We start from the raw sequence: 115343 nt of genomic DNA on the forward strand, positions 1-115343 counted from the left end.
CGGGTACTTGGACCGCACGTCGCCGATCAGCCATTGCCAGAATGGCAGCGGCTTGGTGTGCGGGTTATCGACGCGGAATGTCTTCACGCCCTCTTCCACCCAGCCCACCACAACGTCACGCAACTCGGTCCACAGGCTGGGGATCGCATCGGCGGCATAGAAATCGACGTTGACGATGTCCTGGTACTTCTTCGGCGGGTTTTCCGCGTATTTGATCGTGCCGTCAGGGCGCCAGTTGAACCATCCCGGGTGCTGCCTGAGCCACGGATGGTCCTGGGAACACTGAATGGCGAAGTCCAGCGCGATTTCCAGGCCGTGCTCGGCGGCGGCCTTGATCAGGCGGCGAAAGTCGTCGCGGCTGCCCAGTTGCGGATGAATCGCGTCGTGGCCACCCTCCTCGCTGCCGATCGCGTAGGGGCTGCCCGGATCGTCCGGGCCGGCGTTCAACGCATTGTTCTTGCCTTTGCGGTGGCTGCGGCCGATCGGATGGATCGGCGGGAAGTACAGCACGTCAAAGCCCATGTCATGGATCATCGGCAAGCGCGCGTGCACGTCGTTGAACGTCCCGTGACGCGCGGGATCGTCGGTGATCGAGCGGGGAAACAGCTCGTACCAACTGGCAAACTGCGCCCGCTCGCGCTCCACGTCGATCGGGTAGACGGTGCTGATGCTCAAGTAGGCGTGGTGATCGGCCTGGGTCATCAAGTGTGCACTGTCGTCGTGCAAGAACAGGGCAACCTGCTCGGTTTCCAGCAGGCCGGAAAGCTCGTGGTGCAACAGCATCAGGCGCTCGCGCAACGGATTATCACTGCGCTCGGCGGCCTGCAGTACCAGGCTGCGGCCTTCCTGCAACTCGAGGCTGACCGGTACGCCGGCCTCATGTTTCTTGCGCAGTTCGTAGCAGAAGCTGGCAAAGGTATCGATCCAGGCTTCGATGCAATATTCATGGGGGCCTTGGGCGGTAACGGTAAACGCGCCCTCCCAGCCGTTGTTGCCGACATCCGCCATGACCACGCGGTGCCAGCTTTCATCTTGCAAGGCGCGCCAGCGGATCACCACCGCGAGCGTGTCGTGGCCATCGGCGAACACCTTGCTGGTGACGCTGATGCGCTGGCCGACCACGGCCTTGACGGCAAATTCGCCGCCGTCGATCACCGGCATGGTGCTTTCAATGGCTATGCGAGGCAGCAACAAAGCCTGGGACAGCGGCAGTACGCGATCGTCTGGAGTCAGTGTTTCAGCAGTCATCGAGCATCTTCCCCTTACGCCCTGTGGACGCTCTTTGCTTGATCCGAATTCTGATACGGCACCGCTCTCCCTGAGCAGGGCCACATAAGGTCCGAGCCCGGGTGAAGGTGAAAAGTTCAGGTGGATGTGCCGCCATCGGCGGGGGAATCAATTCCCCCAGGCGGCTGTCCACCGATAGAGCAAAGCACAAAGGAGGCCACACCGATGAATATCCCGATCCCCGCTGAAACCCCCGACCCGAATATCGACAAGCCAACCCTGCCGCCCACCGAACCAAACCCGGCGCCGCCTCCCGAGGAAGAACCGCCGCAAGACCCGCCCGTGCGGGTGGAGGAGCCGCTGGCCGGAGGCTACCCCCCAACCATCACCAAACGATGACAAGGAACTCACCATGCCTGTACGTATCGAAAACCACACCTGCTACTTCAAGGTCGATGACAACGGCCAGGAACAAAGCCTGGCCGCGACTCAAGTCACCGTCAGCACCGACAGCGAAAAATCCATGTCTTTCGTGGCGCTGAACGGCGACCGGATCTACATCACCGAAGTCGAGGCCGACGCACTGACCGTCGCCGGCGCCAAGGACGGCCGTAAACACCTGAGGGCGAGCGACAGTGATTCGGTGATTTGATTGATCTGTATCAGCACATGCTGAACCGAGCTGCGCCCCACGCGCCACGGGGTGCAGCACATTGTCGCAGGCGCGCTTGAATGGCGCATCTGATCCGCTTTTTATCGCCACACCTGAGTCTGTTATGCAAACAGCACGGCGAGCATAGTTCGTCGGCCTGATGGAGGCTGATGAGCGAACGACCATGAGCGAAATAATCCCCGTCCGAACCGTGGAAATCCACGAGCCTGCACACCCGAAGAAGGTGAAGGCCCAATCCAGCGACAACCTGATCCATACCCGTAGTTTTACCGGCCTGTTCCGCACCTTGCGCGTCGCCGGTGCAGGCTTTCTGTTCCTGGCGTTTTTCGGCACCGTGTGGCTGAACTGGGGCGGTCGCCAGGCCGTACTGTGGGACTTGGCCGAAAGCAAGTTCCACATTTTCGGTGCGACCTTCTGGCCGCAGGACTTCATCCTGCTGTCGGCGCTGCTGATCATCTGTGCCTTCGGCCTGTTTGCGATCACCGTGTTCGCCGGCCGGGCGTGGTGCGGTTACACCTGCCCGCAAAGCTCGTTTACCTGGCTGTTCATGTGGTGTGAAAAAGTCACCGAAGGCGAGCGCAACCAGCGCATCAAGCTGCAAGCGGCGCCCTGGAGCCTGAACAAACTGGCGCGGCGCTCGGCCAAACATACGCTGTGGTTGGGCATCAGCGTGCTGACCGGGTTGACCTTTGTCGGTTACTTCACGCCCATACGCCCGCTGGCCGCCGAACTGCTGACCTGGCAACTGGGTGGCGTGAGCCTGTTCTGGGTGGTGTTTTTCACCGCCGCCACTTACATCAACGCTGGCTGGCTGCGCGAAGCGGTGTGCATGCACATGTGCCCGTATGCGCGGTTCCAGAGCGTGATGTTCGACAAGGACACCCTGACCATCTCCTACGATGCGGCCCGTGGCGAACACCGCGGCCCGCGCAAGCGTGAGGCGAAACCGGCGGACGTCGGCCTGGGCGACTGCATCGATTGCCACGTGTGCGTGCAGGTGTGTCCCACCGGCATCGACATCCGCGATGGCCTGCAAATGGAATGTATCGGCTGCGCGGCGTGCATCGATGCCTGCGATTCGATCATGGACAAAATGGGCTACGCCCGCGGCCTGGTGAGCTATACCAGCGAACATCAACTACAAGGCGGCAAGACCCACCTGCTCAGGCCACGCCTGATCGGCTACAGTGCGGTGCTGCTGCTGATGATCGCCGCGCTGGTCGTGGCGCTGGTGCAGCGGCCAATGGTGTCGCTGGACGTGACCAAGGACCGCGGCATGTTCCGCGAGAACAGCCAGGGCCAGATCGAAAACATCTACAGCCTCAAGGTCATCAACAAGACCCAGCAACGCCAGGACTACCGCCTGGAGCTGGTGGATGCCGAGGGCTTCCAGTTACAAGGCAAGACCCAGATCAGCCTGGCACCCGGGGAAATCAGCGATGTACCGGTGTCGGTGGCCTTACTGGCGGACAAGCCGGCGAGCAGTTCGCAGACCCTGCGTTTCAAGGTCACGGACGTCGACGAACCGTGGGTCTATAGCGCCGCCGACAGCCGCTTCGTGGCGCCGTTGAGCCGCTGAGGGTTCGCCAACATAAGAGATCAAATGTGGCAGCGGGCTTGCCGGCTGCCACATTTCGCCCTGCGTACATCCTGAGAAGAATAATTTGGCCACCCTGAAACGCTACGAAAAATTCGCCGACGACATTGCCGAACTGATCCGCTCCGGCGTGCTCGGCCCTGGCCAGCGAGTGCCCTCGGTGCGCTATGCCAGCCAGACCTACGGCGTCAGCCCGTCCACGGTGTTCCAGGCGTATTACTTGCTGGAACGCCGCGGCCTGATCCGGGCGCGGCCGCGTTCCGGCTATTTCGTCAACACCCATGCGCCGAGCCCGTTTTCCGAGCCGGTGGTGAGTGAACATGTACATGCGTCCACCGAAGTCGATGTGAGCGAATTAGTGTTCTCGGTCCTCGACTCCATCAAAGACCCGAATACCGTGCCGTTCGGTTCGGCCTTCCCCAGCCCGATGCTGTTCCCGCTGCCCCGCCTGGCCCGCTCCCTGGCCAGTGCCGGCCGTGAAATGGACCCGCGCCTGGTGGTGACCGACATGTCGCCGGGTAACCCGCAACTGCGCCGGCAGATTGCCCTGCGTTACATGGTCGGCGGCCTGATGCTGCCGATGGAGGAGCTGCTGATCACCAACGGCGCCCTCGAAGCGTTGAACCTGTGCCTGCAGGCCGTCACCGAGCCGGGCGACCTGGTGGCCATTGAAGCGCCAGCGTTTTATGCCTGCCTGCAAGTACTGGAACGCCTGAAACTCAAAGCGGTGGAAATTCCCGTGCATCCGCGTGACGGCATCGACCTCAACGCCCTGGCGCAAAGCCTGGAGCGCTACCCGATCAAAGCCTGCTGGACCATGACCAGCTTTCAGAACCCCATCGGCGCCACGCTGCCGGAAGCGAAGAAACAGGCACTGGTGGAACTGCTGCGCCGCCACCAGGTGCCGTTGATCGAGGACGACGTCTACGCAGAGTTGTACTACGGGCAACAGGCGCCGAAACCCGCCAAGGCCTTCGACACCGAGGGCCTGGTGATGCACTGCGGCTCATTCGCCAAGAGCCTGGCACCGGGCTATCGCATTGGCTGGGTGGCGGCCGGGCGCTATGCGCAAAAGGTCGAGCGCCTCAAGCTGATGACCTCGCTATGCCCATCGATGCCTGCTCAGGCTGCGATTGCCGACTACCTGCAACACGGCGGCTATGACCGGCACTTGCGCAAGTTACGCTATGCACTGGAAGAACAGCAAAGCGCGATGCTCGCGGCCATTGCCCGATATTTTCCGGCGCAGACGCGGGTCAGCCAGCCAGCCGGCGGGTATTTCCTCTGGCTGGAACTGCCGGAACAAACGGACTCGCTCAAGTTGTTCCAGATGGCGTTGGCCCAAGGCATCAGCATCGCGCCGGGGCCGATTTTCTCGGCGACCCAGCGTTTCAGGAACTGTATCCGCTTGAACTACGGCAGCCCGTGGTCCGACGCATCGGAAAAAGCGATGGAGACCTTGGGACGGATTGTGCGGTCGTTTTGAACCGGAACCAGACGGCCGAACGGACCACATAGGAGGCGCCTTTCCTGGTTCGAATCGGAGATTCCTTATGCGCGTTGCTTTACCCGCAGGGCTTACACCCTTGCCCATTCCACCCAACTACATGCAGGCGGCCGAACAAAAACAGGTCCGCGCAATGCGCGGTCCGACAGGCCGACCGGCCGGCGACCATCGCTCGGCAGAGCAAATCATCGAACAGAGCGCGGTCATGAGGCGTTTCCTGCAGGGCCGCGACAGTTACGCGATCGCTGATGACCTTAAGACGCAGATCGGTGATTGGACCCCATCCAACGCAGCCCCGGATGCACGCGCTGACGCGGCCCACAACATGGAAAAAGTGCTGCGGTTTCTCGATAACCTGAACGACAGCACCTTGAACGGCAGCCATGCCCGCAACGGGCGTATCGATGGGTTCTTCAACGACGGCTACAGCACTCTGGATAACTCCGAAGCCAGCCTGCTCAAGGCGTTCTCGCTTAAAGGCTATGACGTGCTGCGCCCTCTGCCAACCTGATGGCCGGGGGTCTCAACGACCGCCGCCCAGGTCAACGAACGTCCCGGTGGCATAGGAGGCCTTGTCTGACAACAGCCAGACAATCGCCTCCGCCACTTCATCCGGTCGGCCGCCACGCGCCATCGGAATCCCGGACTCCAGCTTGCTGACCCGGTCCGGGTCACCGCTCAGGGCGTGGAAGTCGGTGAAGATATAGCCGGGGCGCACCGCGTTGACACGAATGCCCTCGCCCGCCACTTCCTTCGCCAACCCCACGGTAAAGCTGTCCAGCGCGCCCTTGGAGGCGGCGTAGTCGACATATTCACCCGGCGAACCGAGACGCGCCGCCACCGACGACACATTGACGATACTCCCGCCCTGCCCACCATGCCGGGGCGACATACGCAGCACCGCGTGCTTGGCGCACAAAATCGGCCCGAGTACGTTGGTCTTCAGGACCTTCAGGATGCGGAACTCGGACATCTCATCAACGCGAGATTTATGCCCCACCGTGCCTGCATTGTTGACCAACGCCGTAACGCGACCCAGTTCAGTGTCAACGCGGTGGAACAATGCGATCACTTCATCCTCGATGCTCACATCGGCGCGCACCGCAATGGCTTGGGCGCCTAGCGCGCGGACCTGTTCGAGAACGCGGTGAGCGGCTTCTTCATCCGACTGGAAGTTGATGCAAATGCGATAGCCCTGGCGAGCGGCCAGCAATGCCGTCGCCGCGCCAATCCCGCGACCGCCCCCGGTGATGATGAGGACTTTGTCCATGCCTACAGTCTCCTGAATCAACCAAATGTTTAGCGTTGGCGCCAAGAATACCCGTCAAGTGCTGTGCTTGTCAGGCGTCAGCGCTGCTTCTGCGCGATGGATGTCCGCCATGAAGCCATCCGCCGGTAACGGATGCCGGCATCATGCGCATCGCGGCCATGCCGGTGTAATGCATGCTGCTGATGCCCACGCCCATGATCAACGCGGTAATGTCCAAGTCAAAGCCGAGGGTGGGCGGCAGCCTGAGCGCCAACATGCCGACAAAAGTGCTTGGGCCACACGCCCTCTCCCATCGCCAATACCCCGCCCAGCATCCACAAACAGATGGCGCGGCCCTTGGCCTTGGCAATGCGTCCAGCGAGGAGAAGTCACTACCGATAAGCATGGGCCGACGCTAGACCGACTGGCTGAAAAAGCCCGTGCCAGATGGAAAAGTCGCGGATTGTAGCGAGACTGCTTCTTGAACAGGTGATTATTTATCCTAGGACCATCACCGGCATTTTGACGCCAATCCACCGTCTCAAAACAGGCCCGGCGTCACTCCTTTTCAACCGCCTGAGTCTGCCCATCCCAACCGCCACCCAACGCGGCGATCAGTTGCACACTGGCCACCAATCGTGTCTGCAGCAAGGTCAGCACGGTGCGTTCGTTGCTCAGGGCGGTGGCTTGTACGGTCACCACATCCAGATAAGCGATCAGCCCCGCCTTGTACTGGTTCTGGGTCAAGCGCAGCGACTCGCGCGCGGCCTCCAGCGCTTCATTGCTGACCACGGCTTCATCTTCCAGCACCTTGAGCTGGACCATGTAGTTTTCCACTTCGCGGAAGCCATCCAGTACGGTCTGGCGGTACTTGGCCACGGTTTCATCGTAACTGGCCACGGTGCGGTCGACTTCCGCCGAGCGCTGGCCGCCGTCGAACAGGGTCATCGCCAGCTTCGGCCCGACCGACCAGAAGCGGTTCGGCAGGCTGATCCAGTCGGCGTAGGTGCTGCTGGAATAACCACCGGCCAGGCTCAGGCTCAGGTCCGGGTAATAGGCCGCCTTGGCCACGCCGATATCGGCGTTGGCGGCGATCACCGAGCGCTCGGCGGACGCGATGTCGGGGCGGCGTTCGAGCAATTGCGACGGTAGGCTCACCGGGATCTGCGGCAAGGCCGGGATGTCCTTACTAACGGCCAGGTTGAAGTTGGCCGGCGCCTCGCCGATCAACACGGCGATGGCGTTTTCCAGTTGGGCGCGCTGCCAGATCAGGTCGATCAGGCTGGCCTGGGTGGACTTGAGCTGGGTTTGCGCCTGGGCCACGGCGTCCTTGCCGGAAACGCCGGCGCGGTATTGGTTCTCGGTCATCTGCAGGGAGCGCTGGTACGTGTCCAGCGTGGCTTGCAGCAACCGGGTCTGCTCATCCATGACGCGCAGTTGCAGGTAGCTCTGCACCAACTCCGACTGCTGGCTCAAACGCATCGCGGCCAGGTCCGCCGAGCTGGCTTCGGCGCTGGCTTCTTTGGCTTCCAGGCCCCGGCGCAACTTGCCCCAGACATCAGCTTCCCAGCTCACGCCCAGCTGCGCGTTAAGGGTATCGCGGATGCCACTGCTGGAACTGCTGAGGCTGGCACTGCTGCTGCCGGTGCCCTGACTGGCGCGGGTTTTCCCGACACTCAGGTCCACCGTCGGGTAAAACGCCCCACGGGAACTGCTCACCAGCGCCTGGGCCTGACGGAAGCGCGCTTCGGCCTGGGCCACGGTCTGGTTGGCGTTGTTCAGCCGGAGCACCAGGTCATTGAGCTGACGGTCGCCGTACAGTTCCCACCAGGCGCCACGGGCCAGGGCATCGCTCGGCGTGGCCTGGCGCCAGCCCTCGGCTTGTTTGAACTGCGCAGGCTCGATGACGGCCGGACGTGTGTAGTCGGGGCCGACGGCGCAGGCGCTGAGCAACACCCCGCAGAGCAGCAAGCTGGCGACGCGGGAATCACGGGTCATGGCCAATGTGGCAAAGGTCGAATCGGTCATAGCGCAGAGTCCAGGGCAGCATCGGTACGCACGCCGCGCCAAGCGTTGAAACGATGGCGCGCGCGGTCGAGATAGAGGTAAACCACCGGGGTGGTGTAAAGGGTCAGGATCTGGCTGAAGATCAGCCCGCCGATAATGGTCAGGCCCAGGGGCTGGCGCATTTCCGCGCCTTCGGCTCTGCCGAGCAACAACGGCAAGGCGCCGAGAATCGCCGCCAGCGTGGTCATCAGGATCGGGCGCAACCGCAACAGGCAGGCGCTGCGAATCGATTCCAGCGGGCTCAGGCCGTCATTGCGCTCCAGTTGCAACGCCAGGTCGATCATCAGGATCGCGTTTTTCTTCACCACCCCGATCAACAGGAACAACCCGAGCAAGGAGATCAGGCTGAACTCACCGCCCAGCAGGTAGATGGAGAGCAAGGCCCCGACGCCAGCCGACGGTAAGGTCGAGAGGATCGTCAGCGGGTGGATGTAACTTTCATACAGAATGCCCAACACCAGGTACACCGCCACCAGTGCGCCAAGGATCATGAACGGCTGGCCCTTCTGGGTCGCCGCGAAGGCATCGGCGGTGCCGGCCATCTTGGCGATCACGTCCTCCGGCAAGCCCACCTTGGCAATCGCCCGCTCGATGGCTGCAGTGCCCTGTTCCACCGTCACGCCGGGCGCCATGTCGAAGGCGATGTTTTCCGAGGCGAACTGGCCTTCGTGGCTGACGCGGTCGTCTGCCAGGCTGCTCTCATAATGGGCAATGGTCGACAACGGCACCCGCGCGCCCGTGGAGGTGATCACCTGCATCTGCTTCAGGGTGATTGGGTCCTGGGCGTATTTCGGGTCGACCTCCATCACTACCTGATACTGGTTGAGGCTGTCATAGATCGTGGAGATCTGCCGCTGGCTGTAGGCGTTGTTCAGCACGGCGGTGACCATGTTCATGTCGATGCCCAGACGCTTGGCCTGGTCGCGGTCGACGATCAGCGTAACCTGGGCCGCGCCCCGGCCTTCGCGGGCGTCGATGGCGGTGAGTTCGGGTAACGCGCGCAGAGCGGCCACGACCTTCGGGTACCACAGGCGCAGCGCAGCCAGATCACCGCTTTGCAGGATGTAGGAATACTGCGCACTGGTCTGGTCACGGCCACCACCGAATTGCAGGTCCTGGTCAGCCATCAGGAACAGTCGCCCGCCCGGCACCAGTGGCACGCTCTTGCGCAGACGCTCGATCACCGCCTGAGCGGAGACCTTGCGTTCGCTGATGGGTTTGAGTCGAACCAGCATCACCGCGTTGTTGGTGCCGCTGTTGCCGCCGATGAAACCGGCCACGCTGAGCACCGCTGGGTCTTGCAACACGGCTTTGCGGAAAATTTCCATCTTCGGCTGCATCACGCTGAACGACAGCCCGTCGTCGCCGCGCACAAAGCCAATCAATTGCCCGGTGTCCTGCTGGGGCATGAAGGTTTTTGGTACCACCACATACAGCGCAACATTCACCCCTACCGTGATCAGCAGGCTGAGCAAGGTCAGGCGCCGATGGCGCAGCACCCAGTCCAGGCTGGTGGCGTAGGCCGATACCATGCGGTCATTGACGTTCTGGCTCCAACGCTGCAAACCGCTCAGTTGCCCTTTGATATGAGGCTTGAGCCAACGGGCGCAGAGCATCGGGGTGAGGGTCAGCGAGACCACCAGCGACACGATGATCGCCGCCGACAACGTGATCGAGAACTCACGGAACAGGCTGGTGACGATCCCGCCCATGAACAGGATGGACAGGAACACCGCCACCAGCGACACGTTCATCGACAGCAAGGTAAAGCCGACTTCCTGGGCCCCCAGGTACGCTGCCTTCATCGGCGGCACGCCCTCGTCGATATGCCGGGAAATGTTCTCCAGCACCACGATGGCATCGTCCACCACCAGGCCGGTGGCGAGGATCAGCGCCATCAGCGAGAAGTTGTTCAACGAGAAGCCGAACAGGTACATCACCGCGAAGGTGCCCACCAGCGACACCGGCACCGCCAGGGTTGGAATCAGCGAAGCGCGGAAGTTACCGAGGAACAGGTACACCACCAGGATCACCAGCCCTACGGCAATCAGCAAGGTCATTTCGGCCTCGTGCAAGGTGGCGGTGATCACCGGCGAGCGATCCATCGCCAGGCTCAGCTTGACGCTGGACGGCAGCACCGCCTGCAACGCCGGCAACTGCGCCTTGATCTGCTTGACAGTCTCGATGATGTTGGCGCCGGACTGGCGGTTGATCACCAGCAGCACGGCTGAATCATTGTTGAAGAAACCGCTGTTGTAGCGGTCTTCGACGCCGTCGCTGATCTTGGCCACATCGCCCAGGCGCAGGGCCGCGCCGTTCTGGTAGCGAATCAGCAGCGGCTCATAGTCCTCGGCTTTTTCCAACTGATCGTTGGCCTGGATCTGCCAGTTGCGCTCGGCGTCTTCCAGGGAGCCCTTGGGCCGACGCTGGTTGGCATTGGCGATGGTGTTGCGCACATCGTCGAGGGCAATGCCGTACTGGTCGAGCGCCTTGGGTTCAAGTTCGATGCGCACCGCCGGCAGGGAACTGCCGCCGATCTGCACTTCGCCCACGCCCGGCACCTGGGACAGGCTTTGCGACAGGATGGTCGAGGCCAGATCGTACAACTGGCCCTTCTGCAACACGTCCGAGGTCAGCGACAGCACCATGATCGGCGCCTGGGACGGGTTGATCTTCTTGTAGGTCGGCATACTGCGCATGCCGCTGGGCAACAGGTTGCGCGAGGCGTTGATTGCCGCCTGCACTTCCCGCGCCGCACCGTTGATATCACGGTCGGAATCGAACGCCAGGATCACCCGGGTCGAACCCTGGCTGGACGAACTGCTCATGGTGGTAATACCGGCAATCGCGCCGAATGAGCGCTCCAGCGGCGTGGCCACGGTAGACGCCATCACCTCCGGGCTGGCGCCGGGCAAGCTGGCCGACACCACGATCACCGGGAAGTCGATCTGCGGCAGCGGCGACACCGGCAGCAGATTGAAGCTGACGCCGCCCAGCAGCATGATCGCCAGGCTCAGCAGCATGGTCGCGACCGGCCGGCGAATGAAAGGTCCGGACAGGTTCATGACTCAACCGGCTCCAGGCGTTGCGGCTCTTTGCGCCAGCGCCGACCCAAGCGATCGAAGTACAGGTAGATCACCGGTGTGGTGAACAGGGTCAATACCTGGCTCACCAGCAAACCGCCGACCATCACCAGGCCCAGGGGTTGACGCAGCTCCGCACCGGAACCGGTGGCCAGCATCAACGGCACCGCGCCGAACAGTGCGGCCAGGGTGGTCATCAGGATCGGCCGGAAGCGCAACAGCGCCGCCTGGTAGATCGCGGTCTGCGGGTCGAGGCCCTGGTTGCGTTCGGCGTCGAGGGCGAAGTCGATCATCATGATCGCGTTTTTCTTGACGATACCGATCAGCAAAATGATGCCGATGATCGCGATCATGCCCAGGTCATTGCCGCTGAGCAGCAACGCCAGCAACGCCCCCACCGCCGCCGAAGGCAGGGTCGAGAGGATGGTGACGGGGTGGATGTAGCTCTCGTAGAGCACGCCGAGCACGATGTACATGGTGACCACCGCCGCCAGGATCAGCAGCAAGGTGCTCGACAGCGAGGCTTCGAACGCCTGGGCCGCGCCCTGGAACTGAGTCTGCACGCCCACCGGCATGCCGATGTCTTTCTGGGTCTGGTTGATCAACTCCACGCCTTTGCCCAGCGCGACACCCGGGGCCAGGTTGAACGACATCATCACCGCCGGAAACTGGCCGATATGCGCAATCGCCAACTGCGCCTGGCGCTGTTCCACGCGGGCCAGGCTCGACAGGCGCACCTGGCCGCCGGCGGTGGTCTTGACGTGGATCTGGTTCAGCGCATCCGGCCCCAAGGTCTCGCCCGACTGGGCCTGCAACACCACGCGGTATTGGCTGGCCTGGGTGTAGATGGTGGAAATCTGCCGCTGACCGAAGGCGTCGTACAACGCATCAGTGATAGTCGACACGTTGACGCCCAGGCGCGAGGCGGCATCGCGGTCGATCACCAGGTACACCTGCAGGCCCTTGTCCTGCAGGTCGCTGGCGACGTCGGTGAGCTGCGGCAACTGGCTCAAGGCATGCACCAGCTTTTCGCTCCACAAGGCCAGTAACTCGGCGTCGGGTGACGACATGCTGAACTGGTACTGGGTGCGGCTGACGCGGTCTTCGATGGTCAGGTCTTGCACCGGCTGCATGTACAGGCGAATGCCCACCAGCTTGTCGATTTCCGGCTGCAGGCGGGTGATCACCTGGGCTGCGCTCAAATCCCGCTGCCCGTGAGCCTTGAGGTTGATCAGCAAGCGACCGCTGTTGAGGGTGGCGTTATCGCCATCCACACCGATGTAGGACGACAGGCTTTCCACCGCCGGGTCGGCCAGGATGATCTTCGCCAGTTCCTGCTGACGCTGGCTCATTGCAGCGAAGGAAATCGACTGCGGTGCCTCGGAAATGCCCTGGATCACCCCGGTGTCCTGCACCGGGAAAAAGCCCTTGGGCACCACCAGGTACAGCACCACGGTGAGGCCCAGGGTAGCGATGGCCACCAACAAGGTCAGCGGCTGGTGCTTGAGCACCCACTGCAACTTGCGCCCGTAGGCTGCGATCAACCAATCGATCCAGGCCCCGCTGGCCTTGTAGAAGCGGCTCTGCTCTGCTTCCTTGGGTTCACGCTTGAGCAGGCGCGCGCACATCATCGGCGTCAGGGTCAGGGACACCACCAGGGAAATCAGGATCGCCACCGCCAGGGTGATGGCGAACTCGCGGAACAGGCGCCCGACCACATCGCCCATGAACAGCAACGGAATCAATACGGCGATCAGCGACAGGGTCAGGGAAATCAGGGTGAAGCCAATCTGTTTGGCACCCTTGAGCGCAGCGGCCAGCGGGGTTTCACCTTCCTCGATATAGCGCGAGATGTTTTCCAGCATCACGATGGCATCGTCCACCACAAACCCAGTGGCGATGGTCAGGGCCATCAGCGTCAGGTTGTTGATGGAGAAACCCGCCAGGTACATCACGCCAAAGGTGCCTACCAGCGACAGCGGCACGGCGATGGACGGGATGATCGTGGCGCTGACGCGGCGCAGAAACAGGAAGGTCACCATCACCACCAGGGCAATGGCGATCAGCAATTCGTGTTGCACGTCGGTGACCGAGGCGCGGATGGTCTGGGTACGGTCGGTCAACACCGTCACATCCAGGCCAGCCGGCAGGTTATCGGTGATGCTCGGCAGCAGCGCCTTGATGCGGTCGACCACCTCGATCACGTTGGCGCCGGGCTGGCGCTGGATATTCAGCAGCACGGCCTGGTTTTCATTGGCCCAGGCGGCGAGGCGTTCGTTTTCGGCGCCGTCGACGATCTGCGCGACGTCCTTCAGACGCAGCGGTGCGCCATTTTTGTAGGCCAGGATAAGTTCAGCATACTGCTGCGGCGACACCAACTGGTCGTTGGCGTCGAGCATCGACACGCGGGTCGGGCCGTCGAAGTTGCCCTTGGGCTGGTTGACGTTGGACGCGGCGATCAGCGTGCGCACGTCCGACAGGTTCAAGCCGTTGGCCGCCAGGGCCTCGGGGTTGACCTTGATGCGCACGGCCTGGCGCTGGCCACCGGCGATGCTGACCATGCCGACGCCGCTGATCTGCGCGATCTTTTGCGCCATGCGCGTATCGACCAAATCATTGAGCTTGGGCAGCAGCATGGTCTTGGAGGTAATCGCCAGGGTCAGCACCGGGGTATCCGCCGGGTTGACCTTGTTGTACACCGGCGGCGCCGGCAAGTCCTTGGGCAACAGGTTGGTCGCGGCGTTGATTGCGGCCTGCACCTGTTGCTCGGCGACATCCATATTGATGTCGAGGTTGAAGCGCAGGGTCAGTACCGACGCACCGCCGGAGCTGGTCGAGGCCATCTGGGTCAAGCCGGGCATCTGCCCGAACTGGCGCTCCAGGGGCGCGGTGACGGCGCTGGTCATCACATCCGGGCTGGCGCCGGGGTACAGGGTCATCACGCGGATGGTTGGGTAATCCACCTGGGGCAAAGCCGAGACCGGTAACAAGCGGTACGAGATGATCCCTGCCAGGACAATCGCCAACATGCTCAGCGTGGTGGCGACCGGGCGAAGGATAAACAGCCGCGACAGGTTCATGAACCGACCTTTTGCGCCTTGCCGGCGTCAGCGCCGGTCTCCCCTTTTGCGGCGGGCTTGCCTTGCAGGTGCTCGGTCGGGGTGGTCGGGACTTGACTGCTGTCGTTGACCACTTCGATTTCGCTGCCGTCTTTCAGGCGGTCGGTGCCTTCCAGCACCACGCGGTCGCCGGCGACCAGGCCTTGCTTGATCACCGTGTTGTCGCCGTCGGTATCGCCGACCACCAGGGGCTGCACCTTGACCTTCTTGTCGCCATCGAGCTTGTAGACAAACGTACCGGCGTTGCCGAACTGGATAGCGGCAGACGGCGCCAGTACGACGTTATGCAGGGTGTCGGCGAGCAAATGCACGTTGACGAACTGATTGGGGAACAGCCCCTGGTCCTTGTTATCGAAGCGTGCCTTGAATTTCAGGGTGCCGGTGGTGACGTCGATCTGGTTGTCCAGGCTCTGCAGCACACCGGTGGCTTGGCGCTTGGCGTCACTGCGGTCCCAGGCTTCCACGGGCAGTTTGTTGCCGGCGTGGTAACGGGCGAGCACGGTTTCCAGCGTGCTCTCCGGGAGGGTGAAGGCCACGCTGATCGGTTGGGTCTGGGTGATCACCGCCAGCGCTGTGGTGTCGTTGGCGGCCACCAGGTTACCGACGTCGAGCTGACGCAGGCCGACGCGCCCTGCGATCGGCGCGCGGATCTTGGTGAATTCGAGGTTGAGCTTGGCGTCGTCCACTGCGCCCTGGTTGGTCTTGACCGTGCCCTGGTATTGCAGGACCAGCGCTTCGGCGGTGTCCAGGGTTTGCTTGGCGATACTGTCCTGGGCATACAGGCCGCGATAACGCTCGACGTCGACCTGGGCGTTTTTCAACTGGGCCTGGTTCTGCATCAGCGTGCCCTGGGCCTGGAGCAAGGCGTTCTGGTAGCTGCGCGGGTCGATTTCCGCCAGCAGGTCGCCGGCCTTGACCGTCTGCCCTTCTTCAAAGGCGATCTTCACCAACTCGCCGCCCACCCGGCTGCGCACATTGATGGTGTTGAGCGCGGTGACCGTGCCCAACGCCTTGTAGTACACCGGGAATTCCCCCAACACCGCCGGCGCCACACGCACCGGCACCGGGCCGGTGGAGCCGCCGAAGCCCGGGCGCGCCATGCCCGTTTTACCGGTACGGCCGGCTGGCGCGTCAGGATGGGTAGCGCCGGTGGGCCAGAATTTCCAGCACAGGCCGGCGATAACCAGCAGCACAAGCAGGCCGAACAGCCAGCGACGGGAATTGCGGGGGGAGGATTGCATGGAGTGATCAACCATTGGGCGCGAGAGCTTCTTCTTTGGGAGGCTGAAAGATAAGCACTGGGGCGCTTTAAGAAAAGCGCATTTACCGGCTATTTACCTTGGGCTTACAACTTTTAACTGTTGAGCTTAGTCCGCCGGCTATTTCGCTAAACATCTGACCAGCAAATAAAAACGGCCTGGACTAGGCCAGGCCGCAATCATGTACCACGCGTGTTACTGCAAAACGACAGTAATGCGCCGAAACAGTTACTTCAAAACAGCCAGGGCTGCATCGTAGTTTGGCTCTTGGCCGATTTCAGGCACCAGTTCGCTGTGCAGTACGTTGTCGTTTTCATCCAACACGACGACGGCACGGGCGGTCAGAGCCCGGAGTGGGCCGTCGGCAATCGAAACGCCGTAGTCAACGGCGAAATCAGCGTTGCGAAAGTCCGACAGGTTCTGCACGTTGTCCAGGCCTTCAGTGCCGCAAAAACGCTTCTGGGCAAACGGCAGGTCAGAGGAGATGCACAGTACGACCGTGTTGCTCACATTGTTGGCCTGGGCGTTGAACGTGCGCACCGACGTGGCGCAGGTCGGGGTGTCGACGCTTGGGAAGATGTTCAACACTTTGCGCTTGCCGGCGAAGGTGGCCAGGGTCACTTCCGACAGATCGCCGGCGGTCAGGGTGAAGTCTGGCGCTTTGGAGCCAGTTTGCGGCAGTTCGCCTTCAACTTGGACTGGATTACCACGAAGGGTGACTTGAGCCATGAACGGAATCCTTATGCTGGGTTTGATTAAACGAATTCGAGAGGCGGAAGTTAACCACAAAGTGCCGTGGCGACCTACCGCCTGACACAAATTGTCATGCCACGCCGGGCACGCGGGCGGTTGTGGTTTAATTGCGCGGTTTTCGTCCCCGCTCAAGGAATCCGTTGTTGATGACTCAGCCCGCCACCAAAGTCCTGGTCATTGGTTATGTCTGGCCGGAACCGCGTTCCTCGGCCGCCGGCGGGCATATGATGCAGATTCTCGAAACTTTTCTGACACAAGGTTGGGATATTACCTTCAGCAGCCCGGCGACCATTGGCGAACACAAAGCCGATCTACCGGCACTGGGAATCGCCGAATGCGCCATCGAACTCAATAACAGCAGTTTCGATGACTTTATCTGCGAACTGGCCCCAGACATCGTGCTGTTCGACCGTTTCATGATGGAAGAACAGTTCGGCTGGCGCGTCGAAAAGCACTGCCCCGCGGCCCTGCGGGTGCTGGAAACCTCCGACCTGCAAAGCCTACGCGACGCACGCCAGCAGCGGTTCAAGGACCACCTCAAGGCCCAGCCGGACAACGACGACTTCAGCGCCTTGTTTGCAACGGGCCTGGAAGACGAGTTCCGGCGCATGGCCGACACCGACCTGGCCAAGCGCGAGATCGCAGCCATCTATCGCTGCGACATCAGCCTGATGATCTCCGACATGGAGATCCGCCTGCTCACCGAGCAGTTCAAGGTACCCGCCGCCCTGCTCCACTGGTGCCCGTTGATGCTGGAGCCGCCGACCGAGGCGTTCGCACCGTTTGACGAGCGCGCGCACTTCCTCAGCATCGGCAACTTCCGCCACGCGCCCAACTGGGATGCGGTGCTGTGGATGAAGAACAGTGTCTGGCCGTTGATCCGCCAGCAACTGCCGGGCGCCCAATTGCATGTCTACGGTGCCTACACCCCGCCCAAGGCCACCGCGCTGCACAACCCGGCCCAGGGCTTTCATGTGATGAACTGGGCCGAAGATGCGCTGCAAGTGATGACGGCTGCGCGCATCTGCCTGGCGCCGCTGCGCTTTGGTGCGGGGATCAAGGGCAAACTGGCGGACGCCATGCTCTGCGGCACACCAAACATCACCACGCCGGTCGGCGCCGAAGCCATGGGCGACGAGCAGCCGTGGCCGGGGGCAATCGCCCACAGCGCCACGGCGTTGGCCGATGCCGCCGTGAGCCTTTACCAGGACCGCGAACGCTGGACCCAGGCCCAGGAACACGGCCGCCAACTCCTGGCCCGTCGCTATGACCTGCACCGCCACGGCCCCGCACTGGTGGAGTGCCTGGAACACTGTCGCAGCCGCCTCGATGCCCATCGCCGGGACAATTTCACCGGCAGCATGCTGCGTCACCACGCCCACAAAAGTACGCAATACATGTCTCAGTGGATCGAGGCAAAAAACCGTAACCTTTAAACGCTTGACGCTGGCCGGGTCGCACACAAGGGGGCATTATTCAAATCGCAACCACAATAAAGCGACGGCAGCATGACCCGAGCAACGCGAATCACCGACCCTTCCTACGAGCTGATGGACGATCACAACGGTCTGTCTATCATCTATCGCCAGCATGGTTTCCCTTGTCCCCTGGTGCGCTGGCATTTCCATAAGGAGTACGAGCTGCACCTGATCGTCGCCAGCTCCGGCAAGGTGTTTATCGGTGACTATATCGGCAATTTCTACCCGGAAAGCCTGTTCCTCACCGGCCCGAACCTGCCCCATAACTGGATCAGCCAGGTCGAGGAAGACGAAGTGGTGCCCAAGCGCGACATGCTGGTGAATTTCACCGATGAGCTGCTGGAGAACGGCAGTCACATTTTTGCCGAACTCAAGACCCTGGCGCCGCTACTGGAGCGGGCGCAGTCCGGCATCGAGTTTCGCTGCAAAAAGACCATCGCCCAGGCCATGGCCCTGATGCAACGCATCGAGGACGCCCAGGGCATGGCGCGCCTAGGGCACTTCTTTATCCTGCTGGAGGTGTTGAGCGCGTGTGAGGACTACCAACTGCTGTCCGGCGTGACCACGCCGCAACTGGCCGACGAACACAGCATCGACCGCACCAACCGGGCGGTGGACTACATTTTTGCGCATTACGCGCGGGAGTTGTCACTGGAGGAAGTGGCCGACTACCTGGGGATGAAACCGACGTATTTCTCGCGGGTGTTCAAGCAGGCCACCGGGCGCACGTTTATCGAATTCGTCAATCGCCTGCGCATCAGCAAGTCCTGCGAACTGCTGGCCGATGGTGACAAGGCCGTCACCGATGTGTGCTTCGAGTCGGGGTTCAACAATATTTCCAACTTCAATCGGCGCTTCCAGCAGCTTAAAGGCATGACCCCTTCCCACTACCGGCGCCTGGCGGTGCAGCGGCTCACCGAACAGAACCTGGCTTAATCGTTTCGGCTTTTTGTGGGCGAGTGCAAAAAAGTATCAGTCCCAGTGCGCCCAAGGATTTGTCACACCCCCCGTTTGAGGGCTGTAATCAACGCACACTCTTCCTGGCTCAGCGTGGGAAGACACAACAACAATAACTGTCCTTCTGCAGCCCCTGGGCGCAGAAAAGGAGTGCGCGATGAAGTTCACAGCAAAAACACTGCTTGCCTGTTCTTGCATGACGGCATGCATGACCCTCAGCGCCGTCAGCCTTGGCGCGCAAACCCTGACCATTGCCACCGTCAACAACAGCGACATGATCCGCATGCAAAAGCTTTCGAAAACCTTCGAGGCCGAGCATCCGGACATCAAGTTGAATTGGGTGGTGCTCGAAGAAAACGTCCTGCGCCAACGCCTGACCACCGACATCGCGACCCAGGGCGGGCAGTTCGACGTGTTGACCATCGGCATGTACGAAGCTGCACTGTGGGGCGCCAAGGGCTGGCTGGAACCGATGAAAGACCTGCCGGCGTCCTACGACCTCGACGATGTGTTCCCTTCCGTGCGTGACGGTTTGTCCGTCAAGGGTTCGCTGTACGCCCTGCCGTTCTATGCGGAAAGCTCGATCACCTATTACCGCACTGACCTGTTCAAGGACGCCGGGCTGAGCATGCCCGAGCACCCGACCTGGACGCAGATCGGTGAATACGCGGCAAAACTCACCGACAAAACCAAAGAGCAATACGGCCTGTGCCTGCGCGGCAAAGCCGGTTGGGGTGAAAACATGGCGCTGATCACCACCCTGGCCAACGGCTACGGGGCGCGCTGGTTCGACGAGAAATGGCAGCCTGAATTCAATGGCCCTGAATGGAAGGACGCGCTGAACTTCTACGTCGACAATATGAAGAAGTCCGGCCCGCCCGGTGCGTCGAGCAACGGTTTCAACGAAAACCTCGCGCTGTTCAACAGCGGCAAGTGCGCGATCTGGGTCGACGCCAGCGTGGCCGGTTCGTTCGTCACCGACAAGACCCAAAGCAAGGTGGCGGACCATGTCGGCTTCACCTTCGCCCCGCACGAGAAGACCGACAAAGGCACCTCGTGGTTGTACTCCTGGTCCCTGGCCATCCCGACCAGCTCCAAGGCCAAGGACGCCGCCAAGCTGTTCACCAGTTGGGCGACTTCCAAGGAATACGGCGCTTTGGTCGCCAAGACCGACGGCATCGCCAACGTCCCGCCGGGTACGCGTAAGTCGACCTACAGCGACGAATACATGAAGGCCGCGCCGTTCGCCAAGGTCACCCTGGAATCGCTGAAAGTCGCCGATCCGACCAAACCAACGCTCAAACCGGTGCCGTATATCGGTATCCAACTGGTGACCATTCCTGAGTTCCAGGCGATCGGTACCCAGGTCGGCAAGTTCTTCTCGGGTGCGCTGACCGGCCAGCAAACGGTGGATCAAGCCTTGAGCGCCGCGCAGACCACCACCGAGCGTGAAATGAAGCGGGCCGGTTACCCCAAGTAACCCTGGCTCACCACAGTCAAATGTGGGAGGGGCTTGCTCCCGATAGCGATCTACCAGTTGATGGTTCTGTGACTGACACTCCGCTATCGGGGGCAAGCCCCCTCCCACACTGACCGCGCTTCGACTCTCGTTCTGCATGTACCTGACTGGTTCTGACCCTATGAATACCACCACTGCCAAAGTGCAAACCGCCGCGTCTGAAAAGCCGCGCAAAAGCCGCCTGGCCAACCCCGGCTGGTTTCTCGTCAGCCCCTCGGTAGCCTTGCTGCTGCTGTGGATGATCGTGCCGCTGGGCATGACCCTGTACTTTTCGCTGATCCGCTACAACCTGCTCTACCCCGGCGAAAACCAGTTCGTGGGGCTGGAGAACTTCACCTACTTCATCACCGACTCGGGCTTCCTGCCCGGCGCCACCAATACCCTGTTGCTGGTCGGCAGCGTGCTGTTGATCAGCGTGGTATTTGGCGTGTTGATCAGCGCCCTGCTGGAGGCCAGTGAGTTCTTCGGGCGCGGCCTGGTGCGGGTGTTGTTGATCTCGCCATTTTTCATCATGCCCACCGTCGGTGCGCTGATCTGGAAGAACCTGATTTTCCACCCGGTGTCGGGGATTCTCGCCTACGTGTGGAAGCTGTTCGGCGCCCAGCCAGTGGACTGGCTGGCGCATTACCCGCTGCTGTCGATCATCATCATTGTCTCGTGGCAATGGCTGCCCTTCGCCATCTTGCTGCTGATGACCGCCATGCAGTCTCTTGACCAGGAGCAAAAAGAAGCCGCACGCCTCGACGGCGCCGGCGCTATTGCGATTTTCTGGCACCTGACCCTGCCCCACCTGGCGCGCCCGATTGCCGTGGTGGTGATGATCGAAACCATCTTCCTGCTCTCGGTATTCGCCGAAATCTTCACCACCACCAACGGCGGCCCCGGCTACGCCTCGACCAACCTCGCCTACCTGATCTACAACCAGGCGCTGGTGCAGTTCGACGTGGGAATGGCCTCGGCCGGCGGCTTGATTGCCGTGGTCATCGCCAATATCGCGGCGATCATCCTGGTGCGGATGATCGGCAAAAACCTGACTGATAAGCCTTGAGGGCCGCGCCATGACGCTTCAACAATCCCGCCGCCTGCAAAGCCTGTTGCTCGGCACCCTGGCCTGGGCCATCGCGATCCTGATCTTCTTCCCGATCTTCTGGATGGTGCTGACCAGCTTCAAGACCGAAATCGACGCCTTCGCCACGCCGCCGCAGTTCATCTTCACGCCGACGCTGGAGAACTACCTGCACATCAACGAGCGCAGCAACTACTTCAGCTATGCGTGGAACTCGGTGCTGATTTCGTTCAGCGCCACCGCCTTGTGCCTGCTGATCTCGGTGCCGGCGGCCTACTCCATGGCGTTCTACGAGACCAAACGCACCAAGAGCACGCTGCTGTGGATGCTGTCGACCAAGATGCTGCCGCCGGTGGGCGTGCTGATGCCGATCTACCTGCTGGCCAAGAGCTTCGGCTTGTTGGATACGCGTATCGCGCTGATCATCATCTACACCCTGATCAACCTGCCGATCGTGGTGTGGATGGTTTACACCTACTTCAAGGACATCCCCAAAGACATCCTCGAAGCGGCCCGCCTGGACGGCGCCACCCTGTGGCAGGAAATGGTCCGCGTACTGCTGCCGATCGCCAAAGGCGGCCTGGCGTCCACGGTGTTGCTGTCGCTGATCCTGTGCTGGAACGAGGCGTTCTGGTCGTTGAACCTGACCTCCTCGAATGCCGCGCCGCTGACCGCGCTGATCGCCTCCTACTCCAGCCCCGAAGGCTTGTTCTGGGCCAAATTGTCGGCCGTCTCGACCCTGGCCTGCGCGCCGATCCTGATCTTTGGCTGGATCAGCCAGAAACAGTTGGTGCGCGGGTTGTCCTTCGGCGCCGTGAAATAACGGCTTTCCTATAAAAATTCCAAGCGGAGGCCCATCCCATGGCCAACCTGAAAATCAAGAATCTGCAAAAAGGCTTCGAAGGCTTTTCCATCATCAAGGGCATCGACCTGGAAGTGAACGACAAGGAATTCGTGGTCTTCGTCGGCCCGTCGGGCTGCGGTAAATCCACGTTGCTGCGGCTGATCGCCGGCCTGGAAGAAGTCAGCGAAGGCACCATCGAACTGGATGGCCGCGACATCACCGAAGTGACCCCGGCCAAGCGCGACCTGGCGATGGTGTTCCAGACTTACGCGCTGTACCCGCACATGAGCGTGCGCAAGAACATGTCGTTTGCCCTCGACCTCGCGGGCGTCGACAAAAAGCTGGTGGAAAGCAAAGTCAACGAAGCGGCGCGCATCCTCGAACTGGGCCCGCTGCTGGAGCGCAAGCCCAAGCAACTGTCCGGCGGCCAGCGCCAGCGCGTGGCGATCGGCCGGGCGATCGTGCGTAACCCGAAGATCTTTCTGTTCGACGAACCGCTGTCCAACCTCGACGCCGCGCTGCGCGTGCAGATGCGCCTGGAACTGGCGCGCCTGCACAAAGAGCTGCAAGCGACCATGATCTACGTGACCCACGACCAGGTCGAAGCGATGACCCTGGCCGACAAAGTGGTGGTGCTTAACAGCGGCCGCATCGAGCAGGTCGGCTCGCCGCTGGACCTTTACCACCAGCCGGCCAACCTGTTTGTCGCGGGGTTTCTTGGCACGCCGAAGATGGGCTTCCTCAAGGGCAAGGTCACGCGGGTCGAGGGCCAGGGCTGCGAGGTGCAACTGGACGCCGGTACGCTGATCAGCCTGCCGCTGAGCGGCGCCACCCTGAGCGTGGGCAGCGCGGTGACCCTGGGTATTCGCCCCGAGCACCTGGAACTCGCCGCACCGGGCCAGACTAGCCTGACCGTCACCGCCGACGTCGGCGAGCGCCTGGGCAGCGATACCTTCTGCCACGTCATCACCGCCAACGGCGAGCCGCTGACCCTGCGCATTCGTGGCGACATGGCCAGCCAGTATGGCGAGACGCTGCACCTGCACCTGGACCCGGCGCACTGCCATCTGTTCGACACCGACGGCGTGGCCGTTACCCGCCCACTGCGCGCCGCCGCCTGATTTCGCGAGATTTGTGATGAAACTGAATAAACAGAACCTCACCCAATTGGCGCCGGAAGTGAACATCCCGGCCTACGCCATTGCCGATACCCGCCAGGGCATCGCCCATATCGGCGTCGGCGGTTTCCACCGCGCGCACCAGGCGTATTACACCGATGCGCTGATGAATACCGGCGAGGGCCTGGACTGGAGCATCTGCGGCGTCGGCCTGCGCGCCGAGGACCGCAAGGCCCGCGATGACCTGGCCGGTCAGGATTACCTGTTCACTCTGTATGAATTGGGCGACAGCGACGACACCGACGTGCGCGTAATCGGCTCGATCAGCGACATGCTGCTGGCCGAGGACGGCGCCCAGGCGCTGATCGACAAACTGGCCAGCCCGCAGATCCGCATCGTCTCGCTGACCATCACCGAAGGCGGCTATTGCATCGACGACAGTAACGGCGAGTTCATGGCCCACCTGCCCCAGATCCAGCACGACCTGGCGCACCCGAAGGCACCGAAAACCGTGTTCGGCTTTATCTGCGCGGCGCTGACCCAGCGCCGCGCCGCCGGTACTCCGGCGTTCACCGTAATGTCCTGCGATAACCTGCCGCACAACGGCGCCGTCACGCGCAAGGCACTGCTGGCCTTCGCCGCCCTGCACAATGCCGATCTGCATGACTGGATCAAAACCAACGTGACGTTCCCCAACGCCATGGTCGACCGCATCACGCCAATGACCAGCACCGCGCATCGCCTGCAATTGCACGATGAGCACGCTATCGACGATGCCTGGCCGGTGGTGTGCGAGCCCTTTGTGCAGTGGGTCCTGGAAGACCAGTTCGTCAACGGGCGCCCGGCCTGGGAAAAGGTCGGCGTGCAGTTCACCGCCGACGTAACGCCCTATGAAGAAATGAAGATCGGCCTGCTCAACGGCAGCCACCTGGCGCTGACTTACCTGGGGTTTCTCAAGGGGTATCGGTTCGTTCACGAGACCATGAATGACCCGCTGTTCGTAGCGTACATGCGCGCGTACATGGACCTGGACGTCACGCCGAACCTGGCGCCGGTGCCGGGCATCGACCTCACGCAGTACAAGCAGACCCTGGTGGACCGCTTCTCCAACCAGGCGATTGCCGACCAGTTGGAGCGCGTGTGTTCCGATGGCTCGTCGAAGTTTCCCAAGTTCACCGTGCCGACGATCAATCGCCTGATCGCCGATGGCCGCGAGACCGAGCGCGCCGCGCTGGTGGTGGCGGCCTGGGCGTTGTACCTCAAGGGTGTCGATGAGAATGGCGTGGCCTACAAAATCCCGGACCCACGCGCCGAGTTTTGCCAGGGGCTGGTGAGTGATGACGGGATGATCAACCGGCGGTTGCTCGGGGTGGAGGAGATTTTTGGCACGGCTATTCCCAAGTCGGCTGAGTTTGTGGCAGCGTTCGAGCGGTGCTATGCGAGCCTGCGCGACAACGGCGTCACAAAAACACTGCAGCAACTCCTGAAGAAACCGGCTTAAACCTGTGGGAGGGGGCTTGCCCCCGATAGCGGTGGGTCAGTAAAGAACACTTACACTGAAACACCGCTATCGGGGGCAAGCCCCTCCCACATTTTGACTGTATTGCCAATCCGAAAAATAAGACTGCTGAGCAAATCATCATGACCCAGCAAAACCTGTTCCTCGGCATCGACTGCGGCACCCAAGGCACCAAAGCCATCGTCCTCGACGCCTCCAGCGGCAAGGTGCTGGGTTTGGGCGCCGCTGCACACACGCTGATCAGCGGCGCCAATGGCCGTCGCGAGCAGCACACCCAGGAGTGGCTGGACGCCTTTACCGAAGCCACTCACCGCGCCTTGCAACAGGCCGGTGTGGACGGCCAGGCCATCCTCGGCATCGGCGTGTCCGGCCAGCAACACGGCCTGGTGCTGCTCGATGACCACGGCCAGGTGCTGCGCCCGGCCAAACTGTGGTGCGACACCGAAACCGCAACGGAAAACGACCGACTGTTGCAGTACCTGGGTGGCGAAAGCGCTTCGCTGGAGCGTCTCGGCGTGGCAATTGCGCCGGGCTACACCGTGTCCAAACTACTGTGGACCCGCGAGCAGCACCCCGAGGTGTTCGCGCGCATCGCGCATATCCTGCTGCCCCATGACTACCTCAATTACTGGCTCACCGGCCGCGCCGTCGCGGAATACGGCGATGCCTCGGGCACCGGCTACTTCAACGTGCGCACCCGTGACTGGGATGTGGCGCTGCTCCAGCACATCGACCCCAGTGGCCGCCTGCAAGCCGCCTTGCCGACGCTGATCGAAGCCGACCAAGCCGTCGGCACGATCCTGCCGGCCATCGCCGAACGCCTGGGGATCAACCCCGACGCCATCGTGTCCAGCGGCGGCGGCGACAACATGATGGGCGCCATCGGCACCGGCAATATCGCCCCCGGCGTGATCACCATGAGCCTGGGTTCATCGGGCACCGTGTATGCCTTTTCCGACCAGCCCAACGTGAGCCCCGAGGCGTCGGTCGCGACCTTCTGTTCCTCCAGCGGCGGCTGGTTGCCGTTGATCTGCACGATGAACCTGACCAACGCCACCGGGGTGATTCGTGAGCTGTTCGACCTCGACCTTAACGCCTTCAACGCCCTGGTCGAGCAGGCGCCGATCGGTGCAGACGGCGTGAGCATGCTGCCGTTCCTCAATGGCGAACGCGTGCCCGCCCTGCCCCACGCCACCGGCAGCCTGCATGGCTTGACCATGACCAACTTGACCCGCGCCAACCTGTGCCGCGCCGTGGTCGAGGGCACCACCTTCGGCTTGCGCTACGGCCTCGACCTGTTGCGCCAGACCGGCCTGCACAGCCAGAGCATCCGCCTGATCGGCGGCGGTTCGAAAAGCCCGGTGTGGCGGCAGATGGTTGCCGATATCATGCACACCGAAGTGATCTGCACCGAACAAAGCGAAGCCGCCGCCCTGGGCGCGGCGATCCAGGCCGCGTGGAGCCAGTCCGGCGAATCCCTGGCCAGCCTGTGCGAGAAATGCGTGAGCGTCGACAAGGCCAGCCGTACCCTGCCGGTGGCCGACAATGTCAGCGCCTATCAACACGCCTACGAGCGCTATCAGCAGCACGTGGCAACCCTTTAAGAGCGAACGACTATGTATCTGGTGTGTGGTGAAGCGCTGTTTGATTTTTTCAGTGAGGAAGATCCCAGCGGGCAGGCGTCGAAGATCAATTACAAGGCGATTGCCGGTGGCTCACCGTTCAACGTCGCCGTCGGTCTACGCCGGCTGGGCATCGACGCTGCGCTGTTCGGCGGTGTGTCCACCGACTTCCTCGGGCGTCGCTTGTTGCAGGTGCTCAGGGACGAAGGCGTCAACGCGCAGTTCCTGGTGGAATTCGCCGCGCCGACCACCCTGGCAATGGTTGCCGTGGGCGCCAATGGCTCGCCGCAATACAGCTTTCGCGGCGAAGGCTGTGCCGACCGCCAATTGACGCGCGCGCACCTGCCGACCCTGGGCGATGAGGTTCGTGGGCTGCATGTGGGTTCGTTTTCCCTGGTGGTGCAACCGATTGGCGACACCCTGCTGGCCCTGGTCCAGCGCGAAAGCGGCAAGCGTCTGATCAGCCTCGACCCCAACGTGCGGCTCAACCCGCAGCCGGATATCCAGCTGTGGCGCGACCGCGTGGCCGAACTGGTCAAGCATGCCGACCTGATCAAGGTCAGCGATGAAGACCTGCACCTGCTCTACCCCGACCAATCGCCGGAAAGCGTGCTTGAGGGCTGGTTGCAACACCGCTGCCAGTTGGTATTCCTCACCCGTGGCGGCGATGGCGCCAGCGTATTCAGCCGCCAGCACGGCCACTGGTCGCAACCGGCGGTAAAGGTGGTGATGGCCGATACCGTGGGCGCCGGGGATACCTTCCAGGCCGCGCTGATTGCCTGGCTGACCGAGCAGCAGTTGGATTCGGTCGAGGGCCTGCAACACCTGACCCGCGAACAGATCGACGCGATGCTGGGCTTTGCAATTCGTGCGGCAGCGCTCACCTGCGGCAAGACGGGCCCGGACCTGCCGTATCGTCAACAACTGGAATGAACCCGCGATCACAGGCGGCAGCGGGCATAAACAACATTGGGCCTGGTATTGACCAGGCCCACCCATCGACGATACCAACAGCCTCTATTTAATAGAGGGAGCGCCCTGCTGCTTTTTGCAGCGCGGGCGCATGCGATTGCTTAAGGTCCTCGCGCAACCCGGTGATCAGGTTGCAAATGGCTCGACTGCTGTCGAGTCTGTCAGCGTTGATACCTTTAACTTCCAGATGCACGCGATCACGATCAAGGTCGTCATACACCTTGATCGTCAGCGAGGCATCTTCAGCTTTGGTGCATTCACACCGTTTAGGCAGGAAACTTCCTTCAATGATACTGCGAAGTTCTAATTCCGAAAGCATGGTCAACCTCTCCTTTCCAGACTGCCAATCGATTGTTATAAGTCTTGCAGGCGCTCGCCTGCCACGTCCTACCAACCCTGGAAGACGCTTACAATCAATCAGCCTACTCGGCAAAATCCGTTCTTGTTGTAACTTTTCCTCATAAGCAATACACAATCTTGTATAAATTTGCCCCACCTTAATTCACTCGACGCCCATCATCGGCGAACAACTCCGATTAAACGTTTAACCCTGGCCTTGGGAGTTAACCAGCACTGTGCGCCGCCGCTCTTTCAGCAACATGTCGCAAACTATCAAAGTTGATATTCGCCCCCGAGTTGATCGCCACCAGCGTCTGCCCGCGCACACGGTTTTGCGCGACATAGCTGCGAATGCCCGCCACGGCCAATGCGCCGGAAGGTTCGACGATGGAGCGCGTATCGTCGTAGATCAGCTTGATGGCACTGCACAGTTCATCGTTGCTGACGGTGATGACGTCATCCACCCAACCCCGGCAGATTTCAAAGCCATAGGCGCCGATCTGCGCCACCGCCGTGCCATCGGCAAACCCGTCCACACTGGGCAGCACCACGCGCTCGCCGGCACGCAACGCCGCTAACAGGCAACTGGAACCCTCGGGTTCGACGCCAACGATGCGCACCTCGGGCCGCAGGTATTTGACATAGGCGGCGATCCCGGCGATCAGGCCACCGCCGCCCACCGGCACGAAGATCGCGTCCAGCGCGCCCGGTTGCTGGCGCAGGATTTCCATGCCCACCGTGCCTTGGCCGGCGATCACGTCCGGATCGTCGAACGGCGAGACAAAGGTGCAACCGCACGCTTCGGCCAGTTGCAACGCATGGGCCAGGGCAAACGGAAAGCTCTCACCGTGCAGCACCGAGTGCGCCCCTCGCGAGCGCACGCCGAGCACCTTCAACTCCGGCGTGCTGCGGGGCATGACGATCGTCGCCTTGATCCCCAACTCCCGCGCCGCCAGCGCCACGCCTTGCGCATGGTTGCCCGCCGACGCGGTGATCACGCCGCAGGCCTTCTGCTCGGCGCGAAGCTGCATCAGCTTGTTGTAGGCGCCACGAATCTTGAAAGAAAAGGTCGGTTGCAGGTCCTCGCGCTTGAGCAGCACGTGGTTGTCGAGCAACAGTGATAGCGCCGGGGCGACTTGCAAGGGCGTGCGCACGGCCACGTCGTAGACCGGCGCGGCAAGGATTTTTTTTACGTAGTGCTCAAGCAGTCCCGGGGCAGCGGTCAGTGGGACGGGGCAAGTGCGCATGAGTGTCTCCTGGCTTGGGTAAGGGCACCTGGAGACGGAAAAACAAAACCCGCCTCTAGGGCGGGTGTGGGTGCAGCCGAGCGCTATCCCGCCAAATGAGGAATGGCGGTAATAATGTTTGGCTGGCGATGCAAGGTCTGAAATGTCATGTGACGAAATTACCCGGCGGGCGCCCGGCAAGTCAATGGCCAGGGGCAATTTAGCTGAGGGGGCTTTACGGGCGACATACGAAACGTATACGCTTCGTATATTAATCTGACACAGTGAAGCACATGGGCATCGTCAAGATCAGCGACCAACTACACGAACAACTGCGCCTGGCCAGTGCGGCCATGGACCGCTCCATCAACGCCCAGGCCGAGTTCTGGATCAAGATCGGCCTGCTCGCCGAACTCAACCCGCATTTGCCCTACAACGAGCTGATCAACAAACTGTTGCTGGACAAACCCGACCTGATCCGGGGGCGCAGCTGATGATCAAAACCACCGCACAACTCGCCGTGATGCGCGAATCCGGGCGCCTGCTGGCCCAGGTGTTCAGCATGCTCGACGGTTTTGTTGCCGCCGGGCGCTCCACCCTGGAGCTGGACAGCGCCGTCGAAGCCTTCATCCGCCACGAGTTGAAAGCCCGCCCGGCGAGCCTCGGGCAATACGACTACCCCTTCTCCATCAACACCTCGATCAACGAAGTGGTGTGCCACGGCATGCCCAGTGCCACGCAGATCCTCAAGGACGGCGACATCATCAATATCGACATCACCCTGGAAAAAGGCGGCTTTATCGCCGACTCCAGCAAGATGTACATGATCGGTGCCGTCTCGCCGAAGGCACGTCGCCTGGTGGAGATGACCTTCGAGGCCATGTGGGCCGGTATCCGCCAGGTCAAACCCGGCGCCCGCCTGGGCGACGTCGGCCACGCGATCCAGAGCCATGCGCAGGCCAATGGCTACAGCGTGGTGCGCGAATACTGCGGCCACGGTATCGGCCGGCAGATGCATGAAGAACCCCAGGTCCTGCACTTCGGCCGCCCCGGCACCGGGCTGGAGCTGCGCGAAGGCATGGTGTTCACCATCGAACCGATGCTGAACCAGGGCAGCGCCAAGGTGCGCGGCCTGAAGGATGGCTGGACGGTGGTGACCAAGGACAACAGCCTGTCGGCGCAGTGGGAACATACCGTGGCGGTGACGGCGGACGGGTTCGAGGTGCTCACCCTGCAACCCGCTTCCTGAGCCAGCGCCCACAGGCGTGGGGCTTCACATCACATTCGCGCCGCCTGCCATCCGCTTGAGCCCGAGCACCATCAACCCGGCGCCCAGGCCCATCGCCAACAGAAACAGCGGGTACGACACCCACCACGACGTACCCGCCGTCATCATGCTGAACTCCGACATGCCGCCAATGCTGGCGATCAGGTTGAGCGGCAGGAACACCACGTTGATCAACGTCAGCTTGCGCAACAGGTTGTTCATGCTGTTGTTCATCAGGTTGCCACGCGCGTCGATCAGCCCGGAGAACACGTTGGAATAGATCTCGGCCTGTTTGTAGCACTGGTGGTTCTCGATGATCAGGTCGTCGATCAGGCCGAGAATCTCGGCGCTGAAATGCTCCTTCTCCCCATGGTTGCGCAGCCGCGACAATACGGCGCCGTTGCTGTGCAGCGCGTTGATGTAATAGATCAGGCTTTCGCTGAGGTTGAACATCTGCATCAGATGATGGTTACTCATGGACGCGTTGAACTGTTGCTGCAGCTCCCGCGCGACCAGCTTGATCACCTTGAGGTGACCGAGGTAGTGGTGAATGTTGTTGAGCAGCAGATCGAGCAGCACATCCAGCGGCGTGTGCAACGGACGGCGCGCGCCGAGCCCGGACAGCGGGGTTTCATCGGTGGCGATCACCAACAGCCGGCCGGGTGAAAACAGCAGGCCGCAGGACGACACTTCAAACACCAGGTTGCCACCGCCGGAGTAGTTCTCCGGGCGCTTCCAGATCAGAAACAGGTTGTCGGGGTGAAATTCGATGCGCGAGACTTCGTCCGGGTCGAGCGCCGAAGCCAGGGCGTGTTCATCCAGCTTGTGGCGCTCACGCAGCCAGTTGCGCTCGGCATGGTCAGGGTTGCTGAACAACATGATCGGGGCCTCGTCACTGTCCCCGCTGCGCAACTTTCCATCGATCAATTCAAAGCGCTGGATCATCGCGACTCACCAGACCTGACCCTGACGCTTCAACTCCAGGCGTCGGACGAACTCCTCCAGCACCAGGCCATACAAGTCGTCCTGCAAGTAGGCATCTTCAATACCGGCATCCAGGTTGGGGTTGTCGTTGACCTCGATCACCACCACCTTGTCGCCCGATTGCTTGAGGTCCACGCCGTAGAGGCCGTCGCCAATCAGGTTGGCGGTCTTCACGGCCAACTCCACCACGGCCTTGGGGGCTTCGTGGACCGCCAGGGTGCGGCATTCGCCGTTGATGTCCTGGCCGATGGCCTTGTGGTTGTAGATCTGCCAATGGCCCTTGGACATGAAGTATTGGCAGGCAAAGATCGGCTTGCGGTTGAGTACGCCGATGCGCCAGTCGTACTCGGTGTAGAAAAACTCCTGGGCCAGCAGCAGCACCGAATGCTCGAACAGTTCAGCGGTGGCCTTGAGCAAGGCCTCCTGGCTTTCGACCTTGATCACCCCGCGGGAGAAACAGCCGTCGGGGATTTTCAGCACCAAGGGAAAGCCGAGGCGCTCGCCGACCCGTTCGAAGTCTTCCGGTCGCTCCTTGTAGAGAATCTCGGTGGCCGGCATGCCCAGTTGATGGCTGTTGAGCAGGTCGGTGAGGTAGACCTTGTTGGTACAGCGCAGGATCGATGCAGGGTCGTCCATCACCACCAGGCCCTCGCTTTCGGCTTTTTTGGCGAAGCGGTAGGTATGGTTGTCGACGCTGGTGGTCTCGCGGATCAACAAGGCGTCGTATTCGGCCAAACGTGCGTAGTCCTTGCGCTCGATCAGTTCCACATCGATGCCCAAACCTTTACCGACCCGGACGAAGTTTTCCAGGGCCTTGGCGTTGGAGGGCGGCAGTTGCTCCTGGGGGTCGTGAAGGATCGCCAGGTCATAGCGGGCCAATCGGCGCGAGCGCGGCTGACGCCAGATCTTGCGGCTGAAGTTGTCGAGGGCGTGGGCGAATTGATCTTCCTGGTCATCACGTAGTTTGTGTAATACGCCGGACTTGACCCCTTCGATATGCCAGCCGTTATTCTTCTTGAATTCAACTAACAAGATCGGACACGGGAACGCTTCAAATAATTGGCGCGCCAACTCCTGCAACGGATCAATATTGGTTCGGCCAAAGTAAAGCGTCAGCATAAAGCCTTCGGTATTGCTGTAAAGATGATGACTCAAGGCTTTATCGAGGGTTTTATCGAGGTCGTCCAGGGCCAGACCATACAGTGATTTCTTAGTCAGCTCACTGATGGTGCGCACCGATGGAATCACCTTGTGCCCGCGAGCTTCGGCCAGCAGCGAACAGTAGTAACCGTGCCCCAGGTACTTGTAGCTGCGGCACAGGTTGATCACCTGCACGCGCTTGCCGGTCTCGCTTTCGCGGGTTTGTTCGAGGTACTCCTGGGCAGTGACGATGTCTTCGCTGGGGAAGTAGGAGGCCCAGTCTTCCTTGCGTTCGACAATAATCACTACTTGACTTGACCCTCTGGGCGGAGCAGAAAAATAACCTTTGGAAGTTATTGTCGCCGCGACGCTTTGCTCGGATACTTCACGCCAATGACTTTGTACCGCAGACATAATATTTGATCCGCTTTAGAGAACTCGACCTTTTCTATTAAGCACGATCTTTTAGAGAAGTCCCGTTTCGTTACGTAACTTTTACGGCGGTCATATGGCTCTTTTCTTTCGCGTTGCAACCCCCTGCGATGTGCCGGCATTGGTGGCACTGGAACAGCACTGTTTCACCACCGACAGGCTGTCGCCACGCAGTTTTCAATGGATGATCAGCCGCGCCCACGCCGAGTTGCTGGTGGCCGAACAGGACGGGCAATTGCTCGGGTATGCGCTGGCGTTGTTTCATCGCGGCACCTCCCTGGCGCGGCTGTACTCCATCGCCATCGCCGAGCCTGCGCGCGGCCTGGGCCTGGGCAAGCAGTTGCTGAGCCGCATCGAGGCCTGCGCGGTGGAGCACGACTGTGCGTACCTGCGCCTGGAAGTACGCACCGACAACCCCGGCGCCCTCGCCCTGTATGAGCGCAACGGCTACCGGCGCTTTGCGTTGATCAACGATTACTACGAAGACCACGCCCCCGCCCTGCGCCTGGAAAAACGCATCGTCCAGCACCAGGACGCACGTGTGCAGAATGTGCCGTATTACCAGCAAACCACCGACTTCACCTGTGGCGCCGCCTGCCTGCTGATGGCCATGGGCGCGTTGCTGCCGGAACGCGTCGCCGCACGCCGCGAAGAACTGCAGATCTGGCGTGAAGCGACCACCGTGTTCATGACCGCCGGCCATGGCGGTTGCAGCCCCCAAGGGCTGGCACTGGCCGCCTGGCGTCGGGGCTTTCGCGTGCGGATGCAGGTGAATGTGCGCGGGCCGTTGTTTCTCGACGGCGTGCGCGATCAGCATAAAAAGGACGTCATGCGTTTAGTGCATGACGCCTTCGAGGAAGAGCTGGCCGGCAGCACGGTCGAACAAGTACTCGGCGGCGCGCTGGATCTGCCCAGGGTACTGCGCGACGGCGGGCAGCCGCTGGTGCTGATCAGTAGCTATCGCCTGACCCGCTCCAAGTCGCCGCATTGGGTGATGGTCACCGACTGCGACGACGACTTCGTCTACCTGCACGACCCGGATGTGGACCACAGCCAGCACCGCCAGCCCCTGGACTGCCAGCACCTGCCGGTCAGCCACGCGGAGTTCGAGCGCATGTGCCGGTTCGGCAACAACAAATTGCGCGCGGCGGTGGTGCTGTTCAAGCCACCGGCATGATCGAGGCCTTGGCTTGCAGTTCGCGCAGCAGCGGCAATACGCGACCGCGTACCTTAGAAAGCCAGCTTATAGCCGATGGTCATCAGCATGATCGCCAGGCACGGACGCAGCACGCCGTCCGGGACTTTGCCGGCCATGTGGCTGCCGATGTAGATCCCCGGCAGCGACCCCATCAGCAAAAAGCCCAGCAGGTGCCAATCCATATTGCCCATGCCGGCGTGACCCAGGCCCGCCACCAGAGTCAGGGGCACGGCGTGGGCGATCTCGGTGCCGACCAGGCGCCGCGTGGCGAGGAATGGGTAAAGGATAAATAATGCGACGGTGCCGAGGGCTCCGGCGCCGATCGAGGTCAGTGCCACCATGGCGCCGAGGACCGCCCCCGTGACCACCGTCAGCGCGTTCAAGTTACGCGGGTGCATGTGGTAATCGTCGCCAGCATGGCGCTGGGCGAAGGCCAACAGGCGATGCTTGAACAGAATGGCCAGGGCGGTGAGCAGCAGCACCACACCTAAGGCCTGTTTGATCACGGCGTTCATTGCGCTGGGGTCGGTGTGCAGGCTGGCGAGGAACCACAGGGTCAGCAGCACGGCGGGCACACTGCCCAGGGTGAGCCAGCCGGTGATCGTCCAGTCGATGTTCTTGTTCTTGCTATGTACCAGCACCCCACCGGACTTGGTGATCGCGGCGTACAACAAGTCGGTGCCCACCGCAGTGGCCGGGTTAATGCCGAACCACAGCAGGATCGGGGTCATCAATGAGCCCCCGCCGACACCGGTCATGCCGACGATAAAACCAACGATCAGGCCTGCAACTACGAAACCAACGTTACCCACATCCATCACAGCTACCCGCGGCCTTCTAAAATTCTGGCCGCAGGATAGCGATTTTTCTTATAACCACTTATATCAATATGATCTGACTTTATGCCTTTTACGTCAGTCGGTGGCAAACGTAGGCCTGGGTCTGATAGGGAAAGGCCACTGTATCGTGGCCTTTCAGCGCCGGGTGAGTGGCGATCAGGTTGCGTAATTGCGCGGTGACCTCGGCATTTTCAGCGGCGGGCAATGCCGCGATAAAGCTGACGGAGAGGACGCGATCCATGATCACTTCCTGCGGACTGCCGACATGGTTGTAGGGAAAACAAGTCATTTCGGGGGCGGAAAAATACTCACCGGTGAACGCCTCGCGCCATTTACCGCTGTGAAAGCGCGGTGTATCGCCCTCGTAAGGCGTGATGATCGCGGTGATCGCCGCCACCCAGTCCACCGATTCATCGCGCACATTCCACACCAGCCCCAGACGCCCGTCGGGCTTGAGCACGCGGTGGATTTCCGCGAGCGCGGCCTGGGTGGAGAACCAGTGAAAGGACTGGGCGCAGACCAGCGCATCGGCGCAGGCGGACGCCAGGGGAATGGATTCGGCGGTGCCGTTGACCAGGCGTACATCCGGCAACAGCTTGGCCAACTGCGCAGCCATCGCCTGCACGGGCTCGATGGCAATCAGGCTCGGCGCCAGGGCGTTCAGCAGGCGCGTGAATTTGCCGGTGCCGGCGCCCAGATCGATCACCGTCGACTGCGCGTCGATGCGCAGTACGTCAGCCAGCCAGCCCGTGAGTTGCCGTGGATAGTTCGGTCGGCCCTGGGCGTAAGTGACGGCCTGGGTCGAAAAGCCCTGTTGCGCAGACGTGTGAACACCGGACATTGCCAATCTCTCCTCGGGTAAAGCGGGGGCACAGTGTGCGCCTTCCCACCCGGTTTTTCTAATCAGTCACACTGGGCAACCACACACGAAACCGCGCGCCGCCGAGCGGTGAAGCCTGCGCGGTCAAGGTGCCGCCCTGGGCTTCGAGGGCGCGCCGGCTAATCGCCAAGCCCAGGCCAAACCCGCCGGTGGCGCGGTCGCGACTGCGGTCCAGGCGATAGAACGGCTCGAAGATGCGTTCGCGCTGGTCCAGCGGAATGCCGATGCCATCATCGTCCACGCAGATTTCACAGCCCTTGGGGCACACTTTGACCCCCACCTGGATGCGTTTGTCGCAGTAGCGCGTGGCATTGCGCAGCAAGTTTTGCAGGGCGCGGGCGGTCAGGCGCGGGTCGAGGCTGAAGCGCTCGACGCTGCAGTCGAGCACCACGTCGATGACAATCTCGGGGTTCTCCAGCTCGTCATCGACGCTGCCCAGCACGCTGTCGATAAACTCATCGAGCACCACCTCGACCCGCTCCGGCAGTTGCGAAGGGTTTTGCAGGCGGCTGTAGGAGAGCAGTTCCAGCACCAGCTCATCCAGCTCACGGATATGCGCCACCAGGCTTTGCAGGCGTTCGCGGCTGGCCTGGGGCAGGTCTTCGGACAGCGCCAGGGCCAGGCCGAAATCCAGGCGCGTCAGCGGAGTGCGCAGTTCGTGGGAGACCGCGTTGAGCAAGTCACGCTGCTGGTTCAATAGGTGTTCGATGTCGTCGGCCATGGTGTCGAACACCGTCGCCAGGCTGCCAATATTGGAACTCGGCGGAATGCGCGTGCGTTCGCAAAAATTACCCTTGCCCAACTGCGTGGCGGTGCTTTTCAGGCGCTCCAGGTCGCGCCAGTGCGGGCGCAGCCATACCAGCAGGCAGGCCAGCAGCGCGGCACCGATCAGTACGTTCATCGACCAGTACAGCAGGTTCATGTCCAGAGGGTCCGGCGGGATCGTCAGCTTGACCGCGAACTGCGGGTTGATCGGTGCACTGACCTCGGCCATCCACCCCCAGTCGCCCAGGCGGATAACCGGTTTGCCCTGCGCCAGCAGTTGCTCTTCTTCGGGGGTGTAACGGGCGTCCTGGTGCAGCAGCAGTTCAACCTTGAGCGGCGCGAAGTCGCGACCCAGTTGCTCGGTGACCTGCGACCAGCGCTCCACCGGCGCCCGCTGGTATTGCTTGACGATGAGTGTCTGCAGGCCCCGGGACTGTTCGATGTTGTAGTCCACATAGCGGTGCTCGAACACCTGGATCACCAGCGTGGGAATCAGGTAGATCGCCGCACTGTAGGTGACGATCGTGATCAGATAGAGACGCAGCAGCACACGAAACATGGTTCAGCATTCCCACTCGGATCGGCTGAACAAATAGCCTTTGCCCCACACCGTCTTGATCTTGCGCGCCTCGCCGGCGTGGTCGTCGAACTTGCGGCGCAACTTGGAGATGGCCACGTCCACCGAGCGGTCGGTGCCGTTGAACTCGATCCCGCGCAGGCGTTGCAGGATCTGGTCGCGGCTGAGCACTTCACCGGCATGCCGCGCGAGCACCACCAGCAGGTTGTATTCGCCGCTGGACAACTCCACCGCCTGCTCGCGCCAGGTCACGGTGCGTTCCGACAGGTCGATGCACAGGTTGCCGATGACGACCTGGTCGTTGGCCACCTGGGGTTCGGACAAGCTGCTGCGGCGCAACAGCGTGCGTACCCGGGCCAGCAGCACGCGGGGCTCGCAGGGTTTGGTGACGTAATCGTCGGCGCCCATTTCCAGGCCCAGCACCTGGTCGTGGCTGTCGTCGCGGGCAGTCAGCATCAGGATCGGCAGGCCCGCCGAGTCGGCACGCAGCAAGCGGCACACTTGCAGACCGTCGAGGCCGGGCAGCATCAGGTCGAGGATCACCAGGTCCGGCGGGTTGAGGCGCGCGCGTTCGCGGACATGGTCGCCCCGGCTGAGCACGCTGACGTGATAGCCATTGCGCTCCAGGTAGCTGGCAATCAGCTCGGAGAGTGCGGCGTCGTCTTCGACCAGGAGGATGTTGGGCATGGTGTTTCCAAATAATGCGGTTATGGGTCTTACACAAATCCCCTGTGGGTGGGAGCAAGCCCCTACCACATTTGATCTTCAGCGTTTGCAAGGTCGTGCAAGGATATACGCCCGCAGCCGAACATGGGCCGCGCCTTACATTTCTTCACAGACGACCTACACAGCTTCACAGCACCACGGCGCAGGTGCCATTAGGATGCGCCAGTCAATATTGGGATAAGAGCATGTCGAAGAATCTGTTTGCGCCGTTTTGCCTGCTGGCCCTGACACTTGCCCTGAGTGCGTGCGACCAGTCGTCCGCCGAGGCGCCGGAAATGCCCCTGGCCAACGTGCGCATCGAAACCCTTGCGGCCAAACCTCTGTCCATCAGCAGCGAACTCAGCGGGCGCATCGCCGCGCCGCGCATTGCCGAAGTGCGGGCGCGGGTCGCCGGCGTGGTGATGCAGCGGGTGTTCAAGGAAGGCCGTGACGTGAAACAGGGCGACGTGCTGTTTCGCATTGACCCGGCGCCGTTCAAGGCCGATCTGGACAGCGCCCTGGCCAACCTGAGCAAGGCCGAGGCCAATGCGTTCCAGGCGCGTCTGCAAGAACAGCGCTACAGCCAACTGGTCGAAGGCAACGCCATCAGCGGTCAGGACTACGACAACGCCCGCGCCGCCCTGCGTCAGACCAACGCCGAGGTCGCCGCGAACAAGGCCGCCGTCGAACGGGCCAGGCTGAACCTGGGCTACGCCACCGTCACCGCGCCGATTTCCGGGCGCATCGGGCGTGCACTGGTGACCGAAGGTGCACTGGTCGGCCAGAACGAGGCCACGCCGCTGGCGATCATCCAGCAACTGGACCCGATCCACGCCGACCTGACCCAGTCCACCCGTGAACTGAACGACCTGCGCCGCGCCTTCCGCGCCGGCAGCTTGAAGCAGGTCGGCCAGGACCAGGCCAAGGCCACGCTGATCCAGGACGACGGCAGCCTGTATCCGCTGCCGGGCAAATTGCTCTTCGCCGAGATCAGCGTCGACCCCGGCACCGGGCAAATCATCCTGCGCAGCGAGTTCCCCAACCCGGACCTCGACCTGCTGCCTGGCAGTTTTGTGCGCGTGCGCCTGGAACAGGCGGTCGACAAACAAGGTATCAGCGTGCCGCAACGCGCGATCACCCGTGACAGCGCCGGCATCCCGATGGTGCTGTTGTTGGACGCCGAACAGGTGGTGAGCCTGCAGCCGGTAGAACTGGGCGCGGTGATCGATGATCGCTGGGTCGTCAGCAGCGGCCTCAAGGCCGGTGACCGTATCGTCGTCGAGGGCGTGCAACACGCACGTCCCGGTGAAAAAGTCCTGGTGGATGACAGCCCGACGCCGCCCGCCCAGGCTTCCGGCCAATAAGGATCATTGACAATGCCGCAGTTCTTTATTGACCGCCCGATCTTCGCCTGGGTGGTCGCCCTGTTTATCCTGCTGGCCGGCGCCCTCGCGATCCCGCAGTTGCCAGTGGCGCAGTACCCCAACGTCGCGCCGCCGAAAGTCGAAATCTACGCGGTGTACCCCGGCGCCTCGGCGCAGACCCTGGATGAAAGCGTGGTCAGCCTGATCGAGCAGGAGCTCAACGGCGCCGATCACCTGCTGTATTTCGAATCCCAGAGCAGCCTCGGCTCGGCCACCATCACCGCGACCTTCCAGCCGGGCACGAACCCGGAAATGGCCCAGGTCGACGTGCAGAACCGCCTCAAGGCCGTGGAACCGCGCTTGCCCCAGGCGGTGACCCAGCAGGGTTTGCAGGTGGAGAAAGTCTCCGCCGGTTTCCTGCTGCTGGTGACCCTGACCTCCAGCGACGGCAAGCTCGATGACGTAGCGCTCAGCGACTACCTGGCGCGCAACGTGATGAACGAGCTCAAGCGCCTCGACGGGGTGGGCAAGGCCCAGCTGTATGGCGCCGAGCGGGCCATGCGCGTCTGGATCGACCCGCAGAAGCTGATCGGTTTCAACCTGACCCCGGCCGACGTGAATGCCGCGATCAGCGCGCAGAACGCCCAGGTGTCGGCCGGTAGCATCGGCGATTTGCCGGGTACCAAGACCCAGGAAATCACCGCGGCGATCCTGGTTAAGGGCCAGTTGTCGACCCCGGCGGAATTTGCCGACATCGTGCTCAAGGCCAACCCCGACGGCTCCACCGTGCGCATCGGCGATGTGGCGCGGGTGGAAATCGGCAGCCAGGAATACCAGTTTTCCACGCGCCTGAACGGCAAGCCGTCCACCGCCGTCAGCGTCCAGTTGGCGCCGGGCGCCAACGCGCTGAACACCGCGAACCTGGTGCGGGCGAAGATGGATGAGCTGTCGCGCTACTTCCCGGCCAATGTCGAGTACAAGATCCCGTATGACACCTCGCCGTTCGTCAAAGTCTCGATCACCAAGGTGGTCTACACCTTGCTCGAGGCCATGGCGCTGGTGTTCGCGGTGATGTTCCTGTTCCTGCAGAACGTGCGCTACACGCTGATCCCGACCCTGGTGGTGCCGATTGCGTTGATGGGCACCTTCGCCACCATGCTGTTGCTGGGGTTCTCGATCAACGTGCTGACCATGTTCGGCATGGTGCTGGCCATCGGTATCCTGGTGGACGATGCGATCGTGGTGGTGGAGAACGTCGAGCGGATCATGGTCACTGAGGGCCTGTCGCCCAAAGAAGCCACACGCAAGGCCATGGGCCAGATCACCGGGGCCATCGTCGGCATTACGTTGGTGCTGGTCGCGGTGTTTCTGCCGATGGCGTTCATGCCGGGCTCGGTGGGGGTGATCTACCAGCAGTTTTCACTGTCGATGGCCACCTCGATCCTGTTCTCGGCGTTCCTTGCCCTGACCTTGACCCCGGCACTGTGCGCGACCCTGCTCAAGCCGATCGCCAAGGATGACCACCACGCCAAGGGCGGGTTCTTCGGCGGGTTCAATCGGCGTTTTGAACGCTTCACCGATCGCTACGAAGGCTGGGTGGCGTATGCCCTCAAGCGCAGCGGCCGTTACCTGGTGATCTACCTGGTGCTGCTGATCGGCCTGGGGTTGATGTTCAGTCGCCTGCCCTCCTCGTTCCTGCCGGTGGAAGACCAGGGTTACACCATCACCGATATCCAACTGCCGCCGGGCGCGAGCAAGAACCGCACGGTGCAGGTGGCCGAGCAGATCGAAGCGCACAACGCCGAGGAGCCTGGGGTCGGCGACACCACGATGATCATGGGCTTCAGCTTCTCCGGCTCCGGGCAGAACGCGGCGCTGGCGTTCACCACGCTCAAGGACTGGTCGCAACGCAGCAGCGAGGATTCGGCCGCCGCGATTGCCGACCGTGCCAACATCGCGTTCACCGAACTGAAGGACGCGATTGCCTATGCGATCCTGCCTCCGCCGGTGGACGGCCTCGGCACCAGCAGCGGTTTCGAGTTCCGTTTGCAGGACCGTGGCGGCGTCGGCCATGCGGCATTGATGGCGGCGCGCAGCGAACTGCTGGCGGCCGCCGAAAAAAGCCCGATCCTGGCCAACGTGCGGGAAAGCGCCCTGGCTGAAGCACCGCAAGTGCAACTGCAGGTCGACCGCAAGCAGGCCAACGCGCTGGGCGTGTCCTTCGCCGACGTGGGCAATGTGCTGTCGTCGGCCATCGGTTCGGCCTACATCAACGATTTCCCCAACCAGGGCCGCATGCAGCGCGTGGTGGTGCAAGCCGAGGGCGATCAACGCAGCCAGGTCGCAGACCTGATGAAGATCAACGTGCGCAACAACGCCGGCAAGATGGTGCCGTTGTCCGCATTCGTGGAAGCCAAGTGGACCCAGGGTCCTTCGCAGTTGACCCGTTACAACGGCTACCCGGCCATCGCCATTTCCGGTGAAGCGGCACCGGGGCACAGCACGGGCGAGGCAATGGAAGAAATCCAGAGCCTGGTCAGCCAACTGCCGGCGGGCCTGGGCCAGGAATGGACCGGCCTGTCGTTGCAGGAACGCCTGTCCGGTGCCCAGGCACCGTTGCTGCTGGGCCTGTCGCTGTTGATCGTGTTCCTGTGCCTGGCCGCCCTGTATGAAAGCTGGTCGATCCCGACGTCGGTGCTGCTGGTGGTGCCGTTGGGCGTGCTCGGCGCGGTGTTGGCCGTGACCTTGCGCGGCATGCCTAATGATGTGTTCTTCAAGGTCGGGCTGATCACCATCATCGGCCTGTCGGCGAAGAACGCGATCCTGATCATCGAGTTCGCCAAGGACCTGTACGACCAGGGCGAAGACTTGCTCGACGCCACCGTGAAGGCCGCCCGGCTGCGCTTGCGGCCGATCATCATGACCTCGCTGGCGTTCATCCTCGGCGTGGTGCCCTTGGCGATTGCCACCGGTGCCAGTTCGGCGAGCCAGCAAGCGATTGGTACGGGCGTGATCGGCGGGATGATCACCGCAACGCTGGCGGTGCTGTTTGTGCCGGTGTTCTTTGTGGTCGTCATAAAGCGGGTGCGCAAGCGTCCATAACCCGCGCAAAAATGCGCTATGGTGCTCACCACCGCCCTTGTTGTGAGCACCCATGCCCTTCCTCGCCCGCACCCACCCTCGCCTCTCTTGCGCCGCCGTCCTGGGCCTTGCCGTTGGCATCCTGGTACCCGCCGATACACTTGCGAGCAAAGTCCTGATCGGCTGGAACGCCGGGGTCTGGACCTACTTGGTCCTGATGCTGTGGCTGACCATCCGCGCCAAGGCTGAGGACGTCAAACGCATCGCCGAGATCGAGGATGAAAACGCCGGCCTGGTGCTGTTCACGGTGTGCATTGCGGCCATCGCCAGCCTGGCCACGATCACCCTCGAACTGGTCGGCAGCAAGGACCTGAGCTCATCCGAACGCCTATTGCACTATGGCTTTACCGGCCTGACGATCATCGGTTCATGGTTGTTGATCGGGGTGATCTTCAGCGTTCACTACGCCCGGCTTTATTACACCTGGGCAGGCAAAGAGCCGGCGCTGCGCTTTGCCGAAGGGCTGTTGACCCCCAACTATTGGGACTTTTTGTATTTTTCCTTCACCATCGGCGTTGCCGTGCAAACCGCAGACGTAGGCGTTGCCACCCGTACCATGCGCAAGGTAGTGCTGGGGCAATCGCTGATCGGGTTTCTGTTCAACACAGCGATCCTCGGCTTCTCGATCAATATTGCGGCGGGACTGTTCAGTTGACGCGGCACAAACCATCTGGACGCCCATTACTGCGTCGGTGCTACATCGCTGTCCAAGGGTAAACAACCGATCATCTGGCTTTGTCCTACAACTTCTTGACGACTTTCGTACTTTAGTGGTTTCCTGAAACCGGTTTCAGTCATTCCAATAAAAATAGAAGGTCGATGACCGTGAACAGTTTCTCTGCCGCCCAGCGCAGCCGCGTGACCATGCTTGACGTCGCCCAGCGCGCCGGCGTGTCCAAAGCCAGCGTGTCGCGCTTTATCGGCGACGACCGCGCCCTGCTCTCCGACGCCATCGCCCTGCGCATCGAGCAGGCCATCGATCAACTCGGCTACCGCCCCAACCAGATGGCCCGTGGTTTGAAACGCGGCCGCACGCGTCTGATCGGCATGCTGGTGGCCGATATCCGCAACCCCTATTCCATTGCCGTGATGCACGGCGTCGAAACCGCCTGCCGCCAGCACGGCTACAGCCTGGTGGTGTGCAACACCGACCGCGATGACGAGCAGGAGCGCCAGCATCTGGCGGCGCTGCGCTCGTACAACATCGAAGGGCTGATCGTGAACACCCTCGGCCATCACCTTGAGCAATTGCTGGAGCTGCAACGGGAAATGCCTCTGGTGCTGGTGGACCGCAAGGTCGCGCCGCTGCACAGCGACCTGGTGGGGTTGGATAACCCGGCCGCGGTGCGCATGGCGGTGGAACACCTTGAGCAACAGGGCTACCGCGATGTGTTGCTGGTCAGCGAGGCCACCGACGGCACCAGCTCGCGCTTGGAGCGCCTTGACAGTTTCATGGCCGAAATTGCCCGCCGCCCGGCGTTGAGCGGCGCGGTGCTGGAACTGGATGACGCACTGGAAAACCGCCTGCGCACCTTTCTCGCCAAACCCGGACCTAAAGCGTTGTTCTGCGCCAACGGCATCGCCGCCCTGGCCTGCACCCGCGCGCTCAAGGCCTTGGGCTGCAACCTGTTCAAGGACGTTGGCCTGATCGCCCTGGATGACCTGGACTGGTACCCGCTGGTGGGCAACGGCATCACCGCCCTCGCCCAGCCGACCCAGGCGATTGGCGCCAGCGCCTTCGACTGTCTGCTCAAGCGGCTGCGCGGTGACAGGGCGCCGACGCGCACCCTGGACTTCCTGCCCGAACTGATCATCCGAGGCTCCACAACCCCTTGTAGGAGCGAGCTTGCTCGCGAAAAACGCCAACGATAACGCAGCGATCCTGGTTTAACGCGGCGCTCTCAGGTTTTTCGCGAGCAAGCTCGCTCCTACAGGAAAGTGTTTTTTTCAGAAAAAAATGAAACCGGTTTCAGAGGGACACAACAATGCATGAATACCCCGTCTCCATCAGCCTTTCCAGCTACGGCGCCGACCTCGTGCGCCAGCAGGGCCAATTGAGTTTTGTCGCGCTGCTGGCGGCTGCCGGTGCCCGGCGCATCGAGTGGCGCGAGGAACTGCTGACCATTGAGCAACCCGCACAACTGGCCCAAGCGGCTGCCGAACAGGGCCTGGAGTGCGTGTTCTCATCCCCGTTGGAGCTGTGGGTCGCCGGCCGCGCCCAGCCGAATGCCGAGCTCGCCGCCACCCTTGACCGCGCCCAGGCTTTTGGTGCGCGCTGGCTGAAAGTCTCCCTCGGTTACTTCACCGACACCAATGACCTGCACAGCCTGCACGCCCTGCTCAACCGCCACCCGGTCAAGTTGCTGGTGGAAAACGACCAGACCCTGCACGGCGGCCACATCGAACCGCTGCAGCGCTTCTTCAGCGAAGTCGAGCGCCTTGGCCTGCCGGTCAAGATGACCTTCGACATCGGCAACTGGCACTGGCAGGACCAGTCCGCCCTCACCGCCGCCCGCCTGCTCGGCCGACATGTCGACTACCTGCATTGCAAGGCCGTGGCCCGTCGCCCAGATGGCAAGCTGGTGGCACTGCCGCCCGGCGCCACCGACCTGCATTTGTGGGAACAACTGCTGGGCCACATGACTCAAGGTATTACCCGGGCGGTGGAATTCCCGTTGCAAGGCGATGACCTGGTCGACGTCACCGCCCAGCAGGTCGCCGCCCTCGCCCTGCTTGGCCAGCCCCGTGCGGAGAGCGCCCATGTCTGAGATCGATATCCTGTCGTTTGGTGAAACCATGGCGATGTTTGTCGCCGAACAGACCGGCGACCTGGCCCAGGTTGGCCACTTCCACAAACGCATCGCCGGGGCCGACAGCAATGTCGCCATTGGCCTGTCGCGCCTGGGCTTCAACGTCGCCTGGCTGAGCCGGGTGGGCAACGATTCCCTGGGCCGCTTTGTGCTCGACACACTCAAACAACAAGGGCTGGATTGCCGGCACGTGGCGGTCGACCCGCTGCATCCCACTGGTTTTCAGCTCAAGTCCCGCGAAGAAACCGGCGCTGATCCCCAGGTCGAGTACTTCCGCAAGGGCTCGGCGGCCAGCCACTTATCCACCGCGGCCATCAGCCCGGCGCTGCTGGGCGCCCGTCACCTGCACGCCACCGGCATTCCGCCGGCCTTGTCCGAGGCCACGCGTGAGTTGTCCTGCGAGCTGATGACGCAAATGCGCAAGGCAGGGCGCAGCGTGTCGTTCGATCCAAACCTGCGCCCGGCGCTGTGGGCCAGCCAGCCGCAGATGATCCGCGAGATCAACGCCCTCGCAGGCCTAGCCGATTGGGTCTTGCCAGGCTTGAGCGAAGGTCGACTGCTCACCGGTTTCGACGACCCGGCGGATATCGCCGCGTTTTACCTGGACCAGGGCGCCGAAGCCGTGGCCATCAAGCTCGGCCCGGAAGGCGCTTATTACCGCACCCAAATGGACCAGGGTTTTGTCGCCGCCGTGCGCGTGGACAAGGTGGTCGACACCGTAGGCGCCGGTGATGGCTTTGCTGTCGGCATGATCAGCGCGCTGCTGGAGAACCTCAGCTTCCGTGAGGCGGTACAACGCGGCAACTGGATCGGCAGCCGTGCCGTGCAGAGCCGCGGCGATATGGAAGGCTTACCCACGCGTGCGGAGTTACCGACCCGATCCGTTGCTTGACCCACTCCCTGTTGCCACAACTACAACAAGCTCAGGAGCAACCCCATGGATACCTTGAAACTCGCCACCCGCCGTTGGTGGTACATCATGCCCATCGTCTTTATCACCTACAGCCTGGCGTACCTGGACCGCGCCAACTACGGTTTCGCCGCCGCCAGCGGGATGGCTGAAGACCTGATGATCACACCGGGCATGTCGTCCCTGCTCGGCGCCCTGTTTTTCCTCGGCTACTTCTTCTTCCAAGTGCCGGGGGCGATCTACGCACAAAAACGCAGCGTGAAGAAGTTGATTTTCGTCAGCCTGATCCTCTGGGGCGGCCTGGCCACCCTGACGGGCGTGGTGTCCAACGCTTACATGCTGATCGCCATTCGCTTCATGCTCGGCGTGGTCGAAGCCGCGGTGATGCCGGCGATGCTGGTGTACCTGTGCCACTGGTTCACCCGTGCCGAACGCTCGCGGGCCAACACGTTCCTGATCCTCGGCAACCCGGTGACCATGCTGTGGATGTCGGTGGTGTCTGGCTATCTGGTGCAGCATTTCAGCTGGCGCTGGATGTTCATCGTCGAAGGCTTGCCAGCGGTGCTGTGGGCGTTTATCTGGTGGCGTCTGGCCGATGAGCGGCCCAAGGATGCCAAGTGGCTGAGCGACAGCGAAAAGCGCGCTCTGGAAACCGCCCTCGCCGCCGAACAGGTCGGGATCAAAGCGGTGAAGAACTACGCCGAAGCGTTTCGCTCGCCCAAGGTCATCATCCTCGCGCTGCAGTTCTTCTGCTGGAGCATCGGCGTGTACGGGTTTGTGCTGTGGTTGCCGTCGATCCTCAAGGCCGGGCTGCAGATGGACATGGTCGAGGCCGGCTGGTTGTCGGCGCTGCCGTACCTGGCGGCGGTGATCGGCATGCTGGTGGTGTCGTGGGGTTCGGACAAACTGCAAAAACGCAAGCGGTTTGTGTGGCCGCCGTTGCTGATCGCCTCCATCGCTTTCTATGCGTCCTACGTGCTCGGCGCCGAACACTTCTGGTGGTCCTACACGCTGCTGGTGATTGCCGGGGCGTGTATGTATGCGCCCTATGGGCCGTTTTTCGCGATTGTCCCGGAAATCCTGCCGGCCAACGTCGCCGGCGGCGCCATGGCATTGATCAACAGCATGGGCGCGCTCGGCTCGTTCGGCGGCTCGTACCTGGTGGGTTACCTCAATAGCAGCACCGGTTCACCTGGCGCCTCTTACCTGCTGATGAGCGGCGCGTTGATGTTCTCGGTGGTGCTGACGATGTTCCTCAAACCCGGCGCCAGCGACCGTGAGCGCGCGCCGTTGCATACCCTCGAATTAAAGGTGAAGACCGGATGAAAAAGTCTGTCGTGTTGTACAAAAAACTCTCCGCGCCGCTGATGGCTCGCCTGCATGCACACGCCGAGGTCACGCTGATCGACGCGCTTGATGCGCCCGGCCTGGCCAAGCTGCGCGACGCCCTCCCCGGCGCCCACGGTTTGCTCGGCGCGAGCCTGCGCCTGGACGCCACCCTGCTGGACCTGGCACCGCAGTTGGAGGCGGTGGCCAGCGTGTCCGTCGGCGTCGACAACTACGACGTCGAGTACTTGACCCAGCGCGGCATCCTGCTCAGCAACACACCCGATGTGCTGACCGAAACCACCGCCGACACCGGCTTCGCGCTGATCCTCGCCACCGCGCGCCGGGTGGTCGAACTGGCCGATATGGTACGTGCCGGCCAGTGGAACAAGAACATCGGCCCGGCGCATTTCGGCAGCGATGTGCATGGCAAGACCCTGGGCATCATCGGCATGGGCCGTATTGGTGAAGCGCTGGCCCAGCGCGGGCATTTTGGTTTTGGCATGCCGGTGCTCTACCACAGCCACTCGCCCAAGCCGCAGGTGGAAAAGCGGTTCGGCGCGCAGTACCGCAGCCTGAAAGACTTGCTGCAACAAGCAGACTTCGTCTGCCTGACACTGCCGCTCACCGCCGAAACCGAGAAGTTGATCGGCGCTGAAGAATTCGCGCTGATGGGGCCGCAGACGATCTTTATCAATATCTCACGCGGCAAAGTGGTGGATGAAGCCGCGCTGGTCGAAGCCTTGCAGCAACACACGATTCGCGCGGCGGGGCTGGATGTGTTCGAGCGCGAACCGCTGCCCCACGATTCGCCGTTGCTGCGGTTGAACAATGTGGTGGCAACGCCGCATATCGGCTCGGCGACCCATGAAACGCGCGAAGCGATGGCCGAATGCGCGGTGGATAATCTGTTGGCGGCGCTAGCGGGTCAGAAGCCGAAAAACCTGGTGAATCCAGGCGCCTGGGCGCAATAGCTTCTGACACAACATAGCGCAAATGTGGGAGGGGCGGTGCGACGATTCGACTTGCTCCCGATGGCGGTGGGTCAGTCAACTCATCTACTGACTGATCCAGCGCCATCGGGAGCAAGTCGAATCGTCGCACCGCCCCTCCCACATTTGGATTGCATTGCAAAGTTGGTCAGATAACGAACCTGGCCACCATCGCATTCAAATCCACCGCCAGGCGCGACAGCTCATGGCTGGCCGCGCTGGTCTGGTTGGCGCCGGCCGCCGACTGGGTCGCCAGGTCGCGGATGTTGACCAGATTGCGGTCCACTTCACGCGACACCTGGGCCTGCTCCTCCGACGCGCTGGCGATCACCAGGTTGCGCTCGTTGATCAGGCTGATCGACTGGGTGATCTGCTCCAGTGCCACGCCAGCCGCACGGGCCAGTTCCAGGGTGTTATGGGTCCGCTGGTTGCTCTGTTGCATCGATTGCACGGCTTCACCGGTGCCGTTCTGGATACCGGCGACCATTTTCTCGATTTCCTGGGTCGACTGCGCGGTGCGATGGGCCAACGCCCGCACCTCGTCCGCCACCACCGCGAAGCCGCGCCCGGCTTCACCGGCTCGGGCGGCTTCGATCGCAGCGTTGAGCGCCAGCAAGTTGGTCTGCTCGGCAATCGCCCGGATCACGTCGAGCACCTTGCCGATGTCCCGACCCTGGGTGGCCAGGCCTTCGATCAGCAGCGAGGTGTTTTGCACATCTTGGGTCATGGTCTGGATCGCGCCGACGGTCTCGACCACGCGGTCACGGCCTTCCCGGGCCGCTTGGTTGGACTGTGTGGAGGCTTCGGAGGTGGACACCGCGTTACGCGCCACCTCTTCCACGGCGGCGGTCATCTCATTGACGGCAGTGGCTGCCTGGTCGATTTCATTATTTTGTTGCTGCAGGCCTTTGGAGGCTTCTTCGGTGACTGCGCTCAACTCTTCCGCCGCCGAGGCCAATTGCGTGGCCGAACCGGCGATGTGCTGGATGGTCTGGCGCAGGTTGGTTTGCATGGTCGACAACGCGCTGATCAGCCGCGCCGGTTCATCCTTGCCATCATCTTCAATGACTTTGCTCAGGTTGCCGCTGGCAATGGTTTCCGCCACTTCCACAGCTTTGCGCAGCGGCGTGACGATGCTGCGGGTCAGCAACCAGGCCAACAGCACCGTGAGCAAGGCGGCGGCCACCGCAACGACGAGGATGCCGGTGATCGCGCTGTCGTAGCTCTGGCCTGCCTGGACGTTGGCTTGCTTGGCGCCGGCGGAGTTGATGGCGATCAGCTTGTTCAACTGCTCGCCCATCTGATCGGTGCCGTCCTTGATCCGCGTGTTGATCAAGGTACGCATCTCATCGACCTTGTCTTGCTTGGACAGGGCCAGCATCTCGGCCTGGGCCGTCAGGTAATTGTCCAAGGTGCCGACAAACGTCTTGTACAAGGCCGCTTCCTCAGGCACGGAGGGTAACGCCGCGTAACCGGCCTGTGCGGCTCTGACCTTGTCGATCAGTGCAGCGATGCGCGTTTGCGCCTCTTGCAAAGCGGCCGGTTCGCGGTTAACCAATACGCGAAACGACAAGATACGCATACGCAGCACGTTTTCCGTGAGAGTGCCCAAGTAGGTCACGCTGGGCAGTTGGTTGGTGCTCATGTCCACCGACGCCTGACGGATCAGCGTCATGCGATTGACTGCAAACACGCCCAATACAACCACCAGCAACGCAATGAATGCGAAGCCGAGAGAAGCTCGAGGAGCAATATTCAGATGACGAAGAGACATAGAGGTATTCTCAAGAAGGAGTGTCTGCGCGCATCCGTGCAGCGGAATGATCAGCTGGCGTCAACACGCGGCTCTGACCTTGGTCACCACTTGTTGTCATTGTTGGGTGGGCCTATAGACGATATCGGCAGGGCCAGCGGTTTGAGCAGGGCTTCCATAAATATTTTTTTACACTTCTGACGATCACCGGTTTCTGGCATCCTGCGCCTCCATTTTCTGACCCGAGCCCGCACTTTGTCTGACGCTCAAGCCCCGCGCCCGCGCTATAAATCCGATCTGATCTATGGACTGGAAGACCGCCCGCATTTCACTGCGGCGATGTTTGCTGCCTTGCAGCATGTGTTGGCGAGTTTCGTCGGCATCATCACCCCTACCCTGATTGTCGGCGGCGTGCTGGGTCTGGAAAGCGAAGTGCCGTACCTGGTGAGCATGGCATTGTTCGTGTCCGGGCTCGGCACCTTCGTGCAGGCGCGCACGTTCGGCCCGATCGGCTCGGGCCTGTTGTGCCTGCAAGGCACCAGTTTTTCGTTTATCAGCGTGATTCTCAGTGCCGGGTTCATGGTCAAGGCCCGGGGTGGCGGCACCGATGAGATTCTCTCGACGATCTTCGGCATCTGCTTTTTTGCGGCGTTTATCGAAGTAGTCTTCAGCCAGTTCATCGGCAAATTGCGCAAGCTGATCACCCCAGTGGTGACCGGCACCATCATTACCCTGATGGGGTTGTCGCTGATCAAGGTGGCAGTCACCGACATGGCCGGCGGCTTTGGCTCCAACGACCTTGGCGCCGCCAGCAATATGGGCCTGGCCGCGCTGGTGCTGCTGACCATTGTGGTACTTAACCGCTTCAGCAACCCGTTCCTGCGCCTGGGTTCGATCGTGATCGGCCTGACCCTGGGTTTCGTCGTGGCCTGGTGGCTGGGCCGCGTGGATATGGCGGCATTGCCCCACGTGCCGTTGATCAGCGTGCCGGTGCCGTTCAAGTATGGGTTCTCATTCGACTGGGTGGCGTTTATCCCGGTGGCGGTGATCTTCCTGATTTCGCCCCTGGAAGCCGCCGGTGACCTGACGGCCAATTCGATGATTTCCCAACAACCGGTCAAGGGCCCGCTGTACATCAAGCGCATCAAGTCCGGCCTGCTGGCCGACGGCCTCAACTCGGTGATGGCCGCCACCTTCAACAGCCTGCCGATGGTGACGTTTGCCCAGAACAACGGTGTGATCCAACTGACCGGCGTGGCCAGCCGCTATGTGGCGTACTTCATTGCCGGCCTGCTGGTGCTGCTGGGGCTGTTCCCGATGATCGGCGCAGTGCTGCAACTGATGCCCAAGCCGGTATTGGGCGGCGCGACCCTGATCATGTTCGGCACCGTCGCCGTGGCCGGGATCAAGATCCTCGCCGAAGCCGGCCTGCACCGACGCAACATGCTGATCGTGGCAATCTCCCTGGGCATGGGCCTGGGAGTCGCCGCCGTGCCGGAAGTGTTGCGCGACCTGCCCAAAGCGCTGCACAACATCTTCGAGTCGCCGATCACCGTGGGCGCGTTCTGTGCAATCCTGCTGAACATTTTCCTGCCGGAAGAGTTCTTAGAGCTGGAAGAAGATGAATTTGATCCGGAGTCCTCTACCCTCAAAGTGATGCAGGACCCGGACGTCACGTAATAGGAGCACCTTTGTATGCGCAAGCTCATGGTTCTATCGATACTGCTGCTGACCTTGAGCGCTTGCGCCCTGTTCCCCAACCGCGACCCGGTCAATATCAACGTGGTGGGCATCGAACCGCTGCAAAGCCAGGACCTGGAAGTGCGCTTCGCGGTGAAACTGCGGGTGCAGAACCCCAATGAAACGGCGATCGACTACAACGGCGTGGCCCTGGACCTGGAGGTCAATGGTCGGCCGCTGGCGTCGGGGGTGAGTGATAAGCACGGAAGCATCCCACGCTTTTCCGAGGCCATTCTGACCGTGCCGGTCAGCGTTTCAGCATTTTCCGTGTTGCGGCAAACCCTCGGCCTGAGCCAGACCCAGAGTTTGAACAACCTGCCCTACGTCCTGCGCGGAAAATTGGCCGGTGGACTGTTCGGCACCCTGCGCTTTGTGGATCGTGGGACGCTGGATCTGCCGAACACCGCTACTTGGTAAACCTCAGGCCATATGATCAGTCGGTCATGAAACGCACGCCCGGTTTGGCCCGCTCATCCACGCTCAACTCGAAAATATCCGGCCGGGCGTAATGCCCCACCACGTCATAGTCATACCGTGCGCGCACCAGATCGTCGGTATTGATCTGCGCGCTCAAGAGCCCGGCTTCGCCCAGCAGCGGCCCGGCCAGGATGTCGCCCATGGGACCGACAATCACACTGCCACCCGCAATCAACGGGCGGTCTGAAGGCCAGTTGGCCACCTCAACGCCCAGCGCCGCGGGCGACGCCTGAACCTGGCACGCACTGATCACAAAACAGCGACCCTCGTGGGCAATGTGGCGCATGCTCACCTGCCACATCTCGCGTTCATCCACCGTGGGCGCACACCACACCTGCACACCCTTGGCGTACATCGCCGTGCGCAGCAGGGGCATCATGTTTTCCCAGCACACCGCGCCGCCGATGCGCCCGACCGCCGCGTCGACCACCGGCAATGTGGAGCCATCACCCTTGCCCCAGATCAGCCGTTCAGTGCCGGTGGGCATCAGCTTGCGGTGCTTGGCCACCAGGCCGTCCGCCGGCTCGAAATACAGCATGGTGCAATACAACGTGCTGCCACTGCGCTCGATCACACCCAGGACCAGGCTGGCACCGGTGCGCGCCGACAAACCCGCCAGCGCCTCGGTTTCGGCGCCAGGCACATCGATGGCGTTGGCAAAATACCGTGCAAAGGCTTCGCGGCCTTCGGGCAGGCGATAACCGAGCTGCGTGCCGAAGCCTTCGCCTTTGGGGTAACCACCCAGCAGCGCCTCGGGCATCACCACCAATTGCGCACCGCTGCGCCGGATCGGGTCTTCATAGGCCAGGATTTGCGCCAGGGTATCGGCCTTGCCGCCGGGCAAGGAACCGATTTGCAAAGCCGCCACAGTAGAAACAGGCATCAGGAGCACTCCGAACAATGAGGGGTTGCCCATTCTCCGGCCAGCTTGGATCATGAATAAAGCCCACCTCAGTGCTGAATGATATGAGCTATATAAATATCACCCAGGTCGACCTGAACCTGCTGAAAACCTTTGAAGCCCTGCACGATGAATCCAGCGCCAGTCGCGCGGCGTTGCGCCTGGGCGTGACCCAATCAGCGATCAGCGCGGGCCTGCGGCGTTTGCGCGAAGTGTATGGCGACCAACTGTTCGTGCGTACCGGCCGCGGCCTGGCGCCGACCTTGCGGGCCAATCAGTTGAAGCCGGTGATCAGTGAGGCGCTGGACCGCTGCCGGCAGAGCCTGGCAATGACCCATCCGGACACCCAGCACTATCAGGGACGGTCCGTGGTGCTGGGCTTATCCGACGATTTCGAGATTGCCTACGGCCGCCGCCTGATGGAGGAAATTGCCCGGCGCATGCCGAAATTGCGCGTAATTTTCCGTCAGACCCACAGCCAGATCGTCGCCACCGCCCTGCTCGACCGCAGCCTCGACCTGGCGATTACCGCCGGCGGTTTTGCCGAACGTCGCTTGAGCCGGCAAGTGCTGGGGGAAGGTGATTACCGCTGCCTGGTCGACCCGCACAGCCTGGCGCCAGGCCAGCAAGGTATCGATCTGCAAGCGTTCGTTGCACGCGAGCACGTGCTGGTGTCATCCGGCGGGTTTATCGGGATTACCGATGAAGGGCTGGCGGCACAGGGGCTGAGCCGCCAGGTGTGCGCGTCCACCAGCCACTTCGCGGCGCTGCCGTTTCTGCTCAAGGGCAGCCAGGCGGTGGCGACCATTCCCGGGCACGCCGCCGAAGCCATCGCACGGATGACAGGCCTGCAGGTGCTGCCTTGCCCGTTGGCGCTGCCGCGCTACCCGGTGGAACTGGGCTGGCGTACCCAGGCTCAACTTGATCCGATAGTGCTGAAAGTACGCGAGGCGATTGTCGCCAGTTTTACTTCGCCGCTGCCATCAGCTTGTTGACTTCGCTGCGCACCATATTGGAGAACTCCGGCGGCGACATGCCGTCGAGTTCCGCGCGGACCCATTCGGCCCACTTGCCCTTGCGCTTAGCGCGCTCGCCGAACAGGCGCGCGGCTTCGCCCTTGGCCTTGCCCAGGTTGCTTTGCCACAGGTCATAGAGACGGGACTTTTCATCTTCCAGCTCGGCGCGTTCGGCGAGGGTCTTGTTGGCGAGATTGAAGCTCATGTTGAATTTCCTGCTGCACAAATTGGTGACATCTTACACTGTAGGTCTACGTTTCCTGATTCGGATTTCGCATGCCACAGCGGCTGGCAAAAAAACTGCAACTTTTGCTGCCACCCGGCACTCCATTGTTCACTGTCACATTTACCTGCAAGGAGTCACCCAATGGCCCGTAAATCTGCCGCCCAAGTCGTCGAAGATCAAATCAAGGATCAAGCGTTCAGCGAACTGACTGCACTGATCGAAGAGTCAGACAAACTGCTCAAAAGCAGCGCGTCCCTGGTGGGCGAAGAAGGTGAAACCTTGCGCGAGCAGGTCGCGATCAAGCTCAAGCAAGCCCTCGATTCGGTGTCCCATGTGCGCGAGCGCAGCAAGCCGGTGGTGGATGCCACCGAAACCTACATCGGTGGTCACCCGTGGCAGACCGTGGCGATTTCCGCAGGCTTTGGCCTGGTGGTCGGCCTGCTGCTCGGTCGTCGCAACTAATACTGTGCACCTTGCGTAGCCGCTGCCGCGCCCTGGCGAGGCAGCGGCTACGTGGTTTTTCAGACGGCCCACTCACGCAACTGATTCAATGCGTGCGCATCCACTTCAATGCCTGCCTCCAACGACTTCGCCCGCGTGCGATGACGTCGATCCCCCGGCAACCGCCGCAACCCTGCCGCGTGCATCTGCCGCACCAGTTCCTGGCTGCGCTCGGCGAAGTTTTGCCCGGCGGTTTTGCTCGGGTCGATCAGAATCAACAGTTGGCCGGTCCATGGCGTGCGCGCACCCGGGTGATCGGCCCAGTTGAACTCAAACGAGAAGTTGCCGCCGGTCAAGGCTGCGGCCAGTAACTCGACCATCATCGACAGCGCCGAGCCTTTGTGCCCGCCGAACGGCAACAAAGCACCGCCTTCGAGGATGGCCTTGGGGTCCTGGGTCGGCTGGCCCAGGCTGTCCACGCCCATGCCCGGCGGCAGACGTTCGCCCTTGCGCGCGGCGATCTGCACATCGCCATGGGCGATGGCGCTGGTGGCCAGGTCGAAGACAATGGGCGCGCCGTCCGCGCGTGGTGCGGCAAACGCGATCGGGTTGGTGCCAAACAACGGGCGATCGGCGCCATGGGGCACCACGCAGGTCATGCTGTTGACCACACTCAGCGCCACCAAGCCTTGCTCGGCGAAGGGTTCGACATCCGGCCACAACGCGGCGAAGTGATGGGAATTGTGAATCGCCAACAGCGCAATACCGGCGCTGCGGGCCTTGTCCACCAGCAACGCACGGGCCGCCGCCAGCGCCGGTTGGGCAAAGCCGTTCGCGGCATCGACACGCACGAAGCCGGAAGCGACATCCGTGACCACCGGCGTAGCCTTGCCGTCGACCCAGCCGCTGTCCAGCGTGCTGACATAACCGGGAATCCGAAAGATGCCATGGCTATGAGCGCCGTCGCGCTCGGCGCTGGCGCAATTGTGCGCGAGGACCTGCGCCACTTCCGGCGACGTGCCGTGCTTCATAAACACCGCGTGCAGCAACCCCACCAGCTCGTTGAAACCGATGAACGCTGAAGAACTATCCACTATCGGGGACTGGGCAGACATCTGTAGCTCCGATTTTGTAATTGGAAGAGACAACAAGAATCCAGACCAACGATTAAACAACGCCTCCCGTGCCTGCTGTCAACGGGCGCTTGAGCTATCTGCTGCCTGACGCGCTTCGCCGCCCATTACCGTGGGCCGCGACTCCGTCACAGAGCTGTTTTAGGCGTGCCCAACGAGAATAACGCGCAATTGATATGCAATAGCCATGATCGCTGTTCTCGCCATCCGCCTCCGGAGGTTAGAATGTGGGAAATCAGGATGAATTAATGACCGAAAAGTCTGTTTCAGAAGCCGAATATGACGCCATCACCGATGCTGCTGCGCATTGGTGTATGCGCCTGCATGCGAGTGATTGCACGGCGGACGAACGACTGGCCTTTCAACGCTGGCACGATGCTCACCCGCTGCATGCTTTCGAGTACGCAGCGATGCTGGAAATCTGGGACGTTGCCGATCACTTGCCACGCCACGCCCCGGCCCCCGTTGTAGTGCCGCTCAAACCGCGTAGCCGGTTGCGTACTTATGCCGTCGCAGCCGCGGTGTGCCTGGCTGCCCTGCCCCTGGCGGCGTTCACCGGTTGGGAAGCGGGGTGGTTGCCAAGTGCCTATGAACGGTTCGAAGCCCGCAATGGTTTGCGCCAAGTCACGCTGGGCGACGGCAGCCAGCTAGAGCTCAACCTGGGCACCGAACTGGTCTACGCCAATTACAAGGACCAGCGCCAGGTCACGCTGAGCAAGGGCGAGGCGTTTTTCAAGGTCAGCCATGACAGCGCCCATCCATTTGTCGTCAGGGCCGGTGACGGACAGGTGCGCGTGACCGGCACCCAATTCAACGTATGGAAATACGAAGATCAGGTGCGTGTGATGTTGCTCGAAGGCTCGGTGCAGATTTCCAGCGACCCGGCACACAGCAGCGTGCCGCTGACCCAGGGCATGCAAGCCAGCTATCAACAGGGCGATACCACCCCGCGTGTGCGCTCGATCAACCCCGACGACAGCGCCCTCGCCTGGCGCCAGGGTAAATTGGTCCTGGATAACCTGGCCCTGGCCGATGCTTTACCACTGATCAACCGTTACCTGAACAAGCCCGTGATGCTGGCCGATACCGGCACCGGGACGATCCGTATCGGCGGCATCTACAACATCAGCGAGGTCAACAACCTCGTGCCCTCCTTGCCCAAGGTTTTGCCGGTCTACCTGACCCAGAACCAGGATGGCAATCCCGTCCTCAACTCCATTCCACGTAAAGCGCCCAAGGGCTGAGCCTGTTGCCGGCATCAGTGGGCTTGCTTGCGTCTGCTGTGTCCATTTTTGAAACACCTCCCTGTCCTGAACGTCCCGGCCTGCGCGGGTTCATCGTTTTGTCACACGCAGTGTTACATCACTGATACAACCTCCCGAACTCCCCGCCTGCGGGCCAGGTATATCGCGAATTGCCGGCCGGCGTCGGCAGGCTGTATCAGCGCTGAAACAGCGTGGCCATCACTTAGCCTGCTAAGTTTCATAACTATTTGATTAACAACAATAAATTTAAAGCGGCACGCCTCCTGCTCTATTCCTTACAGCGCTGTTTAGGGTCAGCGCTACGAATAAGGAATTTTGCCGTGGACACACATAATCCAGGCTCACTGAGCCTCCTGCTGATCAGCTGTGTACTGAGTACCGGCGTGAGCCTTCCAGTGCTCGCGGCAGGCGATGGTGTGATCGTCGTTCAACGTCAGGTCCAACCTTATACGATAGGCCGCACACGCGGCACCGACCCCTACCCCACCACCGTCAATGCCAATCCATCGGCAGCCATCTACCGCGCCTCCAACGGTGAACTCAGCGACAACGACTTCGCCGGTGTGAGCAGTGGCGTCAGCATCACTCGCAGCATCATGCCCAATGGCGACCTGGCCGGTTTGACCAATATCAATGCCGGCGGCATCGGCCTGGGCGCCGGCAGCGCAGCCGGCCATAGCGGCGGCGGTGTCGCCGGCACGGTCAACGGCGCGGTAGCCAGCGGCCTCGCCCCGCTGAACAATCTCGGCGGCATGATCGGAGGAGCGATGAAATGAACGCTTCCTGGATGCTCCTCGCCGTACTCAGCTGCACGGCGGCAATGGCCGACAGCAGTAATAACGCAACTATCGATAACTCGGCCAAGCAATACAGCGGCGTCGTGACGCTCAACCAGGCCGCAGGCGACCAGCAACAACTGAGCAACAACGTCGCGATCGCGGTGGGCCACAACGCCCAGGCGAACATTGCCGTCACGCAAAAAATCAGCGGCGCTGCCGCAGACCGCGCCATGGATGCCACAGCGGCGATCCACGGCACCTCCTTCAGCAATGGCAACGGTGTACTGAGTGTCAACCAGTCGGCCGGGGCCCAGAACCAGATGATCAATGCCGTGCGAATCAGCGTTAACGCTGGCCCGCAGAGCATCGACGACAGTGTCATGTCGCAACAGAACGTTGCGCTTGCAACAAACTCAGGGTTGACCCCTACCACTGGCAGCCGCCAGGTCGTTACCAGCGACCAGGCCTTCACCGGCAGCCGTGGAGTGGTACAGGTCAGCCAGAGCGCCGGGGTGGGGAACCGAGTGGCTAACACCCTGAATGTACGACTCAACTGATGGAGCTGAGTCGCTAGCTACACCGTACCAACACTTAACCAACTAATTAGAAGCAAGGAGATACACCATGAAACCTACAATGGCTCTTAAACCACTGGCTTTCGCTCTCGCTGCTCTCATGGCTGTTGCTGCTCAAGCGGGTGAGACTTATCACCATCCAAAACCGCCAACCGTCGCTGCCGCAGCCGCCAATGACGGTCAAAGCAACCATGGCAACGTGGTGATCAATGACAAAACCAAAAACAACGCGTCGGCCAACAATTCCTACAACCACAGCAGTGGCGTAGCCAACGGCAACGTTCTCAGTGGTGAAAACAACCAAGGCAAAAACGACGTAGTCGTCCAGTCTGCCGATGCTGATTTCGTGTTCGCCTCCGTGAACTCCGCACAATCGAACACCGGTAACCTGGTGATCAACAGCGGCACCAAAAACAATGCCTCCCTCAACGATAGCGGTAACAACGCTTCGGGCATCATTCAGTTGAACGCCGCAGCAGGCACTTCCAACCAAGCCAGCAACAGCACTGTCATTCAGTCGAACAAAGACGGCTCTGGCGGCCTCGCAACCGTCAATGGCGTGCAGGAAGTATCCAGCAACCTGACCCTCAACGTCAGCAGCGGCCACAGCTGGAGCGCCAAACCCGTTGTCAACAACGCCAGCGTGAACAACTCGATGAACTACAGCTCTGGGGTATCGAACTCCAACGTTCTGTCGGGCAGCAACAACCAAGGTCAGAACAACGTAGTGGTCCAATCCACCACTCGCTTCTGATCCAGATCGGGCCTTGGCAACAAGGCCCTTTTTATTTCCAGTGTCCAACAGGTCATACGATCATGCGCCTTGTTGCCTTCTTCCTGCTGCTAGCACTCACCGGCCCGACTTGGGCGGGGCAAATGGCCGTGGTCATGCCCGGCGGTGGGTTGATCTACAAAAAGGTCGAGAGCATCCGCGAGCGTAAGTTCGCCAACCTGGTGGAACAGAAGACCGATTTCAGCTGTGGGGCCGCTGCACTGGCGACCATCCTGCGCCAAGCCTATTGGATGGACGTGGATGAAGACCACGTCATCAAGGGCATGCTGGTCAACGCCGACCAGGACCTGGTGCGCACCCAGGGCTTCTCCATGCTCGACATGAAGCGCTACCTGGAAAGCATCCACATGCGCGCCAAGGGCTACCGGATCACCCCAGAAGTGCTGATCACCGTAAAAGTGCCGGTCGTCGTATTGCTCGATATTCGCGGCTACAAGCACTTCGTGGTATTGCAGCGCGCCGACAAGGACTGGGTGTATATCGGCGATCCTGTGCTGGGTCACAAGCGCTACGCCAAGGACGATTTCATCAAGGGCTGGAACGGCATCGTATTCGCCGTACTGGGTGAAGGCTACGACAAGGCCAACGCCTTGCTCGACCCGCCCACGCCGCTGACCGCCAAAAACCAAGTGAACGGCTTCAGCCCGGTCCGCGACAGTGAATTGATGGACTTCGGTTTTATCCAGAGCGACTTCTTCTAGAAGCGCAATAAGGAGTAGGAAGCTCCAGGAGCAAGCGATGAACACTCTCCGTTGGCTGACAGTCATGTGCCTGGCAGCCTCAGCACCTGCTTATGCTTCGTCGGCGTTCAAGCCGATCGAACTCAAGGATTCGGAAATGTCCGAGCTGCGCGGCCGCTATGTGATGCCGGGGCGGATTGTCAGCTTTGGCCTTGTGATGAGCAGCACTTGGACTAACGCCGCCGGTGCAACCGTAACCGGCACCGCCAACATGCAAGTCAACGCCTCCACCGTCACCCCGCAGTTTTACGTGCAGATTACCGGTAACGATGGCAGCGGCGCGACCCAGCAGCCTACCGGCACGGGCACTGTCGTCGGCGGCGCCGGCCTCGGCACGGGCCAAGGCGTGGTTCAAAGCGTCCGCGCAGCAGGTGATGGCAACACAGCCAACAACGGCGTCGACATCAACGTCGACAAAAGCGGCCTGGCGCCGGCCAACTATGTGCAGTCAGGCCAGGCGCTAATGGCCGGCCAGTCGATTACCGGCAGCACCGCCGCCGGCCAGGTCACGGTGAGCGCCAAAAACGGCGGCGTGCAGATGGCGCTGCTGGCCAACAACAACCAAGGCAACGTCGTGCAGCAAATTGGTGGCGGTAACGTCCTGCAAGGTACGGTTATTCAAGGGAACAGCAACTTCGTGAACAACTTGACCCAACTCAATGTGGTCCTGGGAAACAATGGCCTGAACAACATCACGCAGAACCTCAACCTGGATCAACTTAAAGGCCTCCGCCCTTCCGGTTATTGAACTACGCTGAGCCACGACACTTACGCATTAAGAATGGGACGGCTTATTTCATGCATCGATCGTTATCGTTACGTGCCGTGGTTTGTTTGAGTACGCTCCTGCCGGCGTCCGCGCTATACGCCGCACCGGACACCGATATCGAAACCTTGAAACAGGAACTTCTGGAGCTCAAGCAACGTTATGAAGTGCAGCAAAAAGCACTGGCAGTACTGGAGCAACGCGTTCGACAAGTAGAAGACCAACCCGCAACACCCACCCCTAGACGCTTGGTCAAGTCGCCTGCCGACTTGAGAAAAGGCGGCACCACCGTGGCAGGCAACACGCCAGGGGTGGGCGCGGCGGCGGCATCGGGCGGTGCAGCCGGCGGCAGTTCCTACGGGCAAAGCCTGAAGGATGACTCGGCGCCCGCACAAAGTGTGAGCAACTTGTACAACGAGGCCAGTGGCTTTTTTGGCAATGGCAAGTTCAGCTTTGAAACCGGCGTCACCTATGCCCGCTATGACGCACGCCAGTTATCCCTTAACGGCTTTCTGGCGCTGGACTCGATCTTCCTCGGCAATATCAACTTGGACCGGATCAAGTCGGACAGTTGGACCGTGGATCTGACCGGACGCTACAACTTGGACAACCGTTGGCAGTTCGATGTGAACGTGCCGGTGGTGTATCGCGAGTCGACGTACCAGTCCGGCGGTGCCGGCGGCAGCGCCAATACCACATCGGAAGGCTCGGTTACCCGGGACCCGACTATCGGCGATGTGAACTTCGGCATTGCGTATAAATTCCTCGACGAGAGTGCCAGCCTGCCGGATGCAGTGGTGTCGTTACGGGTCAAGGCGCCTACTGGCCAAGATCCTTATGGCATCAAGCTGATCGAATCGCCCACCAACTCTAACCTCGCCGTGCCGGAAAGCCTGCCGACAGGTAACGGCGTGTGGTCGGTGACGCCGGGCATCTCCCTGGTCAAGACCTTCGACCCGGCGGTGCTGTTCGGTTCGCTGTCCTACACCCATAACTTCGAGGATTCGTTCAGCGACATCAGCCCCAACGTCAACCAGACAGTACCCGGCAAGGTTAGCCTGGGCGACAGCTTCCAGTTAGGTGCCGGTGTCGCCTTCGCCCTCAACGAGAAAATGAGTATGTCGTTCTCGGTGTCCGACCTCGTGCAACGCAAGAGCAAGGTCAAGCAGAGCGGCTCGGATTGGCAATCGGTGGTCTCCAGCGATGCCAACGCCGGTTATTTCAACGTGGGCATGACCATCGCAGCGTCGGATAACCTGACGATCGTGCCGAACCTGGCCATTGGCATGACGGCTGATGCGCCGAACTTCACCTTCAGTCTGAAATTCCCGTACTACTTCTAAACCGCACTCAAGGAAAAGCCCCGCAACGATAAGGGTCGTTGCGGGGCTTTTCGGTTTACCCGCCCTAGCGGATCTGGTGTTTGTGCAATAACCGGTAGAACGTCGGCCGGGAAATCCCCAGCACACGCGCCGCGACACTCAGGTTGTCGCTGTGCCGGTTGAGCACATCGCACAGCGCCTGGCGTTCGGCGCGGTGCTTGTAGTCTTCCAGTGTAGCCATCGGCGACGAAATTGCCTGCTGACCTTGCAAACCCAGATCAACGGCTTCGATTTGCCGCCCTTCGGCCAGTACCAGGCCCCGACGTACACGGTTGGCCAGCTCGCGCACATTGCCCGGCCAAGGGTGCTGCCCCATTGCCACCAGCGCGTCTTCGCTGAAACTGCGCGGACGGCGCCCGGTTTCCTGGCTGTAGAAGCGCGCAAAGTGGTTGGCCAGCATGGCGACGTCGCCGTGGCGCTCGCGTAACGGCGCAGTGACCACTTGCAGTACATTCAAACGGTAATACAAGTCTTCACGAAACGTACCCTTTGCCACGGCGGCTTCCAGGTCGACGTGAGTCGCCGCCAGCACCCGCACATCCACCGGGATGGGCTGGCTGCCGCCGACACGCTCGATCTGTTTTTCCTGCAGGAATCGCAGCAGGTTGGCCTGCAGCTCCATCGGCAAATCGCCGATCTCATCAAGAAACAAAGTGCCACCGTTGGCCGCCTCGATCCGCCCGACCTTGCGCTGATGGGCGCCAGTAAATGCGCCCTTTTCGTGGCCAAACAGTTCGGATTGGATCAGGTGTTCGGGGATCGCGCCGCAGTTGATCGCGACAAACGGCTTGGCATGGCGCTGGGATTGGCGGTGCAGGGTTTTGGCCACCAGCTCTTTGCCGGTGCCGCTGTCGCCACGGATCAGCACCGGGGACTCGGTGGGTGCCAACTTGGACAACAACTTGCGCAGCTCGCGGATCGGTCGGCTGTCGCCCAGCAGCTCATGTTCGGGCTCGTCCACTGCGGTATAGCCCTTGCCCCGCAGCCTTGCCATGCCAAAGGCGCGGCCAAGGGTGACCTGCACCCGGGACACATCAAACGGCAAGGTATGGAAGTCAAAAAACCATTCGCAGACAAAATCCCCGACGTTCTGCAGCCGCAACACATCCTGGGTGAGCACCGCGATCCACTCAGTGCCGCTGCGGCTAATCAGCTCCTTGACGGCTTCGGGCCGCTCCAGGTGATACGGCTGCAAACGCAGCAAACCCACATCGCAGGATCGATCACCCACGGCCGCCAACGTACAGCTGTCCACTTGCCATCCCGCCGCACACAAGCCGGGCGACAGCTCATGGCAGTCATCACAGGGGTCGACCACGAGCAAGCGGCGTTGCGCAGGTGTACCAATCATGACTATTCCTTGGCGCCAGAATTGCTAAAGTTATTTATAAACAAAGGTTTGTGATGCTTGTACGTTACAGTATCAAAATCTTGACAGTTGCCTTGTATCGTTTTGCTATATGTTTTGGCAAAAAGCCACTCAAGCGTCAGCTCCGACAAAAAAAGCCGTTCCCGATGAGTGCCGTATTCGGCTTTCAAAACAGCCGCTTACATGACGCTAATCACGGAAAGTTGAAATTTGTTGCTCTAACATGTGACCCGTACCCCGCCATCGCGCATCAGTACAAGTAACTCGCCGCACGGTCAGCCCAACCGACGGCACTCACTTGATTGGGCATTTAGAGAGAAGACCTACATGAACGCCCCGCTCCGCATCAACGAAGCTCTTTTGATCGCAGACCGTGCTTTCCGGCCCTTCCAGTGCGTGGCCTGGCATGATGGCAACGGCGCCCTCAGCCTGAGCGTCATCGACCGCACCAATACCCGTATCGGCACTAAGCAGCTGTCATCGAGTACCTACACCGACCCGGCGCAACTAGAAGACTTATTATTGCAGGCGCGCGCCGAGCTCGATAAAGATGGCCACCAGCTGCAGTCTTGGGCCATGCCGAAGTAATTCGAAACTGCAACTGGCGAGCACTGCGCTGTAAACGGCAGGGCTCGCCAGTTCAGTATTAAAACGCCGATGCTCTAACTTGGCGTATCGAACACTTTGTGTGGCACTTTGAGAATAAACCGCTCGATCGCTTGCGCCGCACCGTCCTCAAGATTGCTGCCGGTGACGACATCGGCTTGGCGCTTGACGGCCTCTTCAGCCTGCCCCATGGCAATCGACAACCCGGCCACATGAAACATCGCCGGGTCGTTGCCACCATCGCCGATAACCGCCGTCTGTGCCAAAGGCACCCCGAGGTGCGCGGCCAAGGTTTTCAAGGCCTCGCCTTTGTTGGCCATCATGGCGGTTACATCCAGGTAGATCGGTTGCGAACGCGATACTTGGGCCAACCCCTGCACCTTGGGCTGTAATTGCGCTTCCAACTCCACCAGCAATTGCCTGTTGCGACTGGCGGCGACGATCTTGTCGACCCGATCCAGGTAAGGTTCGAAACTCTCCACCACCAGCGGCCCATACCCCAGGCCAGCGGTTTCAACCGCCACCATCGGCCCAGGCGGGTCGCGCCGCAGCCATTCGCCGTCGGCAAACAGCCAGACTTCCACGTCCGGCTCCCCGGAAAACAGCGCCAATGTCACCAGCGCCGCCTCCGCCGGCAGGCGGTGCGCCACCAGCACAGTTCCGTCAGGGTTGACCAGCGTGCCTCCATTGAAGCCCGCCACCGGCACGTCGATGCCAAACGCTTGGATCATCTTCAACATGGCCTTGGGCGGACGCCCACTGGCAAGGCTGAACAACACGCCCGCTTCACGCAAAGCGCGAACCGTTGAAAGGGTACGCGGGGTCGGGGTGTGATCCGGACGCAATAAAGTGCCGTCCATATCACTCAATACAAACCGGATGGGATGATTCGTTGCATCACTCATCCGAGCGAGTGCCAGGCGCGGCCATCGCGGGCCAGCAACGCATCGGCCGCTGCAGGGCCATCTTCACCGGCCTTGTAGGCCTGAATCCCGTCATCTTCCTTCCACGCATCGAGAAACGGCTGCACCGCACGCCAGCCGTTTTCGATGTTGTCGGCGCGCTGGAACAGGGTCTGATCGCCGGTCATGCAATCGTAGATCAAGGTTTCGTAACCCGTCGACGGCTGCATTTCGAAGAAGTCTTCGTAGGCAAACCCCAACTCAATGTTAGCCATGTCCAAGGTCGGCCCAGGCCTTTTCGCCAGCAGGTCAAACCACATGCCTTCGTTGGGCTGGATCTGGATCTTAAGGAAAGTGGGCTTGAGTTCACTCACCTCAGTGTCGCGGAACTGCGCATAGGGCGCTGGCTTGAAGCAGATCACGATCTCGGTATCGCGAATGCTCATGCGCTTGCCAGTGCGCAGGTAGAACGGCACACCCACCCAGCGCCAGTTGTCGATCATCACTTTCAGGGCGACGAACGTCTCGGTGCTGCTGTCGGGCGCGACGTTGGCTTCTTCGCGGTAGCCGGGCACCTGCTTGCCGCCAATCTCACCGGCGGCGTACTGCCCACGCACCGAATTAGCCCTTGCATCCGCTGCGGACCAGGGGCGCACGGCACCGATCACCTTGGCCTTTTCACCCCGCACTGCGTCGGCGCCAAACGCCGCCGGCGGCTCCATGGCGACCATCGCCAGCAGTTGGAACAGGTGGTTGGGCACCATGTCGCGCAGGGTGCCGGTTTTTTCGAAGAAATTACCCCGGGTTTCCACGCCGACGGTTTCGGCGGCGGTGATTTGTACGTGGTCGATGTAATGGTTGTTCCAGAACGCTTCGAACAGCACGTTGGAGAAACGGCTGATCAGGATGTTCTGTACCGTTTCCTTGCCCAGGTAATGATCGATGCGATAGATCTGCTTCTCGCTCATCACCTTGAGCAAGCAGGCGTTCAAGGCTTCGGCGGTGGCCAGATCGGAACCGAACGGCTTTTCGATCACCACGCGGCGGAAGTGATCGTCGGTTTCCGTCAACAGACCGGCACTGCCCAGGCGCTGCACCACTTCACTGAAGAAACGCGGTGCGGTGGCCAGGTAGAACACCGCATTGCCGGTGCCGCTGTCGGTGATTTTCTTGGCAATATCCGCGTAGGTGCCGTCGTCGAGGAAATCACCCTCGACGTAGCTGATACCGTTGGCCAACTGCGCCCACAGCTGTGGGTCCAGTGCGTTGTCGGCATTGCCCTTGACCTTGCTCGCGGCTTCGGTGCGAATGAAGTCCTCGAGTTTTTTGGCAAAGTCGGCATCGCTGATGGCGTTGTGATCAACGCCGACAATGCGCAGGCCGTTGCCCAGCAGCCCGTCACGACTCAGGTTGTACAAGGCCGGCATGAGCAGGCGCTTGACCAGGTCGCCATGGGCGCCAAACAGAAACAGCGTGGTGGGAGGAGCGGGTTCGGTCTTGGGTTTCTTGCCGTTATCGGTCATTTTTTGGAAGTCTCCACGTGACCACCGAAGCCAAAGCGCATGGCAGAGAGCATTTTGTCACCGTAGGTGCTCTGCTGGCGCGAGCGGAAACGCGCAAACAAAGACGTGGACAACACCGGTACCGGCACGGCTTGTTCCATGGCGGCTTCGATGGTCCAGCGGCCTTCACCGCTGTCGGCAACCGAGCCGGAATAACCGTCGAGTTTCGGGTCGGTGGCCAAGGCGTCGGCGGTCAGGTCCAGCAGCCAGGACGACACCACGCTGCCACGGCGCCAGACTTCGGCGATATCGGCAACATTCAGGTCAAAGCGCTGGTCTTCGGCCAGGTTTTCCGAGTTTTTGGTCTTGAGGATGTCAAAGCCTTCGGCAAACGCCTGCATCATCCCGTACTCGATGCCGTTGTGAATCATCTTTACGAAGTGCCCGGAACCCGCAGGGCCCGCATGAATGTAACCGTGCTCGGCGCGGGGGTCAGCGGCGGCGGAGCGGTCCTTGGTTCGCGGGATGGTACCCAGGCCCGGCGCCAGGCTGGCGAAGATCGGGTCGAGGCGCTGCACGGTCTCGGTGTCGCCACCGATCATCATGCAGTAGCCACGCTCCAGGCCCCAGACACCGCCCGAGGTGCCGACGTCGACGTAGTGCAGGCCTTTTTCCGACAGGGCCTTGGCGCGACGCACGTCGTCCTTGTAGTTGGTGTTGCCGCCGTCGATGATCACGTCACCGTCGTCCAACAGCTCGCTCAACTCATTGATGGTGTTTTCGGTGGGGTCACCTGCCGGCAGCATCACCCACACGGCGCGAGGCTTTTGCAGCCCGGCGACCAGCGCCTTCAAATCGGCGACGCCGGTGGCGCCCTCTTCGCTCAGGCCTTTGACAAATGCTTCGTTACGGTCGTAAACAACGGTGGTATGCCCATTGAGCATCAGGCGCCGCGCAATATTACCGCCCATGCGGCCTAGTCCAATAATCCCCAGTTGCATGTGCTGATGCTCCTAACTACTAAAAAATGTGTGGCATAGTTTATAGCGCAACGAGGCTAATGAGGGTTAGTCCAGCGCAGATCGGCGTAGTTTCATGACAAAAAATTAGCCAGCATTTCACCATCATCCCCGCAAAAGTCACACGACCACTAAAAATATAAAAGTTCCATTGATACTGAAAAGAATTCAGAATTGCCTCCGACTGATGCCGAGAACCTTGAATCATGCGTTCTGGCACCGCGATCTACCGGCTATTTGCGAGGTAAGCAATGAGCACAGCACAGATGACCCGCCCGCCACAGACCCTCTACGTCAGCATCCGTCGTGACGAGTTGCGCCAATTGAAGGCCGAACGCGACCAACTGCAACAGGAAGTCTTGCGCCTGCGCTCACACCTGCAAGGCCAGCTGGATAAGCCTTCCAGCCCACAGCCCGCCCTCTGCTGAACGGCTTTGTGAGGCAATCCCTACAAAAAACTCACAAAGTTTTCACACGCCCATCACGATACTCGCGCCCGAAGGGCCGCCTCACACAAGGGCGGCCTCTGCTGCGTGCGTTCCTGCGCGTCAGCTGAAAAATTATTGGGTTGGAGCGCTGGATGGCGATGTTCAAACGCAGCACTACGTCTGCGAAAGGTTTTGATTGGGCCGGCTTGGGTTGGCTGTTCCTGTTTTTCTGGTACTTCTCGGGTATTACCCAACTGCTGATTCAACTGACCGGCACTTCCGGTTTCAGTGGCTTTCGCCAAGCCTTCTTCATGAGTGCACTGTGGTTGGCGCCGATGTTGTTATTCCCACACCGTACACGCCTGCTGGCCGCCCTGATCGGTGTAGTGCTGTGGGCTTGCTCCATGGCCAGCCTGGGTTATTTCTTCATTTATCAGCAGGAATTCTCCCAGAGCGTCATCTTCATCATGTTCGAGTCGAACATTTCTGAAGCGGGCGAATACGCCACCCAATATTTCGCCTGGTGGATCGTGCTGGCTTTCATTGCGCACACCGCCTTCGCCATCTTCCTGTGGACGCGCTTGCGCCCGGTTTACCTGCCTCGCGGCCAGTCGATAGTGGCAGCGGTAGCCATTGTGCTGGCCGTCGTCGGCTACCCGCTGGTCAAGCAGATCGCCACGAGCGGAACCATGGAACAGGCCATCGACCGCTTCGAATCCCGCATCGAGCCGGCCGTGCCATGGCAAATGATCGTCGCCTACCGCCGCTACACCGAGCAACTGGACAACATGCAAGGCATGCTGACCAGCGCCAGCCAGATCGCACCGTTGAAAAACCTTAAGGACAGCATGGCCGGCCAGCCTTCGACCCTGGTGCTGGTGATCGGCGAGTCCACCAACCGTCAGCGCATGAGCCTCTATGGCTACCCGCGCAGTACTACGCCGGAACTGGACAAACTGCGTGACCAACTGGCGGTGTTCGATAACGTCATTACCCCTCGCCCCTACACGATTGAAGCGCTGCAACAGGTCCTGACCTTCGCCGACGAAGAGAACCCGGACCTCTACCTCAAGACGCCGTCGATTGTCAGCATGATGAAGCAGGCCGGCTACAAGACCTTCTGGATCACCAACCAGCAGACCATGACCAAGCGCAACACCATGCTCACGACCTTTTCCGAACAGGCCGACGAGCAGGTCTACCTGAACAACAACCGCAACCAGAACGCCCGCCAATACGACGGTGACGTGCTGGCGCCGTTCGCCAAGGCCCTGGCCGACACTGCCGAGCGCAAGCTCATCGTGGTCCACCTGCTGGGCACGCACATGAGCTACCAGTACCGCTATCCGCCAACCTTCGAGAAGTTCACCGATCGCCAGGGCGTTCCGGACGCTATCAGCGATGCTCAGTTGCCGGTCTACAACAGCTACGACAACGCGGTGCTGTACAACGACTTCGTGGTATCGAGCCTGATCAAGGACTACGCCAAGACCGACCCCAACGGTTTCCTGCTCTACCTGTCGGACCACGGTGAAGACGTGTTCGACTCCGCAGGCCGCAGCACCCTGGGCCGTAACGAAGGCAAGCCGACGGCGCCGATGTACACCATCCCATTCATGGCCTACGCCTCACCTAAATGGCGCGAAAGCCACGACTGGAAATTTGCCGGTGACCTGCAACGGCCCTACAGCAGCTCACAGCTGATCCACACCTGGGCTGACTTGGCCGGTCTAAGTTTCGATGGGCTGGACCACAGCAAAAGCCTGGTCAGCGACAGCTTCAAACCGCGCCCGTTGCTGATCGGCAACCCCTACGAGTCCCAGCAGAAAGCCCTGATCGACTTCAGCCTGATCAAACCGAAGACCGCCGAGACTGCCGACGTGGTGATCAAGTAAACAGGCTCCGTAACAGAAAGATAACAATTATTCTCGTTTAAACCTAAAGTTCCACGCCTCCTTTCGTCTTTGAGCCAAGGTCATTTCTTACTGAGAAGGCCGCAAAGACGACAAGGAGTCTTCCGCGATGTTCGCGCCCCTTACCCGTTCCATGACCTTTACCCTCAGCCTGTTCAGCCTGGTGCTGAGCCCTGACCTGCGGGCTGAAACCGACCCCGAACAGATACCGCCTCCCGCGCTGGAGCTAGGCAGCACCAACATCACCGCCGAAGGCTTGGGTGCCAATACCGAGCACACCGGGGCCTACACCACCAGCTCGATGAGCACCGCCACCCGGCTGAACCTGTCGATCAAGGAAACCCCTCAATCCATTTCGGTGGTCACCCGCCAGCAGATGGACGATTTCAATCTCAATACCCTGACCGACGCCTTGCGCCAGACCACCGGCGTGACGGTTCAGCATTTGGATTCGGACCGGGCCAGTTACTCCTCCAGGGGTTATTCGATCAATAACTTCCAAGTGGATGGCATGCTCAATACGTTCGGGCGCATGAAGTCCGACTCGGACACCATCATCTACGACCGTATCGAAGTAGTACGCGGCGCCACCGGCCTGACCACCGGTGCCGGCGATCCCTCGGCCACCGTCAACATGATCCGCAAACGCCCGACCGCTCAGTGGCAAGCCAAGACCGGCGTCAGCGGCGCCAGCCATGACAACTACTACAGCTACCTGGATGTGGGCGGCCCACTGGCCTTTGACGGCCGGCTGCGCGGGCGCACAGTGATGGCTTACCGTGACAGCCAATCCTTTCGCGACAACTACGCGCTGCAACGGGAAGTGGGCTACGGCATTCTGGAAGCCGACCTGACGGACGACACCGTGGTAGCCGTAGGCTTCGACTACCAGAACAAACACGTGCAAGGCACTTCCTGGGGCACCTTGCCCTACTGGAACAGCGACGGCAGCAAGGCCAATCTTTCGCGCTCGGCCAACCTCGCGGCCGACTGGAGTTCCTGGCCACTGAAGGACAAGACCACCTTCGCCTCCATCGACCACAAGCTGTCGACGGACTGGCGCCTGAAAGCCGCATACACCCATCGGCAAAGCGATACCGACGGCAAGGTATATTACGGCGGCGCCGGTTTTCCGAATGCCGATGGCAGCGGCATGACGGCCTGGACCAACCAGATGGTCGGCACCTCGAAAATGGATGCGGTGGACTTTAACCTGGCGGGCGCCTATTCGCTGTTGGGGCGCGAACATGAGTTGATGGTGGGTTACGGCGAATCCGAGCAGCGCGACACGTCCCCCTTCCAACGTTTTGTAACACCCCAAGGCTACGAAACCATCGAAGACTGGAAGCACATGGGCGGCATCGGCAAATTCGCCGACCGCACCACCGGCCTCAAGGGTGAACACAGCAGCAAAAAACAGAAGGCCGGCTACCTCGCCACGCGCTTGAGCTTGACCGAGAAGTTGCACGCAGTACTGGGCAGCCGATATGGCAGTTGGGAAATCGAAAGCGTCTCTCCCAAATACAACCTCGATAACCAGTTGACCGCCTCAATCAAATCCAGCCAGACCCACACGGATATGTGGACACCTTACGCAGGCGTGCTCTACGACCTGACGCCGGAATACACGGTGTACGCCAGCTACACCGATATCTTCAACCCCCAGGACGAGCGGGACGCCAGCAAAAAATATCTCGAACCGGTGGTCGGCAGTAACTATGAAATCGGCCTCAAGGGCAGCCTGCTCAATGAGCGTTTGAACCTGTCCACAGCGTATTTCTGGAGCACCCAGGATAACGTCGCCGAACTCGACAATGCGGCCCCGCCAGACCCGGTCACCCGCGAGCAGTTCTACAAATCCGGCGGCAAAGGCAACAAGGTGCAAGGCTTTGAAGTGGAGGTATCGGGCGAAATCATGCCGGACTGGAACCTCACGGCGGGCTACACCTACACCCATTCGCTCAACGGGGATAAGCAGCGCAACAACACCGACCAGCCGATGAACATGCTGAAAATGTCGACGGCCTATCGCCTGCCGGGGGCGTGGCGCGGGTTGACGGTGGGCGGCGCAGTCAATTGGCAGAGCGACTTCTACGACTTCGCCGAGCGGCCGATCGGCGGTCGGGACCAGGATGGCTACCTGCTCACCGACTCCACCAAGATCACCCAGCAGGCCTACACCGTGGTCAACCTGATGTCGCGCTACCAGTTCGACGAACATGTTTCGGCTTCGGTTAACGTCAACAACCTGTTCGATAAAAAATATTATGAACGCGTCGGCTTTTATAATGGCGTGTACTGGGGGGACCCTCGCTCGATAACCTTGGCACTGGACTGGAAACTCTAACCACCCTCACCGAAAGTTAACGATATTGTTAACTTTCGGTGCTTCCCACGTTAATACCCGCTTAATAAGTTGCCCGCACAATCGCCCCATGACTCTGATCAAGGACCGAACGGATACCGATCACACTGACTGGGAACACCTTGATGAAACTCTCGACTTTGATGCTTGCTGGCCTGATAACCCTGACCTCTGCTGCCGCTTTCGCAGAAGGCGGATCGGAGCGCTCGAAGGAGTTCTACAACAACTTCACCTTCGTGCAGCAAAAAACTCACGGCACCAATGAACAAACAGCGTCCGCCGACGGCAAGACTTTGAAGCGTGATACTATTGATCAATCAAGTGCAGAGCCACAACCCAAAAGTTAATTTAAGCGTTACTTAATTCACATTACCCTGTGCCATTTCGCTCCGCTGGCAAAGGTTAACTTGGCGCCATTGAATGGCGCCTTTTTGGCCTGTGACTTATTACAACGGCTTATTCCAAAACAACATACGCCCATGGGCCGGATCAAATACCGAGTCGTCAAAACCGTACTTGCGGTACGCCGATTGCGCCACAGCATTGCCCTCGAGCACTTCCAAGGTGATCTTGCAGCAGCCACGCTGACGGGCGATCTCCTCGACCTTCTGCAGCATTTTCTGGCTCAGCCCCAGGCCCCGAAACTGATTCATCACGGCCACATCGTGGACATTGACCAGCGGGCGGCAGGCGAAGGTGGAAAACCCTTCAAAGCAATTGACCAACCCCGCAGGCTCGCCTCCCACGAATGCCAAGACACTGAACGCATGCGGACGCTTGGCCAGTTCAGCCGGCAGTTGTTGCAGCAGATCGGCTGGCAGGCTGTGGCCGCCACCCATAGGGTCTTCAGCGTAATGATTGAGCACCAGGGCGATGGCCTCGGCATGCACAGAATTGGTGTAGCTGGCTTGCAGCACCAGGATGTCAGGGGTATCCATTTCCTTCCTCGATAACGACAAACAAGGGAATCAGCTCCCTCTGAGGAGGACGATTGTAAGCGTGGAGCAGGCGCTAGATGAAGGAGATTAGCGACAAAAAGCTGCCGGAAAGCGCGAAGGTTATCCGCATCGAAAGCCGCTATAGGCCTTGCACGAGGCTTTTTCCTACACCCCAAAGCGCTGCAATTGCATCTCCTGCAAGCGGCTCAAGGTTCGCCGGAAAGGGAATTCCAGATAGCCTTCGGTATAGAGACTTTCCAACGGCACTTTAGCCTCGATGAACAGTGGCACCTTGCGGTCGTAGCATTCATCCACCAGGGCGATAAAGCGCCGCACGCTGTCATCGTGTACTGACAACTCGGGCAACTCGCGATCACCGGCCGCCACCCGCTGGACACCGTCCTCGGTGCCTCGGGCGATGCGCCCCGGACGCTTTTGCGCACTCAGGTTGGGGACCTCACCCAGCAGGATCGCCTTGAAACGATCACACAGCAGCATGAAATCCATCGCCGCCAAAGGTTGCTCGCACAGGTCGGCATACCGGCACCACAGCACCGTGTCGCTGGCCTGCACCGCCACAATGCAACGATGACCGACACTGACCTCCCCGTGGCGCACCGCTTGGCCCTCGCTCAATTGGTGGAACACCGCGGCCAGTGCATCCGGTTGATCGACCCAATAGCGTTGCACGCCGACGCCCGGGTGCAAGCGATGGTCTTCGCCACCGTCTACGGCAACCACTTGCAGGTGCTGCTTGATCGCCGCAATGCCCGGCAGGAAGCGCTCGCGATTGAAGCCGCCGGCATAGAGCTGCTCGGGCGGTTGATTGGACGTGCAGACCATCACCACGCCTTCTTCGAACATCACCTGGAACAAGCGCCCGAGGATGATTGCGTCACCGATGTCATTGACGAACAACTCGTCAAAGCACAGCACGCGCACCTCTTGGGCCAACTCACGGGCCAACGCTTGCAACGGGTCATGGGTGCCGGTGAGCTGGAACGAACGCTGGTGTACCCAGCCCATGAAGTGATGAAAGTGCTGGCGCCGCGCGGGCACGCGCAGGCTAAGGTAGAACTGGTCCATCAACCAGGTTTTGCCCCGGCCCACCGGCCCCCAGAGGTAAACTCCGAGGATCGGCGAACGCCCCTGATGCAAGGCCTGGTGGCAGGCTTGCAGGGCATCCACCGCGCGGCACTGGGCATCGTCGGCGACGAAGCCTAACTGGGCAGTGGCGTATTGATAAGCAGCGAGAGGCGAGTCGAAAGTCATGCGCGCCATTATGACTTACAAGGAGATATCCAGCCGTGAAATCTTGCCCTGTTCATTCAAGCGAAAGGTATAGCGCAGCTCCAGCGGGCTACCGGGGAAGTTACCGGAAACCACATTGTTGACCAATACCTTGCCGGTACGATGCTGCACGTTAAGTACTTCGACCCGGGACTGATAACGCTGCGCGGTGTCTTCCATCCAACGTGCGATGGCAGCGGTGCCGACCTGGTGCGCACCTTCATCGAACACGTTGGCGTCGTCGGCAAAACAGTGGGCAACAGCCGAGGTGTCGCGGGCATTGGTTGCCGCAATATAGGCCGCGATGGCCGGGGCCAGTTCAGCGAGGGACATGTCACAACTCCTTTGTGGTGATTTATGACGCGATGCTAAACCAGGGCTGTGTCAGTTTTTGTCAGGAGTAAACGGCGAGGATTGCTGCTGCTCCATCAACTTGCGCCAGGCCCGCAGCCAGTCACTGCGGCGCCCCGGATAACGCTCGCCCCGAGCCTCGGCGGCCGCCACGCGGTCGGTGCGAAAGGTGCGATACGCGCCCCGCAGTTCGCACCAGGCCACGATCACCCGCACCTCATTGAGAAAGCCCAGCGCCAGGGGCCAGACCAGCCGTTGGCTCTGAGTCTGGCTCGCATCGGCGTAATCGACATGCAATTTGGCCTGATTGCGAATGGCTTCGCGAAACACATTGAGCGGTACGCGGTTTTCCGGGTAGCCGAACCCTGGCGGGCCAGGTAGCAGCGTCGGGTTGCGCAACGCTTCCTGGGCGGCAGGGTCCAGCACGTCGGCAATTTTCGCCAAGGCATTGGCCGCGGCATGGCTCAAGACGTCGTCGCCACGCTGATCCACATAGCGCAGGCCGAGCACGATGGCTTCGGTTTCCTCGGCGTTGAGCATCAATGGCGGCAGAAACAGCCCGCTGCGCAGCACATACCCTACCCCGGCCTCGCCAAAAATCGGCGCCCCCAGCGCGGTCAATTCGGCGATGTCGCGATACAGCGTGCGCTCGGACACCTCCAACTGTGCCGCCAGCACGGCGGCGGTCACCGGACGCTTCTTGCCCCGCAGGGCCTGGAGCAACGTCAGTAAACGAGTGGTACGCGACACATTGAGCCCACCGGAAAAGGAAAGTGGCCAGCTTACCAGAGCACCCTGTCAGAAAATGTCAGCAGCAGCTCGGCCACCCACTATCCGGGGCGAAAAAAAACGGCCTACCGGCCGTTTTTTAATTGCGTGGTTTACGCAAGGCTCTTGCTGACTACCTCAAACACATCGCTCGACAGTTCACCGCAGGCACGAATGCGCTCCAGCTCCGCCTTCATCAGCGCCTGCCGCGCGCTGTCGTATTTGCGCCAGCGGGTCAATGGCGCCAACTGGCGCGAGGCGATCTGCGGGTTGAAGCCGTTCAACTGAATCACCAGGTCCGCCAGGAAGCGATAGCCCGAACCGTCCGCGGCGTGGAAGTTGATCAGGTTCTGCCCGGCAAACGCGCCCACTAGCGCGCGTACTTTGTTCGGGTTCTTGATAGTGAACGCCGGATGTTCCATCAACGCCTTGACCCGCGCCAGCCCGCCCGGCAACACGCTGCCGGCCTGCACGCTGAACCACTGGTCCATGACCAGCGGGTTGTCCTTGAAGGTTTCGGCAAACGTCGCCAGGGCCTTGGCTTTTTCCGCCTCGAACGGCGAATTCACCAACACCGCCAATGCAGTCAGGCGTTCGGTCATGTTGTCGCTGGTATCGAACTGGTCCAACGTCGCCGCCAGCACTTGCGGCTTGCCGCTGAGCATCAGGTACGACAGCGCAATGTTCTGCAAGGCACGCCGGGCAAAGTGCTCGGCAGCCGCCACATACGGGGTTTGCTTGGACAGTTCGCGGTTGGCCTGGTAACGCAGCCACAAGCCTTCAAACAGGTGGTCGGCCAGTTGTTTGCGGGCAAACTCGCGAGCGGTGTGAATGGCGTCGACATCGGCCACTTCACTGATTTCCGTCAGGTAGGCTTCACCTGGCAGCGAGAGCATTTCCGCGACCATCGCCTGGTCCAGGCTTTCATCGCTCAATACCGTGCGCAATGCGTCGATCAGGCGCTGATCCAGCTTCAGCGGCTGACCCGCTTGATACTGGCCAATCAGCTCCTGCAACACCTGCACCGACAGTTGCTGGCCGGCATCCCAGCGATTGAAGCCGTCGCTGTCGTGCTGCATCAGGAACATCAGCTGATCACGGGTGTATGGGAAGCTCAGTTTCACCGGCGCCGAGAAACCGCGCAGCAGCGAAGGCAGCGGTTGTTCAGCGATATCGACGAAGGTGAAGGTCTGCTCGGCCTCGGTCACCGAAATCACGCGGGACGTGCTGGCAGCGCTTGCCTCACCGGCCAGGCGCAACGCAATAGCGGCACCCTTGGCGTCCAGCAGACCCAATGCCACTGGCATCACGAACGGCAGCTTTTCCACCTTGTCCGGCGTTTCCGGGCAGCTCTGGCGGAAAGTCAGGCTGTAGGTTTTGGCCGCCGCATCGTAGGACTCGCTCACCGCCAAGCGTGGCGTACCGGCCTGGCTGTACCAACGCTTGAACTGGCTGAGGTCGGCGCCGTTGGCGTCTTCCATGGCCTTGATGAAGTCGTCGCAGGTCACGGCCTGACCGTCATGGCGTTCGAAATAGAGGTCGCTACCTTTGCGGAAGCCTTCGGCGCCGAGCAACGTGTCGATCATACCGACCACTTCCGAGCCCTTTTCGTACACCGTCAGGGTGTAGAAGTTGGAAATCTCGATAAAGCTATCCGGGCGCACGGCGTGGGCCATGGGACCGGCGTCTTCGGCGAACTGGTGAGTGCGCAGGTAGGCCACATCCTGGATGCGTTTTACCGTGGCCGAGTTCATGTCCGCAGAGAAGCCCGAGTCGCGGAACACGGTGAAGCCTTCCTTGAGCGACAGTTGGAACCAGTCGCGACAGGTCACGCGGTTGCCCGACCAGTTGTGGAAGTACTCATGGGCGACGATCGCCTCGACCCGCTGGTGTGCGGCGTCGGTGGCGGTTTCGGCGCGGGCCAGCACGGCGCTGGAGTTGAAGATATTGAGGCCCTTGTTCTCCATGGCGCCCATGTTGAAGTCGTTGACGGCGACGATCATGAAGATGTCGAGGTCGTACTCCCGGCCGTAGGTCTCTTCATCCCAGCGCATGGATTTTTTCAAACTGATCATGGCGTGCTGGCACTTGTCGATATTTTCCGGCTCGACATAGATACGCAGCGCCACGGTACGGCGGGTCATGGTGGTGAAGCTGTCTTCGACACACCACAAATCACCGGCCACCAGCGCGAACAGGTACGCCGGCTTCTTGAACGGGTCTTCCCAGGTGGCCCAGTGACGGCCGTCTTCGCCAGGACCGCTGGCAATCGGGTTGCCGTTGGACAGCAGCACCGGGTAGCTGTGTTGCTCGGCGATCACGGTGGTGGTGAAGGTACTCATCACGTCCGGACGGTCGAGGTAGTAAGTGATCTTGCGGAACCCTTCGGCCTCGCACTGGGTGCAAAACATGCTGCCGGACTTGTACAAGCCTTCGAGGGCGGTGTTGGTTTCCGGGTGGATCTTGACGGTGGTGTCGAGGGTGAAGGCCTCACTCGTGGGCTGCACGGTCAGGTGGCTGTCGGTCAACTGATAGTCGGCGTCCGTCAATTCCTGGTCAGCCAGGTTCACGCTCAACAGTTCGAGCTGCTGGCCGTCCAGCACCAACGGCGGCAAGCCGGCGCCACGCTCGGGGTTGCGGCGCATCACCAACTGCGCGTGGACCAGGCTGTGGTCCTCGAACAACTCGAAGGTCAGGTGCGTCTCGTCGATCAGGTAGTCCGGCGCCTGATAGTCCTTCAGGTAAATCATCTTCGGTTGTTCGGTGCGCATGGATGGCATCCTTTTACTGATGCACGGCGAGCTGGTAGGCCGTGTACTTACGAATATTGATGACGCCGGTGTCGAAGATCAGGTATTGGCCCTTGATCCCCAACAGCGTGCCTTCGGCAATCGGGTTCTTGTCCAGGTTGAAACTGACGATCTTGGTCGGGTATTGCTCAATCGGGTAACGGATTTCGATCGGTTCAATGTCGGCAACCGTTTGGATGGCTTGCAGGCCAAAGCGTTCCTGCAAACTCACCAGGCCGTCGGCGCAAGACGCGAACAGCTCATCGCGCACCTGCTTGAGGTCGACCGATTGCGCATCGCCCTTGAGCAAGGCACGCCAGTTGGTTTTGTCGGCCACCTGGCTGCGGAACAGGTCTTCGACGAAACCGGACTGCTGGCGCGTGGACACACGCACGATCGGCAGCGCCTGGCTGGCGCCCTGGTCCAGCCAACGCGTGGGCAATTGGGTGGCGCGGGTGATGCCGACCTTGACGCCCGACGAATTGGCCAGGTAGACCACATGGTCGGTCATGCAGAACTGCTCGCCCCACGCCGGATCACGGCAGGTGCCGGCGGCGTAATGACAACGCTCGGGGCTCATGATGCACAGGTCGCACTGGGCCAGTTTGGTCATGCACGGGTAGCAATAACCCTGGCTGAAGCTGGTCTTGGTCTTGCGGCCGCAATGGCTGCAATGGATCGCACCGAGGTATTCCAGGCGCACATGGGTGCCGATCAACGGGTTGACCGGCACCTCGGTATCGCCCAGACGAAACGCGTATTGAACAGTCGGCTCACCGAGTTGCGCCGACATTTTGCTGACTGCACCGCGACCAATTTCAATCAATGGATCGCATCCGACTTAAACAGGATGTTCGGCACGGTGGTCGACTTAGACTGGCATTCCTGCGGGCCCATATAACCGGTGCGCTGGTCTTCCGGCACGTTCTGGATTTCCCATGCGATCATCGCTTGCAACGACAGCTCACGCTGTTCGGCGGTGAGCTTGCGGCCGTCGGACCATTTGCCGATTTCGACGGCGAGCTTGAGGCTCTCGTAGATGTCCGGGGTGATGTTTTCGATCATTTCAGCAAAAGAGGACATTCAGGCTCTTCCTTAACGAATAGTGGATTTGCGACGACTGTACAAACCGCCCAACAAGCCGGTCAGGCAACCGATGGCCAGGCCGCCGACATGGGCGGCGTTGGCGATTTCGCCGAAACCGATCATCGAGACCAGCCCCGACAGGCACAGCACCAGCCACACCAGCATCATCACCAGTACCCCACGGGGCAGGCGATAGGCCGGGTTGGGCGAGAGGAGTTGATAGATCCAGCAGTGTCCCAGCAGCCCATACAACACGCCGGACAAGCCACCAAACAGGCCCGGGCCGCCATAGGTGTATTGAGCGAAGTTGGAGGCCAGGCTGAACAACAGCGTCAGGCCCAGCAGGTTGATACTGCCCTGGCGCGCTTCAATGCGTCGTCCCAGCTCCCAGTACCACATGCCATTCATGGCCAGGTGCAGGATGCCGAAGTGGATCAGCATCGGCGTGACCAGCCGCCACCACTGGCCCGAGGCCAATGTATCGGCCAGCGGCGTGAACTGGATGTACTCACCCATCACCCGGAACGGCAGGAAGGTCAGCCAGGCCATGGCTTGCAGGTTTTCACCGAGCAAGGTCACCGCGCCGACGATCAGGCTCGCCAGCAGCACCAGCGCCGTCACCGGGCTATGGCGCACTTGCTGAACAACCCCCGGGCGCGTGACCGGTGCCTGCTCGGGAATATCCAGTTGCTGGTCCGGATCGCCGGCCGGAAAACGTTGATACAAGACGCGCACGTCGTCGCTGATGGTCTCGGGCACCCACAACACCTGCTCGCCCGCTTCTTCACTGACGCGATGGGGCACCTGCATGCGTTGCAGCAGTTTGACGAAACCGCCCAGGTCGACGCTCAGCGGCAAGCGTAATACGGGCACGGCACTCATGTAATCACCTCGGGGCGCTCAACGTCGACCCATACGAATTTATGCGGATCGAGGCGGGTTTCCTGATCCAGTCGATACGCCACCAGCTTGCCGTACAGCACCGCGCTGTAGTCCAGGCAGGCCAGGTTCGGACGGATCGGCGCCGGTTTGCCGCTGCGCCAGTAATGTCCGACGAACAGCACAGGCTCGTCGACGCCGTAGCGCAACAGGGAATTCTTTTCAGAAGACGACAACGGTGTCCGCGCCACCGGCTCCGGCAATGCATCGGGCTGGAACACGATGTCGCCGTAGGTTTTCGGGTCTTCCTCCCAGAACTTGGTGCGAAAGAACGAACGCGTCAGGCCATCGCCGCCGGTCAGGGTCAAACCGTCCGGCAGACGCATGTCGGTGCCGCGCAGCAGGCGGTCGAAGGCGTTGCAGGCGAAACTGCCCGGCACCGCGGCGGCCTGCAGGAAATGCTGATCGATACAGCCATCCGGAAAGGTCGCGCGCAACGGCTGGATAAACCCGTCATCCCAACACGCATGCACCACGCGGAAACGTCCGGCGTCGACAAACAGTGGCATGTCATAAAACCAGCCAAGGAAGTCGTGCCAGTCGCCCGGATGCTGCTCGAATTGGGTCAGGGTCTCGTGAATCAGCCGCTCGTGCCGTGGCGTGTGTTCGCGCACGAACTGCTTGCCGCTGCCCGGCGGCGCGGGCGTGGCCCAGCCCAGGGCGTTGAACTCGTGGTTGCCCATGATGCATAACGCCTGCCCGGCCTCGGCCATGTCATGGACGATGTGCAGCGCCTCGCGAATCCGCGGGCCACGGTCGATGATGTCGCCGAGGAACACCGCCATGCGCGACGGATGGCGCCAGGTGCCAGCGTGCTTGTGGTAGCCCAACTGGTCGAGCAAGTGCTCAAGCGTATGGGCGCAACCGTGCACATCGCCAATCAGGTCGTAGCTACGCGCGGGATCGAGCATCAGTCGCCTCCACCCCCCAAGCGGCTGCCCCAGCCCAACTTGGTGCGGCACACTTCATAGTAGTTGTGGTCCAGCGGATGGATCAGCCGCAGCTTCTGCGCCTTTTTGCTCACGGTGATGGTGTCGCCGGGGGCGCAGGTGAAGTGGTTCTGCCCGTCACAGGAGACTTGCGGGTAAATCTGCATGTCTTTGGAAACCACGATTTTCAGCTCACTGTTGCCGTCGACCACGATAGGCCTGCTGGACAACATATGGGGGTACATCGGCACAATCACAATGGCATCAAGCTTGGGGTGCATGATCGGTCCACCCGCCGACAGCGCATAGGCGGTAGAGCCGGTGGGCGTGGCGACGATCAGGCCATCGGCCTTTTGGCTGCACACGAACTGGCCGTCGATATACAACTCGAATTCGATCATCCGCGTGGATTTGCCGGGGTGCAGCACCACATCGTTGAGGGCATCGCCCTGGCCAATGGCTTCGCCGTGGCGACGCACTTCGGCCTGCAGCAGGAAACGGTTCTCCACCAGGTAATGGCCGTCGAGCACCTTGGCCACTTCAACTTCCAGCTCATCGGGACGAATATCGGTCAGGAACCCCAGGCTGCCACGGTTAATCCCCAGCACCGGCACGTTATGCCGCGCCAGCGCCCGTGCGGCGCCGAGCAGGCTGCCGTCGCCGCCGACCACAATCACCATGTCACACACTTCACCGAGCATCTTGCGCGACGAGGTTTGCAGGCCATGGCCCGGGAGGATTTCGGCGATGGTGTCTTCGAGGATCACATGCAGGTGGCGCTCGAGCAGAAACTTTTTCAGCCGGCGGACGGTGTCCAGCACCTGGGTACTGCCCAGGCGACCGATAATGCCGATATTGCGAAATTGCTCCATGGGGCTCCTGCGGGATTGGGGGTGTGGCAAAAAAGAACGATTATGGGCGAAAGGCCCCGTCAGGCAAAATCCTTTGTCGCTGTGAAGCCTTGATGACAACGCTTCTCAGCCACCCGACCTTGCGTAAAAGGCTATGCTCGGACCATGACCGTCTTCCCCGACTTGCACAACCTGCCCCGCCAACTGCGCCATCCCGAGGTGCGCGACTTGGCGTGGGTGATGCTCGCCCCGCCCATGCTCGCGCAAACGCCGTGGCCGCAACGCCATCCGCTGGCCGGCAGCGACTGGGTACAGGCGCCCGACCGTCTCGAACACTGGCTGCGGCACTTGGACCAGGACAGCAGCCCCCTGCAGCATTGGCTGAACCTGGCAAGCACCCGGCGCCTGGGCCTTTACTACGAACGCCTGTGGCAGTTCGCGGTGCAGCATGCGCCGGGCGTGGAACTGTTGGCCGCTAATCTGCCGATCCGCCGCGCCGGGCATACCCTGGGTGAACTGGACATGCTGCTGCGCGACGGCGATGGCGTGCATCACTTGGAGCTGGCGATCAAACTCTACCTCGGCCCGCAGGACGGCAACGGCCAGGACACCGCACGGTGGCTGGGGCCGGGTTGTCATGATCGGCTGGATCGCAAGCTGGCGCACCTGGCCCAGCATCAATTGCCGATTTCGGCACGCCCGGAGAGCCACGAGGCGTTGGCGGCGCTGGGCATCGAGCAGTTCGATGCGCACTTGTGGCTCGGCGGCTATTTGCTCTATCCCTGGCCTGGCCAGGCTGAACCGCCCCACGGCGCTCACCCAGAGCATTTACGTGGACGCTGGCTGCATCAGCGTGATTGGCGCGACTTTGTCAGCGTCAGTGCACCCGGTCGCTGGCAGCCCTTGCCCCGGCATGCGTGGCTGGCGCCGGCGCATTACCTGGCAGAAGCGGTGTGGAGCGAAGAACAGATGCAAGGATGGCTGGCGGACCTGGCGCCAATGGCTCCGGCTCAGTTGCTGGTGCGGCTGGTTCAGAACGGCGAGGATTGGGAGGAAGCTGAGCGGCTGTTTCTGGTGGCGGATCTTTGGCCGAATGTGCCGGGCGCTTCCTGACCGGCAAGGAGCCGCCTCACCGACTCCATGGCTCAGCCCTCATTGAGGAATATCTGTTGCGGCAACGCGAAGCTGCGCAGTTTGAGCAACGCCAACGGCCCCGCATCCAATTCGGTGCGCAGGTGCCACGTCAGGTTCAAGCCGTCAGGCGCCTTGAGCGCCAGGCGGTAGCGGCTGTCACCGTCGTCCAACGGCGTGACCTGGGCTTTTTCCAGCAAACGGATCAGGCCCCAGGTGCCGGGGTAGTCGCCAAATAACCGCTCGCCGGCGTGCACGCTGGTCCAGCTGAGGCTCACGCCGGGATAGTCGCTGCGGCCCGGCCAGTTGAAACGCTGCCAGCTTTCTTTCTGGTTGAAGTACTGGTGCCGGTCGCCGTTGAGGATGAAGGTGGTTTGCACCACATCGCGCACGGGTTTGCCTTGCAGTTCAAAGCTCAGTCCCATGCCGCCGTCGGTGTAGAGCACATCGGCCAGGTCGCTCAGTTGATTGATGGCGCTCAGAAACTGCGGGTTGAAGCGCAGGCCCTGGCTGTGGCGTGGATCGGCTACCCAACGGCTGCCGTCCTTGCGCAGCACGCCGCTCAATTGCTGCTGTAGAAACTGTGCGATACGCCCGGAATCCGCGCGGATCATTTGCCCCAACATCGGCAACGAGGCGTCGCTGGTGGTGGCCGCAAAGGGATAGCGGCTGGCGAAAGCAGCGTTCCAATGGCTGACGATCGAGCGCTGCCACTGGCTATTGAGACCGGCAGCGGACGGTTGCAAGACGCGTTGCCAGGCCTGTTCCAATGGCTGCACGAACAGCGTCTGCGCCGCCCCGCCCCACTCCGCGCCCAGGCTCGCAGCCAGCAGGCTGCCGTAGGATTGGGTGTCGGTGAGGTCGATGCTGCGGCCTTGAAAGACGGTTTGCGCCAGAGCCTGGGTCATTTCCAGGGGGTCAGGCGCGGTGCTGATCTGCTGCAATTTCAATCGCACCCGTGTCACGCGGGTGAGGAAGGCCTGGAGACTGAGGCCGTCATTGTTGTTCTTGTCCAGCAGCGCCAATAACGGGCCGAAGGTGGCGTCCAATGGGCCCTTGGATGCGTGGACCAACGGCTCGATCGCCGGGGCCTTATCCTGCCCGATCAGCTTTTGCGCGGACTGTATCAACGAGTCGGCCAGGGCCTGGTTGCGAGTGCCGGCCTGCCCTTGATAGGCCAGCGTGTTCATCAGGGCAATCAGCGGCGATTGGCGTACATCGCTCATCAGCGTCAATTGGTCGATTGACTCATCGAGGCTCGCGGCCTGCTGCCAGCGCAGGCTGTTGAACAGATCCAGCCAGGCGCTGGCGTAGTCCTGGAAGTAGCGCTCAGTGAGCCGTTCGCGGAGCTGGTCCGGGCTCAGGTGGGTGTCGATATCGGCGGGTTTGTCGCTGAGCACCCAGTCGATTTCCTCGCGGCGCGCCTCGGCGATCGCATCGATGGCTTGGCGCACCTGGCCCTTCCAGGCCTGACGGGTGAACACGCCGAGCACGCTGGCGTCGGTGGTGAACAGGGCCTGGGCGTCGGTGTCGCCGACCAGTTGGTGCAGGCTCAAGGCCGGGTAGTGATTGGCGGCGTCATCGAGCAGTTGTTGGTACAGGTTGGCCTCGGCATTGCGTTGGCCCAATTGACCGAGCAGGATTTGCCTGACTTGTGCGACCAGCTGCGCGTCGGTGTCGATACGCCAAGCCGGGTTTTCAGCCAGGTGCTCGGCGTAGAACTGCCACAGATTGGGCGACAGGGTTTGCCAGAGGCCTGGTGCTATCCCTGCGCGGAAGGGCTCCACGTTGCTCAGGGTTTTGACCAGAAGATTGGCGTCGGCTTTGTCCGGACGCGTCATCATCAGGTAGGCCTTGAGCTGGTCGTAGGCATCGCGGGCGCGTTCGGCGCGCTCGGGATTGTCCGGCGCCAGCTTGACCAGCGCGGTGAGCTGCTGGCGTAAAGCGACGGCGGCCGGATCACGGATCAGGCGGTTGTTGGCTTCGACGTAACGTGGCCACACCGTTTCCAGCAGCGCCGGGGTTTGATTCAGGCCGAAGCGCTGGTACCACGGAGCGCCGTGTTCGGCGCGGTAATCCAGGCGTGCCAGTTCGCGCATCAGATCGTTGAGTGCGCTGAGTTGCTCGTCGCTACTGCCCGTCTGCTGCAATGCCGCCAACGAACTTTGCACCTGGGCGATTTGCGCACGGTTGCTGACCAACGAGAGCAACAATCCGGCGCCCCATAACGTCGCCAAACCCAACACCAGCGCATAGCCAACGCGCGGCACGCTCCAGCCCAGCCGGCGGCCACTGGCGTTATCGCCGAGTACGCCGTGCCACACCGAGGCAACCGACCACTCCTGTTGTTGATCATGCGGCGAGCGCTGTACCGGCAGGCTGAACCACACCCCACGCAACGGCACACCCTGAGCAAAATCGCTGCCCAAAGGCGCCAGCGTATGACGCCAGCGGGCGATGCCCTCGCCCTGTAAATCCCGGGACAGGCGCAGCAGAAAATCATGCTTCATCACACCGTTCATCTGCGCCAAGCCCTCGCGGCGCAAAGGCTCCAGCAAGCGCGTCAGCGCGGTTTCCAATGCCGCCGCCGTGAACCGCTCGGGCAACCGGCAACCCACCGGCTGCGCCTTGCGAGTGTCCTGCGCCCATGTACTGTCGCAGACCTGCCAGAGGTATAACGGCAACTGCCAGTGCAGGTCACGGGCAAGGCGCTGCACCTGGCGTACACCTTTACCCATCGCGGCATCGTCGGCGGCCTGGGTTTTGTTCAACGCCCAAACCACCCCGTCCAGCGCACGCCTGCGGCTCAGCCCACTCCAGTGCTTAGGGAATGATTGATCCAGCGCGGCCTGGGCACTGCCTCCCCACAACAGGACCGTGCCTTGGCCTTCGAGCCATTGCTGATCGGCCAGGGTTGGGGCGATGGCTTCGATTTCGGTGGGTTCGCCGATGACGAGAAGCAGGCGGGTTTTGCGGCGCCAGAAAATACCGTGGTGGTCACGTAAATGCGCGCGCATCTCTGAGACATGAACAATCGGTTGGCGAGGCAAAACCATCTGTGAGTCTGCCGGGGGATAGACCTTATCCGCCCGCCCCTGCTCGCGGTGGTTTTGTCGTTTGAGATGCGCTAATAACCGTGGTGCCAGAAAGCCCACCATTGCAATGGTGATAATCAGCAGAAAAACCAACAGTTTGTGGTAATTCTCAGCTAGCCCGATCTGATCGCCATAACGCCAGATCACCCAGCCCAGCGCGGCTACCAGCGTAATGATCCACACTGCTGCCCCCGCGCGGCGCCATGAATTACTCCAAACGTTCATGCCAACTCTCCCGTGGTAATAGTGCTCATCCAGTGCTGCGATTCTTCTCGTGCCAATACCAACAAAGGCTCGCGCTGATGCCGGGATATTTCCACACCCAGCGCAGTTACTAGCCAATGACCGAGCGGGCCCGATAGCCCGCACAGACGTTCCTGAGTCCACTGCCGCTCCGCCTTGAGCGAAGCACCATGGGCGCCTGCTACTGCAAGCATTTTTCCGGTCAGTGGCTGCCAGTCGGCGGCGTCGACCAACATGCCGGTTGCCCGGCAAGCGCTCACTTGGGTTTGCAGAAACAACAGTAATTCGCTGTCCAGCGCGTCGATATCCAATGGCATTGGCCGCAACAAACCAGCCGTGATCGGTAGCTCCAAGACGATTGCCAGGCTGTCCGGGCATAGCAGCAAGGCGGCAAGCCCGTCGGAGTACGAGTCATCACCGTGCACCTGGAGCACCAAAATCAACTCAATGGCTGCGGTGGCGGCCTTCAACGATTCATCGATCCACCGGTACGACAATTCGCTAGCCAAGGTGAGCGCTATGGGTAGCGGTCGGCTCATCGTGATGGTCCAGGTCTGCTGCCAGGCATCGCGCAAGGCTTCATATTCGCAGGGATCGACATCGCTCAGCAGGGTGACGCGCAGTTCCTGCCCCGTCGGTAACGCATGCAGTGCCGGCACCAATGCCTGAATCAACATCTGCAATCCGGCTTGAGCACGCTCCGAGCCTACAGGCAAAGCCGCAATACGCCGTGCTTGCCCTGTGCGGGGAGGTAAATCAAAGGAACCCTGAGTTAATACACTCGCAGACACCTGATCAGGCAGCAGCACGCAACTGGCAGACACTGCCAGGTAGCGCTGCGCCCAACCCTGCCAGGAACGCTGCGCACTTTGCGCCTCCTCCTCCAGAAACTGGCAATGGCTCAACGCAGTCCCATAGGCATGGGCACGCGCAGCGAACGCCAGGATCCAGACCACCAATGGCGAAGCGGACAATGCCCAAATGTTGAGCGTATTCAGTAACGGTATCCGTTCGGAGGCATGCAGCAAAAACAGCAGCACGCAGACCAGCACCGCCATGAGTGCAGCCAATAGCCAACGGCCCAGCACCGGCGGTTTTGGAGCGTCCACCACATGAGGTGCCTGACGATCCCAGCCCATGACTAACCCACCCCACAATCGGGAGCGCTGGAAATCACCTGGCAATCGCACTCACAGCGGCAGCCGTTGACCACCATCGCCCGATCACCCTCAGACCAGTCCGGGCAGCCATCAACAATCTTGTTGACGCCATGCCCCGGCAGCGGGCAACGAACTTTGTCTCCGACCAGTGCTACTCGCTTGCCATTTACGATCATCGTGGATGAGGCCGATATCACTTCTCCACCGTGAGTGGTTTTATCACCCAATAAAACAAATCCTTGTGACATATATAAAATTTTCCAAAACTCGCCCATTGAAAAACAGGCTTCCATAAAAATGATCAAAATATTCGTTAGAGGATTGATTTCGACCAATAAAAATTAGTTCGCCCCAAAAACGCACTACCTTTTAGCTGGCCAGTGCCCAATCGCTACGTAAACTTTCGCGGACAATTCAGCTCGCCGTTGTCAGCCTCTAATGCACTCCCAAGAGTCAACGTGTCGAAAACAAAAGAAAAAGGTAAATCGATAATAGCTAACGGAATAATCAGTCCATTACTCCCTTTGATCAGTGTCCAATCAGTCGCTGCATGAAAATCCAGCTGAACGCCTTGATAAGGGCAAGTCGGGCCATTCATAACTGCCGCCCCTATTGCCGCACAGCCCGAATGCAGTCCGGCAACAAGCCCTAAAAACCCGAACTTTAAGCGCTTCGCACAACCACTTCCCTGACTAACCCTCACAATGTTTTTAAAGCGAGAATGGCCAGCACACGCAATTAAATTCAAATAAACCATCGCAAACACCCAATATAAATACATGACTAAGTTTTATCTAAGGCTCACGTTAGCCGACATCAGGGATAAAACATTAAGCGTTAATCGTAAGGCCTGAACAGAAGGAAACATGCGATTCATCGAGCCTTCTCCGCAGTCAGGCGAATGGATTGCAGTTTCTTGAAGCTTGGGTCACGACCATCAGCCACCACGCTGCCATCGGGGTAGATATAGCGGGTATAACCCTCGCCCTGCACCTTTGGCTCCACCGAATACAATGCATAGTTGGCATGCAGCAGCGGTTCGAAAGTCACCCTCCTAGCGTCGGAGGCCCGATAATACAAATAGATTTCACCCTCACCGAATAGCCACGCGCGCGTTTCATGTCGACCAATGAATTGCTCGTTAACCAAAGGGTAATAGTCTTTACTGATCAGCACGTCACCGTTGACTTCTATCGTTGGCTGAAAAGCAGAACGTTGTTGTGGCAGATGCTTATCGAACATCACGATCACCCCGCCCCCAGGGCCCGCTTTAACATTCTCGCCAAAGTGCGTTGTATTGGCGTAGGTGACGCCAAAAGTCACATTACTCAGTTGCCACTGGCATCGGCTACCGCCATTGATGGGCAACTTGGCCTCATATAGGCCGCTCTGCCCCTGCTGTTGCGGTTGAACCGTAGTGGACAAGTAACCGTCCTCTTCATAAGTGGTCCAGTCTGGCCCGGATCGTTTGATCGGGCATTTCTCCGAGCGGTACATCACCTGCATGGGTTCCGCCGTGAGGTTCTGCGGGACCTTCACCACGACGCTGACCTGTTCCCCGCCCGGTGGCGGTGCCAAGGTCCGGTTCTGGGCGCAACCGTTTAGGCAGAGCAGCAGCAACAAAGCGCCGCTCATGGGGCTTAGGCGAATATTCATAGGCTGTGTTCCTCCGTGATCGCTAGCAGTGCGTCGGGAAACTCGACGGTTATCGCACCTGGGTAACGGGAGGGAGTGGGTTGGCTGTACCCCCCGCTTTCCTCGACTGCCTGGTAGTTCACGTGTTGCACTGGACCCTGCGCAGGGCGGATCAGAATGTTCATGGTTTTATGTGTTCCCTTATGGCTAATGTGTTGGGTGGCTATCGCACCCCGATGCGTAGATTCAGGCTTGGGTGATCTCGATCATCACGCCGAACTCTCGCTCTCGGCAGAAACGCTGCAGGGCTTCAGGGCCGCCTTCCAGGTCTTGAGTCATGCGCAAGGCCATGGGTAACAACTTCTGCAAGGCAAGGAACTGCTCGTTGCGGTGCTTTTCCGCTTCGGGGACGCCCAACCCATGCATCTGCGTCTCGAACTTCGCCCGTTGCGCCTTGCGCTCCAGTGGCCGTTCGGGATCGCTCAACTCCAGCAACTGGTTGTGCAAGAAGGGTAAGTAGGCAGCGACCATCGAGTGATCCATCGGGTTACTGCGGCGAGTGCTACGTTCAGGATTAGTGTGTGACGGAAAGAACCGCGTCAGGCTTTCCCGGCTCATCGAGCGAATGAGGGCCTTCTGCTCTTCACAGGCGAAGCGGCTGAACTCATCGCTCAGGCTGGGCACCAGGTAGAGGCGGGCTCGGTGCGGCAAACGCTTAAGAATGGTGGTGTGGTAAGGCGCGCCCAGGCCTTCTCTACTCCGCTCGACGGGGTTATTTGAGGCCCGCGACTCCACATGCTGGTCAGCGCGGTAGAACATGGCGATTTGGCCGTGATGCCAGTAGGGGTCGCCAAAGCGCACCAGTTTGCCGGCCACCAGTTCACCCACGGACCAGATGTAGCCTAGGTCGTGGCCCAGCGGCCCCAGGGCATCGTAAAGCCAGTTATCCAGTTCCGCCTCGGGTGGCACGCTGGTGATGGTGTCGGCGTCGTTGACATGGCGAAAGTGGGTCACCGTTTTCAGGCGCTCCAGTGCCTTGGCCGTGAAGGTACGGGGCATACCGTAGGTGTAGAGCAGGGGGTTGCGATCTTTCAGCTCGGCGGAGTGGATCAGAGCCAGGGCGCCGCCCAGGCTATGGCCGCAAATGAACAGTTTTCTATTAGCTAACGCTTTCTGAATGTCATCAAAGCGTTGAGAAAACAGCTTCTTAGCCACCTCAAACGCATGCAAAAACCCATAGTGCACACTGCCGACATCCGTCAAAGGCGTACACGCAGACTTCAAGTCGCAGCCGCTGCCATCGGCCGGCATCGGGCGGTACAGCACATCCGTCAGCCAGTCCTTGGGTTCCTGTGTCCCGCGCCAGGCCACAACCACTTGAGTCTGGTTGATGCAATAGAACAACTGGGTGTTTTCGATGATGAGCCGCGGAATCTCGGAGGTGCCCGACGGGCGCTTGGCCTCCAGCGAATCCAGCATAACCGCCGTGGTGTAGCGCTGGTTGAAGGGGACGTCTACCACCAGTGCTGGCAGACGCGTCCCTCCGGAGTCAATCATCACCGGCGTGCGCGACAGGTCCAGGCACTGACGTAAAAAGAACTCCTCCACCGAGCCTGAGACGGTACTGGGATCGGTGCCCGGTCGTTGCTTCAACATGTTCTGGGCGACAATGCTGTAGGACAGGTTGGCCATCAGCCCAAGGTTATAGGCATTGGCCATGCTGTATTCGGGTTGGTGATGCAGAACCAAAGACCAGGCACGGAAGGGGTAAACTTCCAACACGTGACGGCGATTCAGCGCTTCGTACTCAACGGTGAAACCGCTGAATGCCGGGTCCGGGAAGTGAAAGGCCGGAGGCCACTTCGGGTCCTCCAAAGGCGGATCAAGGGTCGGTAATCGGTCGCATAACTGACCGATACGCAGGTAGTGGTAGCAGTGACCTGCCGCGAGGGCCTGCTTCTCGACGGGCGAGAAACCCGAATGCTGCGGACCATACAGCGGGGTCCGATCTCCGATTACGGGCCGAGGCGGTTCGGCACGCAGGGCACGCAAGCGACGGGTTTGCAGCAGCTCGGCCAAAGGATCGGCCTGCACTTTCAGGGTGATGGGAATCGGGTGCAGCCCCTCAATACGGATCACGCCCTGAGCATCGCTGAGCCCCGCACATTCGGGGAAGCACCTCTCCCGGATGGCGTCGTTGATCGCCTGATAGGGCATGTTCGCCAGGGGCGCACCCTGCTCGTCCAGCAACTGGAGTTCGATCCAATGCTGTTTCTGTTCCCCTCCGATGAAGTCCTTGCTCGGATTGAGGGTATCCGTGCGGTGCATTGGATCGTTCATATAACCCCTTAAAAATTTATATTCTCTGAGCAATCACCCGATCAATTGAGTCAATCGGGGTAATCGACCCCACACTTCACAACACGCCACCCCGGCCTAAAAACCCATTAATAAAAATGAATATCCTGAATAATAAAAAAACAAATAACCGCTACTCCGACTACTCAACCAAAACAATACCTGGTCGCGGCTTATACCCGGCAACACTTAAAGTTCTCAAATTCGCATTACCCCTCACTTTTGACCCTTTCGATTTCAGCCTTTAGCTCGGCCCACACTTTTGCACTAACAATCCGTATCAATCGCCCCATCACACCAGATAGACATTTACCGATCACCCCCTGCTCGACCCTCTTCTTGACCAAGGATTCAATATCAGCCACCAACTGCTCCTTATCGAAATACCAGCAAACAGGTGGCACTGGCGCCAGCATATTACTGACGCATACCGGAGCCACTCTCTCAAACAAAGCAAACTCAACCTCCTCAACAGAGTAATTCTTTGCCACCCCTGCAATGTGTTTGTAGTCAACATTGGCATCTACAAATAAATCAGAGAGTGCAGCCCAGAGTTGACGCTGATCTAATTGATTTTCCATTTAGTAAACTCTTCTATTTCATCGTCGAGGGAGTCCGCTAATTTCGAGGCCGCCCAGCCAGAGGCAACCCCGCCCGCCAGCATTAAACCGATTGCACAAAACGGCGCGCCGGGCCCGCACACGGTAGAGACGGCAAAACTCGCCAAGGTAGTTCCTGCAAAACCACCGCTTATCGTAATACCCTGCTTGATCAACTCTTTCTGCTTATTCTCTGCATTCGCGATCTCGTAGGTTGCATAAGCGACCGTCACGACAATCAAAACCTTACCTGAGACTTTTAACACTCGATTTAAAGTATTAAATCCCGTGTTAGGCCTCGCCGAAGACTCTACGATTTCGTAATACATGGCATTTTTTTGCTCAGCATTGAGCGCCGCAAAGTTTTTACCAAATTTTTTGCCGGCTTTTTTCGTCCTATAGCTTTTCTAAATCCGGAGAAACAACCTTCCTTTTCTCTGCAATAGCCCGTCCGGGCATTGAGGTTTTCTGCCTGGTTTCCGCCATGATTTTATTTCGTGCTTCGTAGCAGAATTCCGCCGCCTCCTTTATTGACACTTTCCCCGCATTGACTTGCGCCAACACCTGCGCCTTGACTCGCTTAATATTGCTGCTGTAGTTATCACGCTGCCTCGCATCATTTATAAATCCTGAAGAAAACTTGAGCGCTGCCCCCTCAAAACTTTCAAGAGCGCCCTCCAAAGTATCATCGTCAACCTGATGATCTTGTCGAGCCATATAGTTCCGGTAAAAAGCATCCATATTATTTACTCCCCCAGCTCTCGTAGCAGTTTGTCTGCGGTGCTAGGTAAGTCTTCTTGATGCTCCGGGCATTGCACCTCAAACTTGATGCAAGAATTACCCGTAAAAGAATAAAAACTTACTTTGTTTTCACCATCAAACTCGCCCTCCAACACCTCGCCATCATCCATGGCCGCGGTGCATTTTATGCCTTGATAATTTGATTTCGACGGGGCAGAAAAGCTGATCCACTTTTCAGTCTCTGGCAGCTCGATTTTCAAGTTCCCCGGCAGCGCGGTATGAACGCTCATCGTCTTGCCATGCTTGTCGGTTACTCCATTGAATACTTCACCTTGCTGAGTGGTTATCCGGTAGCGGCTGAATCGCAACGCTGCCTGTGCTGCGTCTTTCAAGGTGTAGCTAGCCGCGTAACCCGTCGGCAACGGTGAAGCTGGAGTATTGAGACTGGTGCTGCCAAACTTTTTTACATCGGTAGCTTTTAGGTAGATGTTGCCAGGCGCTCCCAGCTCTATATCGCCGTCCTTTAAACGGATATAGGCACCGCCACAGTTGAGCACCAGTTCTTGCGGGGCCTTGATTTCTATACGGCCTTCGACGCTTTCGATCTTAACGTCGGTCTTTGCCAACGCATGGAGGTTACTGCCCTGAGCGTGCAGTTCAACTTTGCCTTGAGCCGCCTTGAGTTGCAGGTCGCCACGTTGCGCAAATACGCTCACACCACCTTCAGCGGTTGCGGTGATGTCGTGCCCGGCGCTGATGTCCGTGTTACGTGCGGCCATAATGCCCACGCTCTCCCCTCCGGAAGACAGGCATACGGCTTTAGGACTGAGTACGCCGATACCCGACGGTGCATGTAGCAATACTCCCGGTTGTGCCAATCCCTTGAGTGCCTGAAGTAACTCTAGCTGGCTGTCGGTATCGCTAGACGGCACTCCAGCACTGTGAGCAGCCTGTGCCAGGGAGCGCGCCAGAGATAGCGCGCTTTTCAGTTGCTCAATGGCAGCCACCATGTCGAGTTGTTCACCCCGAGCCCGGTTCTGTTCGTCCGCACTGATAAACAAACCTTTCCCCCCACGAATCGCACCCCACCCATCAGTGCGCAACTCAAACCCTTCCCCACGCTTTTGTTTCGCAGCATCCACCAAATGCCCCAGGTTCAACTGACTCTTACCACTGTGCTCAGTACTGACCTTGATATGCTCCTGCCCCCGCGTGTCATCCATGCGCAGCTTGTTATTCGCCGGAGTACGCAGCACGTTGCGTTTGTAATTGCGCAAAGTCACATGATCAACGTGTTGGCTGTCGTGCAACGCGTGCGCGATGTAAGGCCGGTCCGGGTCGCCCTGTTCAAAGGCGATGGCGACTTCGGTGCCGGGGATCAACGGCAGGTGCAGGCCGTGGGTATCCCCAGCGTAGGGTCGGGCCAGGCGTAGCCATAGGCTTTCTTCACCGGGTTTCCAGGCGTCGCGGTCGAACAGGAAATTGACCTTGTAGCGCCCTTCGATGTCGATGTGGCCATAGGGGTCGTTGGCCTGCGGGCTGGTGACGCGGGCCGGGACGGTGCCGGCGATTTGCGGTTTGTCTTGCAGCTCCGGGCGAAAGCACACCGTTTCCGAGTAGGGAATGGCCTCAAACGTCACTTCGTAACTGGCGTCGCGAGCGGCGCGGCTGATCAGTTGGGTGATCACCGCACCTGGCGCGAAAGCCTGTGGGGCGCCGCCAGAGATTTTAAGTACCTGCCCTGGAGCAAGGGTTGCGCTGCTGCTGACGCCGCTGAGTTGCGTTTGGCCGTTGAGGTAACGCTCGTGGCGCAGGCGCGCGTAAAAATAACCGCTTTCGCTTTGCAGGTCTTCGTCATGGGCATAGCGGTCGCCCATGACGGTGTAGGGTTCGGCGTAGTGATAAGCCTCGCCGTAGGTGCCGTTGGCGCCGCGAGTTTGGTCGATGTCACCGTTCAGGTGAGCATTGGCCACGCGGTGATGGTAGGTGCGGATATTGACGTGCTGTTCCACCACGTGGTGGCTCGATTGCAGGGCCCACACACCGTCCTGGCCACTGCTGCTGAGCCCGGATTGCGGGCGGTAGGCCAACTCCACGTCAAACTGGTAGTGACGCTGGTCATCGTGAAATTCCACCACGTCGATATTCAGGCGTTCGTCGCTGGTGAAGCGGTACCAGATGCCGACGTCGGCCAGCAGGCGCGAGATGAAGGCCAGATCGCTCTCGCCATACTGCATAACCTGTTCGCGTTTGGGGTATTCACGCACCAGGCTGAAAAGGAAGTCCTGGCCTTCAAAATCGTGGCGGCTGCGCAGGATGCTTTCGACGATCTGCGGTACCGATTGATGCTGGTAGATGCGAAATTGTCGGCCTTGGCCAAGTAGAGCCAGGTGCGGTTGCAGAGTGATTTCGTAGCGGGCTTCATCAGCGGAGCCGGACAGGCGTTTGAAGCCGGTGACCACCCCGTGCAGGGTACGCAGCGGTTTGATCTCGGGCGCGCTGAAGCCCAAGGCCGGTGGTTTTTGCGGTGGGGCGTGCAGGCTGAAACGGGCGGCCTGGCCGAGCAGGGTTTCGGCGCCGAGGTCACGTTCGGTGCTGGTGAACTCTATGCGATAGGTGAAGGGTTGGCTCAGGTATTCCTGGCCCTCAAAGGCCAACACGTCGAAACGGGTTTCGACGTTGCGCACGTTCAGGGTGTGCCGGCTGTGGTCGAAAAAAACGCTCGGTAGTACGCTGGAAGTCATTCCCTTTACTCCTGGACGCGAGAGCCCAGAGAGTAAAGATTTGTTATCGCTGAATAATGTCGGAAAATTCGACTTTACAAGAGCGACACTTCCCGATTGGGTTTTAGAGCCTAAAAACTATCGATATGTCGATAGGTTTTAGAGCCTAAAAACTATCGATATGTCGATAGTCCAAATAGAGGCGCTGAGCCAGCTCTCGTGCCCTCCCCAACCGAATCGGCCCACGCTCGATATCGATCAGTAACCCCGGGCAATCCAGCGCTGGCAACGCGACAATCTCCTTGAGCCGCCCATCGGTCATTACCAGCAACCGCTGCTGCTCGGTGGGGTAGCGTTTTCTGCGCGCCGCCAGCCATTGTGCCGCCTCGCTCAGCGCGGCCAACAGCGGCGTACCGCCACCCGCGCCGAGCTGATCCAGCCAACCCATCAGGCTCTTCGCGGCTTTCAGGCCCTGCACCTGCCACTTCGGCGACTGTCCGCTCGCCGTCAGCAATGCCATGCGCGCCCGCTGCCGGTAGGCGTCATCCAACAGTTGGGCCAATAACCCTTTGGCATCGGTCAACGCACGATGCCGTCGGGTGGACGCCGAGGCGTCGACAATCACCAACCATAACTCTTGGGCCGAGCGGCTGCGCAGGTGCAAGCGCAGATCCTCACGGCACTGCGGCCGCCCCCCGAGCAAGGTGCCCGGCCAGTTGATCGCGCCCTGCTGCGCGCTGCGCGGCTTGCCGTGCCTGCCTTTATCCAGTCGCCCCGCCTTGGGCCGGGCATCCGCCCCCGCGTCAGGTCGGGGGCGGATGCCTAGGGCTTTTTTGGCCAGGCGGGCACATCTCGGCGAGCGCCCGTGGGCAAGGCCGGCGCAGGCATATCGCCCCACTGGCCTTGGCCGGGTGAGGTGTCGGACGCTTGGGGCGCCTGGCCCTCATGGTTGGGTGGGCTTGCCGGTGGGGACTGCGCCTGGCGACGATGGCGCAAGGCAAACTCGGCCACGGCTTCGATATCTTCCTCGGCGATGGCCGTCGCGCCGCGCCAGGCGGCATGCGCTCTGGCGCCACGCAACCACACAAGGTCGGCGCGCAAACCATCCACGCCCGCGGCAAAGCAGCGCTCGGTGATCTGTGCCAGCGCCTCGTCATCCAATGCAATGCTGTCGAGGCAGGCCCGCGCCTGGGTGCAGCGTTCGCGCAACGCCGACTGCGGCTGCGCCCACTGCGCGCAGAACGCTGCGGGGTCGCTGTCGAAGTCCAGGCGCCGACGGATGATCTGCCCACGCTCGGCCGGCACGGTTTGCCCGCTCAAGGCCACGTTGAAACCGAAGCGGTCGAGCAACTGCGGGCGCAACTCACCCTCCTCCGGGTTCATCGTGCCGATCAGCACAAAGCGCGCCGAATGCCGGTGGGAAATGCCGTCGCGCTCAATCAGATTGGTACCGCTGGCGGCCACGTCCAGCAGCAGGTCCACCAAGTGATCAGGCAGCAAGTTGACCTCGTCGACATACAACACGCCGCCGTCAGCCTTGGCCAGCACGCCGGGTGAAAACTGCGCGCGGCCTTCGCCCAATGCGGCATCCAGATCCAGGGTACCGACCAGTCGCTCTTCGGTGGCGCCCAACGGCAAGGTGACGAATTGACCACTGGCCAACAGGTCCGCCAACCCACGCGCCAGGGTGGACTTGGCCATGCCACGCGGGCCTTCGATCAGCACACCGCCGATCTTCGGGTCGATGGCGGTCAGGCACAGCGCCAGCTTCAGGTCGTCGGCGCCGACCACGGCTGACAGCGGAAAATGGGGAATATCAGTCATCAGCTGTCTTCTTCTATATCCAGCAACAGGTTTTCCAACGCCTCGCGATACGCCCCCGGCGCCTGCCACATGCCGCGTTGTTGGGCCTCGAGCATACGCTCGGTCATGTCCCGCAGGGCATCGGGATTGTGCTGTTGCACAAAGGCGCGGGTGTCGGGGTCGAGCAGGTAGGCGTCGGCGAGCAATGCGTATTGATGATCGTCGATCAGCGCGGTAGTGGCGTCGAACGCGAAGAGATTGTCCACGGTCGCCGCCATCTCGAATGCGCCCTTATAGCCATGGCGTTTCACGCCTTCGATCCACTTGGGGTTGGCGGCGCGGGAACGGATCACCCGGTTCAGCTCTTCCTTCAAGGTGCGGATCTTCGGCAAGTCCGGCTGGCTGTGGTCGCCATGGTAGCTGGCGGCCTTATCGCCGCTCAGGGTTTCCACGGCCGCGAGCATGCCGCCCTGGAATTGGTAGTAGTCGTTGGAATCGAGCAGGTCGTGCTCGCGATTGTCCTGGTTCTGCAGCACCGCCTGCACCTGGCTCAGGCGCTGGGCGAATTGCTCGCGGGCGGCGGTGCCCTCGTCGGCACCACCATAGGCATAGCCGCCCCAGTTCAGGTAGACCTCGGCCAAGTCCTCGCGGCTCTGCCACAGGCGACCATCGATCGCGCCCTGCACGCCCGCGCCGTAGGCACCGGGCTTGGCGCCGAAAATACGCCAACCGGCCTGTTTCGCCGCTGCGGCTTCGTCCAGGCCAGACTCAAGCAGAGCCTGGCGCTCGCTGCGGACCTTGGCGGCCAGCGGGTTCATGTCGTCGGGCTCGTCCAGCGCCGCCACCGCCTGTACCGCTGCATCGAACAGGCGGATCAGGTTGGCAAAGGCATCGCGGAAGAACCCGGACACGCGCAAGGTCACGTCGACACGCGGGCGGTCCAGCAAACTGATCGGCAGGATTTCGAAGTCATCCACCCGCTGGCTGCCCGTGGCCCACACCGGGCGCACACCCATCAGGGCCATGGCCTGGGCAATATCGTCGCCGCCAGTACGCATGGTGGCGGTGCCCCACACTGACAGGCCGAGCTGGCGCAGGTGGTCGCCGTGGTCTTGCAGATGCCGCTCCAAAATCAGGTTGGCCGATTGGAAGCCGATGCGCCAGGCCGTGGTGGTCGGCAGGTTGCGCACGTCGACGCTGAAAAAATTGCGCCCGGTGGGCAGCACATCCAGGCGGCCCCGGCTCGGCGCGCCGCTTGGGCCCGCCGGTACAAAGCGGCCGCCCAGGGCATCGAGCAAGCCGCGCATTTCCGCCGGGCCGCACGCATCCAGGCGCGGCGCCACGACACCGCGCAGGCTTTCGATGACTGACTTGACGTCCTCCCAACCGGGCTCTTCCAACTGTTCCAGCGGCCCTTCCAGCGCGTGCTCGATCAACCACGCGGCGTACAGCTCCAGACGCTCGCGGGTATCACCGGCCGTGCGCCACAGCTGGGGATCGATCTTTTGCAAAACCTCTGGACGGCGACCGGTCCAAGGTTCGGCCAGCGCGCAGTCCAGCGGATCGAAAGCCAGTTCGAAGGCCTTGGCCAATACCCGCAATAGGCTCGATTGCGCGCCTCGGCCGTCGCCACGGGGGATACGCAGCAACGCGAGCAACGTGTCGATGCGCAAGCGGCCCTGGGGCGACTCGCCGAAGATATGCAGGCCATCGCGGATCTGCGATTCCTTCAAGTCACACAGGTAGGTATCCAGGCGCGGCAGCCAGATGGCCGCGTCGGCATCGCTGTCCAGCTCAAGTTCCTGGTCGATACGCGTTTCGCGCACCAGCTTGAGGATGTCTTTTTGCAGCTCGCGGGCGCGGCGCGGGTCGAGCAACTGCGCTTCGTAGTATTCGTCCGCCAACAGCTCCAGGTCGCGCAGCGGCCCGTAGGTTTCGGCACGGGTCAGCGGCGGCATCAAGTGATCGATGATCACCGCTTGGGTGCGGCGCTTGGCCTGGGCGCCCTCGCCCGGGTCGTTGACGATAAACGGGTAGATATTCGGCAGCGGCCCGAGCAGCGCGTCGGGCCAGCAATTTTCCGACAGCCCGACACCCTTGCCCGGCAGCCATTCCAGGTTGCCGTGCTTGCCGACGTGGATCACGCCATGAGCGCCGTAGGTGTGGCGCAACCAGAAATAGAACGCCAGGTAAGCGTGGGGCGGCACCAGGTCCGGGTCGTGGTACACCGCACTGGCGTCTACCTGATAACCACGGGCCGGCTGGATGCCGATAAACGTCAGGCCCAGGCGCAGGCCGGCGATCATCAGGCGGCCGTCGCGGCACATCGGGTCGTTGTGGGGCGTGCCCCAGCGTTCCAGCACCGCCTGGCGGTTGGCTTCGGGCAGGCGCTTGAACATCGCCTCGTAGTCGTCCAGACCCAGGCTTTGGTGGCACGGGCGCAGGTCGAGGTTGTCCAGGTCGTTGGTGACGCCACCGAGTAGTTGGTGGATCAGCGCGGTGCCGCTTTCCGGCAGGACCTGCGGCAGTGGATAACCCTCGGCCTGCAAGGCCCGCAGGATATTCAGCGCCGCCGCCGGCGTGTCCAGGCCCACACCGTTACCAATGCGACCGTCGCGCGTGGGGTAGTTGGCAAGGATCAGGGCGATGCGCTTATCGGCATTCGGCACCCGCGCCAGTTCGACCCAACGGCGCGCCAGTTCAGCGACAAAGTCCATGCGCTCCGGCGCTGCGCGATAGCACACCACATCCGACTGGCTGCGCTCGCTACGCCAGGCCAGGTCCTTGAAGCTGATCGGCCGGCTGATGATCCGGCCATCCAGTTCCGGCAAGGCAATGTGCATCGCCAGGTCACGCGGGCCGAGACCTTGTTCGCTGGCCTGCCAGCCGGGTTGATTATCTTGGGCGCAAATCGCCTGAATCACCGGGATATTGCGGCGAAACGGGCGCAAATGTGGCGCCTCGGGGCTGGACTGGGCAAAGCCAGTGGTGTTGAGAATCACCGATGCCTGCACTTCATCCAGCCAATCCTCGACCGCCGTCAGGCAGCCGGGCTCCTTCAGACTGGCCACCGCCATCGGCAACGGATTCAGGCCCGCCGCCAGCAGGCGCTGGCAGAACACATCGATAAAACCGGTATTGGCCGCTTGTAGATGGGAGCGGTAGAACAGCACGGCCGCCACCGGAAACTCGGGATTCCAGTCCGACTGCCAGTCGTTGAGGCACGCATTGGCTTTACGCGGGTGATAAATCGCGCTGCGCGGCAGGGTTTGCGGCTCGGCCCAGGCATAGTCGCGGCTCAGGTAGCCGCTGGCCAGGCAGCGATAAAAATCCAGCGCATTGCCCAGGCCGCCCTGGCGCAGGAACTGCCACAGGCGCTCGCGCGCTGCGGCATCCACGGTGCTGAGACCGCTGAGCTCCGGGTCCGGGCGATCATCCCCCGGCACCAGGATCAACGTGACCCCGCGCTCAGCCAACGCCACCAGACGCTCGATGCCGTAACGCCAATAGCCGATCCCGCCGTGCAGGGAAATCAGGATGACCTTGGCGTGGCGCAGCACTTCATCGACGTACAAGTCCACCGACGCATGGTTCTGCACCTGCATCGGGTTGGCCAGGCGAAAGCTGGGGTAGTCCTCGGGCAATTGCTGGGCCGCTTCAGCGAGTAGCGCCAGGCTGGAGTCGCCACTGCACAGGATCACCAGCTCGGCGGGGGTTTGCCCAAGGTCGGCAATATTGTCGTCCGCGACGAAACCGCCGGGCTGGGTCCTGAGCAGGTGCATGGGTTAAACGCTGAGGGCGGCGCGCAATTGCGCTTCGAGGCCCGCCGCATCCAGCTCCTGGCCGATCAGCACCAGGCGCGTGATGCGCGCTTCGTCGGCGCTCCAGGCCCGATCGAAGTGCTTGTCGAAGCGCGTGCCCACGCCCTGGATCAGCAGGCGCATCGGCTTGTTCGGGATCGCCGCGAAGCCTTTGACGCGCAGGATGCCGTGCTGCACCACCAGTTGGGTCAGGGCGTCGAGCAGCAGCGCTTCGTCGGACTGGGGCAGGTCGATGGAAATGGAGTCGAACGCATCGTGATCATGATCGTCTTCACCTTCGTGATGATGATCGTGATGGCTGTGGCGACCGTCGATGTGCTCTTCGGAGCCGGCGTCCAGGCCGATCAACACGTCCAGCGGCACACGACCGCTGCTGGCTTCGATGATCTTCACCGCCGGCGGCAGCTCTTCAGCGACTTCCAGGCGCACGCGGGCCAGGTCTTCGGGGCTGATCAGGTCGCACTTGTTGAGGATCACCAGGTCGGCGCTGGCCAGTTGGTCGGCGAACAGCTCATGCAGCGGTGATTCGTGGTCCAGGTTCGGGTCGAGCTTGCGCTGGGCGTCGACCTGGTCCGGGAACGCAGCGAAGGTGCCGGCCGCCACAGCGGGACTGTCGACCACGGTGATCACTGCATCGACCGTGCAGGCGCTGCGGATTTCCGGCCACTGGAACGCCTGCACTAGGGGCTTTGGCAGGGCCAGGCCGGAGGTTTCGATGAGGATATGGTCGAGGTCGCCGCGACGGGCGACCAGCTCGCGCATCACCGGAAAGAACTCTTCCTGCACGGTGCAGCACAGGCAGCCGTTGGCCAGCTCATACACGCGACCGTTGGCTTCTTCCTCGGTGCACCCGATGGAGCACTGCTTGAGGATTTCACCGTCGATGCCCAGCTCGCCGAACTCGTTGACGATCACCGCGATGCGACGGCCCTGGGCGTTATCGAGCATATGGCGCAGCAAGGTGGTTTTGCCCGAGCCGAGAAAGCCGGTAACGATGGTGACGGGGAGTTTGGCCAGTGTTTTCATCGGATGCCCTTGGGGGCGGGCATACGGGACGATAGGCCCTGCGCAGCGCGCAGCAGCAGATTTCGTCACCGGATCACCCCGCCCGGTTGAATTGAAAAATCGGTTACGAGGCAGGTCTCCTGGCTTGAGGCTTGCGGGTCTTGCGACCGGCGCTGGCTGCGCCTTCCCGCCTTGATGGCAGTGGCGTGGCAGTCAGATAAACCCTTCACAGTTGCGGGGGCAGCCGCGGCTTGAACCGCGTTCCCTTCTTAGCTTCGGCCTGGGCCGAAGAACCTCGAAGGTGCAAGGCTACAGGGGCTCGGTCAATTTGACTACCGTCGCCCTGCATGCTTTCCTACTCACCTTGTTTCGGGTGCCCTTCACAGGGTGAAACGGGAAACCGGTGAGTCATAGCGATATGACCAGTCCGGTGCTGCCCCCGCAACGGTAAGCGAGCGAAGCGTCACAGCCACTGTGCTTTGTGCATGGGAAGGCGATGCTTTCAGGACTCAGTTCAAGAGCCCCCTCGCAAGCCCGGAGACCGGCCCGAAAAAATCATCCAACAAACCCGCGGTGGGCGGGCGCTGTTTGAATTCTGCGTGCCTGGCTCGTGGGGTTTTCATGCGCTCGTGTCACCCTGAAACCCTGAAGGGACGCGCCATGTCGATCATCAGCAGCACCTCGCATACCGCCAGCAGCACCACCACCCTGAGCCAACGCTTGAGCGCCGCCATCGGCGCGTCGATCCTCGGCGCGTGCCTGGTGTATTTCGCTGGGTTCTCGCATATCGAAGCGGTACACAACGCCGCCCACGATACCCGCCACAGCGCCGCGTTCCCGTGCCATTGAGAGCTGCCGACATGATCAAGCGTATTGCGCAAACCGCAGGTTTCAGCGGGCTGCTGGCCGCCCTGTTGCTAACCTTGCTGCAAAGTTTCTGGGTCGCCCCGCTGATCATGCAGGCGGAAACCTTTGAAAAAGCCCCGGCCGCGACGGAAGTGGTGCATGAGCACGCCGCCGGTACAACCGCGCACACCCATGACGCCGAAGCCTGGGAACCGGAAGACGGCTGGCAACGCGTGCTGTCCACCACCGGCGGCAACCTGGTGGTGGCGGTCGGTTTCGCGCTGATGCTCGCCGGTCTCTACACCCTGCGCGCGCCGACCCGCACGGCTCAAGGGCTGCTGTGGGGCCTGGCCGGCTACGCGACCTTTGTCCTGGCACCAACCCTGGGCCTGCCACCGGAATTGCCGGGCACTGCCGCCGCCGACCTGGCGCAACGGCAGATCTGGTGGATTGGCACTGCGGCCTCAACCGCGGCCGGTATCGCGCTGCTGGTATTTGGAGGCAACTGGCTGCTCAAAGCGCTGGGCGCGGCGATCCTCGTGGTGCCCCATGTGATTGGCGCACCGCAACCTGAAGTACATTCGATGCTAGCCCCTGAGGCTCTGGAGGCGCAGTTCAAGATCGCCTCGCAACTGACCAACGTCGCGTTCTGGCTGGCGTTGGGCCTGATCAGCGCCTGGCTGTTTCGCCGCAATCGCGACGATCGATACTCGGCATGAACCTGGTGGTCGGCCTGGGCTGCCAGCGTGGCTGCGCGCTGCAAGCCCTGCTCGACCTGCTGGACGCCGCCCTCGCCGAGGGCGGTATCGAGCGCCACCGCATCACGGCGCTCGCCAGCATTGATCGCAAGCAGGACGAGCCGGGCTTGCTAGCTCTAGCGCAAGTCCTGAACCTGCCACTGCAGTGCTTCAGCGCCGCGCAACTGGCGGTGTATGAAGGTCGCCTGAGCCATAGATCTGCCGTCGCCTTTGCCCATACCGGTTGTTACGGCATCGCCGAAAGCGCTGCCCTGGCCCTGGCCGAACAGCTCAGCGGCGCCCCTGCCCGCTTGTTGATCCCGCGCAAAAAATCCGCCCGAGCCACGTTGGCATTAGCCTGCACCGACTGAAATCGCGATAATCGCCGCTTCCGATCATGAGCAATCTTCATGCTCGCCCGCTTTTCCACAGGAATTCTCCATGACCGTCTACTTCATCGGCGCCGGCCCCGGCGACCCGGAATTGATTACCGTCAAAGGCCAGCGGCTGATCCGCAGTTGCCCGGTGATCATCTATGCGGGGTCGCTGGTGCCGGCGGCGGTACTGGAAGGTCATCAGGCCGAACAGGTGGTCAACAGCGCCGAACTGCACCTGGAACAGATCATCGATGTGATCAAGGCCGCCGATGCCAAGGGCCAGGATGTGGCGCGGGTCCACTCCGGCGATCCAAGCCTGTATGGGGCGATTGGCGAACAGATCCGGCAGTTGCGCGAGTTGGGCATTGCGTTCCAGGTCATCCCCGGGGTCACCGCCGTAGCGGCCTGCGCAGCGCTGCTAGAGACCGAACTGACGCTGCCGGACATCGCCCAGAGCGTGATCCTCACCCGGTATGCGGACAAAACCCGCATGCCTGCCGGTGAAGACTTCGACAGCCTGGCCCGCCACGGCACGACCATGGCGATTCACCTGGGGGTCAATCACTTGGAGAAGATCGTTGCCGAACTGCTGCCGCACTACGGGGCGGATTGCCCGATTGCCGTGGTGCACCGTGCGACCTGGCCGGATCAGGATTGGGCCGTCGGCACCTTGACGGACATCGCCGAAAAGGTCGCGGCCAAGGGCTTCAGGCGCACGGCGTTGATTGTGGTGGGTCGGGTGCTGGCGAGTGACAGTTTCAGCGCGTCGTCGCTGTATCGGGCCGGGCATGCGCACCTGTACCGACCTTAATCTAAAACATCATATGTTGTTATCAACACGCTGTTTTAAATAAATAAATATAGAAACTGTGGGAGGGGGCTTGCTCCCGATAGCGGTGTATCAGTCGCTTAATAAGTAGACTGACAGGATGCTATCGGGGGCAAGCCCCCTCCCACACTTAATCTTTAGCGTTAGACAAAAGTCGTAACCAACTGAAATTAAATAAAAAAACGGCGCTCACGGGGCGCCGTTTTTTAGTTCGCAGTGAACGCCTTACTCAGTAGTAGGCATTTTCTTTCTGCGTGTGGTCAGTCACATCACGTACACCCTTGAGCTCCGGAATGCGCTCGAGCAAGGTGCGCTCGATGCCTTCACGCAGGGTCACGTCCGCCTGGCCGCAGCCCTGGCAGCCGCCGCCGAACTTCAATACGGCGATACCGTCATCCACCACGTCGATCAAGCTGACCTGCCCGCCGTGGCTGGCCAGCCCCGGGTTGATCTCGGTCTGCAGGTAATAATTGATACGCTCGTTGACCGGGCTGTCGGCATTGACGTTCGGCACCTTGGCGTTCGGCGCCTTGATGGTCAATTGGCCGCCCATACGGTCGGTCGCGTAGTCGACCACCGCGTCGTCGAGGAACGCTTCGCTGAATGCATCGATATACGCGGTGAAGCTTTTCAGCCCCAGCGCGGTATCTTCCGGCTTCTCTTCGCCTGGCTTGCAGTAGGCGATGCACGTCTCGGCGTACTGGGTGCCAGGCTGGGTGATAAAGACGCGGATGCCGATACCCGGGGTGTTCTGCTTGGACAGCAGGTCAGCCAGGTAATCGTGGGCGGCGTCGGTAATGGTTATGGCAGTCATGGAAACTCCTCACAGGCTTGCTGGCAGTTTACGCCAAAATATTACGCAGATACAAAGCCCCAGTAATTTTGTCGGAAAAGCCTCGCCATCGCCGTTAGAGGTTTTCATAGCGGTTCATATCCAGCACACCTTCTTCCACCGGCGTGGTTTCGCGGATGTAGGTCGACAGATCGTGGAAGTACTCCCAGAACTGCGGATGACTGCGGCGTATGCCCCAACGATCGACGACTTTCTCGAAGTGCTGGGCGTCCCGGGCATTTTCCATGGCCGCGACGAACGCCGGCACTTGCTCGGCCGGGATATTGAATATGAAGTTCGGATAACTGCTCAGCACGCCGGGGTAGACCGTCAACGTGTCCAGGCCCGGTTGATAGCGAGAAGCCTCACCCAGCATGAACGCGACATTACTGTGAGCACGGTTGCGCAGCAGGCTGTAGACCTCACGATGACCGCTACGGGTTTCGATGCGCAGCATGGTCGCTTCCGGTAATCGGTCGATAACTTTGAGCCCCGCCGCCGGGCGTGATGTCAGGCGACTCAGGGCCTGCTCGGCATCGCGCAGCACCGGTTCGAGGCCCGGCCGCGAGCAGTAGGCGCCGACACAGCGATTGAGCGGGTCCGGGCTGGCATTGAGGTCGCCGTAACGGGCCAGCAACTGATTGACGAAATCGCGTTTCGGGTCCTTTTCATTCAGCTTCAGGCCGGTGGGTTTATCGTCGTCGATCGACTCATAGTCCATCCACAACTTGACCTTGCCGCCGTTCTGATACCAATCGTCGAGGAAATCGTCCCGCGAATTGGCCGGCATCAGGCGCAGGAAGTTCTGTTCGGCGCCATTGCGGATCAGGTCAAAGTACAAGCGGGTCTGGGCCTGATGGGAGACGTTGCCGAACACGTCAAAGTTGACTACCAATTGGTAATAGGTGCGCTCCAGCAACGGATAATCGAACAACCACAGCGTCTGCGGGACTTCACCGATCAGGCCTTTATTGACCGACGCGCTGTCGAAGTGACGGAAGATGCTCAACAACGCATTGTCGTTGCCGGCCCACAGGGTCGACCAACCGGGCGCAGGCAACTCGCCATAGCGGTACTGACGCAGCGCTTCGTACTCGTTGCGCTTGTCACGGTACTTGAGCCACAGGCTGAGCACACTGCCCACGTCGTCGTTCTGCCCGGGCATCGCCAGCAACGGCGTGGCCCTGCCGCGATAGAGCGGATCGGTGATGTACAGGTCGTGTTCGGGCGCCTGGAACAGCGCCCAGAAATTGTCGCGGATCACGTCCGAAGCGATCTGCCCACGGCACACGGGGCCGCGGATAAAGGTGCGTACAAAGAATTCGGCGTTATCGAGCATGAACTGGTAGCGCGCCTGGGCCGGAATCGCCTCGAATGTCTCGAACGGGTTGGCCCGACGGCCGGGACCGTAGCCCGGCAAGGCACTGACCTGCCAGTCGCCGCTGTAGAACAAGGCTTTGACCCGTTCCATTTTCGCGGCACTGAGCGGGTACGTGATGTGGGTCTTATGGACGATCACCCCTTGTACCGGCCACAGCCGGTAGTAGATCCGGGTACCGGGATCGTCGTTGGGGCGACGGGTATTGATCAGGTCGATCGGCTGACCACTGGGGGTGCGCGAGCGGACCCACTGGAAGAAATGCCCGGGCTCACCGCCTTCGAAATACAGGTGCGCGATAAACAGGTGTTCAAACAGCCAGCGGGCGACCAGGCTTTCGCGGGCGCCGGGGGCGTTGAGCAGGTTTTCCCATTGCAGCACCTGTGCGGCTTCCTGGGCACTTGGCGCCACGCCTCGCTGGTCAATCGGCGCACCAGAGGCCAGCCAGCGTCGCAGGGTCTGGTACTGCTGGTCGCTCAAGCCGGTCACCGCCAGCGGCATGCCTTCATTGGGGTGCGCGTCGGCGTAAGCGTCGAACTCCCCTGGCAGCGGGCACATGTTCTCGCGGTTCAGGCCCAGCACGATGTCGTCCGGCAGCTTGCCATTGGGCTGTAACGGCGTGCGGCGGTGGCCCAGTTCGAGCATCCGTGCCATCAGCGCGGCCTGATTGCCTTGGGCATCGAGCACGGAACTGAAGCCTTCGCGCCGCCAGGCGGCCTTGCCGAACGCGTCATAGAACAGGCGAGTCGGCTTGGTCGCCTGACTGCGATCACCATCGTAGACCAACACCTTGGTGGCACCCCGGGCCGCGCCCTCGCCGCTGCCCAGGTTCAACTGGCAGGCCGAGTCGTAGCAGGCATGGCACGCTACGCATTTCTCAGTGAAGATCGGTTGGATATCACGGGTGTAGGAAATCGCCGGGGCGGAATCTTGGGCCTGTGCGGTGCTACCAATCAGCAACAGAGCGAAGCTGATGATGATGCGATACGGCATGAGCCTGGTCCCGATACAAAGCCAAAATATAAAATCCCGCGGATTCTACCGGCCTAACCCCCACACCAACATGAACGATATTCATGCAAAACCTGCACATGCTCCAAATCCACACAGGTTTGCTATGATCCACGCCCTCCGTAATGCCTGACCAGAGTAGTCCCATGTCCGATCGTAGCGCTCGTCTGCAAGCCCTCCACCAAGCCCTCAAGGAACGCATCCTGATCCTCGACGGCGGCATGGGCACGATGATCCAGAGCTATAAACTGGAAGAACAGGACTACCGTGGCAAACGTTTTGCCGACTGGCCTAGCGACGTCAAGGGCAACAACGACCTGTTGCTGCTCAGCCGCCCGGACGTCATCGCCTCCATCGAGAAGGCGTACCTGGATGCCGGCGCCGACATCCTCGAAACCAACACGTTCAATGCCACGCAAGTGTCCCAGGCCGATTACGGCATGGAGTCGCTCGCCTACGAGCTGAACGTAGAGGGCGCCCGTGTAGCGCGCAAGGTGGCCGACGCCAAGACCCTGGAGACCCCGGACAAGCCGCGTTTCGTCGCCGGCGTGCTCGGCCCGACCAGCCGTACCTGCTCGCTGTCGCCGGATGTGAACAACCCCGGCTACCGCAACGTGACCTTCGATGAACTGGTGGAGAACTACACCGAGGCCACCAAGGGCCTGATCGAAGGCGGCGCGGACCTGATCCTCATCGAAACCATTTTCGACACCCTCAACGCCAAGGCGGCGATCTTTGCCGTGCAGGGCGTGTTCGAGGCACTGGGCTTCGAACTGCCGATCATGATCTCCGGCACCATCACCGACGCCTCCGGCCGCACCCTGTCGGGCCAGACCACCGAAGCGTTCTGGAACTCGGTCAGCCACGCCAAGCCGATTTCCGTGGGCCTCAACTGCGCCCTGGGCGCCAGCGAGTTGCGTCCGTACCTCGAAGAGCTGTCGAACAAGGCCAACACTTATGTGTCCGCGCACCCCAACGCTGGCCTGCCCAACGAATTCGGCGAGTACGACGAATTGCCGGCGCAAACCGCCAAAGTCATCGAGGAATTCGCCCAGAGCGGTTTCCTGAACATCGTCGGCGGCTGCTGCGGCACCACGCCGGGGCATATCGAAGCCATCGCCAACGCGGTGGCCGGTTACGCACCGCGCCAGATCCCGGACATCCCCAAGGCCTGCCGCTTGTCGGGCCTGGAGCCGTTCACCATTGATCGCCAGTCGCTGTTCGTCAACGTCGGCGAACGCACCAACATCACCGGTTCCGCGCGTTTCGCCCGACTGATCCGCGAAGACAACTACACCGAAGCCCTTGAAGTCGCCCTGCAGCAGGTGGAAGCCGGCGCCCAGGTGATCGACATCAACATGGACGAAGGCATGCTCGATTCGAAGAAGGCCATGGTGACCTTCCTCAATCTGATTGCTGGCGAGCCGGATATCTCCCGCGTGCCGATCATGATCGACTCCTCCAAGTGGGAAGTGATCGAGGCCGGCCTCAAGTGCATCCAGGGCAAGGGCATCGTCAACTCCATCAGCATGAAGGAAGGCGTCGAGCAGTTCATCTATCACGCCAAGCTGTGCAAACGCTACGGTGCGGCCGTGGTGGTGATGGCCTTCGACGAAGCCGGCCAGGCCGACACCGAAACGCGCAAGAAAGAGATCTGCAAACGTTCCTACGACATCCTGGTCAATGAAGTCGGCTTCCCGCCGGAAGACATCATCTTCGACCCGAACATCTTCGCGGTCGCCACCGGTATCGAAGAGCACAACAACTACGCGGTCGACTTCATCAACGCCTGCGCCTATATCCGCGACGAGCTGCCGTATGCGCTGACGTCGGGTGGCGTGTCCAACGTGTCGTTCTCGTTCCGTGGCAACAACCCGGTGCGTGAGGCGATCCACTCGGTGTTCCTGCTGTATGCGATCCGCAACGGCCTGACCATGGGCATCGTCAACGCCGGCCAGTTGGAGATCTACGACCAGATCCCCGCCGAACTGCGCGATGCAGTAGAAGACGTGGTGCTCAACCGCACCCCGGAAGGTACCGACGCCCTGCTCGCCATCGCCGACAAGTACAAGGGCGACGGCAGCGTCAAAGAAGCCGAAACCGAGGAATGGCGCGGCTGGCCAGTCAACAAGCGCCTGGAACACGCGCTGGTCAAAGGCATCACCACGCACATTGTTGAAGACACCGAAGAATCCCGGCAGTCGTTCGCGCGCCCGATCGAAGTGATCGAAGGCCCGCTGATGTCCGGCATGAACATCGTCGGCGACCTGTTTGGCGCCGGCAAAATGTTCCTGCCCCAGGTGGTCAAGTCTGCACGCGTCATGAAACAGGCCGTGGCCCACTTGATCCCGTTCATCGAGCTGGAGAAAGGCGACAAGCCGGAAGCCAAGGGCAAGATCCTCATGGCCACAGTGAAGGGCGACGTGCATGACATCGGCAAGAACATCGTCGGCGTGGTGCTGGGGTGCAACGGCTATGACATCGTCGATCTGGGCGTGATGGTGCCGGCGGAGAAGATCCTGCAGGTGGCCAAGGAACAGAAGTGCGACATCATCGGGCTGTCCGGCCTGATCACGCCGTCCCTGGACGAGATGGTCCACGTCGCCCGCGAAATGCAGCGCCAGGACTTCCACCTGCCGCTGATGATCGGCGGCGCCACCACCTCCAAGGCGCACACGGCGGTGAAGATCGAGCCCAAGTACAGCAACGATGCCGTGATCTATGTGACCGACGCCTCGCGCGCGGTGGGCGTGGCCACGCAACTGCTGTCCAAGGAGTTGAAGGCCGGTTTCGTCGAGAAAACCCGCCTGGAATACATCGAAGTCCGCGAGCGCACCTCGAACCGCAGCGCGCGCACCGAACGCCTGAGCTACCCGGCAGCGATCGCCAAGAAGCCGCAATTCGACTGGAGCACTTACACGCCGGTCACGCCGACCTTTACCGGCGCCAAGGTGCTGGACAACATCGACCTCAAGGTGCTGGCCGAATACATCGACTGGACCCCGTTCTTTATTTCCTGGGACCTGGCCGGCAAGTTCCCGCGCATCCTCACCGATGAAGTGGTGGGTGAAGCCGCCACCGCGCTGTATGCCGATGCCCAGGAAATGCTCGCCAAGCTGATCGACGAGAAGCTGATCAGCGCTCGTGCGGTGCTTGGCTTCTGGCCGGCCAACCAGGTGAAGGACGACGACCTGGAAGTCTACGGCGAAGACGGCAAACCCCTGGCAACCTTGCACCACCTGCGCCAGCAGATCATCAAGACCGACGGCAAGCCGAACTTCTCCCTGGCCGATTTTGTCGCGCCTAAAGACAGCGGCATCACCGACTACGTGGGTGGTTTTATCACCACCGCCGGCATCGGCGCCGAGGAAGTGGCCAAGGCTTACCAGGACGCGGGCGACGACTACAACTCGATCATGGTCAAGGCCCTGGCCGACCGCCTGGCCGAAGCCTGCGCCGAATGGCTGCACCAGCAGGTGCGCAAAAACTATTGGGGTTATGCCAAGGACGAGCAACTGGATAACGAGGCGCTGATCAAAGAGCAGTACAGCGGCATCCGCCCTGCCCCCGGCTACCCGGCGTGCCCCGACCACACCGAGAAAGGCACCTTGTTCCAACTGCTGGACCCCGAGGCCCGCGAGATGCAGGCCGGTCGCAGCGGCGTGTTCCTCACCGAACACTACGCAATGTTCCCGGCGGCAGCGGTCAGCGGTTGGTACTTCGCCCACCCGCAGGCGCAATACTTCGCCGTGGGCAAGGTCGACAAAGACCAGGTGGCGAGCTACACCGCGCGTAAAGGCCAGGATCTGGCCGTGACCGAGCGCTGGTTGGCACCGAACCTGGGTTACGACAACTAAGCACGCGCAGATTGTCTATGCTTGCCTCACACACCTTGTGTCGAGGCACGTATGGACGATCCAGCCAACAACAAGCCGCCTACCCTGTGGCAGATGCTACACAGCGTCGTCGCCGCCGCCTTTGGCGTACAGAGCGGCAAGAACCGCGCCCGCGACTTCACCCATGGCAAGCCCAGCCACTTTGTGGTTCTGGGCATTCTGTTCACGGCGGTGTTTGCCTTGACCCTGTTCGGCATCGTCAAGCTGGTGTTGCTGCTGGCCGGGGTTTAGCGCATCAGCAGTTGCATGCTGAAGGGATAGCGATAGGACGCGGGCTTGCCCACGGCGGACAGTGCACGAAAATTCACCGTCGGTGTGGGCCCCAACAATCGCCGCGCCTGAGCGGCATCGATCAGCTGGAATAGCGCCTCACGGCGGTCGCGCCCGCCATGGGCGCCAATGTCCACGCCCTTGGCATCATCATGGATCAGTACCATGGCCCACCCACCCACGGTGAAATGCCCGGCGACCAAGGACGACAACCGGCCGCTTAGACGCTCGCGCAAGATCTCCGGCGAGCTGTTGACCGCACTGAACAGCGCGTCCTTGCCGGGCAACCGCCCGCTGTCCTGGAACGCCTGCATAGCACCCAGCGCCATCTGATCGTTGGCCGACCACACCAGTGCCGTCTGCGGATAGCGCTTGAACAACTGCGTCGCTTGCTCGAAGGCGCGCTCGCGGCTCCACTCGCCATAGACCAACTGACGCAGGCGCACCTCGGGATGTTCGGCCAGCGCTCGGTGCATGCCTTGTTCTCGCAAGAGGGCAACGGGGGTGGTCTTGATGCCGGAAAATGCCAACAGGTCGAGGGATTCGCCGGGTGCAACTCGACCGCGCTGGCGCAACATGTCCTTGAGCATCAGGTAGCCAGCCTGTTCGTCGTCGGCTACCAGACTGCCAATCAAATTGATGCCATCGTGGGCCCCGAACAATCGCACTTGGTCGGCGGTCAGCGCATTGTTCACCATCAGCAATTTGACCCCACTGCCCTGGGCCATGCGCAGAATCTGCGGTGCAACATACTGCTCATTCACCAGTACCAGGTAATCGGGCCGCTCGCTGCTTTGCAGCACCTCTCGGGCCTGTTCCAGCGTGTTGCGGGGATCGCGCTCGCCATAGCGCACACGCAAATCCAGGCCGAGGTCCTTGGCTGCGGCCTGCATGAATTGCGTATAGCTGACCCAAAAGGTTTCCGTTGACATGCCCGGGTTGAGAAACACCACCGACGCCGCCTGGACCACTCCGCAAAACGCCGGCCCCAGCAACCACACGCATGTAAACAAAACCTTCAACATTATTATTTAAGCCTTGAACATTGGCCGCCATGATACTGGCAATCAGACAGTCATTCGAGGCTCAGTCAACGGTCTTTATTGGTGGCCGACCCAGAACACCGCAGTCCCTACCACGAGAATGATCAGGAATAGAATGGCCCAGGCGTCCACAGTACTGTCGGGTTTACGGGCTTTTGTCGAATTGCTCATCGCATCGCCTCTTGTCAGTTTTATAGGTGATTGCATTAAGACTCGCCCACAGTAAAGTCGATGATTGCCCGCATGACAAATGTGGGTATGCTAAAAATCGTACCCATTAGTCGATTTGGTTCTTTGCATATACTCAAACATCACTTTTGCGCATAAACGCAAACTGGTATCGTGCCCCGGCTCCGTTGGGAGTGCGCGGCCGTGCGCGCAGATTTGCCGAGAACAGGACCTATATGTACGTATACGACGAATACGATCAGCGCATCATCGAGGACCGCGTCAAGCAGTTCCGTGATCAGACCCGACGCTACCTAGCAGGTGAACTGAGCGAAGAAGAGTTCCGCCCTCTGCGCCTGCAAAATGGCCTTTATGTGCAGCGCTTTGCGCCGATGCTACGGGTGGCCGTGCCTTATGGCCAACTGACGTCGCGCCAGACGCGCATGATGGCCAAGATTGCCCGTGACTTCGACAAGGGCTACGCCCACATCAGTACCCGCCAGAACGTACAGTTCAACTGGCCGGCGCTGGAAGATGTGCCGGACATCCTGGCTGAACTGGCCACCGTGCAGATGCACGCCATTCAGACCAGCGGTAACTGCCTGCGCAACGTGACCACCGACCAGTTCGCCGGGGTTGCCGCCGACGAGCTGATCGACCCGCGCCCCTGGTGTGAAATCGTCCGCCAATGGACCACGTTCCACCCCGAATTCGCTTACCTGCCGCGCAAGTTCAAGATCGCCATCAATGGCTCGACGTCGGACCGTGCGGCTATCGAAGTGCATGACATAGGCCTGGAGCCGGTCCACAACGCCGCTGGCGAGCTGGGCTTCCGTGTACTGGTGGGTGGCGGCCTGGGTCGTACCCCGGTAGTCGGCGCGTTTATCAACGAGTTCCTGCCGTGGCAGGACCTGCTGAGCTACCTCGACGCGATCCTGCGGGTCTACAACCGCTACGGCCGTCGCGACAACAAGTACAAGGCCCGGATCAAGATTCTGGTCAAAGCGCTGACCCCTGAGGTGTTCGCCCAGAAAGTCGACGCCGAGATGGAACATCTGCGCGGCGGCCAGACCACCCTGACCGAAG

At 60.9% G+C, this 115343-nt stretch carries 99 protein-coding genes, 1 pseudogene and 2 riboswitches (2 of these 102 running past the window's edge); of the genes and pseudogenes, 49 read left to right on the forward strand and 51 right to left on the reverse strand.

Going from position 1 to position 115343, the window contains the following annotated elements; translation table 11 throughout:
* Positions 1 to 1248, reverse strand: partial view of an alpha-1,4-glucan--maltose-1-phosphate maltosyltransferase gene (locus tag ACS5Q8_RS15700; protein ID WP_247399484.1) — the 5' portion only. 741 nt of this gene lie to the left of the window's left edge; the window shows 1248 of its 1989 coding nt (coding positions 1–1248); it begins with the start codon at positions 1246 to 1248; its stop codon lies off the left edge, out of view.
* A 204-nt stretch (positions 1249 to 1452) separates the two neighbouring features.
* On the opposite strand from ACS5Q8_RS15700, the gene ACS5Q8_RS15705 reads away from it, so the two are divergent.
* The 5 genes from ACS5Q8_RS15705 (at position 1453) to ACS5Q8_RS15725 (ending at position 5515) form a co-directional block, all read left to right on the forward strand.
* Positions 1453 to 1626 (forward strand): hypothetical protein, encoded by a 174-nt coding sequence (locus ACS5Q8_RS15705; protein WP_247399487.1) that lies wholly within the window; start codon positions 1453 to 1455, stop codon positions 1624 to 1626.
* Between the two features lie 13 nt (positions 1627 to 1639).
* A complete protein-coding gene (locus tag ACS5Q8_RS15710; protein ID WP_247399489.1) occupies positions 1640 to 1879 on the forward strand; it encodes a DUF3203 family protein in 240 nt (79 codons plus the stop codon).
* 184 nt (positions 1880 to 2063) lie between these two features.
* A complete protein-coding gene (gene ccoG / locus ACS5Q8_RS15715) occupies positions 2064 to 3479 on the forward strand; it encodes a cytochrome c oxidase accessory protein CcoG (RefSeq protein ID WP_465159124.1) in 1416 nt (471 codons plus the stop codon).
* Between the two features lie 94 nt (positions 3480 to 3573).
* On the forward strand, positions 3574 to 4983 hold the full coding sequence (mapR, locus tag ACS5Q8_RS15720) for a GntR family transcriptional regulator MpaR (protein WP_426102577.1): 1410 nt from the start codon (positions 3574 to 3576) through the stop codon (positions 4981 to 4983).
* A 67-nt stretch (positions 4984 to 5050) separates the two neighbouring features.
* Entirely contained in the window at positions 5051 to 5515 is a 465-nt protein-coding gene (locus tag ACS5Q8_RS15725; protein WP_276193242.1) for a hypothetical protein, read from the forward strand.
* A gap of 12 nt (positions 5516 to 5527) precedes the next feature.
* On the opposite strand, the gene ACS5Q8_RS15730 is transcribed toward ACS5Q8_RS15725, so the two are convergent.
* The 7 genes and pseudogenes from ACS5Q8_RS15730 to tpx all read right to left on the reverse strand — a co-directional run bounded on the left by ACS5Q8_RS15730 (position 5528) and on the right by tpx (position 16510).
* Positions 5528 to 6274, reverse strand: a complete 747-nt coding sequence (locus ACS5Q8_RS15730; RefSeq protein ID WP_426102515.1) for an SDR family oxidoreductase — start codon at positions 6272 to 6274, stop codon at positions 5528 to 5530.
* 136 nt (positions 6275 to 6410) lie between these two features.
* Positions 6411 to 6636, reverse strand: a pseudogene (locus ACS5Q8_RS15735) (MHYT domain-containing protein); the annotation flags it as partial.
* Positions 6637 to 6811: 175 nt separating this feature from the next.
* A complete protein-coding gene (locus tag ACS5Q8_RS15740; RefSeq protein ID WP_465159125.1) occupies positions 6812 to 8281 on the reverse strand; it encodes an efflux transporter outer membrane subunit in 1470 nt (489 codons plus the stop codon).
* Positions 8278 to 11385, reverse strand: a complete 3108-nt coding sequence (locus tag ACS5Q8_RS15745; RefSeq protein ID WP_426102517.1) for an efflux RND transporter permease subunit — start codon at positions 11383 to 11385, stop codon at positions 8278 to 8280. Before ACS5Q8_RS15745 ends, ACS5Q8_RS15740 begins: the two co-directional genes overlap by 4 nt.
* Positions 11382 to 14483 (reverse strand): MdtB/MuxB family multidrug efflux RND transporter permease subunit, encoded by a 3102-nt coding sequence (locus ACS5Q8_RS15750; protein WP_247405083.1) that lies wholly within the window; start codon positions 14481 to 14483, stop codon positions 11382 to 11384. Before ACS5Q8_RS15750 ends, ACS5Q8_RS15745 begins: the two co-directional genes overlap by 4 nt.
* Positions 14480 to 15778 (reverse strand): MdtA/MuxA family multidrug efflux RND transporter periplasmic adaptor subunit, encoded by a 1299-nt coding sequence (locus ACS5Q8_RS15755; protein ID WP_426102519.1) that lies wholly within the window; start codon positions 15776 to 15778, stop codon positions 14480 to 14482. The genes ACS5Q8_RS15750 and ACS5Q8_RS15755 overlap by 4 nt, the downstream gene beginning before the upstream one ends.
* Before the next feature lie 231 nt (positions 15779 to 16009).
* Complete coding sequence (gene tpx, locus ACS5Q8_RS15760) at positions 16010 to 16510, reverse strand: thiol peroxidase (RefSeq protein ID WP_426102521.1); 501 nt, start codon at positions 16508 to 16510, stop codon at positions 16010 to 16012.
* A 170-nt stretch (positions 16511 to 16680) separates the two neighbouring features.
* On the opposite strand from tpx, the gene ACS5Q8_RS15765 reads away from it, so the two are divergent.
* The 9 genes from ACS5Q8_RS15765 to ACS5Q8_RS15805 all read left to right on the forward strand — a co-directional run bounded on the left by ACS5Q8_RS15765 (position 16681) and on the right by ACS5Q8_RS15805 (position 27590).
* On the forward strand, positions 16681 to 17970 hold the full coding sequence (locus tag ACS5Q8_RS15765) for a glycosyltransferase (protein WP_426102523.1): 1290 nt from the start codon (positions 16681 to 16683) through the stop codon (positions 17968 to 17970).
* Positions 17971 to 18042: 72 nt separating this feature from the next.
* Positions 18043 to 18948 carry an AraC family transcriptional regulator gene (locus ACS5Q8_RS15770; RefSeq protein ID WP_276193250.1) on the forward strand — a complete coding sequence of 302 codons (906 nt, stop codon included), beginning with the start codon at positions 18043 to 18045 and terminating at the stop codon, positions 18946 to 18948.
* Positions 18949 to 19126: 178 nt separating this feature from the next.
* On the forward strand, positions 19127 to 20449 hold the full coding sequence (locus ACS5Q8_RS15775; RefSeq protein ID WP_253395360.1) for an ABC transporter substrate-binding protein: 1323 nt from the start codon (positions 19127 to 19129) through the stop codon (positions 20447 to 20449).
* Between the two features lie 160 nt (positions 20450 to 20609).
* The gene (locus ACS5Q8_RS15780) at positions 20610 to 21536 is read left to right on the forward strand and encodes a carbohydrate ABC transporter permease (protein WP_276193252.1); all 927 of its coding nucleotides are present in this window, start codon (positions 20610 to 20612) and stop codon (positions 21534 to 21536) included.
* A gap of 10 nt (positions 21537 to 21546) precedes the next feature.
* Positions 21547 to 22377 carry a carbohydrate ABC transporter permease gene (locus ACS5Q8_RS15785; RefSeq protein WP_027606403.1) on the forward strand — a complete coding sequence of 277 codons (831 nt, stop codon included), beginning with the start codon at positions 21547 to 21549 and terminating at the stop codon, positions 22375 to 22377.
* A 38-nt stretch (positions 22378 to 22415) separates the two neighbouring features.
* The gene (locus ACS5Q8_RS15790; protein ID WP_276193253.1) at positions 22416 to 23519 is read left to right on the forward strand and encodes an ABC transporter ATP-binding protein; all 1104 of its coding nucleotides are present in this window, start codon (positions 22416 to 22418) and stop codon (positions 23517 to 23519) included.
* A gap of 16 nt (positions 23520 to 23535) precedes the next feature.
* A complete protein-coding gene (locus ACS5Q8_RS15795; protein ID WP_276193254.1) occupies positions 23536 to 25017 on the forward strand; it encodes a mannitol dehydrogenase family protein in 1482 nt (493 codons plus the stop codon).
* 140 nt (positions 25018 to 25157) lie between these two features.
* Positions 25158 to 26639, forward strand: coding sequence for a xylulokinase (gene xylB / locus ACS5Q8_RS15800; protein WP_465159126.1), 1482 nt, complete (start codon positions 25158 to 25160; stop codon positions 26637 to 26639).
* Positions 26640 to 26651: 12 nt separating this feature from the next.
* Positions 26652 to 27590, forward strand: coding sequence for a carbohydrate kinase family protein (locus ACS5Q8_RS15805; protein ID WP_443694390.1), 939 nt, complete (start codon positions 26652 to 26654; stop codon positions 27588 to 27590).
* An 88-nt stretch (positions 27591 to 27678) separates the two neighbouring features.
* Here ACS5Q8_RS15805 and ACS5Q8_RS15810 read toward each other — a convergent pair whose 3' ends face one another.
* Positions 27679 to 27948: a DUF1652 domain-containing protein gene (locus ACS5Q8_RS15810; protein ID WP_276193257.1), complete on the reverse strand. Its 270-nt coding sequence runs from the start codon at positions 27946 to 27948 to the stop codon at positions 27679 to 27681.
* Between the two features lie 244 nt (positions 27949 to 28192).
* Positions 28193 to 29215 (reverse strand): threonine ammonia-lyase, biosynthetic, encoded by a 1023-nt coding sequence (gene ilvA, locus ACS5Q8_RS15815; protein WP_465159127.1) that lies wholly within the window; start codon positions 29213 to 29215, stop codon positions 28193 to 28195.
* A gap of 272 nt (positions 29216 to 29487) precedes the next feature.
* Here ilvA and ACS5Q8_RS15820 point away from each other — a divergent pair, with 272 nt between their 5' ends.
* Both ACS5Q8_RS15820 and map read left to right on the forward strand, forming a co-directional pair.
* Complete coding sequence (locus ACS5Q8_RS15820; protein WP_247407098.1) at positions 29488 to 29688, forward strand: ParD-like family protein; 201 nt, start codon at positions 29488 to 29490, stop codon at positions 29686 to 29688.
* The gene (gene map, locus ACS5Q8_RS15825; RefSeq protein WP_276193260.1) at positions 29688 to 30443 is read left to right on the forward strand and encodes a type I methionyl aminopeptidase; all 756 of its coding nucleotides are present in this window, start codon (positions 29688 to 29690) and stop codon (positions 30441 to 30443) included. The genes ACS5Q8_RS15820 and map overlap by 1 nt, the downstream gene beginning before the upstream one ends.
* 24 nt (positions 30444 to 30467) lie before the next feature.
* On the opposite strand, the gene ACS5Q8_RS15830 is transcribed toward map, so the two are convergent.
* Positions 30468 to 31406, reverse strand: a complete 939-nt coding sequence (locus ACS5Q8_RS15830) for a magnesium transporter CorA family protein (protein ID WP_465159128.1) — start codon at positions 31404 to 31406, stop codon at positions 30468 to 30470.
* Between the two features lie 6 nt (positions 31407 to 31412).
* Entirely contained in the window at positions 31413 to 32999 is a 1587-nt protein-coding gene (locus ACS5Q8_RS15835; protein ID WP_465159129.1) for a RimK family ATP-grasp domain-containing protein, read from the reverse strand.
* Positions 33000 to 33093: 94 nt separating this feature from the next.
* On the opposite strand from ACS5Q8_RS15835, the gene ACS5Q8_RS15840 reads away from it, so the two are divergent.
* Positions 33094 to 34194 (forward strand): peptidase C39 family protein, encoded by a 1101-nt coding sequence (locus tag ACS5Q8_RS15840; protein ID WP_443694392.1) that lies wholly within the window; start codon positions 33094 to 33096, stop codon positions 34192 to 34194.
* Between the two features lie 53 nt (positions 34195 to 34247).
* Here ACS5Q8_RS15840 and ACS5Q8_RS15845 read toward each other — a convergent pair whose 3' ends face one another.
* The 4 genes from ACS5Q8_RS15845 to ACS5Q8_RS15860 all read right to left on the reverse strand — a co-directional run bounded on the left by ACS5Q8_RS15845 (position 34248) and on the right by ACS5Q8_RS15860 (position 37963).
* A complete protein-coding gene (locus tag ACS5Q8_RS15845; RefSeq protein WP_247408364.1) occupies positions 34248 to 35033 on the reverse strand; it encodes a sulfite exporter TauE/SafE family protein in 786 nt (261 codons plus the stop codon).
* Between the two features lie 91 nt (positions 35034 to 35124).
* The gene (locus ACS5Q8_RS15850; RefSeq protein ID WP_426102533.1) at positions 35125 to 35895 is read right to left on the reverse strand and encodes a class I SAM-dependent methyltransferase; all 771 of its coding nucleotides are present in this window, start codon (positions 35893 to 35895) and stop codon (positions 35125 to 35127) included.
* 58 nt (positions 35896 to 35953) lie between these two features.
* On the reverse strand, positions 35954 to 37258 hold the full coding sequence (locus ACS5Q8_RS15855) for an ATP-binding protein (protein ID WP_443694394.1): 1305 nt from the start codon (positions 37256 to 37258) through the stop codon (positions 35954 to 35956).
* A gap of 3 nt (positions 37259 to 37261) precedes the next feature.
* Positions 37262 to 37963 (reverse strand): response regulator, encoded by a 702-nt coding sequence (locus tag ACS5Q8_RS15860; protein ID WP_276193264.1) that lies wholly within the window; start codon positions 37961 to 37963, stop codon positions 37262 to 37264.
* Between the two features lie 224 nt (positions 37964 to 38187).
* Here ACS5Q8_RS15860 and ACS5Q8_RS15865 point away from each other — a divergent pair, with 224 nt between their 5' ends.
* The 8 genes from ACS5Q8_RS15865 to ACS5Q8_RS15900 all read left to right on the forward strand — a co-directional run bounded on the left by ACS5Q8_RS15865 (position 38188) and on the right by ACS5Q8_RS15900 (position 48506).
* Positions 38188 to 39345 (forward strand): efflux RND transporter periplasmic adaptor subunit, encoded by a 1158-nt coding sequence (locus tag ACS5Q8_RS15865; RefSeq protein ID WP_276193266.1) that lies wholly within the window; start codon positions 38188 to 38190, stop codon positions 39343 to 39345.
* A gap of 12 nt (positions 39346 to 39357) precedes the next feature.
* Complete coding sequence (locus ACS5Q8_RS15870; RefSeq protein WP_465159130.1) at positions 39358 to 42447, forward strand: multidrug efflux RND transporter permease subunit; 3090 nt, start codon at positions 39358 to 39360, stop codon at positions 42445 to 42447.
* A 52-nt stretch (positions 42448 to 42499) separates the two neighbouring features.
* The gene (locus ACS5Q8_RS15875; RefSeq protein ID WP_276193268.1) at positions 42500 to 43141 is read left to right on the forward strand and encodes a DUF1345 domain-containing protein; all 642 of its coding nucleotides are present in this window, start codon (positions 42500 to 42502) and stop codon (positions 43139 to 43141) included.
* 164 nt (positions 43142 to 43305) lie between these two features.
* Positions 43306 to 44358, forward strand: a complete 1053-nt coding sequence (locus tag ACS5Q8_RS15880; RefSeq protein WP_276193269.1) for a LacI family DNA-binding transcriptional regulator — start codon at positions 43306 to 43308, stop codon at positions 44356 to 44358.
* 113 nt (positions 44359 to 44471) lie between these two features.
* A complete protein-coding gene (locus tag ACS5Q8_RS15885) occupies positions 44472 to 45254 on the forward strand; it encodes a sugar phosphate isomerase/epimerase family protein (RefSeq protein ID WP_426102541.1) in 783 nt (260 codons plus the stop codon).
* Positions 45247 to 46188, forward strand: a complete 942-nt coding sequence (locus ACS5Q8_RS15890) for a sugar kinase (RefSeq protein ID WP_426102543.1) — start codon at positions 45247 to 45249, stop codon at positions 46186 to 46188. Before ACS5Q8_RS15885 ends, ACS5Q8_RS15890 begins: the two co-directional genes overlap by 8 nt.
* A gap of 45 nt (positions 46189 to 46233) precedes the next feature.
* Entirely contained in the window at positions 46234 to 47532 is a 1299-nt protein-coding gene (locus ACS5Q8_RS15895; protein ID WP_276193272.1) for an MFS transporter, read from the forward strand.
* Positions 47529 to 48506: a 2-hydroxyacid dehydrogenase gene (locus tag ACS5Q8_RS15900; RefSeq protein WP_426102545.1), complete on the forward strand. Its 978-nt coding sequence runs from the start codon at positions 47529 to 47531 to the stop codon at positions 48504 to 48506. Before ACS5Q8_RS15895 ends, ACS5Q8_RS15900 begins: the two co-directional genes overlap by 4 nt.
* 166 nt (positions 48507 to 48672) lie before the next feature.
* On the opposite strand, the gene ACS5Q8_RS15905 is transcribed toward ACS5Q8_RS15900, so the two are convergent.
* On the reverse strand, positions 48673 to 50298 hold the full coding sequence (locus tag ACS5Q8_RS15905) for a methyl-accepting chemotaxis protein (protein WP_443694397.1): 1626 nt from the start codon (positions 50296 to 50298) through the stop codon (positions 48673 to 48675).
* A 234-nt stretch (positions 50299 to 50532) separates the two neighbouring features.
* Here ACS5Q8_RS15905 and ACS5Q8_RS15910 point away from each other — a divergent pair, with 234 nt between their 5' ends.
* Positions 50533 to 51957 (forward strand): nucleobase:cation symporter-2 family protein, encoded by a 1425-nt coding sequence (locus ACS5Q8_RS15910; protein ID WP_276193275.1) that lies wholly within the window; start codon positions 50533 to 50535, stop codon positions 51955 to 51957.
* Between the two features lie 15 nt (positions 51958 to 51972).
* Positions 51973 to 52434: an LEA/WHy family protein gene (locus ACS5Q8_RS15915; RefSeq protein WP_443696780.1), complete on the forward strand. Its 462-nt coding sequence runs from the start codon at positions 51973 to 51975 to the stop codon at positions 52432 to 52434.
* Positions 52435 to 52450: 16 nt separating this feature from the next.
* On the opposite strand, the gene ACS5Q8_RS15920 is transcribed toward ACS5Q8_RS15915, so the two are convergent.
* On the reverse strand, positions 52451 to 53377 hold the full coding sequence (locus ACS5Q8_RS15920) for a carbon-nitrogen hydrolase family protein (RefSeq protein WP_276193277.1): 927 nt from the start codon (positions 53375 to 53377) through the stop codon (positions 52451 to 52453).
* An 83-nt stretch (positions 53378 to 53460) separates the two neighbouring features.
* Between ACS5Q8_RS15920 and ACS5Q8_RS15925 the strand changes: the two genes are divergently transcribed.
* Positions 53461 to 54390 (forward strand): LysR family transcriptional regulator, encoded by a 930-nt coding sequence (locus ACS5Q8_RS15925; RefSeq protein ID WP_465159131.1) that lies wholly within the window; start codon positions 53461 to 53463, stop codon positions 54388 to 54390.
* Here ACS5Q8_RS15925 and ACS5Q8_RS15930 read toward each other — a convergent pair.
* Entirely contained in the window at positions 54362 to 54616 is a 255-nt protein-coding gene (locus ACS5Q8_RS15930) for a hypothetical protein (protein WP_017848398.1), read from the reverse strand. The two genes, ACS5Q8_RS15925 and ACS5Q8_RS15930, sit on opposite strands and share 29 nt — an antisense overlap.
* Before the next feature lie 162 nt (positions 54617 to 54778).
* Between ACS5Q8_RS15930 and ACS5Q8_RS15935 the strand changes: the two genes are divergently transcribed.
* Positions 54779 to 55099 (forward strand): ElaB/YgaM/YqjD family protein, encoded by a 321-nt coding sequence (locus ACS5Q8_RS15935; RefSeq protein WP_253395303.1) that lies wholly within the window; start codon positions 54779 to 54781, stop codon positions 55097 to 55099.
* A 59-nt stretch (positions 55100 to 55158) separates the two neighbouring features.
* On the opposite strand, the gene ACS5Q8_RS15940 is transcribed toward ACS5Q8_RS15935, so the two are convergent.
* On the reverse strand, positions 55159 to 56193 hold the full coding sequence (locus ACS5Q8_RS15940) for an Ldh family oxidoreductase (RefSeq protein WP_276193280.1): 1035 nt from the start codon (positions 56191 to 56193) through the stop codon (positions 55159 to 55161).
* A 266-nt stretch (positions 56194 to 56459) separates the two neighbouring features.
* Between ACS5Q8_RS15940 and ACS5Q8_RS15945 the strand changes: the two genes are divergently transcribed.
* From ACS5Q8_RS15945 to fapF, 7 genes are all read left to right on the forward strand, one after another.
* On the forward strand, positions 56460 to 57455 hold the full coding sequence (locus tag ACS5Q8_RS15945) for a FecR family protein (RefSeq protein WP_276193281.1): 996 nt from the start codon (positions 56460 to 56462) through the stop codon (positions 57453 to 57455).
* A 341-nt stretch (positions 57456 to 57796) separates the two neighbouring features.
* Complete coding sequence (gene fapA / locus ACS5Q8_RS15950) at positions 57797 to 58252, forward strand: fibril amyloid chaperone protein FapA (RefSeq protein WP_276193283.1); 456 nt, start codon at positions 57797 to 57799, stop codon at positions 58250 to 58252.
* On the forward strand, positions 58249 to 58812 hold the full coding sequence (fapB, locus tag ACS5Q8_RS15955; RefSeq protein WP_276193285.1) for a fibril amyloid subunit FapB: 564 nt from the start codon (positions 58249 to 58251) through the stop codon (positions 58810 to 58812). The genes fapA and fapB overlap by 4 nt, the downstream gene beginning before the upstream one ends.
* 67 nt (positions 58813 to 58879) lie before the next feature.
* Positions 58880 to 59584, forward strand: coding sequence for an amyloid-like fimbrin subunit FapC (gene fapC / locus ACS5Q8_RS15960; RefSeq protein WP_276193287.1), 705 nt, complete (start codon positions 58880 to 58882; stop codon positions 59582 to 59584).
* A gap of 62 nt (positions 59585 to 59646) precedes the next feature.
* Positions 59647 to 60324 (forward strand): fibril amyloid maturation endopeptidase FapD, encoded by a 678-nt coding sequence (gene fapD, locus ACS5Q8_RS15965; RefSeq protein ID WP_276193288.1) that lies wholly within the window; start codon positions 59647 to 59649, stop codon positions 60322 to 60324.
* A 37-nt stretch (positions 60325 to 60361) separates the two neighbouring features.
* Positions 60362 to 61111, forward strand: a complete 750-nt coding sequence (gene fapE / locus ACS5Q8_RS15970) for a fibril amyloid subunit FapE (RefSeq protein ID WP_276193289.1) — start codon at positions 60362 to 60364, stop codon at positions 61109 to 61111.
* 50 nt (positions 61112 to 61161) lie between these two features.
* Positions 61162 to 62472 (forward strand): fibril amyloid transporter FapF, encoded by a 1311-nt coding sequence (gene fapF / locus ACS5Q8_RS15975; protein ID WP_276193290.1) that lies wholly within the window; start codon positions 61162 to 61164, stop codon positions 62470 to 62472.
* A gap of 64 nt (positions 62473 to 62536) precedes the next feature.
* Here fapF and ACS5Q8_RS15980 read toward each other — a convergent pair whose 3' ends face one another.
* A complete protein-coding gene (locus ACS5Q8_RS15980; protein ID WP_276193291.1) occupies positions 62537 to 63862 on the reverse strand; it encodes a sigma-54 dependent transcriptional regulator in 1326 nt (441 codons plus the stop codon).
* 345 nt (positions 63863 to 64207) lie between these two features.
* Between ACS5Q8_RS15980 and ACS5Q8_RS15985 the strand changes: the two genes are divergently transcribed.
* Positions 64208 to 64468 (forward strand): hypothetical protein, encoded by a 261-nt coding sequence (locus ACS5Q8_RS15985; RefSeq protein WP_253395286.1) that lies wholly within the window; start codon positions 64208 to 64210, stop codon positions 64466 to 64468.
* A gap of 74 nt (positions 64469 to 64542) precedes the next feature.
* Here ACS5Q8_RS15985 and ACS5Q8_RS15990 read toward each other — a convergent pair whose 3' ends face one another.
* From ACS5Q8_RS15990 to gnd, 3 genes are read right to left on the reverse strand one after another with little or no spacing between them, the layout of a single operon-like run.
* The gene (locus ACS5Q8_RS15990) at positions 64543 to 65391 is read right to left on the reverse strand and encodes an HAD family hydrolase (protein ID WP_465159132.1); all 849 of its coding nucleotides are present in this window, start codon (positions 65389 to 65391) and stop codon (positions 64543 to 64545) included.
* On the reverse strand, positions 65388 to 66911 hold the full coding sequence (gene zwf / locus ACS5Q8_RS15995) for a glucose-6-phosphate dehydrogenase (protein WP_276193293.1): 1524 nt from the start codon (positions 66909 to 66911) through the stop codon (positions 65388 to 65390). The genes ACS5Q8_RS15990 and zwf overlap by 4 nt, the downstream gene beginning before the upstream one ends.
* Positions 66908 to 67891, reverse strand: a complete 984-nt coding sequence (gene gnd, locus ACS5Q8_RS16000) for a phosphogluconate dehydrogenase (NAD(+)-dependent, decarboxylating) (protein ID WP_276193294.1) — start codon at positions 67889 to 67891, stop codon at positions 66908 to 66910. Before gnd ends, zwf begins: the two co-directional genes overlap by 4 nt.
* Positions 67892 to 68160: 269 nt before the next feature.
* Between gnd and ACS5Q8_RS16005 the strand changes: the two genes are divergently transcribed.
* The 4 genes from ACS5Q8_RS16005 to ACS5Q8_RS16020 all read left to right on the forward strand — a co-directional run bounded on the left by ACS5Q8_RS16005 (position 68161) and on the right by ACS5Q8_RS16020 (position 72962).
* Positions 68161 to 68337 carry a DUF6026 family protein gene (locus tag ACS5Q8_RS16005; protein ID WP_276193295.1) on the forward strand — a complete coding sequence of 59 codons (177 nt, stop codon included), beginning with the start codon at positions 68161 to 68163 and terminating at the stop codon, positions 68335 to 68337.
* A gap of 152 nt (positions 68338 to 68489) precedes the next feature.
* Positions 68490 to 70232, forward strand: coding sequence for a phosphoethanolamine transferase CptA (locus tag ACS5Q8_RS16010; RefSeq protein ID WP_276193296.1), 1743 nt, complete (start codon positions 68490 to 68492; stop codon positions 70230 to 70232).
* A gap of 127 nt (positions 70233 to 70359) precedes the next feature.
* On the forward strand, positions 70360 to 72597 hold the full coding sequence (locus ACS5Q8_RS16015) for a TonB-dependent siderophore receptor (RefSeq protein WP_465159133.1): 2238 nt from the start codon (positions 70360 to 70362) through the stop codon (positions 72595 to 72597).
* A 143-nt stretch (positions 72598 to 72740) separates the two neighbouring features.
* Positions 72741 to 72962, forward strand: a complete 222-nt coding sequence (locus tag ACS5Q8_RS16020) for a hypothetical protein (protein ID WP_443694402.1) — start codon at positions 72741 to 72743, stop codon at positions 72960 to 72962.
* Between the two features lie 99 nt (positions 72963 to 73061).
* On the opposite strand, the gene ACS5Q8_RS16025 is transcribed toward ACS5Q8_RS16020, so the two are convergent.
* The 10 genes from ACS5Q8_RS16025 to ACS5Q8_RS16070 all read right to left on the reverse strand — a co-directional run bounded on the left by ACS5Q8_RS16025 (position 73062) and on the right by ACS5Q8_RS16070 (position 82577).
* Complete coding sequence (locus tag ACS5Q8_RS16025; protein WP_443694404.1) at positions 73062 to 73553, reverse strand: GNAT family N-acetyltransferase; 492 nt, start codon at positions 73551 to 73553, stop codon at positions 73062 to 73064.
* A 165-nt stretch (positions 73554 to 73718) separates the two neighbouring features.
* On the reverse strand, positions 73719 to 74825 hold the full coding sequence (gene zapE / locus ACS5Q8_RS16030; protein WP_443694405.1) for a cell division protein ZapE: 1107 nt from the start codon (positions 74823 to 74825) through the stop codon (positions 73719 to 73721).
* Positions 74826 to 74840: 15 nt separating this feature from the next.
* Positions 74841 to 75176 carry a nuclear transport factor 2 family protein gene (locus ACS5Q8_RS16035; protein WP_276193301.1) on the reverse strand — a complete coding sequence of 112 codons (336 nt, stop codon included), beginning with the start codon at positions 75174 to 75176 and terminating at the stop codon, positions 74841 to 74843.
* Between the two features lie 51 nt (positions 75177 to 75227).
* On the reverse strand, positions 75228 to 75944 hold the full coding sequence (locus tag ACS5Q8_RS16040) for a helix-turn-helix transcriptional regulator (protein WP_276193302.1): 717 nt from the start codon (positions 75942 to 75944) through the stop codon (positions 75228 to 75230).
* Positions 75945 to 76075: 131 nt separating this feature from the next.
* Positions 76076 to 78733 (reverse strand): aminopeptidase N, encoded by a 2658-nt coding sequence (gene pepN, locus ACS5Q8_RS16045; protein ID WP_465159134.1) that lies wholly within the window; start codon positions 78731 to 78733, stop codon positions 76076 to 76078.
* Positions 78734 to 78746: 13 nt separating this feature from the next.
* Positions 78747 to 79577: a DUF2797 domain-containing protein gene (locus ACS5Q8_RS16050; RefSeq protein ID WP_276193304.1), complete on the reverse strand. Its 831-nt coding sequence runs from the start codon at positions 79575 to 79577 to the stop codon at positions 78747 to 78749.
* On the reverse strand, positions 79574 to 79834 hold the full coding sequence (locus ACS5Q8_RS16055) for a YeaC family protein (protein WP_247395729.1): 261 nt from the start codon (positions 79832 to 79834) through the stop codon (positions 79574 to 79576). The genes ACS5Q8_RS16050 and ACS5Q8_RS16055 overlap by 4 nt, the downstream gene beginning before the upstream one ends.
* 12 nt (positions 79835 to 79846) lie before the next feature.
* Positions 79847 to 80719: a rhomboid family intramembrane serine protease gene (locus tag ACS5Q8_RS16060; protein ID WP_426102561.1), complete on the reverse strand. Its 873-nt coding sequence runs from the start codon at positions 80717 to 80719 to the stop codon at positions 79847 to 79849.
* Entirely contained in the window at positions 80716 to 81687 is a 972-nt protein-coding gene (locus tag ACS5Q8_RS16065) for a metallophosphoesterase (protein ID WP_465159135.1), read from the reverse strand. Before ACS5Q8_RS16065 ends, ACS5Q8_RS16060 begins: the two co-directional genes overlap by 4 nt.
* The gene (locus ACS5Q8_RS16070; RefSeq protein ID WP_003217892.1) at positions 81687 to 82577 is read right to left on the reverse strand and encodes an NAD(+) kinase; all 891 of its coding nucleotides are present in this window, start codon (positions 82575 to 82577) and stop codon (positions 81687 to 81689) included. The genes ACS5Q8_RS16065 and ACS5Q8_RS16070 overlap by 1 nt, the downstream gene beginning before the upstream one ends.
* A gap of 144 nt (positions 82578 to 82721) precedes the next feature.
* Between ACS5Q8_RS16070 and ACS5Q8_RS16075 the strand changes: the two genes are divergently transcribed.
* Entirely contained in the window at positions 82722 to 83669 is a 948-nt protein-coding gene (locus ACS5Q8_RS16075) for a DUF1853 family protein (RefSeq protein ID WP_426102563.1), read from the forward strand.
* Between the two features lie 32 nt (positions 83670 to 83701).
* Here ACS5Q8_RS16075 and ACS5Q8_RS16080 read toward each other — a convergent pair whose 3' ends face one another.
* The 14 genes from ACS5Q8_RS16080 to cobW form a co-directional block, all read right to left on the reverse strand.
* A complete protein-coding gene (locus ACS5Q8_RS16080; protein WP_465159136.1) occupies positions 83702 to 86704 on the reverse strand; it encodes an ImcF-related family protein in 3003 nt (1000 codons plus the stop codon).
* Between the two features lie 299 nt (positions 86705 to 87003).
* A complete protein-coding gene (locus ACS5Q8_RS16085) occupies positions 87004 to 88164 on the reverse strand; it encodes a hypothetical protein (protein WP_465159137.1) in 1161 nt (386 codons plus the stop codon).
* Between the two features lie 2 nt (positions 88165 to 88166).
* Positions 88167 to 88520, reverse strand: a complete 354-nt coding sequence (locus tag ACS5Q8_RS16090; protein ID WP_276193312.1) for a PAAR domain-containing protein — start codon at positions 88518 to 88520, stop codon at positions 88167 to 88169.
* A gap of 56 nt (positions 88521 to 88576) precedes the next feature.
* Positions 88577 to 88942 carry a YceK/YidQ family lipoprotein gene (locus ACS5Q8_RS16095; RefSeq protein ID WP_247403701.1) on the reverse strand — a complete coding sequence of 122 codons (366 nt, stop codon included), beginning with the start codon at positions 88940 to 88942 and terminating at the stop codon, positions 88577 to 88579.
* Positions 88943 to 89058: 116 nt separating this feature from the next.
* Positions 89059 to 89841, reverse strand: coding sequence for a hypothetical protein (locus ACS5Q8_RS16100; RefSeq protein WP_276193313.1), 783 nt, complete (start codon positions 89839 to 89841; stop codon positions 89059 to 89061).
* Positions 89842 to 90066: 225 nt separating this feature from the next.
* Positions 90067 to 92160 carry a lipase family protein gene (locus ACS5Q8_RS16105; protein WP_465159138.1) on the reverse strand — a complete coding sequence of 698 codons (2094 nt, stop codon included), beginning with the start codon at positions 92158 to 92160 and terminating at the stop codon, positions 90067 to 90069.
* A 227-nt stretch (positions 92161 to 92387) separates the two neighbouring features.
* A complete protein-coding gene (locus ACS5Q8_RS16110; protein ID WP_465159139.1) occupies positions 92388 to 92759 on the reverse strand; it encodes a DUF7079 family protein in 372 nt (123 codons plus the stop codon).
* Complete coding sequence (locus ACS5Q8_RS16115; RefSeq protein WP_465159140.1) at positions 92744 to 93106, reverse strand: hypothetical protein; 363 nt, start codon at positions 93104 to 93106, stop codon at positions 92744 to 92746. Before ACS5Q8_RS16115 ends, ACS5Q8_RS16110 begins: the two co-directional genes overlap by 16 nt.
* 67 nt (positions 93107 to 93173) lie before the next feature.
* The gene (locus tag ACS5Q8_RS16120; protein ID WP_465159141.1) at positions 93174 to 93518 is read right to left on the reverse strand and encodes a hypothetical protein; all 345 of its coding nucleotides are present in this window, start codon (positions 93516 to 93518) and stop codon (positions 93174 to 93176) included.
* Between the two features lie 5 nt (positions 93519 to 93523).
* Entirely contained in the window at positions 93524 to 96262 is a 2739-nt protein-coding gene (locus ACS5Q8_RS16125) for a type VI secretion system Vgr family protein (RefSeq protein WP_465159142.1), read from the reverse strand.
* Positions 96263 to 96407: 145 nt separating this feature from the next.
* Entirely contained in the window at positions 96408 to 97010 is a 603-nt protein-coding gene (locus ACS5Q8_RS16130; RefSeq protein ID WP_426101563.1) for a vWA domain-containing protein, read from the reverse strand.
* A gap of 53 nt (positions 97011 to 97063) precedes the next feature.
* Positions 97064 to 98065, reverse strand: a complete 1002-nt coding sequence (locus tag ACS5Q8_RS16135) for a magnesium chelatase ATPase subunit I (protein WP_276193318.1) — start codon at positions 98063 to 98065, stop codon at positions 97064 to 97066.
* On the reverse strand, positions 98065 to 101826 hold the full coding sequence (gene cobN / locus ACS5Q8_RS16140) for a cobaltochelatase subunit CobN (protein ID WP_443695851.1): 3762 nt from the start codon (positions 101824 to 101826) through the stop codon (positions 98065 to 98067). Before cobN ends, ACS5Q8_RS16135 begins: the two co-directional genes overlap by 1 nt.
* 3 nt (positions 101827 to 101829) lie before the next feature.
* Positions 101830 to 102891: a cobalamin biosynthesis protein CobW gene (cobW, locus tag ACS5Q8_RS16145; protein WP_465159143.1), complete on the reverse strand. Its 1062-nt coding sequence runs from the start codon at positions 102889 to 102891 to the stop codon at positions 101830 to 101832.
* A gap of 92 nt (positions 102892 to 102983) precedes the next feature.
* Positions 102984 to 103183: riboswitch (cobalamin riboswitch) on the reverse strand.
* Positions 103184 to 103224: 41 nt separating this feature from the next.
* Positions 103225 to 103434, forward strand: a riboswitch (cobalamin riboswitch).
* Positions 103435 to 103530: 96 nt separating this feature from the next.
* Between cobW and ACS5Q8_RS16150 the strand changes: the two genes are divergently transcribed.
* The 4 genes from ACS5Q8_RS16150 to cobM all read left to right on the forward strand — a co-directional run bounded on the left by ACS5Q8_RS16150 (position 103531) and on the right by cobM (position 105641).
* A complete protein-coding gene (locus ACS5Q8_RS16150) occupies positions 103531 to 103719 on the forward strand; it encodes a CbtB domain-containing protein (RefSeq protein ID WP_276193321.1) in 189 nt (62 codons plus the stop codon).
* Positions 103720 to 103730: 11 nt separating this feature from the next.
* A complete protein-coding gene (locus ACS5Q8_RS16155) occupies positions 103731 to 104435 on the forward strand; it encodes a CbtA family protein (RefSeq protein ID WP_276193322.1) in 705 nt (234 codons plus the stop codon).
* Positions 104432 to 104824 (forward strand): cobalamin biosynthesis protein, encoded by a 393-nt coding sequence (locus tag ACS5Q8_RS16160; RefSeq protein ID WP_426101552.1) that lies wholly within the window; start codon positions 104432 to 104434, stop codon positions 104822 to 104824. Before ACS5Q8_RS16155 ends, ACS5Q8_RS16160 begins: the two co-directional genes overlap by 4 nt.
* A gap of 70 nt (positions 104825 to 104894) precedes the next feature.
* On the forward strand, positions 104895 to 105641 hold the full coding sequence (cobM, locus tag ACS5Q8_RS16165; RefSeq protein ID WP_276193324.1) for a precorrin-4 C(11)-methyltransferase: 747 nt from the start codon (positions 104895 to 104897) through the stop codon (positions 105639 to 105641).
* A 247-nt stretch (positions 105642 to 105888) separates the two neighbouring features.
* Here the strand turns inward: cobM and nfuA are convergent, their stop codons facing one another.
* Both nfuA and ACS5Q8_RS16175 read right to left on the reverse strand, forming a co-directional pair.
* Positions 105889 to 106473 carry a Fe-S biogenesis protein NfuA gene (gene nfuA / locus ACS5Q8_RS16170; protein ID WP_003190728.1) on the reverse strand — a complete coding sequence of 195 codons (585 nt, stop codon included), beginning with the start codon at positions 106471 to 106473 and terminating at the stop codon, positions 105889 to 105891.
* Positions 106474 to 106567: 94 nt separating this feature from the next.
* Positions 106568 to 108862, reverse strand: a complete 2295-nt coding sequence (locus ACS5Q8_RS16175; protein ID WP_276193325.1) for a fatty acid cis/trans isomerase — start codon at positions 108860 to 108862, stop codon at positions 106568 to 106570.
* 164 nt (positions 108863 to 109026) lie between these two features.
* On the opposite strand from ACS5Q8_RS16175, the gene metH reads away from it, so the two are divergent.
* Positions 109027 to 112737, forward strand: coding sequence for a methionine synthase (metH, locus tag ACS5Q8_RS16180; protein ID WP_443697515.1), 3711 nt, complete (start codon positions 109027 to 109029; stop codon positions 112735 to 112737).
* A gap of 51 nt (positions 112738 to 112788) precedes the next feature.
* Positions 112789 to 113007, forward strand: coding sequence for a DUF2970 domain-containing protein (locus ACS5Q8_RS16185; RefSeq protein ID WP_247397725.1), 219 nt, complete (start codon positions 112789 to 112791; stop codon positions 113005 to 113007).
* On the opposite strand, the gene ACS5Q8_RS16190 is transcribed toward ACS5Q8_RS16185, so the two are convergent.
* Positions 113004 to 114071 (reverse strand): ABC transporter substrate-binding protein, encoded by a 1068-nt coding sequence (locus ACS5Q8_RS16190; RefSeq protein ID WP_247397722.1) that lies wholly within the window; start codon positions 114069 to 114071, stop codon positions 113004 to 113006. The genes ACS5Q8_RS16185 and ACS5Q8_RS16190 overlap by 4 nt on opposite strands.
* A gap of 422 nt (positions 114072 to 114493) precedes the next feature.
* Between ACS5Q8_RS16190 and ACS5Q8_RS16195 the strand changes: the two genes are divergently transcribed.
* Positions 114494 to 115343 carry the 5' portion of a nitrite/sulfite reductase gene (locus tag ACS5Q8_RS16195; RefSeq protein ID WP_426101544.1) on the forward strand. The gene runs 809 nt beyond the window's last position, so the window shows 850 of its 1659 coding nt (coding positions 1–850); its start codon is at positions 114494 to 114496; its stop codon lies off the right edge, out of view.

The organism is Pseudomonas sp. PAMC25584 (genome assembly GCF_058135675.1).

Excerpts from the sequence above, each read along its gene's own strand:
- ACS5Q8_RS15765 (WP_426102523.1), top strand. The coding sequence starts at position 16,681 with ATGACTCAGCCCGCCACCAAAGTCCTGGTCATTGGTTATGTCTGGCCG.
- ACS5Q8_RS15915 (WP_443696780.1), top strand. The coding sequence starts at position 51,973 with ATGCGCAAGCTCATGGTTCTATCGATACTGCTGCTGACCTTGAGCGCT.
- ACS5Q8_RS16080 (WP_465159136.1), bottom strand. The coding sequence starts at position 86,704 with ATGCGCGCGCATTTACGTGACCACCACGGTATTTTCTGGCGCCGCAAA.
- ACS5Q8_RS15780 (WP_276193252.1), top strand. The coding sequence starts at position 20,610 with ATGAATACCACCACTGCCAAAGTGCAAACCGCCGCGTCTGAAAAGCCG.
- ACS5Q8_RS16175 (WP_276193325.1), bottom strand. The coding sequence starts at position 108,862 with ATGCCGTATCGCATCATCATCAGCTTCGCTCTGTTGCTGATTGGTAGC.
- ACS5Q8_RS15945 (WP_276193281.1), top strand. The coding sequence starts at position 56,460 with ATGACCGAAAAGTCTGTTTCAGAAGCCGAATATGACGCCATCACCGAT.
- fapB (WP_276193285.1), top strand. The coding sequence starts at position 58,249 with ATGAACGCTTCCTGGATGCTCCTCGCCGTACTCAGCTGCACGGCGGCA.
- cobM (WP_276193324.1), top strand. The coding sequence starts at position 104,895 with ATGACCGTCTACTTCATCGGCGCCGGCCCCGGCGACCCGGAATTGATT.
- ACS5Q8_RS16025 (WP_443694404.1), bottom strand. The coding sequence starts at position 73,553 with ATGGATACCCCTGACATCCTGGTGCTGCAAGCCAGCTACACCAATTCT.
- ACS5Q8_RS16105 (WP_465159138.1), bottom strand. The coding sequence starts at position 92,160 with ATGAACGATCCAATGCACCGCACGGATACCCTCAATCCGAGCAAGGAC.
- ilvA (WP_465159127.1), bottom strand. The coding sequence starts at position 29,215 with ATGCGCACTTGCCCCGTCCCACTGACCGCTGCCCCGGGACTGCTTGAG.
- ACS5Q8_RS15745 (WP_426102517.1), bottom strand. The coding sequence starts at position 11,385 with ATGAACCTGTCCGGACCTTTCATTCGCCGGCCGGTCGCGACCATGCTG.
- ACS5Q8_RS16135 (WP_276193318.1), bottom strand. The coding sequence starts at position 98,065 with ATGACTGATATTCCCCATTTTCCGCTGTCAGCCGTGGTCGGCGCCGAC.
- ACS5Q8_RS16010 (WP_276193296.1), top strand. The coding sequence starts at position 68,490 with ATGGCGATGTTCAAACGCAGCACTACGTCTGCGAAAGGTTTTGATTGG.
- ACS5Q8_RS15980 (WP_276193291.1), bottom strand. The coding sequence starts at position 63,862 with ATGATTGGTACACCTGCGCAACGCCGCTTGCTCGTGGTCGACCCCTGT.
- ACS5Q8_RS15925 (WP_465159131.1), top strand. The coding sequence starts at position 53,461 with ATGAGCTATATAAATATCACCCAGGTCGACCTGAACCTGCTGAAAACC.
- ACS5Q8_RS16085 (WP_465159137.1), bottom strand. The coding sequence starts at position 88,164 with ATGGGCTGGGATCGTCAGGCACCTCATGTGGTGGACGCTCCAAAACCG.
- ACS5Q8_RS15795 (WP_276193254.1), top strand. The coding sequence starts at position 23,536 with ATGAAACTGAATAAACAGAACCTCACCCAATTGGCGCCGGAAGTGAAC.
- ACS5Q8_RS15785 (WP_027606403.1), top strand. The coding sequence starts at position 21,547 with ATGACGCTTCAACAATCCCGCCGCCTGCAAAGCCTGTTGCTCGGCACC.
- ACS5Q8_RS15710 (WP_247399489.1), top strand. The coding sequence starts at position 1,640 with ATGCCTGTACGTATCGAAAACCACACCTGCTACTTCAAGGTCGATGAC.
- zwf (WP_276193293.1), bottom strand. The coding sequence starts at position 66,911 with ATGACCGATAACGGCAAGAAACCCAAGACCGAACCCGCTCCTCCCACC.
- ACS5Q8_RS16115 (WP_465159140.1), bottom strand. The coding sequence starts at position 93,106 with ATGTATTACGAAATCGTAGAGTCTTCGGCGAGGCCTAACACGGGATTT.
- ACS5Q8_RS15810 (WP_276193257.1), bottom strand. The coding sequence starts at position 27,948 with ATGCTTTCGGAATTAGAACTTCGCAGTATCATTGAAGGAAGTTTCCTG.
- ACS5Q8_RS16160 (WP_426101552.1), top strand. The coding sequence starts at position 104,432 with ATGAACCTGGTGGTCGGCCTGGGCTGCCAGCGTGGCTGCGCGCTGCAA.
- ccoG (WP_465159124.1), top strand. The coding sequence starts at position 2,064 with ATGAGCGAAATAATCCCCGTCCGAACCGTGGAAATCCACGAGCCTGCA.
- nfuA (WP_003190728.1), bottom strand. The coding sequence starts at position 106,473 with ATGACTGCCATAACCATTACCGACGCCGCCCACGATTACCTGGCTGAC.
- ACS5Q8_RS16075 (WP_426102563.1), top strand. The coding sequence starts at position 82,722 with ATGACCGTCTTCCCCGACTTGCACAACCTGCCCCGCCAACTGCGCCAT.
- ACS5Q8_RS16055 (WP_247395729.1), bottom strand. The coding sequence starts at position 79,834 with ATGTCCTCTTTTGCTGAAATGATCGAAAACATCACCCCGGACATCTAC.
- ACS5Q8_RS16005 (WP_276193295.1), top strand. The coding sequence starts at position 68,161 with ATGAGCACAGCACAGATGACCCGCCCGCCACAGACCCTCTACGTCAGC.
- ACS5Q8_RS15725 (WP_276193242.1), top strand. The coding sequence starts at position 5,051 with ATGCGCGTTGCTTTACCCGCAGGGCTTACACCCTTGCCCATTCCACCC.
- cobN (WP_443695851.1), bottom strand. The coding sequence starts at position 101,826 with ATGCACCTGCTCAGGACCCAGCCCGGCGGTTTCGTCGCGGACGACAAT.
- ACS5Q8_RS15855 (WP_443694394.1), bottom strand. The coding sequence starts at position 37,258 with ATGTTTCGTGTGCTGCTGCGTCTCTATCTGATCACGATCGTCACCTAC.
- ACS5Q8_RS15820 (WP_247407098.1), top strand. The coding sequence starts at position 29,488 with ATGGGCATCGTCAAGATCAGCGACCAACTACACGAACAACTGCGCCTG.
- ACS5Q8_RS16095 (WP_247403701.1), bottom strand. The coding sequence starts at position 88,942 with ATGGTTTATTTGAATTTAATTGCGTGTGCTGGCCATTCTCGCTTTAAA.
- ACS5Q8_RS15940 (WP_276193280.1), bottom strand. The coding sequence starts at position 56,193 with ATGTCTGCCCAGTCCCCGATAGTGGATAGTTCTTCAGCGTTCATCGGT.
- pepN (WP_465159134.1), bottom strand. The coding sequence starts at position 78,733 with ATGCGCACCGAACAACCGAAGATGATTTACCTGAAGGACTATCAGGCG.
- ACS5Q8_RS16110 (WP_465159139.1), bottom strand. The coding sequence starts at position 92,759 with ATGGAAAATCAATTAGATCAGCGTCAACTCTGGGCTGCACTCTCTGAT.
- ACS5Q8_RS15730 (WP_426102515.1), bottom strand. The coding sequence starts at position 6,274 with ATGGACAAAGTCCTCATCATCACCGGGGGCGGTCGCGGGATTGGCGCG.
- ACS5Q8_RS16020 (WP_443694402.1), top strand. The coding sequence starts at position 72,741 with ATGAAACTCTCGACTTTGATGCTTGCTGGCCTGATAACCCTGACCTCT.
- ACS5Q8_RS15835 (WP_465159129.1), bottom strand. The coding sequence starts at position 32,999 with ATGTCTGCGGTACAAAGTCATTGGCGTGAAGTATCCGAGCAAAGCGTC.
- ACS5Q8_RS15990 (WP_465159132.1), bottom strand. The coding sequence starts at position 65,391 with ATGAGTGATGCAACGAATCATCCCATCCGGTTTGTATTGAGTGATATG.
- ACS5Q8_RS16065 (WP_465159135.1), bottom strand. The coding sequence starts at position 81,687 with ATGCTCGATCCCGCGCGTAGCTACGACCTGATTGGCGATGTGCACGGT.
- ACS5Q8_RS15905 (WP_443694397.1), bottom strand. The coding sequence starts at position 50,298 with ATGTCTCTTCGTCATCTGAATATTGCTCCTCGAGCTTCTCTCGGCTTC.
- zapE (WP_443694405.1), bottom strand. The coding sequence starts at position 74,825 with ATGACTTTCGACTCGCCTCTCGCTGCTTATCAATACGCCACTGCCCAG.
- ACS5Q8_RS16015 (WP_465159133.1), top strand. The coding sequence starts at position 70,360 with ATGTTCGCGCCCCTTACCCGTTCCATGACCTTTACCCTCAGCCTGTTC.
- ACS5Q8_RS15805 (WP_443694390.1), top strand. The coding sequence starts at position 26,652 with ATGTATCTGGTGTGTGGTGAAGCGCTGTTTGATTTTTTCAGTGAGGAA.
- ACS5Q8_RS15870 (WP_465159130.1), top strand. The coding sequence starts at position 39,358 with ATGCCGCAGTTCTTTATTGACCGCCCGATCTTCGCCTGGGTGGTCGCC.
- metH (WP_443697515.1), top strand. The coding sequence starts at position 109,027 with ATGTCCGATCGTAGCGCTCGTCTGCAAGCCCTCCACCAAGCCCTCAAG.
- ACS5Q8_RS15895 (WP_276193272.1), top strand. The coding sequence starts at position 46,234 with ATGGATACCTTGAAACTCGCCACCCGCCGTTGGTGGTACATCATGCCC.
- ACS5Q8_RS16100 (WP_276193313.1), bottom strand. The coding sequence starts at position 89,841 with ATGAATATTCGCCTAAGCCCCATGAGCGGCGCTTTGTTGCTGCTGCTC.
- ACS5Q8_RS16120 (WP_465159141.1), bottom strand. The coding sequence starts at position 93,518 with ATGGATGCTTTTTACCGGAACTATATGGCTCGACAAGATCATCAGGTT.
- ACS5Q8_RS15850 (WP_426102533.1), bottom strand. The coding sequence starts at position 35,895 with ATGTCCGGTGTTCACACGTCTGCGCAACAGGGCTTTTCGACCCAGGCC.
- ACS5Q8_RS15860 (WP_276193264.1), bottom strand. The coding sequence starts at position 37,963 with ATGCCCAACATCCTCCTGGTCGAAGACGACGCCGCACTCTCCGAGCTG.
- ACS5Q8_RS15845 (WP_247408364.1), bottom strand. The coding sequence starts at position 35,033 with ATGGATGTGGGTAACGTTGGTTTCGTAGTTGCAGGCCTGATCGTTGGT.
- fapC (WP_276193287.1), top strand. The coding sequence starts at position 58,880 with ATGAAACCTACAATGGCTCTTAAACCACTGGCTTTCGCTCTCGCTGCT.
- ACS5Q8_RS16125 (WP_465159142.1), bottom strand. The coding sequence starts at position 96,262 with ATGACTTCCAGCGTACTACCGAGCGTTTTTTTCGACCACAGCCGGCAC.
- ACS5Q8_RS15985 (WP_253395286.1), top strand. The coding sequence starts at position 64,208 with ATGAACGCCCCGCTCCGCATCAACGAAGCTCTTTTGATCGCAGACCGT.
- ACS5Q8_RS15935 (WP_253395303.1), top strand. The coding sequence starts at position 54,779 with ATGGCCCGTAAATCTGCCGCCCAAGTCGTCGAAGATCAAATCAAGGAT.
- tpx (WP_426102521.1), bottom strand. The coding sequence starts at position 16,510 with ATGGCTCAAGTCACCCTTCGTGGTAATCCAGTCCAAGTTGAAGGCGAA.
- ACS5Q8_RS15770 (WP_276193250.1), top strand. The coding sequence starts at position 18,043 with ATGACCCGAGCAACGCGAATCACCGACCCTTCCTACGAGCTGATGGAC.
- ACS5Q8_RS15900 (WP_426102545.1), top strand. The coding sequence starts at position 47,529 with ATGAAAAAGTCTGTCGTGTTGTACAAAAAACTCTCCGCGCCGCTGATG.
- ACS5Q8_RS15740 (WP_465159125.1), bottom strand. The coding sequence starts at position 8,281 with ATGACCGATTCGACCTTTGCCACATTGGCCATGACCCGTGATTCCCGC.
- ACS5Q8_RS15920 (WP_276193277.1), bottom strand. The coding sequence starts at position 53,377 with ATGCCTGTTTCTACTGTGGCGGCTTTGCAAATCGGTTCCTTGCCCGGC.
- ACS5Q8_RS16190 (WP_247397722.1), bottom strand. The coding sequence starts at position 114,071 with ATGTTGAAGGTTTTGTTTACATGCGTGTGGTTGCTGGGGCCGGCGTTT.
- ACS5Q8_RS15755 (WP_426102519.1), bottom strand. The coding sequence starts at position 15,778 with ATGGTTGATCACTCCATGCAATCCTCCCCCCGCAATTCCCGTCGCTGG.
- gnd (WP_276193294.1), bottom strand. The coding sequence starts at position 67,891 with ATGCAACTGGGGATTATTGGACTAGGCCGCATGGGCGGTAATATTGCG.
- ACS5Q8_RS15880 (WP_276193269.1), top strand. The coding sequence starts at position 43,306 with ATGACCGTGAACAGTTTCTCTGCCGCCCAGCGCAGCCGCGTGACCATG.
- ACS5Q8_RS16060 (WP_426102561.1), bottom strand. The coding sequence starts at position 80,719 with ATGAGTGCCGTGCCCGTATTACGCTTGCCGCTGAGCGTCGACCTGGGC.
- ACS5Q8_RS15885 (WP_426102541.1), top strand. The coding sequence starts at position 44,472 with ATGCATGAATACCCCGTCTCCATCAGCCTTTCCAGCTACGGCGCCGAC.
- fapD (WP_276193288.1), top strand. The coding sequence starts at position 59,647 with ATGCGCCTTGTTGCCTTCTTCCTGCTGCTAGCACTCACCGGCCCGACT.
- ACS5Q8_RS16185 (WP_247397725.1), top strand. The coding sequence starts at position 112,789 with ATGGACGATCCAGCCAACAACAAGCCGCCTACCCTGTGGCAGATGCTA.
- ACS5Q8_RS16035 (WP_276193301.1), bottom strand. The coding sequence starts at position 75,176 with ATGTCCCTCGCTGAACTGGCCCCGGCCATCGCGGCCTATATTGCGGCA.
- xylB (WP_465159126.1), top strand. The coding sequence starts at position 25,158 with ATGACCCAGCAAAACCTGTTCCTCGGCATCGACTGCGGCACCCAAGGC.
- ACS5Q8_RS15750 (WP_247405083.1), bottom strand. The coding sequence starts at position 14,483 with ATGAACCTGTCGCGGCTGTTTATCCTTCGCCCGGTCGCCACCACGCTG.
- cobW (WP_465159143.1), bottom strand. The coding sequence starts at position 102,891 with ATGAAAACACTGGCCAAACTCCCCGTCACCATCGTTACCGGCTTTCTC.
- ACS5Q8_RS15775 (WP_253395360.1), top strand. The coding sequence starts at position 19,127 with ATGAAGTTCACAGCAAAAACACTGCTTGCCTGTTCTTGCATGACGGCA.
- ACS5Q8_RS15830 (WP_465159128.1), bottom strand. The coding sequence starts at position 31,406 with ATGATCCAGCGCTTTGAATTGATCGATGGAAAGTTGCGCAGCGGGGAC.
- ACS5Q8_RS15865 (WP_276193266.1), top strand. The coding sequence starts at position 38,188 with ATGTCGAAGAATCTGTTTGCGCCGTTTTGCCTGCTGGCCCTGACACTT.
- ACS5Q8_RS15705 (WP_247399487.1), top strand. The coding sequence starts at position 1,453 with ATGAATATCCCGATCCCCGCTGAAACCCCCGACCCGAATATCGACAAG.
- ACS5Q8_RS15875 (WP_276193268.1), top strand. The coding sequence starts at position 42,500 with ATGCCCTTCCTCGCCCGCACCCACCCTCGCCTCTCTTGCGCCGCCGTC.
- ACS5Q8_RS15790 (WP_276193253.1), top strand. The coding sequence starts at position 22,416 with ATGGCCAACCTGAAAATCAAGAATCTGCAAAAAGGCTTCGAAGGCTTT.
- ACS5Q8_RS16070 (WP_003217892.1), bottom strand. The coding sequence starts at position 82,577 with ATGGAGCAATTTCGCAATATCGGCATTATCGGTCGCCTGGGCAGTACC.
- fapF (WP_276193290.1), top strand. The coding sequence starts at position 61,162 with ATGCATCGATCGTTATCGTTACGTGCCGTGGTTTGTTTGAGTACGCTC.
- ACS5Q8_RS15840 (WP_443694392.1), top strand. The coding sequence starts at position 33,094 with ATGGCTCTTTTCTTTCGCGTTGCAACCCCCTGCGATGTGCCGGCATTG.
- fapE (WP_276193289.1), top strand. The coding sequence starts at position 60,362 with ATGAACACTCTCCGTTGGCTGACAGTCATGTGCCTGGCAGCCTCAGCA.
- ACS5Q8_RS16150 (WP_276193321.1), top strand. The coding sequence starts at position 103,531 with ATGTCGATCATCAGCAGCACCTCGCATACCGCCAGCAGCACCACCACC.
- ACS5Q8_RS16155 (WP_276193322.1), top strand. The coding sequence starts at position 103,731 with ATGATCAAGCGTATTGCGCAAACCGCAGGTTTCAGCGGGCTGCTGGCC.
- ACS5Q8_RS15890 (WP_426102543.1), top strand. The coding sequence starts at position 45,247 with ATGTCTGAGATCGATATCCTGTCGTTTGGTGAAACCATGGCGATGTTT.
- ACS5Q8_RS15930 (WP_017848398.1), bottom strand. The coding sequence starts at position 54,616 with ATGAGCTTCAATCTCGCCAACAAGACCCTCGCCGAACGCGCCGAGCTG.
- map (WP_276193260.1), top strand. The coding sequence starts at position 29,688 with ATGATCAAAACCACCGCACAACTCGCCGTGATGCGCGAATCCGGGCGC.